Here is a 115,343-nt window from a genome sequence, read left to right on the forward strand (position 1 = left end):
TACTTCTAGTGAAGGTTCTCCTGACGCTGATATTAAAATTAGAGTTCGTGGCGGTGGATCGTTAACGCAAGATGCCTCACCTTTAATTATAGTTGATGGTTTTCCGGTGAATAGTATGAGTGATATTGCTGCTTCAAATGTTGAATCGATGACCGTATTAAAAGATGCTTCTTCGACTGCAATCTATGGTTCCAGAGGAGCAAACGGGGTTATTATTATTACGACTAAAACCGGTAAAGATGGAAAAATGGCAGTGAGTTTTAATATGTTTTATGGCATGAAAACAATGGCTAATGACATAGAGGTTCTTCCTGTTGATGATTTTGTAAAGTGGCAATATGAATATGCTTTACTTAGCCAAACAGATAAAACTATTTTGAGTAACCCAAATTCTTATACAAAGTATTTTGGAAACTGGCAGGATCGCGATTTATATAACGGAGTAAAAGGAACAGACTGGCAAAAGCAAATTTATGGTCGTCGTGGCGAAGTAAATAGCCGTGATTTAGGGATTCGTGGCGGAAATGAAAATTTAAGCTACAACTTTAACTATGCTTACTATGATGAAAAAGCAATTATGGTTGGGTCAGATTTTAAAAGAAACAACTTGTCATTGGCGTTGAAAAATAAAGCAAGTGATAAAATTGATCTTGCTTTTACTGTACGTTATTCTGATACAGAAGTTAATGGTGGTGGTGCAAATGAACAAAACGAAGTTTCATCGCTTGATAGCCGTTTGCGTCATAGTGTTGGTTACTCTCCAATTCCAATGCCGGGATTAACGACAGATAATGATGACCAAAGTGTTAACAGTTATTTGGTGAACCCTTTTTTAGCAATATCAGATAATGCGCGTCAGCAAGCCAAGAAAAATTACAATTTATTAGGAAGCTTTGGATGGAAACTTGCTCAAAATCTGAAGTTTCAAAGTGATTTAGGTTTAGATAATTATAATTATTCAGATTATCGTTTTTATGGTTCCTCTACTTATTTTTCAAGTACTGCAAAAGTTGGAGCAGGAAAACCTGCTATGGTAATGAGCGATCGTAAAGATGTACGTTTTAGAAATGCCAATACCTTCAATTATGATTTTAAAAATCTTCTGGGAGTAAATCATCATTTAACCGCTCTTTTAGGAGAAGAAATGATCACTACTACATCAAACAATAATACTACCACAATGTTGAATTATCCTGATTTCTTTGATTTGGATGATGCAAGGAAATTGACCACTCAGGGAACACCATTTTCAGTGGATAATTTTTACAGTCCTGACGATAAATTATTATCATTTTTTGGACGTGCAAATTATGATTATAAAGATCGCTATTTATTGACTGCTTCTTTTCGTGCCGATGGTTCAAGCAGATTTTTGGGTGATAATCGTTGGGGATATTTTCCAGCAGCAGCGGCAGCGTGGAAAATTTCTGAAGAAAGCTTTCTTAAAAATACTTCATGGCTCAATCTTCTTAAGTTGAGACTAAGTTATGGTGAAGCAGGTAATAATAATATTCCGGTAGGGCAAACAGTTCAAAGTTATATGTCGAGTACCAACTCTTTCATAGATGGTTTTGGCAGTTATTGGGCTCCATCGAGTGTTTTGGCAAATCCAAATTTGAAATGGGAAACTACTGTTACACAAAATTTAGGTCTTGATTTTGGATTTTTTAAAAATCGTTTAAACGGAACTTTTGATGTATATAAAAATGTAACGCATGATTTGCTAATAGAATTTCCGGTAGGAGGTACAGGATATAAGACTCAATATAGAAATATGGGTGAAACTCAAAATACCGGTTTTGAAGCTACTGTGAATTTTATCGCATTTGAAAGAAAGAATTTTGGTTTGAATTTTTCTGTGAATGTTGGGATTAACAAAAACAAAATCAACTCTCTTGGCGTAATGGACAATTTTGGTGTAAATACCAATTGGGCATCTACTGATATTGGGAATGATTATGCTGTAAATGCAGGTTCTTCAATGGGATTAATGTACGGTTTTCAAAGTGCAGGACGATATGAAGTTTCTGACTTTGATTATGTTGGAGGAAAATATACTTTAAAAACTGGTGTCGCTGATGCAACAAGTGTTTTGGGAAGTGCGGTACAACCAGGTATGATGAAATTAAAAAATACGGATGGTTCTGCAGATAATAAAGTTACGGCGTCAGATCAAACGGTTATTGGAAACGCTAATCCTAAAAGTACAGGAGGTTTAGTTATTAATGCCAATGCTTATGGCTTTGATCTTTCTGCTGCTTTCAACTGGACTATCGGGAATGATATCTACAACGCAAACAAAGCAGAATTTTCTACAGCAAACAGAAACGGACAATATAAGAATTTAAGTACTGAAATGGCAGATGGCAAGAGATGGACGAATTTAGATCCTGCTTCAGGACAATTAGTGACAGATCCTACTGGTTTAGCCGCTTTAAATGCCAACACGACAATGTGGTCTCCGTATATGCAAAAATTTATGTTTACAGACTGGGCTGTAGAAGATGGTTCATTCTTTAGATTAAATACGTTGACTTTAGGATATTCTACACCAGAAGCATTGACGTCTAAATTGGGAGTAAGCAAGTTAAGGTTCTATTTTACGGCAACTAATGTTTTTATAATTACAAATTATTCCGGTCCTGATCCTGAGGTGTCAACAAAAAGAAAAACACCGTTAACGCCTGGAGTCGATTATTCAGCATATCCACGCAGCAGACAATTGGTTTTTGGTTTAAACCTTAATTTCTAATTTAAAATTTATCAAAATGAAATATAAAGTAATAATAGCAGGATTAATTATCTCAGGTTTATTGACTTCGTGTCAGGATTTTGGTGAAGATTTCTTTGATACTCCTGCGCAATCAACATTAGGAGATGAGATTATATTTTCTAACGCTGAACTGGCAAAAGGTGCTGTTGATGGAATAAAAGTTTCATTTGGAGAAGAGCAGTCCTATAGAGGAAGGCTTTTGGCTTATCAGGGATTGAATACGGATACTGAGTGGCTTTTAGCATCTTCCAGTGAAGGCGCAAAATCAGATTTAGTAGTCTATAATGCCAGACCTGATAATACAGAAATGAACTCGCCAAAAAATGCCTGGGCAATGATGTATGAAGGAATCGAACGTGCCAATTTGTGTATTAGAGGTTTGCGTACTTATGGCAATGTACAATCGAATAAGCAACTAGCACAATTGTTAGGAGAAGCATTAACATTACGTGCCATTTATTATGCTGATTTGTTAAGAAACTGGGGAGATGTTCCTGTTCGTTTTGTTCCAGTTGTTACCTCAACTATTTATATCCCTAAAACAAATCGCGACGAAACTTACAAGCAATTGATCGCAGATTTAGCCGAAGCTTCAACTTTAGTTGGATGGCCAAATGAAACTTCGGCAACAAATAGTACAGAACGTATAAATAAGGCTTTCGTAAAAAGTTTTAGAGCTCGTCTGGCTATGATGGCAAGCGGATATCAACAATATCCTGACGGAGTGAGACGAAGCATAGATCCGGAACTTTCAGTAGCAAAGATGTATAGATTGGCATTAGACGAATGCCGCTCCGTTATTGGCAGTGGTTCTGCACATCTAGAACCAACTTTTGAAGGATTATGGAAAAAATACAATCAGGAAATTGTAACAGCGGGAGGAGAGTCTCTTTGGGAAATTCCATTTGCAGATACACGAGGAAGAATGCTTTTTACCTTGGCAGTTAAACACGATACTTCAGACCAGTTTCAACAAATGGGAGCTAGTAAAGGCGGAGTTAATGGAGCATTGCCATTTGTTTTTTATGATTATGATCAAGCAGATACCCGTCGAGATGTGACCTGTGTTCCTTATAAATGGGGTACAGCAGTAAGCGGTAAAGCAAAGCAGGAACTTACAGATTTACAAACGTGGTATTTTGGAAAATACCGTTTTGAATGGATGAACCGTATTGTTACTGCTCCAAACGACGATGGTTTAAATAAAATTTATATGCGTTATGCCGAAGTACTTTTAATTGCTGCAGAAGCTGCTAACGAATTAGAAGGTCCGGGAGCGGCTGCAGGTTATCTAAAAGAAATTCGACGTAGAGCTTTTGCTTCAGCAGATCAGGCGGTAAAAGTAGATGCGTATGTAGATGGATTGACAAGTAAGGCTGCAATGCTGAATGCTATTGTTGAAGAAAATAAGTATGAATTTACAGGCGAAATGGAACGTAAATATTCTCTTATCAGATGGAATTTATTAAAAGCAAAATTAGACGAAGCTAAAGTTAAAATGGCCGATTTGAAAGCACGTACAGGTGATTATCAGGATGTGCCTTCGACTTTGTATTACAAATATGAAGATGATGGAATCACATTAGATATTTATGGTTTAAACCGAGGTGAAAATCAGGCTCCAACAGGTTATACTTCTAAAGCTTGGGATAAATTGGAAGACAATAAAATAACTACTTTATATAAAGCCGGAGTAGATCCTGATAAAAGACAATTTTGGCCAATCTGGCAAACATTTATTGACAATAGTAATGGTCAATTAGTAAATAACTGGGTTATCGGAAACTAATAAAAATCAACAAATAAATTATAGTTATATAATTATGAAAGCAAAATACATATTTAAAGGGTTGCTGGCTATGTTTTTATTGATAGTTGCCGGTTGCGAAAGCTACAATGAAGCCGTATTGGATGATATAGGAGCCAATAGAGCATTTTCTCCAATAGAACTGAAAGCCATCGTTAGAAATCAAACATCAGTAGAATTAAACTGGACCGTAAAAGACGATGCAGATCATTATGTAGTAGAATTTAGTGCAGATGATGCTGCGTTTAAAACAATCTATAAAACAGTAAATGTATTGCCTGCAGAACTTCCCATAACAATTGCGTTAGAAGGAGAAACCGTTTATTCAATCAGAGTAAAAGGCGTCAGTGCAGCAGGATTAGCAGATTCTAAGTGGTCTGTTGTTACAGCAAAAACATTGACTGAGCAAATTTTATTTGACGTTGAAGATATCGATGTTGAGGCGACACAAGCTACTTTAAGATGGACTCCAAATAGTGCCGTAACACAAATTACAGTTGCTCCGGGCGGAATTACACATACCATAACACCGGCAGAAAAAATAGCAGGAGTTGCAGTAGTAACGGGATTAACCGGCGAAACAGATTATACAGCGACTTTGCTTAACGGCACTAAAAAAAGAGGACTAAGAACATTTAAAACCGGAATTGATATAGGAACTGGAATTTTAGTAAAACCTACAGACGATCTAAATGCTGCTATTGCTACAGCTCCGGCAGGTTCGATATTAGTATTGATGCCTGGAGATTATCAGGTATTCAAAGATGAAATCGTATTAAATAAAGCAATTACTATAAGAGGATTACGTGCTGGCGACAAACCATTATTGCATGTAAGGTTTACGCTTACTGCAGGTACAGGTAATCTTTCGCTAATTGATTTGGATGTCGAAGGAAAGGATATTGGAGATACTAGTTTTATTACCGTTTCTGGTGCCAATAGCACTTATGGAGATATTTTAATTAGTGGTTGCAATATTCACGATTATTTACGAGCCTTAGTGTATGCAAATGCTGCAGCTTCAAAAGTAAATTCATTTACTATAGAAAATAGTGTTGTAAAAAATGTAAATACGAATGCACAAGCAGATTTTATAGATTTTAGGAATACTTATGTTGCAAATATTTTGGTCAAAAACAGTACGTTTAATTCTTGTTCAATAGGACGTGATTTTGTTCGTGTTGATGCTGTAGTTTCTCCAAATGGTTTTTCGGGAACCGGATTAACAACAAATGTATTAATCGATAGCTGTACATTATATAATGTATCTAATAATTCGACACCAAAAAGAATTTTGTATGTTCGTTTTGCATCCAATAAATCAACAGTAAAAAACACTTTGATTACATCTACAAGTGCAATATATACAAATCAGGCAAGTACGGATCAGCCGGTATTTAATAAAAATTATTATTATCAGGCACCAGGTTTTATGGATGCCTCAATTGCAAATAATAAAATTGATGCTTCGGGAACCGCTGCAAATCCTCAATTTGGAGATGCTGTAAATGGAAATTTTACAATTGGTAATCAAACATTAAAAGATAATGCAATTGGAGATCCACAATGGATTAAATAGATTTTTCTACGGTTGGTTTTTATAGAGAGAGGGATGCAATTTTGTATCCCTCTTTTGTTTTAGTTGGAGTTTAATAGCACGCGGATGACGCGGATTTAAACGGATTTTAATTTCTTTGAATAGCCTTGCGCGTCTAGTTTGTCATTTCGACCAAAGGGAGAAATCACACTAGAAACTCTGCAAAAAAGATCGCCAGTCTTTATCGAAAGTTGACACGCGGATGACACGGATTTAAACGGATTTTAATTTCTTTGTACGTCTAGTTTGTCATTTCGACGGAGGAGAAATCACACTATCCCGAAGCTTCGGGACGTAAAGAAGATCGCCAATCTTTATCGAATTATTGGATGTGATTTCTCCCTCCGGTCGAAATTGTAAAAAAATAGAAATAGAAATAAAAATAAATCCGCATTAATCCGTTTAAATCCGTGTCATCCGTGTGCCATAATATTACTCAATATCCAAATCAAATTTCTCCAGTAAACCCGCAAGCGCAACATGAGAAACTTTAGTTCTTTTTATTTTATTTTCAGAAGGATCAAAGGCATAATTTCTTGAAGATCTAAAATCGGTTTTCTCTAAATTTACTTCCGTGAAAGTGGCATTTGCAAGATCACAATTTTTAAAAATTGCCAGAGATAAATCCGTATTAGAGAAATCTACCTCTTTTAATGAGCATTCAATGAAGCTTGTTTTCTTTAATTTTTTGTAAATAAAAGTTGAATAATCCAAAAGGCAATCCTGAAAATTCATCGAAAACAAAAAGCTGTTACTGGCACTAAAATCAAGTCCCATTAATTTACATCCAATGAATTTAATGTTCTTTAATCCGGTACTTTTTAGACTAGCCAACGAAAGATTGCAGTTTTTAAACGTGCAGTCTAAAAAATCAACGTAACTAAAATCACTTTTAGAAAAATTGCAATTGATGAATTCACAATTTACGAATTCGTTATCTGATAATTTTTGATCAGAATAATCGATCGTGTCAAAAGTTTTGTTTTGATGTAATACAGTTTCCATAATACTAAGTTGAGGTTGAAAAGAGTTTTTTTGTGGGGCAAAAGGATTATTCTAATTCGACACAATCAAAAATTTTATTTCTTAGCATCATTTCGTTTATTTCATCTTCACTTTCAATTCTTAAAATATTATCACAATCTTCAAGATCAAAATTCCATAACGAATTGGGCAGCAATTCATAAAGTAATGCATTTGCGAACTCGAATTTTAATTTTGTATCAACGGAAGTTTTAAAAACATAAATCATAATCTGCTCATTTTTTTACAGGGCAAATTTCAACAAATGCTTTAGGAGTTGGTAGGATTCTATAATCAATAATTAGGACTTATCAATCATTTTTCGGTATTGAACAGGGCTCATTGCTTCGTGTTTTTTAAAGAAACGGCTAAAGTAAGATTGATCCTCATGTCCAACCTGCATTGCTATTTCGCTTACCGAAAGTGTCGTTTGATACAACAAATACTTGGCTTCGAGTAAAATGGTCTCATCAATCCAAGTAGTCGCAGATTTGCCGGTTGTAGCTTTAACTGATTTATTCAAATGATTTGGTGTGACATTAAGCAATGAAGCATAATAATTCACCTGATGATTTGTTCTGATATTGGGGTAAATAAGTTCCTTAAACTTGGCTGACAGAATCTCAGCAGCAGTTCCTCCATTCGGAATTTTGACCGTGTTTCTATTCATTTCACAAAACAAAGTCACTAAATAAGTCTGTATGAGATCCAGATTTATTGTTTCGGCTTCCAGATATTCTACTTTCAGGCGATTTAATATGTTACTGATAAAAACAGCATCTTTTTCGGAAAAAATAATTTTAGGATTTCCGGATATTTTAAGAAAATCAAAATCATTGATGATATCACGGTTTCCATATTTTCCGATTAAAAGATCCGGATGAAACTGACAAATAAAACCGCTATGCTTACTATTAATATGTTCAAGTGAAAATATCTGACCTGCAGGAACCACAATTATTTCATTTTTATAGGTCAGACATTCTTCAAAACCCAGTTTCATAATGTGTGTCCCCGAAGTAATAAAAATTAAAGTATGACAATCGTGCTTCGAAGGCGGAACAGGATATTGAAGCTGCATTATTTCTTCTATTTTCAAACAAAAAAAATGACCTGAATTTGTTTTGAAAAGTTTATGAATTGGATTCTCCAAACCAAGAAATTTTTCACGAAATCCCTTTGCACCATACGTTTTTATTTTTTCGTTTGTTTCCATTTTCTAATAATACAATCTAAAATCCAATAATTTGCACAACGCATAATGTTTTTGGTACAGCTCTTCTACAACTTCAGTAATATCATCATTTTCCTGATATAAGCTAAAAAAAGCTTTATCGATCGTGCTGCAGCTTGCAATTTTATTATAAGATGATCCGTAACCTGAAATTGCTCTCGCTCCTGTAATATCCAGAAAATATTGAGCTTCATCATCTTTTAAGTCGAGAATTTTTAAATTGGCAAAATGAATAATTTTACCTTTCATTTTCCCCTCAAATAATTCAGCAATTTCTTCGAGGCTGTAATAATAATCATGAAGACAAATATTGTTGGGTTCACCGGGCATTACTAAATAAATAATTTCGTAATCCTTAAAATTATGATCTTCATAAAGTAGTATATTCAAGCTTTCTTCCAAACCTTCAATAGTATCACAGGTTTTATAAATGCTGGTAATGCCTTGATTAATTGCTATTTCCTCTAAGTTTTTTAGTACTTGAGTTGCAGCATGAGTATCTACATCAGGAACACCTTCCAAACAGAAAATAAATTTTTCGTTATCCATATCGGCAAATATTTAGGTTAGATATAAATGAGGTGAGATTTTTTAGTCTGACAAAAGTATTTTTTATTGTACAAAAATTATAATCTCAGGGATATTTTTAACTCATTTTTGACATTAGTTTAAAATATTGCGATTGTATTGATGAAGATTGCAATTGTAGTATTAAAAGAATAATAGTTTTTTAAATTAAACGATATAAAAATTTATGGTATTTTTTTAAAATCTGAAAGATATAAGTTAGTTCTTTCTTTTTGAAAATTTTTATTTATCGGCATAATTTTAAACATAGTTGATTTTTCTCTAGATTATGATGTTGCATTTAAACAATTAAATAAATTTCAGGTTTCATTTTATAATATGAAACCGAGTTGAATTGCAAAGGGCATTTTAAAATTTCAATATGACTTAATTTTATACAAGCATTTTTATACGTTCTTATCTATTTTCAAAAAACAAAGTATTATTCGTTTTTAATAAACAAAAATTTAAATACCCAATTTGTAGTTTTTCATTTTACCATTTAGTGGTTTTGAACTCAATTTATTTTTATAAAAATTATCTGCTATGGCTTTCCCTAAAGAGTTATATAATGCAAAATTCGTAGAATATATAGAATCTCTAAAGATTTTATATCTTGTAGATGACAAATTCAAAGTGATCTGTGATGATTATTGCAGCAGTAAGATGAAAACAGAAAAGTACAAGAAAAAATTCGAAAAGTACTTTCAGCATAAACTGGAATTCGAAAATCTGTCAAAAGAATTGGAAGATGAAATATTGATTTATTTGATAAGAAAGGGTTAGAATAATTATAATCTAAAAACTAATAGAACATTATAAGGAGACTGAAAAAGAATGTAATTTTCATTTGATACTATTTACACACTTGTATAAAATTATAAAAGGGATCTGTACAAAATCAGGTCTAAAATTTTACATTTGATTTTAAAAGGAAAAATGAATGGAGAAACACTTGAAATGGAATTAAAGAAGTAAAATTTTTATTGAAAAGATTCGGGAAAATCTGAACTTCCTATTTTGAACAAAAACCAAACCTTTGAACAATTGATGTTTAAGGGTTTGGTTTTTTGCTTTTTATTATAAAATACCACAATCTGAAACCAATTGAGATTGTTTTTATAGGCGTATCGTCCATCATTTTTGTAATTTTATAGGTAAATATGTGAATCGTCCACCATATACCGTATATTATTAGACAAAACTAATTGTTTATAGGTGAAATTTGCACTGTACAAATAGAAGTAAAAATGAAAACAGAAATTCCTCTTAAAAAATTAAACGAATCCGGATCAGGTATAATGATTGAGAAGATGAGTGATGGTTTTGTAGAATCAATAAGACGAGAAGTTACGAGATCTCATCGAAATGATTTTTGTATGTGCATTTTACCGGAAAAAGGAAAAGGAACTTTTTTTGTCGATTTTAAAGAAGTTAATTTTAGTCCCGGTTCGTTATTGTTTTTGTATCCCGGTCAGGTGCAGCGTGTAATTGAAACTCAAAAGATCGAAGGCTGGGTTCTTTTTTTTGATAATAATTTTATAGATGATTATTCCAGATCAGTATTAGAAGATTCCTTATATCAAGGCCCTGTATTGGTGATTTCCAAAGAACAAAAAAAGTGGTTATGTCAAGTGATGGAATTGCTTTATGAAACTTCTGAAACTAACGATATGGCAAGTTTTCACAAACCGGCGATGCGATCTATTGTAGTATCTTTTATTTACAAAATCACAGCAATATACCAGGCAAGTGTAACTCAGGACATGAAACAGCATTCATTGCGCAGTACTGCGATTGTTACCGCTTTTAGAAAATTGTTACGTGAAAATTATATAGAAATAAAAAGTCCTGTTGAGTATGCTAATAGAATGAATCTTTCATTGGGATATTTAAATGATACTTTAAAAATGATTACCGGTAATACTGTTTCATCCTCTATTCAGGAAGAAGCCATACGAGAAGCCCAAAGATTATTATGGTATTCTGATTTGAGCATAAAAGAAATAGCGAGTAAAACTGGTTTTGAAGACCCAAAATACTTTAGCAGAATCTTCAGTAAAATAACAAATAAATCGCCGGCCCAATTTAAAAAAGCCCACTTAGGCGAGCACTAGATTCCATAACATTTATCAAGATAAAAAAAAGACTTCCACTTGGGAGCAGGTATTCTCATGCCTTATTTGAAAAACTTAAAATGAAAATAATGAAACGAATAATGAATAATCCACTAATCAATATATTGATACTGCTAGGTTTTAGTACACCTTTTTTTGCGCAGCAAAAACAGGCGAATGCATATAATCTTTCCTTAAAAGAAGCTGTAACACTGGCAAAGGAAAACAATAAAACTGTGCAGGTATCGGCAATTGAACAAAGAGCAACCCAAGCAGATTATAATGATGCAAAAAATACAATGCTTCCAACATTGGGTATTGGCGGAACTTATCAAAGGTTTTCGAAAGCAACTTTATACGATCATGGTTTTAATGAATCAACACAAGTAAGTCGCCAGCCCGGACCTGACGGAGCAAATCTGGGAGTAGATCTGGCGTTTAATATTTATTCTGGCGGTAAAACCAAATCAGTTATTGAAGAAAGCTCTTATCGTAATGCATTGGCAGCAATAAATTCTAAAGATCAAGGGGGTAATATTGCTTTGCAGACTGCAGCGCAATATCTTGATTTAATACGCTTGTATCACTTTAGACAACTTATAAAAGATCAGGAAAAAAGAGCAGAGGCCAGATTGAAGAATATCACTTCATTTTATAAAAACCAACGAGTTACAAAAAGCGATCTTCTTCGTGCAGAATTAACATTGTCGAATGTTTTACTGAATAAAACTCAAAATGAAAATGATATTGAAATTGGCAATAAAAAACTCGGAATATTAGTGAATGTAGCTGATCGTCAACAATTTTATCTCACAGATACTTTATTGACGACTAGATTGAAGGAGATCGTTTTTTCAGAAAAAAGCAGTGACGTAAATAATTCTTACCAGCTTCAAAAAGCAGATATGAATTTAAAAATCCAGTCAAGCAGAATCAAAAACCTACAATCAAATTATTATCCTTCGTTGAGTTTGATTTCTGCATATGGTTTTAATTATCCAAACTATTTATTTTTTAAACCAATTGATCAGGCATATTCTGCAGGTTTTGTAGGCGTTAAGATGAATTATAGTATTTCTTCTTTATATCAGAATAAAAATAAAGTAAAAGCTGCCAAACAACGATTAGATGCTATTGAATTGCAAAAAGACTGGATAAAGGACAATGTGCAGGATGATATTACAGCGTTAAATATAAAATACGGAGAAGCATTGAATAGAATTGAAGTGACAGATAAATCAATTGAGCAGGCTAGGGTAAATTTCGAAATCATCAATACCAAATATCTTAATCAATTGTCGCTGTTAACAGATCTTCTGGATGCGGATAATCTATATCAGGAATCAAGATACACTTTCGTGAATGCTCAAATCACGGCATTAATTATTTATTACAAATTACAATATACTACAGGTAATTTATAAACCATTAAAAACCAATTATAATGAAAAATAGAGTCAATAAAAAAAGTTTATCAAATAAAATAGTCTCAATAACAGCTTTGTTATTAGCAATAACAGCGATTGTTTATTTTGTGTCCTATCTTTTAAGAGGATCAAACTATGAAGAAACGAATGATGCACAAGTAGAATCGTATATAAATCCTGTTTCGGCAAGAGCAAGCGGATATATAACTAAAGTTTTGTTTGAAGAACATCAGGATGTAAAAAAAGGAGACACGCTTGTAATTCTTGATAATAGAGAATACACCTTTAAAGTTCAGGAAGCCGAAGCCGTTTTAGAAGATGCTTATGCGCAAATACAAGTTTTAGAAGCAGGAATAAACGTAGCTCAAACAGGAATTCTGGTAAGTAAAAATCAAATAGCTTCGGCTAAGGCGAGATTATGGCAGCAAAAACAAGATAATTTAAGATATCAGAAATTATTAAAAGATGAAGCTGTGACCGGACAGGAATACGAACAGGTTAAAACCAGATATGATGTAGCTCAAAATGATTACAACGCCACCGAAAATACTTTGTTAAGTTCGCAGTCAAGAGTTCAGGAGCTTAAAACTCGTAAAGCATTACTGAATGCTGATATTAAACGCAAACAGGCAATACTTGACCTGGCTAAGATTAACTTGTCTTATACCGTAATTACATCTCCTTATAACGGAAAAACCGGACGTAAACAAATTCTTGAAGGACAACAAGTACAATTGGGACAACCTTTGGTATCGATTGTAAATGAAAAAGAAAAATGGATTACAGCTAACTTTAAGGAAACTCAGGTGAGCGGGTTTTATGTAGGTCAGAATGTAAAAATAACAGTTGATGCAATTTCCGGAAAAACATATGAAGGAAGAATAGAAGCTATTGCAGCTTCAACGGGATCTAAATTTTCTCTTTTGCCAGCAGATAATTCAACAGGAAACTTCGTAAAGATAATTCAAAGAATACCCGTAAAAATTGTATTTATAGACAATACAGTTATTGAAGAAGTTAAATCAGGAATGAATGTAAGTGTGGCTGTTTTAAACAAAAAATCATGAAAACACATCCTTTTCTAAATAATACAGCAATAAAATATAAAGGTCTTACGCTTGTATTATTAATAGTGATTCTTTTTACTTCTTTGGCACAATTTGCCTCTTTTGCACTTATTCAACAGCATCTCATTTCATATTACGGCGTCGAACCCGAAGATATTTCTATGTCATTGATGGTTATGTATGCCGGTATAATATCATTCTTGCCGATACAGTTTCGTTTATTGCGTTATTTTACAATGCGAAAATATTTAATTACAACATTGTTTTTAGGAATCCTCATCAATATAGGCAGTTTTGCAACCCATGATATAGTTATATTTATTGTTTTAAGATTTTTTCAGGGAATAGTAGTTGGAACAATAGTTGGCAGTATGTTAATCGTTATTTTTTCTATCCAGCCAGGAGAAAAAGGATCTCTTGTTGGATCGTCCATTTTATTTGTTATAATTCTCACCACGGCTGCGATTATTGGCATTCTCTCTTCTTGGGTTACTGTAAACATGAATTGGAATTTTACTTATTATGGTTTGATATCGCTTCAGATTTTAGCTTTATTAATTTGCTATTTAATTTTTCAACCCAAAAGACAACAGCGTCCATATCCACTTTATCAGATGGATTGGGCAGGAGGTTTATTTTTTGCAAATTTTAGTATTTCGCTGGCGTATGTTATGATTTACGGTCCAAAACAATATTGGTTTTCTTCGCCATCAATTCTTAAAACATCAATATTTTGTTTTGTAATGCTGGTGTTTTTTATATACAGACAAGCAACTTTAAAAAGACCTCTAATTGATTTACGAGTATTTAAATATGGGAAGTTTATTTTGGGTTTGTTCCTTTTGATTCTTTTTTACGGAATAAAAGATACGATCAATTTGATATATGGATATGCAGGAGGAATTCTGGGATGGAGTTCTGCTGATGTTGTTGAATTAGGTTTGTATAATAGTGCAGGAGTAATAATTGCCATTTGGTTTTCAGTAAAGATGATTCTTAAAAACAAGCTCAATGTTCCAAAATTAATTTTGGCAGGATTCTCTCTAATGGTCTTTTATAATTTATGGATGTACTGGTCTTTGACGCCAAATCTGTCTTTTGTTGATCTGGCACTACCTGTTTTTATTCAAGGTCTTGCATCTGGATTTATTTTTTTGCCGGTAATGATTTTTACAATGTCAGCGGTTCCTAAATTTACCGGATTCACAGCAATTATAATTTGTGCTTATGCCCGTTTTATTGCGACTTTAAATTCTATATCTGGTTTTTATACCCTGCAGCTTAATTATAATAATGAGTATAGAGAAGGGTTTTTAGGTCATCTTACGGTTGAAGATCCTAATTTTATCCAAAGCAGTTTGAATAATCAAAATTTATTTTTATCAAAAGGATATACAATTGATCAGGCAAATGTATTGTCTAATATAATGATAAATAAAGCTGCGGGAATTCAGGGGCAATTACTAACAAACAGAACTATTTTTATGATTGGCAGTTTATTGCTTTGTTTCGCAATGCTACTATTTGTTGGTTTTATTATTGGAAGTAAAATCAGAACTTTAAGAAATCAAAAAAGTAATCTTAGGTACAATACAGTTCTTTTGATAAATGAAAGCGAATAATAAAAAAATAGCCATTTTGGACATTGCAGAAGATTTATTTTGCTCTTATGGTTCAAAAAACACCACCGTGAGATTGATCTCTAAAAAAGCTAAGATTAGTCCGGCAATGCTAAATTATTATTTTGGTTCAAAAGGAAATCTGTCTCTGCTGATATTTGAAAGAAAAATTAAACAGTTAAAAGGAAGACAAAAAGAGCTCGATTTAAAAAATAAAACGGCGATCGAACAAACCTTAGTTTATACTAATTTTTATATAGATTTAATTGTTGAACATCTTCCGTTTTATAGATTAATGATGAAAGAGAAGTTGTTAAATGAAAATGAAATTATTGTGAATCTGATTGATTCTTATTTTAAATCAAATATGGAAACATTAAGAAATGTATTGAATAAAGGAAGGAATGAAAAAGAAATAAAACAGTTGAATAATGATTCTTTTGTAATGATTGTTTCCGGATTACTCGCCAATATAATTTTTAAAACCGATAATGTACAGGATGTTTTATATCATAAAAACGTAAAACAAATAAAGAAACAACTTCACGAAGTTTTGGTAGTTCTTTTTGTAATCACTTTAAAATAATTCAAGTTGATTATTTGGGTTTTGAGGTTTGGTTTTAGGAGGTTTAGCATCTCCAAAAATAGTTCTTCCTCCATATTTGTGCGATTCGTCTCGTTCTCTTTGAATCAATGCATCAAAGTTAGAATTGGGCGTAAAACTCTCTTCGGCTTTTCTTGAGATTTCAGATAATTTTTGAATAGCCTGTATTTTGTCGGTATTTCCAATTTTAGCCCGATTAATTGCCCTTTGTAAAGTATCAATTGTTTCATCATAGATTTTTACGGGAACAGGAAACGGATGTCCGTCTTTTCCGCCGTGAGCGAAAGAAAAACGTGCAGGATCTTCGAATCGGGTAGGAGTACCATATATTATTTCGCTAACCAATGCTAATGATTGCAAGGCTCTTGGTCCCATTCCTTTTAAAAGTAATAGTTCTTCAAAATCTTCCGGTTTGTTCTCATGAGTTGTCCAAAGCATTGCGCCGAGTCTTTTCATGTTAACATCTTCCATTCTTACATCGTGATGCGCAGGCATAGAAAGATATTGCATTTCCTTCATGATTTTTGTGGGAGATTCTTTGGATAATTCTAAAATTCCTTCTCTGGATTTTTCGGCAGTCTGAGCAGTAAGATTTAAAATTGTTCCCTGATTTTCGCCATAAATAAAAGTATGAGGTTCATTTATAAAAGACTTTAAATCTTGCGAATGCCAATGATATCTTCGAGCAGTTTTAGAGTTAGGATTCATTCCTTGTTGAATAACCGCCCATTGTCCTTTATTATCAACAATAAAATTATGCTGATACAATTGAAACCCGTCCTGAATGGCTGTATTGTCTACTTTAGCGGTAAGTCTGCTGCAATTTGCAAGATTGTTTCCGTCAAGACCGGTTTTTTCGCCAACAAATAAAAGTTCCTGCGGCGTTAATAAGGAATTTTTGCCTTTGCCTCCGCAGATATAAATTCCAAGTTCTTTAGAATGTGGATTTACAGATTTTTTTAATGCGCCAAGAACTGAGGTTGTGATTCCGGACGAATGCCAGTCCATTCCCATTACAGCTCCAAAACTTTGAAACCAAAAAGGATTACTCAGTTTGTTTATTACTTCGGAAGTAGAAAATTCCATAGCAATCGTTTCTACAATTGCAAAACCAAGTTTAGACATTCGGTCAGCAAGCCATAACGGAACATGTCCGTAATGTAAAGGTAGATCTGCTGTGCCGGAACGTTTCATTTATAGGAATTTGTATTTATACAAAAATAAACAAAATACTTTTAAATGCTTATTTGTAAAATGGAGATATACAGGTTGTTGAGGTTAATGTTTTGAATTGTATTCATCTGCAATATCAGTCCAATCATTTTCCCATGTTTTGTTGAAATAAATTTCTGCTTTTTCCCAATCTTCTTCGTCCCATTGATCTCTTTCATCGGTCAATTCTAATTTTTCAGAAATAATAGCATCAATTAAAAAGGTAAGAAATTCATCAAAATCATCCGCGATAACCGAAATTGGTTCAGGATCTCCGCAAGGTAAATACAAAATCTGACCTTTCTTTCCTTCAATATTAGGGTCATAATCAATGCATAAAAGATTCCCCGAGCCATCATGCGCAAAAGGAATTCTTTTTACAGAATATAATTCATTCTTTATTTTGTTTTTTTGATATACAGACTCGGGTTCTCGTTCTCCTTCTGCCATTTTGAAAAAATCCCATTGAACTTTTACGTCTTCGATTGTTAAAAAGCCAAATCCTGCCATTACGCCAAGACTTTTCTTTTCGCCATTATACGTCTTTAACAACTCTACATATGAAGGTGGTAAAATTTGATTTACCGATTTTTCCAAATCAGAAATATCTTTTTCACTTGCTCCATTATTCATAAATGAATCAAAAATATCTAGTTTTGATCTGAAATTTTCAATTAGTTTGTTGACCAATATATTATCCATTAATGAGCTGATTGTAATTTTTGGGTATTATTTTTCTAGTCTTCCAAACCATCAACGGCAGAAAGCTGATTCAATGTATTGGTCTAGGTTTGCGGAAATTATTTTGCGTGCAGTAATTTTTCTAAATATTCTATTTTATCTTTTTCAGCTTGCAGCAAACGCTCGTAAAGTTTTTTGTTTTCTTCAAAAGATTCCACAAGTTTATCTAGCGGATTGAAAGTACAATGATTTGCATTGTTAACCAGTCCATTAGCTGTGCTATTGTCATTAAAAGTATTAAAATAACTAATCATACTTTCTTCAGAGAAATTTTTAATTGCTTCTACAGTTACACCAAGTGCTTTTGCGACATCGATAAGCTTTTCTTCATCAATAGTTTCGCTGTTTTCCATAGCCGAAACCGCTTGTTGATTTGTTCCTAAAGCTTGCGCCAAAGCTTCCTGTTTCATGTCTTTCAGTTCACGAATACGGCTAATTTTTCGCCCTATATGATATGGTTTTGTTACTGTGCTCATAGTTCAAAGATATCTAAAATTCTTTAAAATTTTTCTGGTTTGGTAAAACACATTTCTGTAGCAGTAAGATACATTTTATAAGAAGATCTTTTGTTTATTTTGTGCTTGAATAAAAGTGCAATTTTTCTGACGATTTGATAATTTAAAAAAGGGAATTATGAGGTTTTTTTAATTTTAGATTAACTAAAAAAAAAACGAAAAGTGATGTTATTGGATTTCTGCAAGCTTTTTAGATAAAGCAATAGAATTTTCGTCGTTTCCAATGAATTTAGAAGCGATTTCTATTTTTTCCTTTCCGAAAGATTCATCGAAAGAATTTCTTTTGTCTTTATTTACAAAAGAAACAACTGTCTTTTTTCCAGATTTTGCTATAAGGTCTTTTAATATATTTTTCATAATAAAGAATAATATGTTACAAATGTACTGAAATTATTTTAGTGTTTCAATAAGCTCAAATGTTATAAAGTTGTAGTCTCTACTGTTATTAGGGGCATATGGTTCGTAAATAATATTATCAATGTTTATTCTTGATAATACATCTTTTCCTTTAATAGTTTCTTTTACTTTTAGATCTTTAATTATTCCTCCTTTAACAATAAAATATTTTTGTAATGCTAGTAAGTTTTTATTTAAGCTTATTTTATATAGTCTATGTTTTGAAAATGTATTTCCGTAGAAAGTTACTATTGAATTAGGGGATATCGAAAGAAAATCTAAAGCACAAATAAAAACTGTCTGTAATACCTTATCCTTATCACCTAAATTATTCTCTCTTGACATATCAGATATTTTTTCATTTCCATACTCATCAATACTTAAATTTCCAAAACCTAAATTATAATATTTTTCAAGTCCAAAAGCTTCATATTGTCTAAGTGCAACTCTTTTTAGTATTTGTCTTTTACCGCTACTTACAAAGTCATATTTTATGTTTGTCAAATTATTATCAACTAGTTCGAAGTCGTAGGACGAATTAATTAAATCTTCCATTAATATTTATTAAAACTTAATGGCAAATTTACTTTTAAAAGCTATATAACGCCTTATAAAAATGTTAAATTTTATAAGAAATTATTTACTATATTTTTATAGGAATATAAAAACTAAATATGGTTTATTTCTCTTCTTCTAAACCGTCAACGGCAGAAATCTGATCTAATATATTGGTTTGGTTTGGCGAAATGTAGTTTTTTGTTTCGCTGACATTTTCTTTCTTAAAAAGAAGATCTAATGCATGGTATAGTTTTAATAAAACATCTTTGTCTTCTTTAGCAATATCTAAAGCAGTATTGAAATTAAAAATATAATTATTAGAATTGCGTACTTCTACTTTTATAGTTTTTGATGTGATTTTAAATTTTACTATATCCATATTTATAACGTGTTAACTTTTTTGCTTTTTTTCAATATGAAATTATAAGATGCTTCTAAAAAGTACTAAAGATATTTAATTATTTAGAGTTACAACTTAATTATTTAAAGCTCCTCGTTGTAATTTTTATATAATGAGGAATTAATTTCAATAAAAAAACCCTAATCAATTGATGATTAGGGTTTTGTTTTTTGTAGCGAGGACGGGAGTTGAACCCGTGACCTCAGGGTTATGAATCCTGCGCTCTAACCAACTGAGCTACCTCGCCAAGATTGCAAGTGAACCGTGTTCCTCATTGCGGGTGCAAAGATAGAAATATTATTAAAGCTTCCAAGAATAAATTGAAGAAAAAAAAATATTTTTAAAAATGCATTGTTTTTGGACATATATTCTTATATTTCGAAAAAATTAAAAGTAGCACATGGAGTCAAAAATACGTTACGAAATCGAGTTTCCCATAAATTCTTCGCCGCAATTATTGTATCAGTATATATCAACGCCGTCAGGTTTGTCAGAATGGTTTGCAGATAATGTAAATTCAAGAGGCGAATTCTTCACTTTCATTTGGAATGACTCGCAGGAAAAAGCGCGTTTGGCTTCTAAAAAAACAGGAGAAAAAGTAAAATTCAAATGGGTTGACGAAAGCAGTAAGGATACTGAATACTTTTTTGAATTGCATATTTTAGTCGATGAATTGACTAAAGATGTATCTTTAATGGTAGTCGATTTTGCTGAAAAAGAAGAAGTAGGAGAAGCTAAACAATTGTGGGAGAATCAGATCTCTGACCTGAAACATCTTATAGGATCTGTTTAGTAAAAGTCTATTTTATACCTTATATTTGCCCTGAACAAAATTCAGGGTTTTTTTATGATCAATTTTAACGGAAACATAGTAGAGCAAGAGGACAATATATTAACTCAAAATCGTGCTTTTTTGTATGGAGATGGTGTTTTTGAAACACTAAAAATAGTCAACAACAAAATCTTGTTTCTCGAAGATCATTATTTTAGATTAATGGCTTCGATGCGTGTCGTTAGAATGGAAATTCCAATGAATTTTACAATGGAATTTCTTGAAGAACAAGTTTTAAGTCTGGTTCAGCAAAACGGAATTTCAGCATCAGCCCGCGCCCGAATTACTGTTTTTAGAAACGATGGCGGATTGTATTTGCCAAAAACCAACGAAGTTTCATATTTAATTCATTCAATATCACTTGATAACACTGTTTACACCTTAAATACGGCTGAATATGAAGTTGATTTGTACAAAGATTTCTATGTAACCAAACAATTATTATCGTCGATTAAAACGACTAATAAGCTGATTAATGTAACAGGAAGTATTTTTGCCCATGAAAATGGTTTGGCAAATTGTCTATTGATAAATGATACTAAAAATGTGGTCGAAGGATTACAGGGTAATTTATTTATGGTTGTGGGTAAAAAATTAATTACACCACCAATTTCCGAAGGTTGTTTGAATGGAGTAATGCGCAGACAAATTTTAGCCTTAGCTAAAAAAGTAGAAGGCATAGAAGTACTTGAAGAAATAATTTCGCCATTTGATCTTCAAAAAGCAGATGAATTATTTCTAACAAATGTAATCACAGGAATACAACCGATAACTAAATATCGAAAAAAGGAGTTTACCAATAATCTGGCTCATTTATTACTGCAGAAACTAAATGAATCCATATCTGAAAATTAATTCAGATATGGGTTTTCAGGTGCATTTGACCATATAAGATAATCTCCGCCAAGCTCAATAATTTGTTCTTTCCAAAAATGAGTGGTTGACTTTCCTATAATTTTGTTTTTGTAATTATTATCAGCAATGATCCAGGAGTTTCCCTGCATTTCATTCTCAAGCTGATTTTCGTCCCAACCTGTGTAACCTAAGAAAAACCGAATATTATTTTTGCTAATAGATCCGTCGTTAATCAAGTCTTTGGTTGATTCAAAATCACCTCCCCAATAAATACCATTAGAAATCTCGACACTATTCGGGATTAAATCTGGAATATTGTGAATAAAATATAGATTGTCCTGTTCAACAGGACCTCCATTATATATCTTAAAAGAAGCTTCGATCTCAGGTATCAGATCATTAATAGTATACTTAAGTGGTTTATTAATGATAAATCCTATTGATCCTTCTTTGTTATGGTCTGCTAATAAAATTACCGATCTATTAAAAGATAAATCTCCAATTATCGAAGGTTCGGCAATAAGCAGGTGTCCTTTTTTTAATTTTTCTGAAATCATACGGCTACAATTTTTATTAAATTTAATCATAAAATTTTTAAAAACCCAAATAAAATCGTTAAACCGCACAAAAAAACCCTCCATGAGGAGGGTTTTGATTATATTATAAGTTTAGAGAACTTTCTTACTTAGTTCACTGCACCTTCTAATTCAGCTCCAGCTTTGAATTTAACTACATTTTTAGCAGCGATTTGGATAGTTTTACCAGTTTGTGGGTTTCTACCGTCTCTTGCAGCTCTTGCAGATACTGACCAAGATCCAAAACCTACTAATGAAACTCTACCACCTTTTTTCAAAGTAGCTCCTACGTTTCCTAAAAATGACTCTAAAGCTAATTTTGCCGCAGCTTTTGTAATTCCTGCATCAGCAGCGATAGCATCGATTAATTCTGATTTGTTCATAATAATTAGTTATTAATTGTTGGTTAAAAAAAATTGTTAATACACAAATTTAGTAGGAAATCCGTTCCTTGCAAGTGTTTTCTTTAATTTTAGCAAAAATTGTTGATAACTTGCTTTTTTTGTTCATAACGCAAGTTGTTTCTTACTGAAAAATAGGTAAAAACCCCTGTTTTACTGACCTTAATAGACCTTTGCAGTATCAGAAAAAGTTATACCATTTAGTAATTCGGAAGCTTGCATTCGTTTTTTTCCTGGAATTTGTAAACTTAATAACTGAATGAAGCCCTTTTTTATTGCAATTTTGATTTCTTTTTTACTCGCAATCAAACTTCCTGTCTCATGTGAATGCTCTGCTGAAACTAATTTTGCTTCATAAATCTTGATATTTAATTCCTCATTTTTATCTTTCAAAAAACACCACGCAGCGGGATATGGACTTAAACCTCGAATTAGATTATTGATTTCTTCGCCGGATTTGGTCCAGTCGATTTTGCAATTTTCTTTATTTAATTTATAAGCTGTTTTGATTTCGGCATCATCTTCCTGAATTGTTGTCGTTACATTTCCGTTTTCAATAACTTTTAAAGTGTCAATTACGGTTTCACTTCCCAATAACATTAATCGGTCATGTAGTTGTCCCGCATTTTCTGCTGGCTCAATTGCAATTTCCGAATTTAGAATCATCGCTCCCGTATCGATTTTATCATCGATAAAGAAAGTGGTAACGCCAGTCTTTGTTTCTCCATTAATAATAGCCCAGTTAATTGGTGCTGCACCGCGATAATTTGGTAATAAAGAAGCATGAAGATTAAAAGTCCCGAAACTTGGCATTTCCCAAACTACTTTTGGCAGCATTCTAAAAGCCACAACAATTTGCAAATTGGCATTCAAAGCTTTTAACTCAGCAAGAAAACTTTCGTCTTTTAAATTGGTAGGCTGTAATAAATTAAGGTTGTTTGCCAGCGCATATTCTTTTACTGCCGAATATTTTATTTTTTGTCCGCGTCCCGCCGGTTTGTCTGCAGCAGTAATAACGCCAACAACATCGTAATTATTTTTGATAATGGTATCCAGAATGCCAACAGCAAATTCCGGAGTTCCCATAAATATGATTCTCAATTTTTCCATTATGACTTTAAAGTGTATTTATTATTGGATTGAATGGTAATATGATTGTTTTCTAATAATTCCTGAAGTACCGAAACAACATCGTTGGCATCCAGTTTTATTTGGGTTTGAATTTCTCGTGAAGTTAAAGCGGCCGATTTTAATAAATGCAAAATTTTATCGGCAATTGAATCAGCTTCCGTAATTTTTCCTTTTTGAGTAATGCAATACGAACAAACACCACAATTAGAATTAGTTTCTTCTCCAAAATAAGCTAATACCAATCGGTTTTTGCAAGTTTTGTTCTCCTTTATATAATATAGAACAGACAAAAGTTGTTCTTCTTTTAATTGGTTTTGTTTTTCAAGATATTTAGAAACTCGATTTATTGTTAAGTCATCTTCGCGAATTTCATTAAATAGGATAGTAGCGTCGTTGTTTTTTGATTTATATTCGATGATCTCTTTTTCTCTAAGTTTTTCTAAAACAGCAGAAACTTGTTCTTCTGTATGATGAGATTTTTTGGCAATCAACGAAAGATTAAAAGGTGTTTTCATTTCATAAACCCCGGGATAAGTTCTCAAAATTGCCAAGATGATTTCTTCGTCATTTGGATTCAAACTCATGTACCGAATCACTTCCTTAGATTCGATTAAAAATTGCAGGGTAATTTTTTCAGAGAATTCCTGGGACATCGTAATAATACCTTGCTGGTTCAAAAACTGCAAAGCATTGTATGTTTTTAAAGTAGGGAAATCGTATTTATGGCAAAAATGATTTAATTTAAAAGAAAAAGAATCATCTAAACCTTCGCCATAAGCAATCTGAAAATAGTTGCAAAGTTTGATATACATCATTTTCAGAAATTTTTTATCCGGTAAAACACTCAAAAATTGCTGTTCTGTTTGATTGGCATCTGAATTATTATAAAGTAAAACCGAAAAAGCTTTTTCACCATTTCGTCCCGCTCTTCCGGATTCCTGATAATAGTTTTCGATATTTTCAGGCAATTGCGTGTGAATAACCGTTTTTACATTGTCTTTATCGATTCCCATTCCAAACGCATTTGTGGCCACAATAACCTGCGCTTGTTCCGACATCCACATTTGCATGTTTTTATCTTTTTCTTTAGCCGAAAGTCCACCGTGATAATACGTCGCTTTAAAACCCAAAGATTGTAATTGCGTCGACATATTCAAACACGATTTTCTATTTCGTACATATATAATAGAAGGCTGCGGATTTTTCTTTAGAATTTGCTCAACACGATATAGCTTGTCTTCGACTTCAAAAACCATGTAGGCAATGTTCTTTCTTTCAAAAGACTGCTGAAAAAGAACTGGATCCTTCAAGCCCAATTCAGTTTTAATATCTTCGATAACTCTTGGAGTCGCGGTCGCAGTCAGAGCCAAAAACGGAATCTTAACAAAGTACTTTTTAAGTTCCGAAATCTTTAAATAAGCAGGACGAAAATCATGCCCCCATTGCGAAACACAATGCGCTTCATCAATAGCGATTAAATTTATAGGGAGACTTTTGATACGTTCCAAAATCCAGTCTGACTGAAGTCGTTCCGGAGAAAGATATAAAAACTTATAATTTCCGTATTGGCAATTGTCAAGAAGATCAATGATTTCTTCGGTATGAATCCCGCCTGTAAGCGCGATTGCTTTAATATCACGTTTCTGTAAATTCGCTACCTGATCCTTCATCAAAGCAACCAAAGGCGAAACCACCAAACATATACCTTCCTGCATCATAGCGGGAACCTGAAAACAAATCGATTTTCCGCCTCCCGTTGGTAAAAGGGCAAAAGTATCCTGACCGTCCAAAACCGAGTCAATAATCTCTTTTTGCAACGGTCTAAAACTGTCGTGTTTCCAGTATTTTAAAAGAATTTCTTGCGCTTCTGGCATTGGTCCTGTTTTAAAGTTAAAAAATTTAGAAATCAGTTTCTAGTTTTACAACTTTAAACATATGCCTAAATTTTATCTAAGATATAAAGAATTCTGTTCTCAACCGTATCTTTAGGTACTTCAATTAAGTCGTAACCGTATTTTTTATAGGTGTCAACAAGATGTTTCTGAATCGTTAATGCCTGTTCAAAATTCTCGTAGCGCTCTGTATCGCACTCGTAAATTTCTTCCCAAGGTGGTAAAATAAAAGTTTTTGAATATTTAAAATCGGTACAAGCCTTTACGAAATGCTCCGGATAATCATCGCCAATATAATCCATATAAGCCACAACATCAGGAATTCCGCGATCGATAAAGACTACATTGTCAGGTTCTTCAAGCGCGTCTTCGAATTGTTTAATGCGGCCTTCCAACAATAATTCACTAAACAGTAAAGGCTGTTCGAGAAACAATTGGTCGATACCGCGTTGTTGTGCTTCGAGAGTAACTTGTCTTGAAATTTCAGGGTAACAGCAGTAGCCACGAGCTACCAATTCGTTGATAAGAGTAGATTTTCCCGTTCCCGGGCCTCCAATGAGAACTATGATTTGTTTTTGCACTTTCTAAAAATAAAGCGCAAATTTACCTAAACTTATTGGTATTTAAAAAGATTATTTTGCTTTGAGCGAATGATTTCGCAATTTTTACAATTTTTGTAGTGTTGGATTGAAATGCGGCGTGGCAAAATAATTCATTTCTCCTGAATTAAAAGAAGAAAGAACCATAGGTTCGGCAAATATCATGTGCTGGATTGAAATCCAGCTCTACAAAATAATTCGTTCCTTCGGAACTAAAATGAGAAAGAGCAATAGGTCCGGTGAATATTATGTGCCGGATTGAAATCCAGCCCTACAAAATAATTCGTTCCTTCGGAGCTAAAAGAAGAAAGAATCATAGGTTCGGCAAATATTATGTGCTGGATTGAAATCCAGCTCTACAAAATAATTCGTTCCTCGGGAACTAAAACAAGAAGAGCCATAGGCTCGAGCCATATTGTAGGGCTGGACTTTAGTCCAGTTTACATAAAAAGAGATAAGTCCCAATGGGGATGTCATATTTATAGAAAATTATAGAATTGTTTCATAAAACCTCATTGGGATGGCATGTTTAAAATCTATATATCGCTCCGCTGGAGCTTTTAAATATAGGTTTGGGAAATTTAACTATAAATATTTTGCTCCGCTGGAGCTTTATGATTGTAATTTTGAGTAGCCCTTGGTTTTAATAAAGGGTGTCATGATTTTGTTCATCTTGGCTCTAGCCGAATTATTTAAGAATCATTCACAAAACAAATATTTACCAGAATCCTTCCCTTTTTTATCCGAAGGAATAATAATATGCGATTCAAATTTCTTTCCTTTCAGAACATCATTCACAAAATCCAAAACATATTGTTGCCCCTGATGAAAAAGATAACCGGAGAATTCATGTCCGCCACCACAAAAGGTAATCAGTTCAATATCTTTATGTAAATCCTTCATCTGATTGTAAACCGCATAAGACCCGAAAAGAATTAACCAACCCGAAGCATTTGTTGGACAAGAACGATGCGAACCTGCGCTATACGGAACGGTCATGTCGTTATTTCCATGTGCCAATAACATCGGAATCGCTTTTTCTTTGGTAATTAAATTAATATCCTGAATCGCTCCCGAACCACCAATAAAGCCAATGTATTTAAAATTTTCCGGTAAATTGTTTTTGTATAAATTCATCAGTTTATAATCCCAGAATGAAGCATGAAAGCCAATTTCGGCTCCGGCACTAATTCCTGAAATAAATATTTTTGAAGCATCAAGATTGTATTTATTGGCATTTTCAATTAAGAAAGAAGTTGCTTGCCACATGTCGCTTACACCAATTTGGATCGCTTTTATTTTTTCGGTCAAAGTTCCTTTACAGCCAAAATCTTTTCCCTTCATATATAAACTATACGAAATGCTCGCAACTGCATAACCGTTTTTTGCCATAAACATTCCAAAGTCTTTCTCGGTTGTTCGTTCACCGCCTGAAAATCCTCCTCCAAAAGCAAAAATGATTAATGGAGTTTTCTCGTTAGTTTTCTTTTGAGGTAAATACAAATCTAAATCCAGTTTGATAGTATCATTCTGGAAATAAGTCATGGTTTTGATTTCCTGTGCTTGGATGTTATTTAATGTGACTGCTATAAAAAGTAAAAGGATTTTTTTCATTGTGATGTGTTTTAATCGCGCAAAGACGCAAAGACGCAAAGTTTGTATATTATGACTTAAAAAAACTTTGCGTCTTTGCGACTTTGCGAGCAAATTTCTAAGCAATGTTTTTCTCAAATATAAGAGTAAATTTTACAAAGAAATAAAGTTCCAAAGCTTTTTTCTTTGCACCTTTGCGCCTCTGTAACTTTGCACCTTTTTCGAAAGAAAAAAATCTATAATCTAAACTCAAAACCGTATATTTGCGTTTATTTTTAATTACGAATGGAAAACGATAAAGAAAAAGAAACCGCCGAATTTTACGAAAGATTAAAGGTAGAGTTAGATAACTCAAATACTTGGCCTGCAGAATATTTGTATAAATTTATAATGCCATCGGTAAATGATAATGTCGAGCGAGTAGAAAAAGCTTTTGACAATTTGGGCGCGGTTATTAAAACAACAAAATCTAAAACAGGTAAATTTACCAGTGTTTCTGTGGATGTTACTATGCATAGTGCTGACGAAGTGATTAGCAAATACAAGGAAGTGTCTACAATAGAAGGTATAGTTTCATTATAACTTATGGTCGAAAAATATAAAAAAGAAGTAGCGAATGACGTTGTTTTTAACTTAGAATATAATTCTGAAAGACAGCGTTTACTTATCCCGGAATATGGTCGTCATTTGCAAAAACTGATTGATCAGGCAACTATTATTGAGGATGCTGAAACGCGCAACAAAGCTGCGAAATACATTATTCAGGTAATGGGAAGTTTGAATCCGCATTTGCGTGATGTGCCTGATTTTCAGCATAAATTATGGGATCAGCTTTTTATCATGTCTGATTTTAAATTACATGTAGAATCACCATATCCGATTCCGTCTCGCGATGTATTGCAGTTAAAACCGGATGTTTTACAGTATCCGCAAAATTTCCCTAAATATAGATTTTACGGAAACAACATTAAATACATGATTGATGTTGCCAATAAATGGGAAGATGGTGAAATGAAAAATGCATTGGTTTTGGTAATCGCCAACCACATGAAAAAATCATACCTAAGCTGGAACAAAGACACCGTAAAAGATGATGTCATTTTCGAACATTTATTTGAATTGTCGGGAGGGAAAATCAATTTGTTGCAAAGCACAGAAGAACTTTTGAATACAACAGATTTATTGCGTACCAATAAACGCATGTCGAATAAAATCACACCACCGGGACAACCAAAAATCCAAAGCAACAAAAACATTAAAGGACCGGGAAAACCAAAACCTTTTCAAAAAAATAACAATCAAAAGTAAAAGAAAGTTGCTAAGCAGCTGAGAGGCTAAGTTGCTAAGTTTTTTCACTTAGAGCCTTAGTAACTCAGTAACTCAGAACCTCAAAAATAAACAATCAAAAGTAAAAGAAAGTTGCTAAGCAGCTAAGATGCTAATTTTCTGAGGTTTTGACTTCAAATAAAAAACTTAGAATCTTAGAACCTCAGTAACTCAGAACCTAAAACAGAAATATGGGAATTTTTAAAATCGAAGGAGGAATTCCTTTAAAAGGAGAAATCACTCCGCAAGGAGCAAAAAATGAGGCATTACAAATTTTATGTGCCGTGCTTCTAACGGGGGATAAAGTAAGAATTAATAATATTCCCGATATTATTGACATCAATAAATTAATCACTTTGTTGGGTAATTTAGGGGTAAAAATTCAACGCAATGAACCGGGTTCGATTACGTTTCAGGCAGATGAGGTTAATATTGGATATTTAGAAACTGAAGCTTTCAAAAAAGAAGGTGGAGCGCTTCGCGGTTCTATTATGATTGTTGGACCACTTTTGGCACGTTTCGGAAAAGGATATATTCCAAAACCGGGAGGAGATAAAATTGGCCGTCGCAGATTAGATACACACTTTGAAGGTTTTATAAACCTTGGAGCAAAATTCAGATACAATAGAGAAGATCACTTTTACGGAGTAGAATCTCCAGAAGGTGGACTTATAGGAACAGATATGTTGCTTGATGAAGCATCAGTTACCGGAACAGCAAATATCGTTATGGCTGCTGTTTTGGCAAAAGGAAAAACAACAGTTTATAACGCAGCTTGCGAACCTTATTTGCAGCAATTGTGTAAAATGTTGAACTCAATGGGAGCTAAAATCACTGGAGTTGGTTCAAACTTATTAACTATTGAAGGTGTTGAAAGCCTTGGTGGTTGCGAGCACAGAATTTTGCCGGATATGATCGAAATTGGTTCTTGGATTGGTCTTGCTGCCATGACAAAAAGCGAAATCACGATCAAAAACGTAAGTTGGGAAAACTTAGGATTGATACCAAATACATTTAGAAAACTTGGAATTACAATCGAAAAACGCGGAGATGATATTTATATTCCTGCTCACGTTGACGGATATGAAGTAAAAACAGATATCGATGGTTCTATCTTAACAATTGCCGATGCTCCGTGGCCAGGGTTTACACCTGACTTGTTGAGTATTGTTTTGGTTGTGGCAACACAGGCAAAAGGCGATGTTTTGATTCACCAAAAAATGTTCGAAAGCCGTTTGTTTTTCGTGGATAAATTAATCGATATGGGAGCCAAAATTATGTTATGTGATCCGCACAGAGCGGTGGTTATGGGACATAATTTTGAATCTCAGCTAAAAGCTACAACAATGTCATCACCTGATATTCGTGCGGGAATTTCATTATTGATTGCAGCGCTTTCAGCGAAAGGAACAAGTACAATTCAAAATATCGAACAAATTGACCGTGGATATGAGCGTATCGACGAACGATTAAGAGCAATTGGCGCAAAAATCGTGAGAGCGTAAAAGATATAATATTTAGTAAAATAAATATTCAACAAATAAACCATTAAGAGATTAAGAGAAATGAGGATTATAAGCCTTAATGAATTTTAATATCTTAATGGTTTTTATATCTTACAACTTGATTTTATAATCCGTTAAAAATCTCATAATGACAGACGAACAAAAAGCTGTAAAGGCTACTATTTTTAGTATAGTTGGAAACACCTGCTTAGCCGTGATAAAAGGTCTTGCAGGTTTTTTTGGCAATTCATATGCCTTAATTGCAGATGCGATCGAGTCGACTGCAGATATATTTTCATCTTGTTTGGTGTTATTTGGGATTAAATATTCTAACAAACCACCAGATGAAAATCATCCTTACGGACATGGACGCGCTGAACCCTTGATTACCTTTTTGGTTGTTGGATTTTTGATTACATCTGCAACGATTATTGGTTACGAAAGCGTTGCAAATATTCAGAATCCTCATGATTTGCCTAAATCGTGGACATTGTATGTTTTGGGAGCTATAATTATCTGGAAAGAATATTCGTTTCGTTTGGTAATGAAACGCAGTAAAGAAACTAATAGTTCTTCTCTAGCAGCTGATGCCTGGCACCATCGTAGCGATGCAATCACATCCATAGCGGCGTTTGTCGGGATTTCGATTGCTTTAATTATGGGTAAAGGGTACGAATCAGCAGATGATTGGGCGGCGCTTTTTGCTGCTTTTTTTATCTTATATAATAGTTATAAAATTTTCAGACCGGCGCTTGGCGAAATTATGGATGAGAATTTAAATGATGATTTAGTCGAAGAAATCAGAATTGAATCTTTGAAAGTAGCAGGTATTTTAGGAACCGAGAAATGCTTTATCCGTAAAGCCGGAATGAAATATCATGTAGACCTTCATGCTATTGTTTCAGCTAAAATCTCGGTAAAAGAAGGACATGAATTATCACATAAATTGCAAGATACTTTAAAAGAGGAAATACCTCAGTTAGGAAATGTTTTGATTCATATAGAACCAGATGATTATCACTGAGAAAGGTTCAAAGGTTCTGAGGTACTGAGGTTCTAAGGTTTCTTTACTTTTACAAAAAGAAAAATAACAAAATCCGCTTATTCTAATATAGAGTAAACGGATTTTTTATTTGGGCGTTTTCGCCGCGGCGAACTGGCTATCCGCTATATTCCCGATTAACAAAAACTACGGCTAAAAAGCCTTGTTTTTCTAAAACGGGAGATACCGCTTCTATCCCTAACGCAAGCTAGAGTAAATAGAATTTTTAAGTTTTTTAAGTATATAGTTTTGTCACTTCGACGGAGGAGAAGTCACATCCGGAGCGTGACGTACAGTAAATCCGTTATGTGATTTCTCCTGCGTCGAAATGACAAGATTGAGACAGAGCCTAGTCTAAAACATTCAAAATCTTCAGCCCAAAGACAACACCATTTTGCTGAATTCCGCCTTGATAAGAATGAACATAATCTACTCTGAACAACTTAAATTTTCCGAAACCTAAATTATCCAAACCAACAGTAAACTCAGAATAAGGTTTTCTATCGGGAATCGCCAGAGAATGAAATCCAAGATTCATTGTAGACTTCAAAAGATTCAATAACGGAATTTTATTCATAATAAATCCTGTATCATTATGCTCTAAATGCATTTCAAAATAACTGTCGTTTGTACTGTTTGCGTAATAAGGCATCAAGTTAAAAACATTCAAATAACGATCAGTTGTACCTATATGAGTTTGATTTCCGTTGAAATGTCTGTAATCGATAAAAGAAATATTTTCGGCATTAAAGAATTTTCCACCTCTAAAATTCATTCCCAGGATTCCTTTATTTCCTAATGATAAATCATATTGTATAGAAGCGCCAATTCTTTCAAATTCATATTTTTTCTCACTGGCAGCAAAAGCTTTTTCAAAAGCCAAAAATAGGGTTGGATATTTATCATTTTTAATATTATATCTTCCGTCCGGACGAGAAATATATTTATTTCCAAAATTAATTCGGGCCGTTAAAGCTGCTTTAAATAAATGGTGAGGATCAAAAGCCGGAGTTATAAAATCATTTGGTGCCAGCGGATTGTTTGAGGAATAAATATCATCTTTTTTAAAGAACGAATAATCAGTGGTATTAAAAAGAGGTTTTCGTTGCTCATAAGCAGCTTTTGCATTCAAATTTATTCCGTTCGCAACATCTTGTGAATAATTAATTTGAGCAAATTCTAAATTGTACAACTTCATATAGTTGTCTTTAAAAAACAAAGAACTTATAGAGTTGATAAATTTGCTAATAGGTTCTGCACTATTAAATTGAGCCACTTTTGTTCCGCCCGAAACTCCAATCGTAGCATAATTTATATTGTTGAATTTATGACTGAATTCGCCTGTAACGCGAAAACGTTCATCAGAAAAGCCATAATTAAAGGTTGTGTTTATTGAGGTACTTCTTCCTTTTTCTTCATTCCATTTTTTGAATGAAAAACCAGAATCCAGATTGAAACCCTGAACGGTATTAAAACTTAAAGACGAAAGATTTAGCAAGCCTTTATATTCAAAAGAATGTTTCTTAAAAGTATTCTTGTATTCATAACCCATTATGACATCGAATACTTTAAACTTATTGTTTTTGGCATCGACAGAATCAGTATATTTCTGTGATTTTCGGATAGTTTGTAAGCTGTCTTTTTTAGTATAATCATTGCTTTCTTCAATCGTTAACGGAATTGGTCGGATTTGATTCCAGAAAGCATCATCTTTTTTATTGGCATCAGTTTCAAAAGCTACGATTTCATTGCCAAAAGTTTTCTTTTCAAAAGCGGATGGAAACTCATAATTCGAATAAACATAATTAAATTTCCCTGAGAATTTTACGCCAAAAGCACCAGCATTAAAAGAAAGCGTTTGTGCATTTTTTGACCAGATTTTATTCTTAACATTATAACTAAAGCTTTGTTTTAAAGTCATTACTTCAGTAAATTCATTTTTCATTCGGTAGCCCTTTATGTCTAGATCTACAGCATAAATGGCAAAACTATCATCGACAATATAAATATAACCTTCAAAAACAGGTTCTTTGTCCCTTTTTGGGGTTACTTTTATTTTGTAAATCTGCTGATTGTTATCATCATAAAAAGTTCCTTCAAGTTTGTATTTGTAGTAATTGAAACCATTATCTGCGATAGGAGAGATGAGGTTAATATTGAATTCTAATGTATTATCATAGAAATCATAAGTCGATAAAGTGGCGGTATTATAGCTAAATCCTTTATTGTTTCCCGAAATTTTAGAAGCAATAATTTTTTCTTTTAGTTTGCCTGGTTTTTCAAAAGAAATCTTCGAGATTGTTTCTGATAAATATAAAATTCCGGTTCCGGTTGAGTCTAAATTTGACGCCATATCGTCGCCAATATCTACTTTCATACCCATTATTTTTTTTGGAAGATCTTTTATTTTGAACATTCCTTTCGAATAAAAATCAGCGGTGTAACGTGCTGTTTTTTCCGAATTGTCCTTTTTGTTTGCAATCGCACTTTTTATAATGGCGTTGGCAGGATTGTTTTTGGGATCAATAACTACTTCATTTAATGCAAAACTTTCTTCATGCATTATGATGTTTAAGGTAACCGTTTTTGAATCTGAAGAAACAGTTGATTTTTGAGTTTTAAAACCCAAATACTGAAAAACTATTTTATTTTTACCAACCTCTTTTACGTTAAGCTGGTATTTTCCCTGCTCGTTAGAAGTTGTTCCAGTATAGGTGTTTTCTTCAAAAACTGAAACAAAAGGCAAAGGATTCCCTTTTTCATCGGTTATGGTTCCTTTGATCTGAGCAAAGTTTGAAATCGAAAAAAATAAAAAGGCTAATAAAGTAAAGTTTCTCATGGAAGTGGTTTCTCTAACAAAAATAGAATAAGTTAAAAATGAGCTTATTAAAAATTTGTTAAAAGAAGACTTACAAGAAAGATTGAATTGCTAAATCATAACTTTTTAAACCAAAACCAAGAATAACGCCTTTTGCATTTCCGGACAAATACGACTGATGTCTGAAGCTTTCGCGTGCATACGTATTCGAAATATGAACTTCGATAACAGGAGTTGTAACTGCTTTTATAGCATCGCCTAAACCTATAGAAGTGTGCGTGTAAGCTCCTGCATTCAAAATAATACCGTCAAAAGAAAAACCAACTTCCTGAATTTTGCCAATCAATTCGCCTTCGATATTACTTTGATAATAAGAAAGTTCAACGTTGGGAAATTTGTGTTCCAACCTTTCAAAATAATCTTCAAAAGTTTCGCTTCCGTAAACTTCCGGTTCTCTTTTTCCTAAAAGATTCAAGTTGGGTCCGTTGATAATGCAGATTTTCATATTTAAAAATATATTTTGAGATTTTAAACATTTAGATTTTTTGAAACCTTATAAGGAATATAAGTTCAATTAAGCTAAATTGATTTTGGATTGACATTGCTATTGATTTTCGCAATTGCCATTGAACTTGGTAAAAATAAAAAAACCGTTCTAATTAATAGAACGGTTTTTAGAAAAGTATGTGATATATTTTTTAGAACAAGAATCCAGCAGAAAGTTGAACTACTGAGTTTCTAATATCAGCATTAGAAGAAGCGTCTGTTAATCCTAAACTATAACGACCTTGTACAAATATACTTTTGGTGATTTTTAATCCTAAACCTGCATTAACAGCAAAATCAAAAGTATTAGCATCGTCAAATCTTACATCATTTTTTTGGCTTAATAAAAAAGACGCCTGTGGTCCAACTTCTAAACTGAATGATTTTGTCAAATAGATTTTAGCCATTACAGGAATAGATAAATAGGCTAATTCATTTTTGAAATCTTCCTGAGCATCAGCAAATTTATAAGTAGCTCCTTGAGTAGAATATAAAAGCTCTGGTTGAATAGCGAATTTTTCTAATAATTTAATTTCTGCAACCACACCTACGTGATAGCTAGTAATTCCATTTTTATCAAATGCCACACCATCTAATGTTGCATCTCCGGGCTGACTTGCAAAGTTAACCCCTGCTTTAACTCCAAATTGTACTAATTGGGCTTGTATCGTAGCTGATGTTGCGATGAACAAAACAGCTGCTAAAATTATTTTTTTCATAAAAATGTTTTTAAAATTGTGATATTTTTTAATGTTATCTATTAATCAAAACTACAGAATTAGGAATTTATTGTTTTATATTTTAGTTTAAATAATTACTAAATTTCTCATCTTTTTTGATTTACACCGAGTAATAGACTCTTTTTAAGAAAGTTGTGACTGGTTTGTTTTGGATTAAATTTTTTACATTTAGTACGAATAGTATTTCAATATCAATTTTAATAGAAATAATTTTGGTAAGGTTATTTTTATATTATATGATTTTTAATCAGACATATTTATAAATAGAACTTAATATTTTGCCCTTGATTTATATGTCAGTGAAGGTTTGATGAGGAATTGCAATTTCTGTTTTAATAAGAGTTTCGTTTCAATTATCATTTTATTTATTAAAATAAATTTGTTTTTTTAGTAAGGATATATTTATATTTGATTGTTAATTAAATCAAAATAAATAAAAATGAAAAGAATTATTTTATCTACAATCGCTGTAATGGCATTTGGATTTGCTAGTGCACAAGATGGACATTTTAAAGTTGGGGCACATGTTGGTTTGCCTTTAGGAAATACTTCAGATTTATTTTCAGTAAACTTAGGTGCTGATGTTGCTTATCTTTGGAATGTATCTGATAAATTTAGCGCGGGAATTGTTACCGGTTACACAACATATGTAGGTAAAGAATATAATGGTTATATTGGATCTGTTTCTTATGCAATGATAAGAAGTACTAATCAAAGCTTTATTCCAGTTGCTGGAACTGCGCAATATTCAATTACAGAAAATTTATTTGTTGGTGCAGATTTGGGCTATGCTATTAATGTTGATGGAGATCTGGACGGAGGATTTTTATATCAGCCAAAATTTGGTTACCAAAATAAAAAAATTGAATTGTATGCCGCATACAAAGGAATTTCGAATAACGGAACTCTTGCTTCACTAAACTTAGGTTTCAATTATAAATTCTAATTTACAAAAAATTATTTGTTAAACCTTTCTGAGCGATCTGGGAAGGTTTTTTTTTATTATGATCCCTGATAATTAGGGAGTTAGTTTTATTTAATAGGATTAAAACTGTAGTTACTACTATATTTGTTAAAATAAAAATTATTTTTTATTAAGGATATCTTTATATTTGAATATTATAACCCTTAAACAAATTGTAATGAAAAGAATTATTTTAGCTGCAATTGCAGTAATGGTATTTGGCTTTGCTAATGCGCAAAAAACAAGATTTGGAGTAAAAGGAGGTCTTAACCTTACAACTTTTGCCGGAGGAAATTATTATGATGCTGGATCTTTAGTCGGTTTTCAGGTTGGAGGTTTTGCTGAAATTAAAGTTATTGAAAGATTAGCTATTCAACCAGAGGTTTTGTTTTCTACTCAAGGTGCTAAAATTGATGCTGGTTCTTTCGGTGACTACAATAGTAAAGTGAATTATATTAATGTTCCTGTTTTAGCTAAATTTTTTATCACAAAACAGTTTACAGTTGAAGCAGGTCCACAATTAGGATTTTTAGTTTCTGCAAAAGCTGATGGCCGTGATACTAAAGGCGATTTTAAATCTGTGGATACAGGATTCAATTTTGGCGCTGGATATAATTTCACTGATAATGTTTCTGTGAATCTTCGTTACACGGTAGGTTTATCAAATATTGCAGATTATAATACTGATACTGCTCAACAGTATTATGATAGTCCAAAAAATAGTGTTTTAGCATTGACGTTAGGATATAAGTTCTAATTGTAGCTTTAAAAATATTTTAAAACCTTCCTGAATTTGGAAGGTTTTTTATGAAATGATAGTTTGATTAATTTAATTAAAAAAAATGAAAAGAATTATTTTAACTGTTCTTGCAGTAATGATATTTGGATTTGCTAATGCACAAAAAACTAGATTTGGTGTAAAAGGAGGTCTTAACCTAACGACTTTTGCCGGAGGATATTATTATGATGCCAAATCTTTAGTAGGTTTTCAGATTGGAGGTTTTGCTGAGATTAAAGTTATTGAAAGATTAGCTATTCAACCAGAGGTTTTGTTTTCTACTCAAGGCGCTAAACAGGAAGTAGGTATGACTAACTTTGATAGTAAGTTGAATTACATTAATGTTCCTGTTTTGGCTAAATTTTATGTCACAAAACAATTTACTGTGGAAGCAGGTCCACAATTAGGATTTTTAGTGTCAGCGAAACAAGATGGTCACGATGCAAAAGACGGTTATAAGTCTATAGACACAGGATTCAATTTTGGCGCTGGATATAATTTTACTGATAATGTTTCTGTGAATCTTCGTTACACGGTAGGTTTATCAAATATTGCAGATTATAATATTGATACTGCTCAACAGTATTATGATAGTCCAAAAAATAGTGTTTTAGCATTGACATTAGGATATAAGTTCTAATATTTTTGCAATAAAATATTTTTAAAAACCTTCCGTTAATCCGGAAGGTTTTTTTATGCTTCTGGCAATGTTAAAAACTAATCATATTAATGAACTAGGTTTAGGTTAAATTTTTATATTTGTATAAGAATATTCTGTTATTTTGTGTTATATTTATTTTTAAATCTTAATTTAATAGATTTAAACATTCCGGTTTTAGCTAAATATTATATAACAGATGCGTTTTCTGTGGAAGCGGGACCACAAATTGGGTTCTTATTATCTGCTAAATCGAGAGGCGAGGATGTTCAGGACCTTTACAAATCAACAGACTTTGGTTTTAATCTGGGATGTGGATACAATTTTACAGAAAATATTTCTGCAGGTGTGCGTTACACAATTGGTTTGACTGATGTCAATGATATTTCTGATGAACAAGATTATCCTGATTTGTTTAATGCAAGTTTTAAAAACAGCAATTTTGCATTGTCTTTAGCGTATAAGTTTTAATATTTAGTTTTAAATAATATTTGAAAAACCTTCCTTAATCGGGAAGGTTTTTTTGTGGAGTTATTTTTTTTGAAGAGCAAGACTAATTTGTAAGATTTTATTTCTGTTTACAATTTTATTATTTAAAAAACAAACAATATAAAAGTAAGTATTGGATTACATTTGTTGATTAATTTTAAATATGAAAAATGAAAAAGATTATTTTATCAGTAATTGCAATTATTGTATTTGGTTTTGTGAATGCACAGGAAGTTAAGTTTGGAGTGAAAGGTGGTGGGAATGTTTCGAATTTCTCAGGAGATGTTGAAGGTTTCAACTCAAGAGTTGGATTTAATGTTGGTGCTTTTGCTGAGATTAAATTATCTGATAAATTTGCCCTTCAGCCTGAAGTGTTATATTCACAACAGGGAGCGAAAATCAAAGTTGCAGGCAGTATATATGATGGATTTAATTATCAACATTATAGGGGTACGCTTAAGTACAATTTAGGTTATATTAATATGCCAATAATGTTTAAGTATTACGCAATTGAAAATTTCGCACTACAAGTAGGCCCGCAGATAGGATTTTTAACTTTTGCGAAAGGTAGAGCAAAACACGAAGGTGTAACTTCAGAGATCAGTATAAAAGATTTTTATGAAACAATCGATTTTGGTTTAAACTTTGGAGCGAGTTATGATTTTACAAAAAATATTTTTGTTGAAACGAGATATAATTTAGGAATATCAAATATTGCGCAAAATGAAATAGGAGATACTTCAAAAGTGCATAATAGTGTTTTTTCACTATCTCTGGGATATAAATTCTAATTTCAAACAAAGAAATATTTCAAAAACCTTCCCTTAATCAGGAAGGTTTTTTTTTGCTTAAAAATTGTTTTACTTTGTATACATGAATTGGAACAGATATATAAAAGACTATCAATCTTATTTGCGAATCGAAAGAGGCTTGTCTAAAAATACAATCGAAAACTACGGTTTTGATATTGAGCGATTATGTCTTTTTTTGGAAACAAATCAAATTGAGGTTTCGCCTTTGAAGATTACGGATGAAACAGTGCAGCAATTTATATATTCGGTTTCTAAAGAAGTAAATCCACGTTCGCAGGCGCGTATTATATCAGGTTTGAAAAGCTTCTTTAATTATTTGATTTTTGAAGATTATAGAAATGATAATCCGCTGGAATTAATTGAAACGCCTAAAACCGGTCGAAAACTACCGGATACTTTATCAGTTAAAGAAATTGATGCGCTTATAGCTGCAATTGATTTGAGCAAAAATGAAGGCGAACGAAATCGTGCCATGCTGGAAACTTTATATGGTTGCGGACTTCGTGTTTCAGAATTGATTTCGCTGAAGATATCCGATTTGTTTTTTGACGAAGGATTTATAAAAATTACCGGAAAAGGAAATAAAGAGCGTTTTGTTCCTATTGGTAAATTAACGCAGAAATATATCCAGATCTATCAGAAAGAAGTCAGAGTAAATTTGAATATTAAGAAAGGGTATGAAGATACTTTATTCCTAAACCGAAGAGGAAGTCAATTAACAAGAGCAATGGCTTTTACGATTATAAAAGATTTAGCCGTAACAATTGGTTTGCATAAAAGTATAAGTCCGCATACTTTGCGACATTCCTTTGCTACACATTTACTTGAAAATGGTGCAGACTTAAGATCAATTCAGTTAATGTTGGGTCATGAATCAATTACAACTACTGAAATTTATGTGCATTTGGACCGAAGTTTTTTAAAAGAAGTCATGCATTCTTACCATCCAAGAAAATAATTTTCCTAGTAGAATTCTGATTTTAAATCAAAAATTAATTATATTGTAATATATTTTCTATTAAAGACAGATAAGATCGACAAACGGCATTCTTTTTGTTTTTATAGGCTGTTTTAATCATTCAATTGAGTAAATAAGTAATATATGGTTTTTGATTTATATGAAAATGAGGATTGCTTAGAAGTGAATAATTTTTATAAAAAATTGTTTGCAGAAATGCCTGATTTATTATTTCAGTTTGTTGTCGACATTGACAACAATTATTCTTTTCCTTTGGTTAGCAAATCGGCCGATGAAATTTTTGAATTTACAGCAGGCGAATTCAATAATGACATTAAGTTTGTTATTTACGAAAGAGTTTTTCCTCAGGATCGCGAAGTATTTTTTCAATCTTTAGTTAAGGCACGTAAAGAAATAAAACCTTGGGATATCGAGTTTAGAGCTGTTTTACCTAAAAAAGGGTTACGCTGGTTTAAAATTTCTGCTAAAACAGAACAATCTCCTGATGGCAGAGTTAGTTTTTACGGACATGTCTCTGATATTACCGATTTAAAAGATAAAGAAGAAAAACTACGTATTTCCGAAGAGCGATTTCAGTTTGCACTTGATGCCTCTACCGCAGGAATCTGGGATTGGGATATGGTCACCAATAATGTTTTCTATTCGTCTTTATCACTAAAAATACTGGAATTAGATTCAGCCGATATTTTTGATGATCCGGAACGTTGGGACAAAATTGTGCATCCTGATGATCTTCCCAAATACTATTCAGATATACAAGAGCATTTTGATAATAAGATTCCTTATTATGAAAACTACCATCGTGTAATGACTTCAAGCGGTAATTATAAATGGATTTTAGATCGCGGAAAAGTTATTAAAAGAGATGAAAATGGGAAACCATTGCGAGTTATAGGAACTCATACGGACGTTTCTTTACAAAAAGAAAAAGAATTAGACCTTATTAAAACCATGAAATTGTACAGCGATCAAAATAGCCGATTGGTTAATTTTTCGCATATCGTTTCGCATAATTTAAATACACAAGCAGGAAATATAAAATCAATTCTGGATTTTATAGACGCTGATGAAAATAAGGAAACTGTAAACGAAATGTTAGAGCATTTAAGAACGGTTTCAAATGATTTGAACGATACAATTTCTAATTTAACTCAAATTGTAAAAACGCAAAGTAATATTAATATTGCGGTTGTGCCTTTGAAACTTTGTGAGTATATCGAGAAAACTATCTCGACAATCAAAGGTTATGACAAGCAGACTAAAGTTACAATTATAAATAATGTTCCTCAGTATTTGACGATCAATTTTAATCCGGCTTATTTGGAGAGTGTTTTGCTGAACTTTACAACAAACGCCATAAAGTATGCGCATCCTGAGCGTGATCCAATAATCGTTTTTGACTTTTCGATAGAACCTGAGGGGTATAAATCATTAAAAATTACAGACAATGGTTTAGGAATAGATTTGACTGTTTACGGTGATTTATTATTCGGAATGTATAAAACATTTCACAAACATCAGGAAGCTCGCGGAATAGGCTTGTATATTACCAGAAATCAAATAGAAGCGATGAAAGGGAGTATTTCTGTAGAAAGTGAGGTAGGAGTGGGAACAAGTTTTAAAATTATCTTTAATGACGTTTAGAATAATTTAGTTTATAAAAACAGAAAAGGCTATCGTTAGATAGCCTTTTCTGTTTTATAATGTTTAGAGATTATTTAGCAATATTAACTGCTCTTGTTTCTCTAATTACTGTAACTTTTACCTGACCCGGATAAGTCATTTCAGTTTGAATTTTTTGTGAAATTTCGAAAGATAAATTTGCTGCGTTATCATCAGAAACTTTTTCACTTTCTACAATTACACGAAGTTCTCTACCGGCTTGAATAGCGTAAGCATTTTTTACACCGCTAAAACCATAAGCAACTTCTTCAAGATCTTTCAAACGCTGAATGTATGAATCCAGAACCTGACGTCTTGCGCCTGGTCTTGCACCTGAAATCGCATCACAAACCTGAACGATTGGAGAAAGTAATGATTTCATTTCGATCTCGTCATGGTGAGCTCCAATTGCATTACAAACTTCTTCTTTTTCACCATATTTCTCAGCCCATTGCATTCCTAATAAAGCGTGAGGTAAATCACTTTCAGTATCTGGAACTTTTCCAATATCATGTAGTAAACCAGCTCTTTTAGCCAATTTTACATTCAAGCCTAATTCGGCAGCCATGATACCACAAAGTTTAGAAACTTCTCTCGAGTGTTGCAATAAGTTTTGTCCGTAAGATGAACGGTATTTCATTCTACCTACAACTTTGATTAATTCAGGGTGTAAACCGTGAATACCTAAATCAATAACGGTACGTTTACCAACTTCGATAATTTCGTCGTCGATTTGTTTGGCTGTTTTAGCAACAACTTCTTCAATTCTTGCCGGGTGAATACGTCCGTCAGTTACTAATTTGTGCAATGACAAACGAGCAATTTCTCTACGAACCGGATCAAAACAAGAAAGTATAATAGCTTCCGGTGTATCATCAACAATGATTTCAACTCCCGTTGCAGCTTCAAGAGCTCTAATGTTACGGCCTTCACGACCAATAATTCTACCTTTTACATCATCAGATTCAATGTTAAAAACAGATACGCAATTTTCAACTGCTTCTTCAGTTCCAACTCTTTGAATAGTGTTGATAATAATTTTTTTAGCTTCTTGCTGTGCAGTAAGTTTTGCCTCTTCAATCGTATCTTGTATATGAGACATTGCTTTACTTTTAGCTTCGGCTTTCAAGCCTTCAACTAATTGTTCTTTTGCTTCTTCGGCAGAAAGTCCTGAAATTACTTCAAGTTGTTGCAGTTGACTTTTGTGTAGTTTGTCAACTTCAGTTTGTTTTTTATCTAAAACTTCAATTTTGTTGTTGTATTCTAATGTTTTAGCTTCAAAATCGTCGTTAACTTTTTTAGCTTTCGAAAGCTCATTTGAAATTTGAGATTCTTTATCACGAACTCTTTTTTCTACTTCAGCTACTTTTTTGTCTCTGGCTAAAATAACTTGTTCGTGTTCTGATTTTAATTCGATAAATTTTTCTTTTGCCTGAAGAATTTTATCTTTTTTAATATTTTCTGCTTCTAAATTAGCGTCTTTTAATATAGAGGAGGCTTCTTTTTTTGCGTTTTTGATTAGATTAGAAATATTGCTTTTTTCGATGATTTTAGCTATTGCAAAACCTGCTGCAATCCCTACAATCCCTGAAATAATGATCGTTAGTATGTCCATGTTTGTTAAAATTTATATATAAAAAAGCCTACATTAATTGCTTGAATAAACTCGTAAAGACAAGTTTTGAGCTAACTCACTGTTCAAGTTTCCGTGCCGAAGCATGGCATACTATAGTAGCGAAGATTCACTCACTTTAATTTGTTAGTGTTGAGTTTACCAATTGTGAACTAATGTAGGCAGTATCTTAGTTTCTGTAAAGAACGTTTAATTTTCGAGATATTGATCTAATAGCGAATTTAATCTTTTAATTCTTTCGATGGTTTCTTCGCCGTCGATCGCATTATCAATTTGTTTTTGTTCTACTTGTGATGCAAATTGCAAGGCACACATAGCCAGAACATCTTGTTTATCACGAACCGCGTAACTTTCTTCGAATTGCTTGATCATAGCATCAATTTTTTTAGAAGCACTTCTAAGTCCTTCTTCCTGAACTGGTTCAACCGTTAATGGGTAAACTCTGTCTGCGATTGATATTTTAATTCTAAGCTTTCCGTCCATGTCTTTCTAATCTGATAGTTGTGCTATACAGTAATCAATTTCGCGAATTAATGAATTTATTTTAAGCTTTGTCTCTCTCTTGTTATTGTCGCTGCCGAGCAACGAATTGGCTATCTTAAGTGTTTCATATTGCTTCTTCAAAGCTTCCATTTCTTCAGATTGTTTCTGGATAATTTGCGCAGCTTTGTCTAGTTCTAATCGTAAAACCTGATTGTTTTTTTCTAGAGCTTTTGATTTCTCAAAAAGCTTTTCGACTTTATATTCAAGAGTATCAATTATTTCTGCAATTACACTCATTATAAATCCTATTCATTACTTAATCATACAAAGTTAGTATTCCTTTTTATTAATGCAATTTTTTATCGATTTTTTTGCATTAAAAATAGGCAAATAAATGAAATTCAATTAATTGTATTTTTGTAGCTTTTTACTCGGTTTTACCTTCATATTTATTTATCTTAGCAAAAATGTTGCTTATGAGATTTTCACTACTTGCCCTGTTTTTTTGTAATTTTATTTTCGCACAGACACAATATCCAAAAGATTATTTTCGTCCGCCACTGGATATTCCCATGCAGCTTTCGGGGAATTTTGGGGAGTTGAGGCCGAATCACTTTCATGCTGGTTTTGATTTAAAAACGAATCAGAGAGAAGGATTAAATGTTTATGCAATAGCTGATGGCTACGTTTCGAGAATAAAAATTTCCACTTTCGGGAACGGTAAATGTATTTACATTACACATTCAAATGGGTACACTTCCGTTTACGGACATTTGTCAACTACAGTTGGATCAATTCAGGATTATGTAAAAAATGCCCATTATAAAGAGAAGGCATATGAAATCGAAATATTTCCAAAACCTAATGAATTGCCCGTTACAAAAGGGCAATTAATTGCACTTTCAGGAAATACAGGTTCGTCAGAAGGTCCGCATTTGCATTTTGAAATTCGCGATACAAAAACGGAATTTGTCATTAATCCGATATTTTTTGGATTTGATAAAAATTTAAAGGACACTAAAAAGCCTACAGTTTCCAGTGTTTATGTTTATCCGTTTGAGAATTCGACAGTCAATCAATCTAAGCAGCCTTTGCTTTTGAGTGTTGCATTGCAAAAGGACGGAACTTATCTGGCAAGCAAAGTAAAAGCGAACGGAAAAATTGGTTTTGGAATAGTTGCTGTAGATTATGACGACGTCTCATTTAACAAAAATGGCGTTTTTAATGTTTCTACTTTCTTTAACGGAAACCAAAACTACAATTATCAATTCAATACCTATTCGTTTGACGAAATGCGATATGTAAATGCCTTGGTCGATTATGGTAAATATAAAAAATCAGGTCAGCGAGTTCAGAAACTTTTTATGAAAACGCCTTTTGCTTTAAGCATTATTAAAACAGATTCATTGCGCGGGATTATTCCTGTCGAGCCAAATTTAGCTTCTACCTATAGAATTGAAGTTTCAGATTATTTTGGAAATTTAAGTTCAATTACAATTCCAATAGAATATGACACAGCATCGCCAGTTATAAAAGAAGAACCTGTAACCTCGAAATATTTTATTAAAGTCAATAAAGATTCTAATTTCGAAAAAGATAATATGTCGGCATTTTTTCCTGCCGGAACATTTTACGATGACTTTAATTTAAATTTTGATGTAAAGAATAATCGCATTTATATTCACGACGATACTGTTCCTGTGCATTCAAATTTTACAATTACAATAAAAGACACTTTATATCCTGAAGCATTAAGAGATAAACTTTTTATAGGAAGATTTAGTGGAAATAGTGCCAGTTATAATGGCACTATTAGAAAAGGTGATGTTTTTACGGCTAAATCAAAAACTTTAGGACAATTTGGATTAGTCTTAGATACGATTGCACCAACAATTAAAATCGTAAAACCAATTCAGGATAAATGGATTAGTGATGTCAAAAAAATAGACTTTATCATTAATGATTCTTCATCAGGGATTAAATCATACAACGGATATTTAAACGGAAATTGGATTTTGTTTGAATACGAAAATAAAACAAAGAAAATCACACATACTTTTGATGATACGATGCTTGCCGAAGGGGCAAACGATTTAAAAATAGAAGTAATTGATAATGTGGGTAATTCTGCTATCTTTGAAACTCATTTTTTTAGAAGTCAACAAAAATAAAATCAATACGTTTGAATAATAACAGAGTAATATTCGTTTTTCTTTTTTTATGCATTTCTTGTATTTCATTTGCTCAAAATGCTCATGTTAAAGGTGTTATTTTAGACAATCAAAAACGCCCCGTTGTTGATGTGAATATATCTTCTTTAGGAAATATAACACAATCAGACTCGAACGGTTTTTTTGAAATTGATGTTCCTGCGAACAAAAAAACGTCTTTGATTTTTACTCACATTTCTTTAAAAATGATGAGCTTGACGGTGAGTTTGAAGCCGAATGAAATTTTTGTTTTTAATCCTGTCATGAGTAATTCTGAGGAACAAATGGGAGAAGTTTTTGTTTCTTCCAGAAATAAAAAACGTGTTCAGGGAATTACAACTATTGATGCCGCAACCATTAAAAAAATTCCCGGTGCAAATGCTGGAATCGAAAATATTCTAAAAACATTACCGGGAGTAAATTCAAATAATGAACTGAGTACGCAATATGCAGTTCGTGGCGGGAATTATGATGAGAATTTAGTTTATGTAAATGAAGTAGAAGTGTATCGTCCGTTTTTAATTCGTTCAGGCCAGCAAGAAGGATTAAGTTTTACAAATACTGATTTGGTTCAAAACGTTGATTTTTCGGCTGGAGGATTTCAGGCTAAATTTGGAGATAAGTTATCTTCTGTTTTGGATATTACATATAGAAAACCAACTCAGTTTGGTGCTTCTTTAGAGGCAAGTTTACTTGGGGGAAGTATGTCTGTTGATGCGGTTTCTAAAAACAAAAAATGGTCTGCAGTAACCGGAGTTCGTTATAGAAACAATAGTTTATTGGTCAATAGTCAGGATACAGAAACGAATTATACGCCAACTTTTGCAGATATTCAAACGAACATCAATTATGATATTTCTAAAAAATGGCAAATTAGTTTTTTAGGAAACATTTCAGAAAATAAATATTTGTATCAGCCTTTAACGCGTGAGACAAAATTTGGAACAATCGATCAGCCAATGGCACTTGCCGTATATTATGAAGGGCAGGAAAGGGATAAATACGATACTTATTTTGGCGCTTTAAAAACGACCTATAAAGTTTCACCAACTTTGACCTTAAAACTTATTGGTTCATTGTTTCATACCACAGAACAAGAGCATTTTGATATTCTGGCGCAATATCGTCTTGGAAATGTTGGAGAGGAGCAAGATGCATCTCAGGTTGATTTTACAAGAGGAATTGGTTCACAATTAAGTCATGCCCGAAATGATTTGGATGCTTTAATTGCAAATGCAGAAATTAAAGGATTTAAAGAATGGCTTAATGACAGTCAATTAGAATTTGGACTTAAATACACTAGAGAATCTATTAGAGATAGAGTTGCAGAATGGGAAATGATTGATTCGGCGGGATTTTCTATAAATCCTCCAATTGTTATTTTACCAAAAAATAATGAGCCATATCAGCCTTATACAGGACCATTGCTGCCATATCAGGATGTTCGTGCTACAAATTATAATACCATAAACAGGTTTTCCGGATATGCACAATACAATAAAAAATCTGAAATTGGATCTAATCAGGTTTGGTATAATATAGGTGCTCGTTTCCAGAGTTGGAATGTTTTAGGAGCAGCAGTCGACGGAAAGAATCAAATTGTTTTTAGTCCGCGTGCTCAGTTTGCCATCAAACCGGATTGGGATAAAGATATGGTTTTCAGACTTTCGGGAGGATTGTATTATCAACCGCCTTTTTACAGAGAACTTCGGGACTTAGAAGGAGTTGTGAACCCAAATGTAAAAGCGCAGCAATCTGTTCAGGTTGTTTTGGGGAATGATTATAATTTTAAAATGTGGAATCGCCCTTTTAAATGGGTTACGGAAATTTATTATAAATCGCTTTCTGATGTAAATGTGTATTCGATCGATAATGTCCGAATTCGTTATGTTGCCAATAATAATGCAAAAGCGTATGCGCAAGGTCTTGATTTTAGACTAAATGGAGAATTTGTGCCTGGAACCGAATCCTGGATAAGTTTTGGTTATCTGAAAACTGAAGAAAACTATGCAGATAAAGGCTATATCGCAAGACCTACAGATCAACGTTTGAAATTTGCAATGTTGTTTCAGGATTATATGCCAAATATCCCGAGCGTAAAATTATACCTGAATTTAGTTTATAATACTGGTTTACCAGGCGGAGCGCCAGCATATTCAGATCCGTATTTATACCAAAACAGATTGAATGATTATCGCAGAGTAGATATTGGCTTTGCCAAAGTTTTTGTAGACAGCAGTACGAAAGTGGCTAAGGCAAATTGGCTAAAAAACTTCAAAGAATTATCTGTTGGATTGGAGATTTTTAACCTTTTCAACAATCAAAATGCAATTACCAATACTTGGGTTCGTGATGTATATTCTAAAAATCAATATGCGATTCCAAATTATATGACTTCGAGAGTTTTCAATATAAAGTTGAATGCGAGATTATGATAGAAAAACGTGAAAAAAGGAAGAAGATTTTTTACGTTCCGGGAATGATTTCTTTGGTTTTTATTCCTTTGTTTTGTTTTTATCATTTTTATAAAACGGATGCATTTAAAGTATATAGATCCGTAGATTTAAGTTTTCCAGATTCTATTCAGAAAAAGGGGTTTTTAGCAATCAAACGAAATTATCAGTTATTTTATCTAAATAGAAGTGAGGATTCAGAGAAGAAAGAATTGAATGAACTTCAGCTTGCTTTAAGGAAAATAAAGCAAAAGAATGATACTATAAATGGTATTCAGATTCATCTGGGTAATAAAATGCAATATGAAGTTTATGTTAGAGTTCTAGATATTCTGGCAATTGAGCAAATGCCTTTCTTTATTCAAAATGATAATGATTTTTTGGTTTTAATAATGCCAAAACCTAAATCTAGAAATCATTTCAGAGAAATTGTTCCTTTCCAATGCGGCTATTGGGAAGCGAATAAAGATTTTTTTCTGGAAGAGGAAAGAAAAAGACAGTTCGAATATTATTTGTCTCTATATAAAAAGAATTGGGTTTTGCTTTTGGCTTATTTTGGTCTTGTATTTCTCAATATCTTCGCACTAGTAAAATTCAATAAAAGTAGATAATACAATCAAAAATACTATATTTGATATTCTAATATAATTAGCATACATGAAAAATTCCTTAAAATATATAGCCTTAGTATTCATCGGAACATTAGTAAGTTGTAAAGATGAAGTTCAGAAACCGAAAGTGATTTATGATGCTGCAAGTAAAGGAAGTGTTGTGGCAAAAACAGATTCAACACAAATAGAAGTAGCTGATTTGCCTATTCAAATGGAAGGAACGAACTATTTGATTCATCCGGTTGGAGATTTACGTGTGTATGAAAAAGGAACAAAAGCACGTTACGGATCTTCGAGTGTAAATGATGTGAGTTTTACGATTTCAAATTTGGGAGAATATGAAATCACAGGTTATTTGCAAAATCTGAAATTTCAAAAAGTAGATTCAGATTCTATTCGTCCATTGTCTGATAAACCGGTTTTAATTCTAACAGCGACTTACTTAAAAACAGTTGCAGACAGAACTCAGAATAAAGTTATGGTTTATACTTTGACAGATTCTGATACTAATAAAGACGGGAAAATTGATACAGGTGATATCAAAACATTGTATTTAAGTGATATTAGCGGAGCGAATTTTACCAAAGTATCAACGGATCTTCAGGAACTGGTAGATTGGAGTTTAATTGAATCTAAAAACCGTTTATACTTTAGAACAATTGAAGATACCAACCAAAACGGACAATTCGATAAGAATGATGTTTTGCATTATAACTACATTGATTTGGTTGCTAAAAAATGGGAAGTAAAAAGTTATAAACCGATCTAGATTTTAGATTGCTGATTTTAGATTTTAGATTGAAAAAATAGAATTTTAACTTTGATCTGACATAGAAAAAAACCATTTAGAAATTAATTTTTAAATGGTTTTTTAATAAAAAAAGAGCCGTTAGGCTCAATAAATATTGTAGAGCTGGACTTCAGTCCAGTTTACAACGTTAAATTTGGAAATCAGAGGCAAGAAAAAACCTAAATCAAAATATCGCTTTCCAAATCTGATTTTTCGATTTCGATGCCAAAACCGAGTCGGTCGACTAAATCAATTACAAGTTTTTTATACCAGTTTTCTGATTTTGGATGAATGTATATCTTCTCAATTAATTGACTGATGTCAACATTGATTTTTAATCCGTCATTAAGCTTTATCGTGCTTTTTGATGTGTCTGTAATAATGCGGACTTCGCGTTCGTACTGAAAGCTCTTTCGCTTGAACAAAAACGGAAAAAACAAATCGTCAAACGGAATATATTCTTTTTTGTAGTCGATATAATTGACCTCGCCAATATATTGGTCAAAATTATTCTCGGGCTTTAATGCTTTTTGCAATCTCCCAATAGTAGACTGAATCGCTAATCCTTCGCTGTTTTGAGTGAAAATCTGCCACATGGCAAAGGATTCATATTCGTTAATATGCCAACTGCTTACGGCAACTTGCTCCCGATGTGTTTTGTAGTAATTTAAAAAGTCAGGATTGTCAGTGGCTAATTTTTTAATCTCTTCAAAAGTGGGCTCGCTAAAAGTGCCTTCGTACTGATCTTCAAATTTATCAGAACGTGACATAAAAAGTTTCTTAGAAAGTAATAAATCGAGAAACTTAGATAGATCTAAATATTTCCAAACAATTGTATCTGGATCCTCAGGAAGTTTTATAGTCGGATTATTACGATACATTTTTTTTTATCGATTTAGGGTTTATGCTAAAAAAAAGCCACAGATTATACACATAAAAGTAAGATTTTAATTCCTTATTAGAAAAGAAAATCTGTGTTAATCTGTGTAATCTGTGGCTTAAGCTATTATAGTCTTTCTTTTATGATTCGAAAGATTGCATTGTAACCAGTTTGTTGTAGGTTCCGTTATGAGCAATTAATTCATCGTGAGTTCCTTGTTCAACTATTTTTCCTTTTTGCATCACAACAATTACATCTGCTTTTTGAATTGTCGAAAGTCTGTGAGCAATCACAATCGAAGTTCTGTTTTGCATCATGTTTTCAAGAGCAATCTGAACAAATTTCTCGCTTTCTGTATCCAATGCAGAAGTAGCTTCATCCAAAATCATAATTGGAGGATTTTTTAATACGGCACGAGCAATCGATAAACGTTGTTTTTGACCACCGGAAAGCTTGTTTCCGCTATCACCAATATTAGTATAAATTCCTAAAGGTAGTTCGCTTACAAATTCATAAGCATTGGCGATTTTCAGTGCGTCAATAATTTCGTCGTCAGTTGCATCAAGTTTTCCTAACGAAATATTAGCTTTAATGGTATCATTAAATAAAATACTGTCTTGTGTTACCAATCCCATTAAACCACGAAGCGATTGTAGGTTCATGTCTTTGATGTTGATTCCGTCAATCGAAATCGTTCCGTCATTTACATCATAAAAACGGGTCAATAAGTTTGCAATCGTACTTTTTCCACTTCCGGATTGTCCAACGAGAGCAACAGTTTGACCTTTTTTAATTTGAAGAGAAAAGTCTTTTAAAACTGTTTCATCTTCATATTTAAAGTTAATATTCTGAATGTTTATAGTATTATCAAAAGTTATTTTTTCGATTGCGTCAGGTTTTGAAACAATTGGATTTTCCTGATCTAAAATTTCAAGAACACGTTCGGCTGCGGCATTACCTCTTTTTACTCCGTAAGAAGCTTTAGAAATTGCTTTTGCAGGTGTCAGGATGTTATAAGCTAATCCCATGTAGGCAATAAATGCAGCTCCATCTAATGATTTGTCAATTAAAACCATTTGTCCGCCATACCATAATAAAATTGCAATTACAGTAATTCCCATAAATTCACTAGCTGGTGAAGCTAAGTTCTGACGATTACCAATACTGTTAGACAAATGAAAAAAACGTTGTGTAGAATTTTGAAAAACGGTATTGAAATAGTTTTCAGAATTATACCCTTTTACTACTTTCAATCCTCCAATAGTTTCTTCAATAGTAGATAAAAAAGTACCTTGTTCTTGCTGTGCTTTAGTCGATTGTTTTTTAAGTTGTTTTCCAATTAATGAAATGATATAACCTGATACCGGAATAAAAATAAAAACAAATATGGTTAGTTTTGCACTGATAATCAGCATCATGATTATAGTAAAAACTATGGTAAGAGGTTCTTTAACAATGAGTTCCAGTATGGCTAGAAATGAATTTTGTACCTCATTTACATCGGCAGAAATTCTTGAAATTACATCTCCCTTTCTTTTCTCGGAATAAAAAGCTAAAGGCAGTTCCAGGGTTTTTTTATACAGTGCATTTCGCATGTCTCTTAAAACACCGTTTCGCAAAAAATTAATAAAAAACATAGCGAAATAATCAGCTAGATTTTTTAATAAAAAGATTGAAATGATAATGACAACCATTACGGATAAAACATAACCAGATTCGTGGGTTCCTTTTGTTGTAGTGATGTAATAGCTCAAATAATCTTCAGCATATTGTTTCAATTCCATTAAACCGTTATAGACGGGTTTTATCTTATTTGCTTTAGTTTTGTCAAATAATACCTGAAGCATTGGTATCAAAGCAACAAAAGAAAGGGTGCTGAAAAGTGCATACAAAACATTGAAAAAGATGTTTAGATAGGCGTATTTTTTATATGGATATATAAAAGGAATTATTTTTTTTATGTTACTCATTTATTTATAGATGTTATTTTCTGCTATAGCAATGGCTTTTTCCAGTTTTTCTAGCAATAATTTTTTTTCTGGTAATTGGGTTAAGTACGCTGAAACTTTGATTTGTTCGTCATTGTCAAGCATTAAATAATTGATTTGTTCAGGAGATTTTTCACTGCACAAAATTAATCCAATTGGTTTGTTTTCACCTTCTTTTTGTTCGTTTTTCTCTAACCAACGTAAATAAAGCTCCATTTGACCTTTGTAACCGGCTTTAAATTTCCCAAGTTTTAAGTCAATAGCAACCAGTCGGCGTAAGCCACGATGATAAAATAGTAAATCGATGTAGAAATCTTCATCATCAATTGTAATTCTTTTTTGTCGGGCAAGAAAAGCAAATTCGCTGCCCATTTCGGTAATGAAATTTTGTAATTGGGCTAAGATAGAACTTTCTAAGTCCTTTTCTGAGTAACTGTCGTGTAATCCTAAGAAGTCTAAGAAATAAGGATCCCGAAAGGTTAAATCAGGACTAATTTGTTTTTCTTTTTTTAATGATGCTAAATCATTAAGTATGGTTTGTTCAGGCTTTTTGCTAATTGCAGTTCTTTCAAAAAGCATGCTGTCAATTCGCTCTTGTAAAGTTCTTACACTCCATCTTTCATGAATACTCATCTGGATGTAGAATTCACGTTTTATGTAGTCTTCAATGTAAATTATATTTCTAATATGAGACCAGCTCAATTTTGCACACACTGTGTGCAAAATTGTAAAGTCTTCAATTACAGTGTTTAGCTTGATAAAACTTTGTAGGTTTCGTTTATTAAAACCTATTCCGTATCTTTTTGTTAATGCTTCGCTTAGCAAAGGAATTATCTTCTTTCCATAATCGGCTCGATCATTTTTAAGGATCTCTTTATTTATGGTTTTTCCAATTTTCCAATACAAAAGTGTTAATTCCTGATTAACCGTTTTGGCGACAAAATGACGAGTCTGATCTATTAATCCAATAATTGAATTTAATAGTTCTGGTTGATCATTTGTTTCCAGTTTGTCACTCATTCTCTCTATTTCAATTGCATTCCTGCAATGATGCTTTGTATTTTTTCGTCTAAGAAACTTTCCGCAGCATCAAAATTAGTAACCGAATCTAATTCTGCATTAACGCTAATATAGAATTTAATTTTAGGCTCAGTTCCGCTTGGTCTTGCACAAATTTTAGAACCATCTTCAGTATAATAAATCAAAACATTTGATTTCGGAATATCCATCGTAGCTTCTTCACCAGTTAATAGGTTCAGTGCAATAGACGATTGATAATCTTCAACCATAATTACACGTTGTCCGCTGATTTCTTTCAAGGGATTTTCACGTAAATCAATCATCATTTGATTAATTTCCTGTAAACCTTCAATACCTTTTTTAGTCAAAGAAACCAAGTATTCTTTATAGAAGCCATTTTCAACATAAAGCTGCAAAAGTTCTTTATAAACACTGCTTCCGGCAGCTTTTGCCTGCGCAGCAACTTCACATATTAATAAGGTAGCAGCAACAGCATCTTTATCTCTAACAGCATCACCAACCATAAAACCAAAGCTTTCTTCGCCGCCTCCGATAAATTCGAGTTCAGGGAAATCTTTAATCATTTTGGCAATCCATTTAAAGCCGGTCAACCCAACTTTGCATTCAACGCCATAGCTTGTTGCTAATTCCATCATCATTGGCGTAGAAACGATTGTAGAACCCACGAATTGTTTGCCATTAATTTTTCCTGCTTTTTTCCATTGTTTCAATAAGAAAGAAGTCATCAAAATCATGGTTTGATTTCCGTTAAGTAAAATCATTTTGCCGTCGTTATTTCTAACTGCAACACCAAGACGATCGCAATCAGGATCAGTTCCAACAACAATATCAGAGTTTGTTTTATCTGCCAAAGCCAAAGCCATTGTCAGAGCTTCCGGCTCTTCCGGATTTGGGGATTTTACAGTTGGGAAATTCCCATCAGGAATTGCTTGTTCCGGTACAATATGTACATTTTTGTAACCCGCTTGTGATAAAGTGTCAGGAACAGATTTTATAGAAGTTCCGTGCAACGAAGTAAAAACAATTTGTAAGTTGTTTTTGGCTTCAGCCGGGGTATTAAAACTTGCGTTTTCAATAGATGATTTCACAAAAGCTTTGTCGATTTCAGTATCGATATATTGAATCAGGCTTTCGTTGGCATTAAATTTAATTTTATCGTAACCTAAATTTTCGATTACGTTGATAATTGCAGCATCTTGCGGAGGAACAATTTGTCCACCATCTTCCCAATACACTTTATATCCGTTATATTCCGGCGGATTGTGCGAAGCAGTTAATACAATTCCGCATTGACAGCCTAAATATTTAAGCGCAAATGATAATTCAGGAGTAGGACGTAAATCCGAAAATAAATACACATGAATTCCGTTTGCAGAGAAAACATCAGCCACAACTTTTGCCAATGTGTTACTATTATGACGGCAATCATAAGCAATAACAACTTTTAAAGGCTGATTTGGAAAAACTTCATGTAAGTAATCAGACAAGCCCTGAGTATTTTTTCCAAGTGTATATTTGTTGATTCTATTGTTACCAACACCCATAACACCGCGCATTCCGCCGGTTCCAAATTCCAGGTTTTTATAAAAACTTTCTTCAAGTTCTTTAGGCGAAGTTGTTATTAATTCCTTAACCGCCGCTTGTGTTTCATTATCAAATGTAGGGGTTAGCCATTCGTTTACAGCATTCAAAATATTAGGTGCTATATTCATCATTCGTCTATTTTTTATATTTAAAATAATAATAATTTTCAGGAGCTATTTCCTGCTGTCCGTTATATTCCCGATTAACAAAAACTACGGCTAAAAAGCCTTGTTTTTTTAAATCGGGAGATGCCACTCCCATCAGGGCTAGGGCTTTACGTTAAAAATTAACCTCTCGGGCAACTTTATAACGTGCTTCGTTACTTTTAGTCCTCAAAATAATCTCTCCAAGAAAACCGGCTAAGAATAGTTGAGTTCCTAGAATCATAGTTGTTAAGGCAATAAAAAACCAAGGATTACTGGTGATTAAGCTATATTTCATTCCGTTATACATATGGTATAATTTTGAAACTCCAATATAACCCGCCAATAAAAATCCTATAATAAACATCAAAGAACCCATTGCACCAAATAAGTGCATAGGTCTTTTTCCGAATCGTGATAAAAACCAAATTGTGATCAAATCCAGAAAACCGTTTATAAAACGCTCCATTCCAAATTTGGTTTCACCATATTTACGAGCTTGGTGAATTACTACTTTTTCGCCAATTTTATTAAAACCGGCATTTTTTGCCAAAACCGGAATGTATCGGTGCATTTCGCCCGAAACTTCAATGTTTTTGACAACCGTATTTTTATATGCTTTTAATCCGCAGTTAAAATCATTCAATTCAACACCTGAAGTTTTTCTGGCAGCCCAATTAAACAATTTCGAAGGCAGATTTTTTGCCACAACAGAGTCGTAGCGTTTCTTTTTCCAACCGGAAACCAAATCAAATTTCTCAGCCGTAATCATTTCATATAAACCTGGAATCTCATCCGGACTGTCCTGCAAATCGGCATCCATAGTAATAATAACATCACCCTTTGCTTTTGCAAAACCAGCGTGTAAAGCTTGAGATTTTCCAAAGTTCTTCATAAAACGAATCCCTTTTACATTTGGGTTTTCATTAGAAAAACTTTCGATAATATTCCAAGAATTATCCGTACTTCCATCATCTACAAAAATGATTTCATAAGAGTAATTATTAGATTGCATCACTTTAATAATCCACGTGTAGAGTTCTTTCAGTGATTCCTCCTCGTTTAGAAGCGGTATAAGTATAGATAAATTCATTTAATTTTTATTCTTGTGTAGATTTGCTTTTAAAAAATGCTGCGAAAATTAAACCAAAAACAGAACTGATTACGATTGCAAAAGCAGATCCCTTTAATAGTTCAAATGTTGAATAAGGATTGTTTAATTTCATTTTTGCAATAGTTTCATTGATAACCGATGCCTGAGATCCAAATTTTTGCATCATTTCAACGGTATATTTAATCACTAATTCGTGTACAGTTTCTTTTGCACCCGGATCAATAACGTTAAATAGAAGAATATTAAATAAAGTAGAAATTAGAATTCCAATTACTGCCGCAATAAAGTAAGTCGTAAAGGCATCTTTAAAAGGAAAAACACCATTTAATTCTTTCTTAGTTTTAGAAAGTAAAAGAATGCTAATAGTCAGACTTATAGCTATTCCAACAAGTCCAACCCACCATGCAGTGAATAAATGTAGATCAACCGCATATATAGTTGCAGTAATTAATGCAGATGCAATTCCGATCATTACACCATAAGTAATACCATTCTTTTTTATAACTTCATTGATCATATTCTTATATGTTTAAAATTAATCCACAAATATAGCAATTCCCAATATATTGAGCGGTAAAAAAAGCTTTTTGAATTTAACTAAAAAAAAGTGGGCTAAACATTTGTATATTAAAAAAGAATTGTAAATTTGCAGACTCAAAATAATTAAAAGTTTTTAAACAAAAAAGAGTATCCTTTATTTACACCTTTTTCTAACCATGGAAAAGCTTCAAAATAAAAATGCTCTAAACAATAAATAAAAGAAAAAGATGAAAAAAGGAATTCACCCAGAAAATTACAGATTAGTTGCATTTAAAGACATGTCAAATGACGAAGTTTTTATCACTAAATCTACTGCAGATACAAGAGAAACAATTGAAGTTGACGGAGTTGAGTATCCAGTTGTAAAAATGGAGATTTCTAGAACATCTCACCCTTTTTATACTGGTAAATCTAAACTTATCGATACTGCAGGACGTATTGATAAATTCAAAACTAAATATGCTAAACACGCTAAATAATAAAAGCTGTTTTTACTTATATAAAGCCTTCCAATCGGAAGGCTTTTTTTATGGAGTTAATTTACGCAAGTTTAATATCCAACGATTTTTTTGCCACTCCCGATAGCTATCGGGATATATAGATTAAAAAGATTTTTCTCGGCCACGAATTTCACGAATTTTCACAAATTAATTCGTGCTGATTCGTGAAATTCGTGGCTAATAAACTTTGTAAATTTTGCGAGAATCTTTGTGTGTGGTAAAATGTCAATATACTAGTCCTATTGGTGAGGAAAAGACGATAGAATTTTCGTGGTTTTGAATAAGAATACGTTTAATGAAACAAATAAAATATTTGTAACTTTGAACTCGATAACCAAATCAGATTTTAACAAGTACCAAATTTTTTATTTATGAATTACATTCTTTTTGACGGTCCCGTCCGGAATGCTTTATTGCCTTTTACATTCACAAGACCTGTTGCTGATATCTTAATTGGAATCATGACGATTCGTCAAAAATGGGAAGCGCGCTTAGGTTCAACTATAACTACTATTACCGAAGATTACTTATCAACGAAATTTCCAATGGTGGAAATGGAAGAAAATGTAATGATAAACGCGGCGTATTTGCCAAACGATACTTTGGCAGAAATGGTTTCTGATTTAAAAGAAAATCAAGCTATTTTTAAAGGTGATGATGTAATCGCTTTTTTTACAACAGAAAATCAGGAAGAAGTAGATTTCGATTCATACGAAATAATTCAATACAACGATAATTGTTTAACGGTCGAACATACCTGGGACATATTTTCTAAAAATGATGCAGCAATTCGTGAAGACTTCGCTTATTTAACCGAAGACAGAAAATCACTACCAATTCCAAAAAGTGTTAATACAATTGCGCCGGAGAATGTATTTATTGAAGAAGGAGCAAAATTGGAGTTTGTGACTTTGAACGCTTCAACAGGTCCTATATATATAGGTAAGAATACCGAAATTATGGAAGGAACTGTAATTCGTGGTCCTTTTGCTTTATGCGAAAATGCACAAGTAAAACTAAACGCTAAAGTTTACGGAGCAACAACAGTTGGTCCGGGATCAAGAATAGGAGGAGAGGTTAAAAATTCTGTTCTTTTTGCAAATTCAAACAAAGGACATGATGGATTTTTAGGAGATTCTGTATTGGGCGAATGGTGTAATATTGGAGCCGACAGTAACAACTCGAACCTAAAAAACAACTACGAAGAAGTAAAATTATGGAGTTACGAAACTGAAGGTTTTGCTAAAACCGGACTTCAGTTTTGTGGTTTAATGATGGGAGATCACAGCAAATGCGGAATCAATACTATGTTTAATACCGGAACTGTAGTAGGAGTAAGTGCTAATATTTTTGGAAGTGGTTTTCCTCGCAATTTTGTTCCGAGTTTTTCTTGGGGCGGAGCTGCCGGATTTACGACTTATGTTACCAAGAAAGCTTTTGAAACTGCAAAATTAGTTATGGGAAGAAGAAATATAGACTTCGATGAAACTGAATCTGCAATCTTAGAACACATTTTTGAGGAAACTAAAAAATGGAGAAAAGATTAATTTAATTAGATAATTAGTCAATTTGATAATGAGATAATGTAGCAAACCCGACAGATTTTTTGAAATCTGTCGGGTTTCTAATTTAAATGCTATTTATCGATCTTAGTGAAATCTCCTTTTAAGTTGAATTTTAATTCCAAACCGTTGGTTAGTTTTGTTTCATAACCATAAGTTCCTATTTCTATTTTGGTTATTTTTTCTTTAGAAAAATTAGTTTTTACATAAGAAGCAATTTTTTTCGGGATAATAGATGCAGGAATTTTAGCTTCTTTTCCGTCAACCTCTTTCCAGTTTCCCTTTTTATCAAATTCGATTTCAAGTTTATTGTCAAATTGAACTTTGTATTCTGTAGAAAGAATTTCTTTGTCTTCCAGTACGTAACTGGGTTTTTTCGACCCAAAGTGCGTCTTTAAGAAAGTTTGTGCATTTGCCGGTAAAGCTTCTTTTTTAATTACAGTTTTTTGCGCATTTGCAGAAAATCCAAATAGTAGTCCTGCAATTAGGCTCGCAGCCAAGTTTAATTTCGTTCTCATATTTTCCTCTTTTTTTGAATTCTTATAAAGATATAAATAAAATTTGTTTATATGTAGGAATAATTGCATGATTTTTAAAAACTGAGATGACAGTAGTCTAAATTATATTGTCTAATACTCTAATTAATCTATCTTTGCGCTTTCAAAAAAATACTTGTTGAGAAGTCTAAAAATCTAATTCCGATATTTCGGGATAAAAATCTAAAATCTAAATGATTACAGTTAACGATATTTCGGTTCAGTTTGGTGGAACTACATTATTTAGCGATGTTTCTTTTGCTATAAATGAAAATGATAAAATTGCCCTTATGGGTAAGAATGGTGCGGGAAAATCGACACTTTTAAAAATAATTGCAGGTCAAAGCAAGCCTTCTACCGGAAGTATCTCAACTCCAAAAGATGCAGTTGTGGCATATTTGCCTCAGCACTTGTTGACTAAAGATGGTTCTACAGTAATGGAAGAAGCATCAAAAGCTTTTGGCGAGATTTTTAAAATGAAAGCTGAAATCGACGAAATCAATGAGCAATTGACTGTTCGTACCGATTATGAAAGTGATGCGTACATGAAATTGATCGAAAGAGTTTCTGACTTAAGTGAGAAATTTTATGCGATTGAAGAAGTAAACTACGAAGCAGAAGTTGAGAAAATTCTAGTTGGTTTAGGATTCGAACGTGAAGATTTTACACGTCAGACTTCTGAATTTTCGGGAGGATGGAGAATGCGTATTGAGCTTGCTAAAATTTTACTTCAAAAACCGGATTTAATTTTATTGGATGAGCCTACCAACCACATGGATATCGAAAGTATTCAATGGTTAGAAGATTTCCTGGTGACATCAGCAAAGGCAGTTGTGGTCATTTCGCATGATAGAGCATTCGTAGATAATATTACAAATCGTACTATTGAGGTTACAATGGGAAGGATTTATGATTACAAAGCGAAGTATTCTCATTACTTAGAATTAAGAAAAGACCGTCGTATACATCAACAAAAAGCTTACGACGAACAACAAAGAATGATTGCCGATAACAGAACATTTATCGACCGTTTTAAGGGAACTTTCTCTAAAACAGATGCCGTTCAATCTCGTGTTAAAATGCTTGAAAAACTGGTAATTGTACAAGTTGACGAAGTGGATAATTCGGCATTGAAATTAAAATTTCCACCTGCAGCACGTTCAGGACAATATCCGGTTGTGGTAAAAGAGCTTTCTAAATCATATGGAGATCATGTCGTTTTTAAAGACGCCAATATCGTTATCGAAAGAGGTGAGAAAGTAGCTTTTGTAGGTAAAAACGGAGAAGGAAAATCGACAATGATCAAAGCGATCATGAAAGAAATTGGTATCGATGAAGGAAGTGTAGAGATTGGTCATAATTCTCAAATTGGATATTTTGCTCAAAATCAAGCATCATTGTTAGATGAAAATGCCACTATTTTTGAAACGATCGATGATATTGCTGTTGGAGATATTAGAACACAAATTAAAAATATTCTTGGAGCATTTATGTTTCAGGGTGATGATATTACCAAGAAAGTAAAAGTGTTATCAGGAGGAGAGAAAACTCGTTTGGCAATGATTAAATTGTTGTTAGAACCAGTTAATTTATTAATTCTGGATGAGCCTTCAAATCACTTAGATATGAAGACCAAAGACATTATCAAAGATGCTTTACGTGATTTTGACGGAACATTAATCTTAGTTTCTCACGATCGTGATTTCCTTGACGGATTGGCAACTAAAGTTTTTGAATTTGGAAACAAACGAGTTAAAGAACATTTTGAAGATGTTGCCGGATTCCTGGCACATAAAAAAATGGATTCTATGAAAGAGATCGAGAAATAAGTTTTTCTCTTAATATTAATAAAAGGACATAGGTTTAACCGCAAAGTTCGCAAGGTTTATTTTTAAACTTTGCGAATTTTTTGTTTTTTATCTGATAAATGATTGTGGGTCAACACAAAAACCTGTGGAGAAACATAAAGCATTTTGTATTGTAAATAATTGTAATGCAAAGTACACTAAGATTTTATCTAAATAGTATATTTTAAAAAATACAAAGAGTTCGCAATCCCGTCCCGACGCTCAATGTCATTAAGTTAAGAAAAATATTTGTCGAATAAATCTCGCGCAAAGCCGCCAAGTTTACATACATTTTCTTTGCGCTTTGCGACTTTGCGCGATTTTTTTTAGTCTTAATTATCTAAAAAAAGCTTAACTTAATGACATTGCCCGACGCTTCGGGATCGGGATGTATCGATCCAGCTTTGTGTCCCGAGGCTTCGGGATTGTGTTTTCTATGCGAAAAGTAAAATTAAATCTTAGCGCACTTTGCGGTAAAATTCATCCCTAATTTATAGCTCTACAGGTTTTCGTGTTGATAAATGATTATTGGGATTGTAAATAAAAATTCGTGACTCGAGATCGAAGGACGAACAGACGTAGTAATTCGTGACGAAAAATCTTTCGAATCTGTGAAATCTGTAGCGTAACACGGTAAAGTTTTTTTACCAAATGTTAAACTTTGTTGCTTTTTTTATAACTTAGTAAGCATAATCTGTCTTAATTCCATTTTAATATGAAAAAGAGTATTTTATTTCTTGCTATAGCGGTTATATTCTTTAGCCTGCCAGTTTTCTCTCAAACAGATGATGAACCAATCGCTTTAGGTTTACCGGGAGATAATCTTAATTTATATGCTGTTTTAGATATTTTTCAAAAATCAAAAACCTTAGAAGATTTTGAAAAAGTCCTCAATGAACAAGATAGTAAGGTTAATAATTTAGATTTAAATAATGATGGCGAAATCGATTATATTGAAATCGAAAGCCAGAATGATGGAAATATACATTCGATTGTACTTCAGGTTGCTATAAATAGTACGGAGAAACAAGATGTGGCGGTTATTGAAGTTGAAAAAGATAAAAAGAATAATATTCACGTTCAGATTATTGGAGACGAAGATTTGTATGGGAAAAACTATGTTGTAGAACCTTCGGATGCTATTATAGGAACGCCTAATCCAGGATACAAAGGCGATGCAACCGTAATTGTAAACAACAATACAACGAATAATTACAATACAACAACAAGTCCAAGTTATGTAACTACAAGTGTAAGTGCATGGCCGGTAGTATTATTTTTGTTTTCTCCTGTATATGTATCCTATAGCTCACCGTGGTATTGGGGATATTATCCTCCGTACTGGCGTCCTTGGAGACCTGTTTATTATCACGATTATTGGGGATATCACGGGCATTATTATCATAATAATTATTACAGAAGAACCGCAACTATAAGAAATCCAAGATATTATGATCGTTATGCCACAAGAAGAAATACATCTGTAGTTGTAAAAGATAATAGAGCTAGTGGCCGCTATAATACTACATATAACGGAAGGGATTATAAAAGACCAGCTCCGGTTACTTCAACAAGACCAACAAGACCGACTACAACAAGACCGGTAACACGTCCAACAAATCCATCGACTCGACCAGGTACAACAAATCCAGGAACGACACGTCCGGTAATTCCAACAAATCCATCGACAAGGCCAGTTGTTAAGCCAACAAATCCGACAACACGTCCGGTACAGCCTGTGACACGCCCAACGCAGCCGGTAACTCCAACGAATCCGACAACACGTCCGGTACAGCCCGTGACACGCCCAACGCAGCCGATAACTCCCACACAACCCGTGACACGCCCAACTCAACCCGTGACTCGCCCGACTCAACCAGTAACTCGTCCGATAAATCCACCGAATCCATCAACGCGTCCGGTACAACCTGTAACCCGACCACCACAGCCCACAACACGTCCGGCGACACAGCCTGCGCCCAGACCAGCGCCAAGTAGAAGTACAACACCAACAAGTCCGGCAAGTGGTGGTTCTGGCAGAAGATAAGAGTAGAAATGAAATTTTAAAGAATTGACAATAGACTAACTTTTTTATTTACGAGCTTATGAAAAAAACTTTACTAATAAAAATTGCGTTCGTCTTTTTGATAATGCCTTCTTTTATAAGGGCACAAACTCCTGCAGCTCCGGTAACAACCGATGCTGAAAGTACTGTTAAGTATCCGCAATTTCAATTTAAGGGATTATTTCAGGCGAGATATCTCCAAGCATTAGAAGATGGTGTTGATGTTATGGGAGTTCAGCATTCTACAGGTGATGTGGTTCAGAGTTCTTTTGATATTAAAAGAATGCGTGTCGGACTTAATACCAAATTGAGTGAAGCAACAGAAGTCGTTATCCTCGTAAACCTTGCTGATTTTAAATCTGATCCAAAAGGAAAAGTATTGGAGAATGCTTACGCAAAATATACGTTCAGTAAATACTTTGCCGTAACAGGAGGTCAGTTCCGACCTGGTTTTGGTATTGAGGAGCTTGTTCCGGTCGACATCATTAAATCATTTGATTTCTCGAATCAATATTATGAATTTGGAAAAAATGGCTGGACCAGTTTCCAAATAGGAGCTTCTGTAACGGGGGCACTTGATATTGGTAAAATCCCTTTTAGTTATGCTGTTTCTATGTTAAACGGAAATGGAAAAGATCAGGAAAAGGATAAGGACAACGGAAAGCAATATGCTACAAGATTGGTTTTTACCTTGTCAAAAGAACACAAAATTAATTTAGGATTAAATGGAGGTGTGGGAGTAGTTTTTAAACAAGATGTTTTTGCATTAGGAGCCGATATTACAAGTGATTTTAAACTTACGGATAAATTTACTTTCGATTTGCAAATAGAATATAAGCAAGGTACAAACCATAATTTGTATTTCTCCTTACCAACGGATGCGAGAACCCCAAATGTTTCCGATTATCAAATGCGAGGTGTTTATTTCCTGCCTAATTTGAGGTATTTAGTTGATTATAAAAAATTGACCTCATTAGAGGTTTCCTGTCGATATGAAAGATTTGATCCAAGTTATAAAATCGATTCTAATGTAAGGCAAACTTATACGCCAATGGTCAGTCTTGAATTTGGTAAAGCTTATACAGGTCGTATCGAAATGGGTTTTGAAATTGATCGATATGATAAAAACATTCCGGATACGTCAATGTACAATGACAACTTGTTTATAATTCAATTTCAGTGCAGACTATAATTTAATCTAATTCTATTGTTATGAAAGAAGTAAAAATACCACAAACCCTGATTACGCTTGTTGTAGGAGTAGCAATTTGGTTTATTCCGGCGCCAAATGGTGTAGTAATTGAAGCCTGGCATTTGTTTGCCATTTTTGTGGCGACAATTTTAGGAATTATTTTGAAAGCAGCACCAATGGGAACAATGTGTATGATTGCAATTGCACTTACCGCTTTCTCACAAGTTTTGGCACCCGGTGAAGCTGGAAAATCAATTACATTGGCATTAAAAGGTTTTGGTGATAAAGTAATCTGGCTTATCGGAATTTCATTTTTTATCGCGAGAGGTTTTATTAAAACAGGTTTGGGAAACAGGATTGCTTTTCTATTCATTCGAATATTCGGGAAAAGCTCACTTGGATTGGCTTATGGTTTAGGATTGGCAGATTTGGTTCTGGCTCCTGCCGTACCAAGTAATACTGCGAGAGGTGGAGGGATTATTTATCCGATTATGAAGTCAATGGCGATGAGTTTTGGCTCAATGCCCGATCAACCGGAAACACACAGAAAATTAGGTTCCTATCTTACGCTAAGTAGTTATAATGCAAATTTAATAGCTTCGTCTATGTTTTTGACAGGAACGGCGAGTAACCCAATGTGTCAAAAGTTTGCATTGAATTTAGGAATTAAAATTACCTGGATTTCATGGGCAACAGCAGCTATCGTTCCGGGTTTGGTGGCATTTTTTGTGATTCCGCTTGTGTTGTATAAAATCTATCCGCCAGAGCTGAAAAAAACCGGTGATGCACCTCAGATTGCAGCTCAAAAATTGAAAGAAATGGGACCAATTACGCGTGATGAATGGATGATGTTGTTGACTTTCTTTATTTTATTATTCCTATGGATGACGGGAGATTTATTTTCTATCGATGCAACGACTACAGCATTTATTGGTTTGGTGATTTTGCTTCTAACTTCAGTATTGACTTGGGATGATGTAAAAGCCGAAAAAGGTGCCTGGGATACTATTGTTTGGTTTTCGGTTTTAGTAATGATGGCAAGTTCACTCAACGAATTGGGATTTATAGGTTGGTTCAGTAATTTGGTAAAAGCAGAAATAGGAGGATTAAGCTGGCAAATGGCTTTTCCTATTATTATATTGGTGTACTTTTTTAGCCATTATCTTTTTGCTAGTGCAACGGCACACGTGGCGGCAATGTATGCAGCTTTGCTGGGAGTGGGGGTTTCGCTTGGAATACCAGGTTTGTTATTGGCTTTTATGCTTGGTTTTGTGGGTTCGCTTTACGGAACTTTAACGCATTATGGTCATGGTCCGGCACCTGTTTTCTTTGGGAGCGGATATGTTGATTTAAAAAGCTGGTGGGTCAAAGGGTTAATCACCGGATTAACGATGTTGCTTATTTACATGGTTATCGGTGGATTATGGCTAAGACTTATTGGTTATTTCTAAAAATTAGATTCTAATTCCGGGAGGGAGTAATTCTTTAAACTCGGGATTTTTTTTAATAAATAATACAATTCTTGGAAAAATGGGCATCAGTTTGAATTTCTTTTCGATGATGATTTCCATAATGTTCTTAAGTAAACTATCAATTGTAGTTTGATTGTCAAAGCCTTCGGGAGTGTTGATTTTAGTTAAGAAAATTTTCTTTTCCTGAAAAGAATATTCAACAGAAAGTAATCCTTCAGGGACTATGGTTTCAAATTGTCTTGCAAAAGTGTTGTCTTTGATTTCCATAGTTTCAATAGGTTCCATATTAGTCATGTTTTGGGGATTGAATTAAAAAATAATAGAAAAGAACATTGATAACATTATATAAATGACCTTTGGAAGATTTTTAAATAATGCTTGCGATAACTACAAAGGTAATCATTTGATTTTCAATATAAAATTATTTTTAAAGACCTAATGTAGTTTTAACTTATGTGTTGTTGTAATTTAATTTGGTTTAAAGAATAATTGTGGTGTGAGATTTGCAGTGTATATTGCTAAAAAAAGTAATTTTAACTTGAAATTAAAATCTGTAACCATAATAGTTTTTCTGCCAAATGAGTAAAATTTCTGTATATTTTATGCCTGGTCTGGCTGCTAGTCCGGCTATTTTTGAAAGAATCAAATTAGACGAATCTGTTTTTGAGATGTGTATGCTGGAATGGGAAATTCCGCAACCTAAAGAATCTCTGTCTGATTATGCATTGCGAATTACTAAAAACATCAAACATGAGAATCCTGTTTTGATTGGAGTTTCGTTTGGAGGAATTTTGGTTCAGGAAATGGCGAAACATATTAAAGCACGAAAAGTAATTATTATTTCGAGTGTTAGAAGTAATATCGAATTCCCAAGAAGAATGAAAATCGGAAAATCTACAAAAGCCTACAAGCTGATTCCGATGAAGCTGATTTTGAATGTTGAGAATCTTGCAAAATATTCTTTTGGAGAAAAAATCAACAAGCGTATTAAGCTATATGAGAAGTTTTTGGCTGTCCGGGATCTGAATTATCTACAATGGGCGGTAGAATCTGTTATACTTTGGGATCGCGATCAGGTGGATTCAAATGTTATACATATTCACGGAGATCAGGATGATGTTTTTCCTATAAAGTATATCAACAGTTGTATTGTCGTAAAAGGCGGAACTCATATTATGATTCTGAATAAATACAAATGGCTGAATGAGAATTTGCCTTCGATTATATTGGAGAATTAAATTCCAAATTCCAAATGTTTGTGGTTATTAATCTTTGTCGAAGTTTTGAAACTTTGACAAAGATGTACGCGCAATCTTTATACGCAAACAAAGGCATTGGAGGAACGAAGCAACCACACTAGCAATAAGTAAACTTTGACGATATACTTCGTGAGATTGCTTTCTCCCCGGCGAACAGGTCGTTCCTCGCAAAGACACACACGATCTTGTCATCCCGAGGAACGAGGGATCTCCGTAAGTAGCTCTACAAAGATTGGCGATTTTGATTGCGGAGTTTCTTGTGGAGATCCCTCGTTCCTCGGGATGACAAACTAGTCGTTAAGAAAAAGGGGATGATAAAAGCTTCTTATGAAAACTAAATCCCTAGCCCTGATAGAAGCGGTATCCTTTTTCTTGCTCCTTTAGCAAGGAAAAGATACAAGCGGATAGCAGGAAATAGCTCCAAATTAAATTCCAATTTTAAAACTCCAAATTCCAAATGTTTGTGGTTAATTATCTTTGTCAAAGTTTTGAAACTTTGACAAAGATATATGCGAAAAAAAATAAACGGCAAGACATTGCGTGTTTTTGAAACAAAAAAATCCCAAACTCTTTTGGAATTTGGGATTTTAAATATTGGAATTTAAAAAATCGTTAGATTTTCTTCATTTGATCTTTCATCATTGTGATTTGTTCTTTCAGCATTCCTTGTTTGTCTAATTTCTTAGCTTCGTTAAGTAAATTAGTTGCTTCAAGTTTTCTTCTGCGTGACATTGCAACTCCGGCAAGGTTTAATTTTGCTACTGCTAAATCCATATCCATAGATAATCCAAGTTCGATTGCTTTCTTGAAATGTTTCTCAGCCTGGTTGATATTAGTTTGAGAAAGCATGATTCCGTGTAGGTAATTAAAATAACCTTGTTGTTTTCTTACTAAAGCAGCTTCCGGGTTTTTGATGTATGCCAGCCATTTTTTAGCACCTTCGAAGTCCTGTTTTCTTAATTTAAGGAAGGCTAAAAGGATAAATTCGTTTTTAAAGTAAAGAAAAATCGGAATTGCCGTCAATAAAAGAAGGAAGATTCCATTCCCGATATTACTTTCGGTAAATTGCCAAACGCCAGCAACTACAAGAAGTCCGGCCAAAATAAGTTTAATATTTTTATGAAACATAATAGATGTATATTTGTGATTGCAAATATAGTAAAATGAATTAAAAATATTTTTATTAAAGTACTTGCCAGAAAAAAAAGTCTTTGTATATTTGCACTCGGTTTTAGAATAAGGTTATTGTAAAACAGAAAAGAGATAATAGACACCATTTTAAAGATACAAAGCAATGAGCAAAAGAACGTTTCAACCATCGAAAAGAAAAAGAAGAAATAAGCACGGATTTATGGACAGAATGGCTTCTGCGAATGGAAGAAAAGTTCTGGCGCGTAGAAGAGCAAAAGGAAGACATAAATTAACTGTTTCTAGCGAGCCTAGACACAAAAAATAATGTTTGTATAAACATAAATAAGGCGTTACTTTTTTTAGTATCGCCTTTTTTTATACCTTGTTGGTAAAAAATCTGCAACGTTCTAGTTTAGAATACACTATGAATGTTTTTTAAAGTACTTTATATAACTACACAATACAAATAAAATGCCTAAAAACACATCAATAAAATCCGTTTTAATAATAGGTTCAGGACCTATTGTTATTGGTCAAGCTTGCGAATTTGATTATGCAGGTTCTCAAGCTGCACGTTCTATTCGTGAAGAAGGAATTGAAGTTATCTTGATAAACTCAAATCCAGCGACTATTATGACCGACCCTACTATGGCCGATCATGTATATTTGAAACCTCTAACTACAAAATCGATTATTGAAATTTTAAAAGCACATCCACAAATTGACGCTGTTTTGCCTACAATGGGAGGACAAACGGCTTTGAATTTATGTTTGGAAGCTGATGAAAAAGGAATCTGGCAGGATTTCGGAGTAAAATTAATAGGTGTTGATGTGAACGCTATTAATATTACCGAAGACAGAGAGCAGTTTAAACAGCTTTTAGAAAAAATTAATGTACCAACTGCACCGGCAAAAACAGCTACTTCTTATTTAGAAGGAAAAGAAATTGCCCAGGAATTTGGTTTTCCGCTTGTAATTCGTCCTTCGTTTACTCTTGGAGGAACGGGAGCTGCAATTGTTTACAAAAAAGAAGATTTTGATGAGCTTTTAACAAGAGGTCTTGAAGCTTCTCCGATACACGAAGTTTTAATTGACAAAGCTTTGATGGGTTGGAAAGAATATGAATTGGAACTTTTAAGAGATAAAAATGATAATGTTGTAATCATCTGTTCAATCGAAAATATGGATCCAATGGGAATTCATACCGGAGATTCGATCACGGTTGCACCAGCAATGACATTATCTGACACAACATTCCAAAAATTACGTGACTATGCAATCTTAATGATGCGTAGTATCGGAAACTTTGCGGGAGGTTGTAACGTGCAATTCGCAGTTTCGCCAGACGATAAAGAAGATATCGTAGCGATCGAGATTAATCCTCGTGTGTCTCGTTCATCTGCTTTAGCGTCAAAAGCAACTGGTTATCCAATTGCTAAAATCGCTTCTAAACTAGCTTTAGGATACAATCTTGATGAATTGCAAAATCAAATTACAAAATCTACTTCGGCTCTTTTTGAACCAACTTTGGATTATGTAATTGTGAAAATACCACGTTGGAACTTTGATAAATTTGAAGGTGCTGACAGAACTTTAGGTCTTCAGATGAAATCTGTTGGTGAAGTAATGGGAATTGGACGTTCGTTCCAGGAAGCATTACACAAAGCAACTCAGTCTTTAGAGATTAAAAGAAATGGTTTAGGTGCTGACGGAAAAGGATATAAAAACTACGAACAAATTATCGAGAAACTAACTTTTGCAAGTTGGGATCGTGTTTTTGTAATTTATGATGCAATCGCAATGGGAATTCCATTGAGCCGCATTCATGAAATCACAAAAATCGACATGTGGTTCTTAAAACAATATGAAGAGCTTTATACTTTAGAGAAAGAAATTTCAAACTATAAAATTTCAAATCTTCCCAAAGAACTTTTGCTTGAAGCGAAACAAAAAGGTTTTGCTGACAGACAAATTGCTCACATGATGAACTGCCTGGAAAGTGAAGTACATACTTTACGTATGGAAAAGAATGTGAATCGTGTGTTTAAATTAGTAGATACTTGTGCTGCTGAGTTTAAAGCAAAAACACCTTATTATTACTCCACTTTTGAAGCTGAAATCGAAAAAGCAAATGGTGAGCGTTATGTAGATAACGAAAGCATTGTGACAGACAAAAAGAAAATCATAGTTCTTGGTTCCGGTCCAAACAGAATTGGACAAGGAATTGAGTTTGATTATTCTTGTGTACACGGAGTTTTGGCTGCTAAAGAATGTGGATACGAAACCATCATGATCAACTGTAATCCAGAAACGGTTTCAACAGATTTTGACACAGCGGATAAATTATACTTTGAGCCAGTTTTCTGGGAGCATATTTACGATATCATTCAGCATGAAAAACCAGAAGGTGTAATTGTTCAGTTAGGTGGGCAAACAGCTTTGAAATTGGCTGAAAAATTGTCTAAATACGGAGTAAAAATCATCGGAACTAGTTTTGATGCACTAGATTTAGCGGAAGACAGAGGACGTTTTTCTGAATTATTGACGGAGTTAAACATTCCATTCCCACAATTCGGAATCGCTGAAACTGCTGACGAAGCTTCTGCACTTGCGGATACTTTAGATTTCCCATTATTGATTCGTCCTTCTTATGTATTGGGAGGTCAGGGTATGAAAATCGTAATCAACAAAAAAGAACTGGAAGAGCACGTTATCAACTTATTGAAAACTATTCCAGGAAATAAATTGCTTTTAGATCACTATTTAGCCGGAGCAATCGAAGCTGAAGCGGATGCAATTTGTGATGCTGATGGTAATGTGTACATTATAGGAATTATGGAGCATATCGAACCTTGCGGAGTTCACTCTGGAGATAGTAATGCTACTTTGCCTCCTTTTAACTTAGGAGAATTCGTGATGCAACAGATCAAAGATCATACAGTAAAAATTGCAAGAGCGCTTAAAACTGTTGGTTTAATCAATATTCAGTTTGCGATAAAAGATGATACGGTTTATATTATCGAAGCAAATCCAAGAGCTTCGAGAACAGTACCGTTTATTGCAAAAGCATACGGAGAACCTTATGTAAACTATGCTACAAAAGTAATGTTAGGACACAATAAAGTAACTGACTTTGACTTTAATCCGCAATTGAAAGGATATGCGATCAAACAACCGGTTTTCTCTTTCAGCAAGTTCCATAATGTAAACAAAGCATTAGGACCAGAAATGAAATCAACAGGAGAAAGTATCTTGTTTATTGATGACTTAAAAGACGATCAATTCTATGAGTTGTATTCAAGAAGAAAAATGTATTTGAGTAAATAATCTCAAATTCCGATAAAAAAAAGCTCCAATTATAGTTGGAGCTTTTTTGTTTTTAAGATCTATTGTTTCTTAGTTTGAAACATCATATTTATAGTTAAATGTTCCTTCAGTTACTTTTGTTGTAACAGGATTAGAAGTACTTATAGGTTTTGAATAATCTTCTACACAATTAAATGAAAATGTCCCTGCAACTGTTTTTGCCTTTAAATCAATTGATGTTACTGATAAAGTGCCTTCAATTGGATATTGAATATTTGCTTTACTATTAAAAGCCATCTCAATTTCTGTTTTTGATGCATCATTGGTTGATAATGTAATAGGATAAGAGCCAACTTTAAGATTGCTTCTTTTAATTAAAAGACTAATTTCATCTATTCCAAAAGTACCGCCATTACGACCTTGAAGCTGAATATATTCTGTTTCGGGATAATAAGTAAACAATGGTTTTGTAGCAGCATTTGAATTGAATGGATTATTCATTTCCCACAATTTCCCGTCAACTTTTGCAGTCATTGCAAATTTTGAAGTTGGTACAGTAGGGTTCTTCGGATTGTCTTCGCTGCTATTGTCGCTTGAGCAGCTGTTCAAAATTAGAATTAAAAGAAGTAATAAAATTTTTGGTGTTTTCATTGATTAAAATTAAGGTTTAAATTAGATGTAAATGTAGGTTAAATTAGGTTAATTTAAATAGAATAAAGAGTGCTATTTGAAAAAAAACATCCATTTTGATTAGGAAAAATTAATAATCAAAAAAGCTCCATTTTCATGGAGCTTTTTTGTAATATATAAATTTGAATATCAATTTATTGTAGATTATTCATTAGAGAATGACATATTATCTCTCGTATTTTTTTGTACTGAAATAGCGCCAAACAATGCTAATAAAAATGCAAACGCATAAAAACCTTTTTCGCTTGGTAAAATAGTAGCATTCCAAAGTCCAACGGTTAATAATACAATTGACAAAAGGGTTCCGAACCAGCAAATTCCATAATAAATATCTGTTACAGGAAGTTTTTCAAGTCTGTCTCTTACGCTTTTTTGTAATGAAACAACAGCAAAAAGGCCAAACATTAAAACGGTAAAATAATATCCTTTTTCGTTCAACAGCATTTCAGCTCTTGCAAGTCCAACTATAAATCCTACTGTTCCTGCTCCAAGAGCTACCCAAGATGCCGCTATAAAGGCATTCGATGTTTTTTGTACCATAATCTTTTATTTAATATCATGTTTTGGTGAAGTAACAAATATAATTAAATTAGGTTCTGATTTTAATAAATGATAATATATATTATTCAGGTTATTCTTCTAAAATATTGAATAAAAAAAGCTCCAATTACGGAACTTTTTTTGAATTTAAAGTAAGATGAATTACTTATTATTAATCAATTGCTGCAAAGGCTTCAATTGATCCATATTTATGTTTGATTGTTTTAAAACGCTCATTAAGGTCATAATATTATTAGGGTTCATATTTTTTCCTAAAACTCTAACGACTGCAAAACCATTTTCTTTTCTGTTGGCAAAAATTACAAATTCCTCGATATTATCATCCGCACCAACATAACTTACAGATGCGCCGTCTTTACCCGAACCAACACTCATTAATTGCTGGTATTTTGGGTTTTTTAGGATCGCTTTGACTTTTGTTCTTTCTGTTTCAAATTGAGCCTGATTTTTAGCATTGGCTTTGAATGCCAGAATATTCATTTTGTCAAACGATTTCAAAGCTTCACTTTGTTCTGCAGATAATTTTGTTTTATCTACATTCAGGATATTAGGTGAAACATCAAGTGCAATAAAATCCTTATTATCGGTATTTTCAACAAAATACTTTTGTAATGAAGGTTCAGAATTACAACTTACCAAAGTTAGTAATGCTAAAAGGGCTGAGGTAAAGACGCTGATTTTCATATTATTTTTTACCTTTTGAGGCTTTTTTTAGATCAGAACCACCTGGAAGCTGCATTTTATCTGTTAGTACTGAAATTTCATTTAAATCAAAATTCCCAGTTAAAGATAATAAAACCGTTTCGTCATTTTTGGCTCCATCAACAAACATTAGCAATTCTTTAATCTGCGTATCGCTTGCGCCGGATTTTACCATTATACGAACGTTTTTCCCACTGTCGTTTACTCGCATCAATTCTTCTAAACCTGCTGTTTTAATGTATTTGTCTGCAGCAGCTTTCATATCAGCTTCAATTTTTGGGTTCTTTGTAGTAAACACTTTTAAGTAGTCTAATTTTTTAATCAGATTAATGTACTGCTGCGTTTCTTTATCAGAACCATCAGCTTTTACTTTGCTCATTAAATCAAACATTTTTTTATTTACAATTACAGATGTTACATCGTCCTGACCGTCAAATTTGTCAAAAGCGCCTTGTGCATAAAAAGCTTGTGTAACGAATGCGAAAACTAGTGTTATGATGAAATTTTTCATTTTTGATTGAATTTTAAATTATTGTTTAAAAATTTTGTTTTTTGATTGTTCGTATTCTTTAACGTAACGTACACTTTCAATACCTACATTAACATTGCTTGACAATAGTGCCAAAGCTTTTTGCGTTGCAGCAAGTGCTTCTTCAGGATTGTCATAGGTTCCTAATTCTGATTGCGCTACAACCGGAGCTGTAGTTTCTTGGCTCACATAATAAAAGGTTCCAATTCCGAGTAAAACAACAACAGAAGCCGCAATTGATAACCACGCTACATTTCGTTTTTTAGTTTGTAGTGGAATTTCCTGCGTCGATTTTTGTTCTTTTACCTGAGAGAAATAACCAAACATTGATTTGTATTGCTCCAAATGCTGCGCAACATTTGATGATGAAAAGTATTCTTTTAATTCCTTTTCTTCTGCAATAGAAGTTTCTCCCTGAAAGTATTTTTCTAATATATTTTCTATTTTATCTAATTCCATAACTGTGCGTATTAACCATTGATTCTCGTATTTTTTTTCTTGCTCTAGAAAGTGCTACCCGAATAGCCGTTTCATTCATATTGACAATTTTTGCAATCTCATCAAATTCATATTGCTCCACATCACGAAGCTGAATTAATATTTGGAGTTGTTCAGGCAAATGACTTATAATTTTTTCAACCCACTCCAAACTATCAGAGTCTTCTAATTTTTTATCTAACTGAGGTTCGCGATCCGTAAAATTATTATGAACTATTTTAAGATTTCCAGCTCTTTTCGATTTTAACTGATCCAGACAATAATTTTTAGTCATTGTCATCGCAACAGCTTCTATATTATTGTAGGTATCCAAATTGTCTTTTTTATTCCATAATTTCACCATTACTTCCTGAGTAGCATCTTCTGCCTCTTCAGTACTGGTGAGCAATCGTTTTGCCAGACGAAAAACTTTGTCTTTAAAAGGATTAACTAATTCTATAAACACCATCTGGTTCATATGTGGTTGTTTTTTTGGTTGGTTTTGTAATTTATCTTTTTTATGATTTCGACTATTCTACCGTCTTTTTCATTTATAAATCGAAAGATTACTCGTTAGCTTATATAGTCAAGACGAAGCACTATTATTTTTGTTACAGCCCGATTTAAATTTTTTTATTGAAAAAATGAAATAAACTTATTATAGTTAAAACTAAAGATACTATTTTTACGTTATTACTACATAGATACCACTATATGAAAACAATTTTAAAGAGCCTAATACTGCTATTTTTACTTGCATTTTCTTTGCAATCTTGCGAAGACCAGGATGATGTCGCAGCTCCTGCTGATTTGCAAATCAATAATTTTGTCTGGAAAGGATTAAATCAATATTATTTATGGCAAGCAGATGTGCCAAATTTGGCTGACAATCGCTTTAGTAATCAGGAAGCTTTAAATTCTTTTTTAAGAGGATATTCCAGTCCTGAAGATTTATTTCAGAATTTACTAAATAAACCAATTAGTAAATTTCCAAAAGGTCAGGCAATTGATCGTTTTAGCTGGATTGTTGATGACTATACTGTTTTAGAACAAGAACTTCAGGGAACTTCAAAGAATGATGGTTTGGATTTTAGACTGAGTTATAAACCAGGAAGTACAACAGATCTTGTAGGTTATGTACGTTATATTATTCCAAATTCTGATGCGTCAAATAAAGCTATAAAACGTGGCGATTTGTTTACGGGTATTAATGGAACTCAATTAACGATTTCAAATTATCAGGCACTTTTAGGAGCAGATAGTTATACCCTTAATCTTGCTACTTATGATGGTACGACGGTTTCTGCCAATGGTAAAACGGTTTCTTTAGTAAAAACAAGTTTAGACGAAAATCCTATTTTTATTAATAAAGTCATTACTTCAGGAAGTCATAAAATAGGGTATTTAATGTACAACGGATTTTATGGTAATTATGATGCCCAACTTAATGCCGCTTTCGCCGAGTTGAAAACGCAGGGAATAACTGATTTTGTTTTGGATTTAAGATATAACGGAGGAGGTTCTATACAAACAGCAACTCGTCTGGCAAGTATGATTACCGGACAATTTACCAATAAAATATTTGCTAAGATAAAATGGAATGCAAAAGTAAATGCTTATTACGAAAGTGAAGATGCAGAATCGCTTAATGACAGATTTGTCGATAAAATGGATGGAGCAGCAATTAATAGTCTGAATTTGAGTAAAATTTATATTATTACTACTGGAGGAACCGCATCTGCAAGTGAATTAGTTATAAACGGTTTAGTACCTTATATTTCTGTAGTTCAGGTAGGGGAGACAACGGTAGGTAAAAACGTAGGTTCGATCACCGTATATGATTCACCAACTTTTGGAAAAACAAATAGAAATCCAAATCATAAATATGCAATGCAGCCTTTGGTTTTGAAAATTGTAAATGCTGCTGATTTTGGAGAATATACAGATGGTTTAAAACCAACTTTGGCACAAAACGAACTTATTGGTAATTTAGGAGTTTTGGGAGATCCGTCAGAACCATTATTGAGTATTGCAATTTCAAATATTACGGGTTCAACCGGAAAAAGAGTTCAGCAAGGAAACGAAAAAGCACTACAATCTTTTACCGATTCTAAAGCTATGAATGGTGTTAAAAACCAAATGTATCTGGAAAAAGCTCCCGCGGGACTTTTAAGAGCACTAAAATAAAAATATTAAAAAAGGCTTTCAGAAATGAAAGCCTTTTTTTGGTAAAAATCCAAAAACAAATTCTAAAAATTAATTGTTAAAGTAAAAACCGTTAGTTCCTATACCAGTAGTTAATTCTTTTTGTAACGTACCGGTTAAATTATAGATGTAAGCTTTACCATCTGTTGAAAAGTTTCCTTGTGCAACATAAATACGGCTATTGTTAACTGCAAATCCATATACATAAGTTGCAGGAGAGGTTACAATTGGTGTTGTTGATGCAGCAGTAGCAGTAGTATTCATAGTGTAAACAGAACTTCCTACTGTATAATAAATTTTACTGTTTTCAAGATCCATAAATCCTGCACCATCTAAGCTTTGAGGAAAAGTAATTTTTGTAGTTGTTTTGTCAGCTATTTTTACTTTTACAAGTTCACTGCTGTTTCCATTACCTCCTTTTAAAATGTAAAGAATTCCATTTTCTTCTTCAATACAATCGCCGTTAAGACCAATTTGTACAGGTGTATCCAGTTTTTTTGTTGCAATGTCGAAAACCAATAATTTATCGTTGTAAGGATCTGTGATATAAAGTTTCCCGTCTTTCAATACCACTCTGTTAGCAGTTGAATTCAAATCGATTTTTGACTCAAAAGTATTAGTTGCCAGATTTATTACAGCAATATAATCATCAGTATTTCCTGTTGCTGCATTTTCGAATGAATATGTATTTGCATTCGTAACATACGCTTTGCCATCTTTTACAACTCCGTATCTTGGGTTTTTTAAGCCAGTTTCGATCTTAGTAATTAATTTAAAAGTATATCGGTTAACTACTGTAATATTGTTGGCACCGCCTGAAATAATATAAGCATTGTCACCACTAAAAAATATATTTTGTGCAAATTTTCCAAGTACATCACTTCCATTTACAGTAGCGTAAACATCTTTAGTAAAAGAAGTTAAATCATTACTTGAAAATGAAACGGTACCTTGTGCAGTTCCTTCATTCAAGATAAAAAAACCATTGTCATAAACTCCTTTTGGAGCCTTATCATTGTCATTATTGTCATCATTCGAACACGAAACGAATAGCGAAGTGCTAAGAGCTATTAAAAATAATTTACTAAACTTCATTATATTAAAATTTTAAGGTTAAATACAAATTAAAATTGCGACCTGGCATCGGTCTGTATTCCAAACTTTCATACTCTTTATTAAAAAGATTTAATACTTGAAAACCAAGTTTGAAAGTGTCGAGAAATTTAAAATCATAGTCAATTCCAATATTCGAAACATTATAATCATTTATTATTTCTGTTGGGTCATTGTCTGCCCTTGTATAAACAAAACCATTAAACATAAATTGATAATAAGCTGAAATTCTATTTCTGGAATAAGAAACGGAAGCTGTAACTTTATTTAACGGAGTATAGAAAAGTTGTTTTTTAGTTTCTTCATTTTTAGAAGCCGTATAAGCATAAGTTGCATTTGCTGCAAAGTTGTTTTTACCAAACTGTTTTTTCCAGCTTAACAATGTTTCAGCACCATAACTATTTACCTTATCTGTATTTTGTGGAGACCAAATGCCGTTGCTTCCCGGAATCCATTGCAATAAATCTTTTATTTTCATGTAATAAAAGGTTTGGGTAAGCGAAATGCTTTTGAAAGTAAAAACATTACCAATTTCTGCCTGATAAGAACTTTCAGGTTTTAAATTCGGATTTCCTCCCGTTTCCCAATACAAATCATTAAAAGTTGGAATTCTGAAATTTCGGGATAAATTCAATTTCAAATTGTACAATTTGCTAAACTGATAAGAAGATCCTAACGAAAATAAAACAGGCGATTCGTAATTGTCTGTGAATTCTTTTCGAATCCCAAATTCATTTTTCCATTCGACTGAAAGCTCTTGTTTAACTAACAAAGCAGCCGAACTAATTTCTCTTACATGATCGCCAAAACCACTTCCGTAACCTTTTGTTCTGTTGTAATCAAGAATGGCTTCTATTTGTGTTGATTTAGAAATTTGATATCCTAAATCTGCTTTTGTTATAAAGCTTTCTGTTTTTCCGTAAGTGAAAAAATTAATCGAATTATCAGGATAATACTGGTAGTTTTCGAATATATAGGCCGCTTTTAGATTCGTGCTAAATTTCCCAAAATCACCATCGTATTCTAATAAGTTTCGGTTAAAACCATTTACATATCTGGTTTTAGTTTCTGATTCTGAAACTAATGAAGTATTTCTGTCTGTATTAGAAGTTTGGCTGTATAATTTCAAACTGTTTTTAGCGTCAAATTTGTATCCAACATTCGCGCTCATTGTAATAATATCGTATTGACCGTTTTGATTCCAGCGTTGCTCGCCTTTCCAATTATACTTATTTAGATACTTATAGTCATTTGTCGAACTGTTTTTAGAAAAGCCAATCTGTGCGCTCCATTTTTCGTTCGAAATATTGGTTTTATAGTTGATTCCAATCGTATTGAAACTTCCGTAATCAAGTTTTAAATTAGTCTCAAATCGATTGTAAAATGCCAAATCGTTGTTTAAGTGTACAGTTCCTCCCACGGCACCACTTCCATAAAGGACACTTCCACCTCCGGCTTTTACACTAATAGAATTATAATCGGAACCTGAAATGGTATTAAAATCAGTGCTTCCGTTCATTTGAGAATTAATATTGATTCCGTTCCAGATTACCGCCGTTTGAGATGCCGTAGTTCCCCTAAAAGAAACCGTTGAAAGCATTCCGCGTCCGTATTCTTTAAAATAAAGAGTAGAGTTGAAGTTCAGAAGATCCGTTAATAAAGCTTCATTTTTATTGATAACTGAATCATTGAATTTTAAAACCGATTGTGAATTGGAGTATTTTTTAAGATTTGCGTCAGACACCAAAACTTCTTTCAGTTTGGTAATAGAGTCGTTCTGCGCCAAAATAACTTGGCACAATAGTAATAAAGAAAAAGTAAAACGTTTTTTTAAAGTCATAATTTCTAAACTCTTTTTCCCGAGAGCTCGATATTCGTTACAAAGGCAGGTCTCCTGGCTTGCGTCTTGTTGTTTACCTTCCCAATCGCCGGGGCGAGCAGTGGTTTTGTAGTTACAACAAGCATTCTTTTCAGAACAAAGCTTACAGTTGCGGGTACAGCTCAAGATTTATTACTTGATTCCCTTTTAATGTGTTGAAATGAACACAACCTTAATTTCGTGCAAAGATAAAGTTAAAATTATTGAATTTTCAAATTTGTTTTAAGTTTTCGATGAAATTCTAAACAAAACACAATTTAGAGTTCTATTTTGATAACCTGACCAAAGTCTACTTTGTTATTAAAAGCATCCTTGAGAGGCAATGAAGTATGATGACATAAAACGCTTCTTATAACACCGGCATGTGCAACAATAATAATAGGATCTGATTTTTTTTTGGAAGTTTGATTGGATAAAAAATCACCAACTCTTTGATGTAATTCCACAAAAGATTCTCCCTTTGAAGCCTGAATGTTAACAAAATCCTCCATCCACGGATTGAGTTCTTCCGGCGGAATATCGTTCCAGTTTTTCATTTCCCAATCGCCAAAATTCATTTCCATTAATCGCTCTTCTTTTTCAAACGAAATGGTTTTGATATTCTTTTGAATGTACTCTGCGAGAATAACACAACGCTTTAAAGGACTTGAAAAAATAATAGCTTCTGAAGGTAAAAGTGAAAGGATGTTTTCAAAAACTAAATCAAAAGGTTCAGCCAGACCAACATCAGATTGTCCGTAACAAATTCCTTTTTCGCAAACAGTTTCGGTATGACGAACTAAATAAATTTCCATATCAAAAGAATGCTTAAATAATAAACAACTTCGCAAACCTGTTGCGTTGCACCAAGACAATCTCCTGTGTAACCATCAATCCATTTTTGGAAATAACGTGCCAAAAAATAACGCATTACAAAAACAGGAATCAGCGCCAAAAGAAATTTATATTGAAAGAAGGAGAAAACCAACAGCGGAATTAATCCGAAGAAAAAGGATCCTGAAATTTCTTTCCAGGTATGTTTTTTAGCTATCGGTTTACTTTTACTAGAAGCGTCATCTCGAGAATATTCATGTGTGAAAATGATTGAAATCGCTGCCAAACGACTTAAGGCATGAGCAGAAATAAACAAAAGAAAAATAAGAAGATAAGAGTTCTCACTTGTGAAAAGGGAAATCGATTCTGAAAGTAATTTGAATTTTAGCAAAAAAAGAACAACCAAACCAATTGCTCCATAAGCACCAATGGCGCTATCCTTCATAATCATCAAAATTTTTTCTTTTGTCCAGCCTCCGCCAAAACCATCACATACATCAGCAAATCCGTCTTCGTGAAAAGCTCCGGTTGTCAATATAGAGGCAATGAGGGCTAAAATTACAGCAGTTTCTGTTGATAGAAAAAGAGAAAAAAGATAGAATGCTAAAAAAGAAATACTCCCAACAATCCAACCGATAAATGGAAAATAACGGGTTGCTTTATTCAAATAATCAGGATCGTGATTAATGTTTTTTGGACAAGGGATTCTGGTATAAAACATTAAGCAGGTAAAGAAGATATGTAGTTCTTTTTTCATTTATGAAAATAGGGTTTATAAATTTAAGATTATGACTGAATACTGAAACTGAAAACTGCGACCGTATCACTTCCTACTAATCCCAGCACTTTCAAAACTGGCCATTTCATTCAAAAAAGCTTCAGCTGATTTTAAAATAGGGAAAGCAACAGCACAGCCCGTTCCTTCGCCCAGACGCAAATCTAAGTTTAAAATAGGTTTTGCATTTAAATAATTTAATAATTTTTGATGCGCTTTTTCGGCAGAGCAATGACAGAAAACGGCATTTTGATGAATATCAGGATTTATTTTTGAAGCAATTAAAAATGCAACGCTGCAAATAAAACCGTCTACTAAAATGAGCATTCTGTTTTCAAATGCTGTTAACATTCCACTTGCCATTTGTATAATTTCAAAACCACCAAAATAAGCCAATTGTTGGTTTAATTCGGCTTGACCGGAATAATTTTGAATAGCTTTTTTGAGTAAATTTTGTTTTTGAAGTAATTTTTCATTTTCAACACCAGTACCTTTTCCAACACATTCTTCAATAGAAAAACCAGTTAAAAGACTCATTAAAACAGATGCTGTAGAAGTATTTCCGATTCCCATTTCGCCAAAACCAATACAGTTAGAACCCGTTTTGGCAATAGCTGTAACAATAGATTTTCCTTTTTCGAAACACAATTGCAATTCGGTTTCGCTCATTGCCGGAATGTGAAGAAATGATTGCGTTCCTTTTGCGATTTTAGCGTGAATCAAATTAGCATTTGTTGGGAAATCATAATTAACACCGGCATCTACAATTGATAACTGGATGTTGTTTTGATTACAAAATACATTTATTGCAGCGCCGCCTTCCAGGAAATTACCAACCATTTGTCGCGTAACATCTTGCGGATAAGCACTCACACCATGATTTGCAATGCCATGATCAGCAGCAAAAACAACAATATTAGGATTTATTATTTTTGGACTTAAAGTTTCAAAAACTGTTGCCATCTGAAAAGCTAAAGTTTCCAGAGTACCCAAAGCACCAACAGGTTTGGTTTTAGAATCTATTTTATTTTGTAAAAGAGTACTAAAATCACTTTTTATTTCAGTCTTAACCTGAGGTTTTGATTCAGAATCTAAAACATGATTTTCATTAATATTTTTAATTTCTTTACAATCCGGAGTTGCCGATTTTTGTTTCCAATGCAATTGTTGCAACATGGGTTGATTATCGTAATTCGTTGCCGGTTTTCCAATACAGAAATATCCTAAAGGCTCAATATTTTCGGGTAGATCAAGAATCTTCTTAAACTGATAATAATCTAAAATCGAAACCCAACCCATTCCGTAACCTTGTTCCGTAAGCGAGAGCCAAATATTTTGCGCCGCACAAACCGAGCTGAATTTTACCGCCTCATTACTGCCAACTGTTCCAATAGTAAACTGATTGAGAACAGATCGGTCGTAAGCAATAATAAGTCCAATTGGAGCTTCTTCAATTGCCTCTAATTTTAGTGATTTATAATGTTCTTTTTGTTCCGGATTATCGGTGAGTTCCTCTGCTTTTTTATTGTAATCTAAAAATAGATTTTTTACTGCATATTTTACATCAGGAGATTTTATGATATAATACCTTGTTGCATCGGTCAGCCCAACAGAAGGCGCCCAATGTCCGGCCTGCAAAGCTTTTTCGATAACTTCGTCAGGAACTTCGTCGTTTGTAAAGTGTCGGGTATCACGGCGCGATTTTAAAATATCGTCTAAGTAGCTCATAATTTTTAATATCAATTACAAAGTTCAATATCAATTTCAAAAATCAATATTGAAGATTATGTAAAGGTAAAGTATAGCTTTGGAATTTGGAATTTCTTTTTATTATTGATTTTTGAAATTGCCATTGAAATTGAAATTGATATTGATTTTTGCCATTGTTAACCTTTAATCTTAACCGGAATCCCAGAAACCATCAAGACGACTTCATCAGCATTTGAGGCAATGAATTGATTCATCCAGCCTTGTAACTCCGTAAATTTTCTGCCAATATGAGTTTCGGCATGAACGCCCATTCCAATTTCGTTTGTTACAATTATCAAAGTAGCATTTTCCTGATTGGCGATCGATAGAAATTCTTTTTTTGCTTCTTCCAGACTTAGCTCAACATCATTTTTATGATCTATAAAAAAGTTCGTTAACCAAAGTGTTACGCAATCAATCAAAGCTACTTTTCCGGTAAAATCAATTTCGCTCAGGTATTTTTCCTTCTCAATATTCGTCCATCGTTCATCGCGTTCTTGCTGATGTCTGTCGATTCTGTTCTGAAAATCAGCATCCCATTTCCTGGCAGTTGCTACATACATTGGAGAATCTGTAAGTTGTAAAGCTAAGTTTTGAGCATAACTGCTTTTTCCTGATCGTTCGCCTCCGGTAATTAAGTAAATCATTATAATTATTAATTGTAAATTGTTAGTTGTGAATTGTTAGGGCGTTCCCTTCGGTCGGGCTATCCGCTTTATCTTTTATTTTTTTAAAGGAAAAAAATAAAAGGATATCGCTTCTATCCCTAACGCAAAAGACCAGATAATATTAATTATTAATTATCAATTGTTAGTTGTTAATTTTAAGTAGAGGTTGTTTGTGAATTTGATTTTTAGTCGTTTTGAGGATATTGGTTATTAATTTTAATATTGAAATTGCATCAGTATTAATGTTGTCAAATTCTTTTTTGTTTAGATAATCAGTTGCTTTTAATAGTTCCAGCCAATAAACTGATTCATTGGCCTCTTTTTGTGCAATTGCAAATTTATGAATAAAATCGTTTTTACTTTCAGCATGTTCTGCTTCTCGAACCATTGCTCCAATACTTGTTCCAGATCGCAAGAGTTGTTTTGAAAGTACAAATTCTTTTTTCTCAATAGAAAGATACTGATATAGTTTAACTATTCGAATAGCAAAATCAAAACTTTTATCTTTAATAATGTTATTTTTCATAATTAACAACTAACAATTTATAATTAACAATTTAGTAAGGGCAATGACGACAATCATTTCCACAGCAGCTTCCTCTTCTTAAATGAAACCATGCTTTAAAAACGTAATTTCCGTTTTCAATATAATAGTCAATTCCCTCGATTAGTTTTTCTTGTTTGGGTAAAGATATTGCTTTATTTTTTAGTGCTTTTTGGGGAGTCATTGTTTCTGTATACGCATCAATTTTATCCTCGCAAGCTTCTTTAAAACATCTTGGACAAAGGCAATCTCCTCCTTCTGAAAGATTAAAAATAGGAGGAAAGTCATTACACCAACACTTGTTGTCGGTTGATAGATCTCCACAACTAAAAGAAGATTCACAACTTGAGCAAACTTTTGTTTTTGCGGTATTCATAAGGGTAAAGTGGTATTATTTGGTTTTTGTAAGAATAAAGGTAAACAAAAAAAATAGAAATTGCGTTACCTTTGTCGCTATTGAAAACATTAATTTTGCAATTGTAACGATTCAAATTACATGCCATAATAAAGAAAAACAAAGCCAAATTCTTTTAAAAAACAATAGAACCTATATATGAGACATTTACTGCCTAAATTGATTTTTATTTTACCTTTTTTTCTTGTTGTTGGATGTAAAAAAAATGAAACAACGGAGATTACAAAACGCGAAATTGCAAAAAATAGTATTGAATATGCTTCCGGACTTTCTATCGTAAAGCACGAAGGTTACTCAGTTGTAACAGTTTCAGATCCATGGCCAAACGCCAATGCAAAATTCACTTATGTCTTAAAAGAGAAAGAAGCAAAAATTCCGGATAGTTTACAAAAATATAATACAATCAATGTTCCCTTAGAATCAATTGTGGTAACATCAACTACTAATATTCCGTTTCTTGAAATGTTGGAAGTTGAAAATAAATTGGTTGGTTTCCCGCATACAGATTACATTTCTTCAGAAAAAACCAGAGCATTAATCGATAAAGGTTCGGTTAAAGATGTAGGTCAGAACGAAAAATTAAATATCGAACAGTTAATAGAATTGTCACCGGATCTTATCGTGACTTTTGGCGTTGATAATAACAATCCAACATTGGAAAACTTGAAAAAAAGCGGACTAAATGTTTTCGTTCAGGCCGATTGGATGGAGCAATCTCCACTTGGAAAAGCAGAATGGATTAAACTTTACGGCGCATTGTTTGGAAAGGAAGATCAAGCCAAAGAATTATTTGATAAAATTGTTTTAAGTTACAAGCAGGCTAAGAAATTAGTGACCGATAAACCCGCAACATCAACCGTTTTGTATGGTTCTATGTATGAAGATATTTGGTATGTAGCCAAAGGAAATAGTTGGGTAGCTCAATTCATGAAAGATGCTCAGGCAAATTATTTATGGGCTGATTTAAAAGGAACGGGAAGTGAAGGTTTGTCTTTTGAAAAAGTACTTGTAAAAGCTAAAGCTGCAAATTTCTGGATAGCTTCAGGTTCTTTCAAATCTTTGGACGAATTTGGGAAAAGCAATCCGCATTATACCCAATTTGATGCTTTCAAGTCTAAAAACGTATATACTTTTGAAGGTAAATTTGGAGCAACAGGAGGAACAATTTATTATGAATTGGCACCAAGCCGTCCGGATTTAGTTCTAAAAGATTATATCAAGATTTTCCATCCTGATGTATTGCCAAGTTATGAGTTTACTTTTGCATCTAAATTAAACTAAGAGCAATTGGTAAATAAAAAGCGAAATATAATCCTCTTTTCCGTACTCGGTTTGGCACTTCTGTTTATGTTTTTTCTGGACATAAGTTTGGGGTCGGTTACGATTCCGTTCAGGGAAGTTTATACCAGTTTGACAGGAGGCGAGGCGAGTAAATCGACGTGGGAGTACATTATAATTAACTATCGCTTGCCAAAAGCGCTAACAGCCGTTTTGGTAGGAGTGGGATTGTCAATTAGTGGTTTGTTAATGCAGACTTTATTTAGAAATCCGCTTGCAGGGCCAGATGTTTTAGGATTAAGTTCCGGAGCAATTCTGGCAGTAGCTATTGTAATTTTGGGTGCGGGTTTGTTGCCAACATTTTTAAATTCAGTTTTATTATCTCCATACGGAATTGTGTTGGCTTCAACTTTAGGAAGTGTTTCGGTTTTAATGTTGGTATTATTGGTCGCGCAAAAATTAAGAAACACCATGGCGATTTTAATTGTAGGACTTATGTTTGCCAGTTTTACCAGTGCTATTGTTGGAGTTTTAACCTATTTTAGTTCGGCAGAACAATTGCAAAAATTCACCTTTTGGTCGTTAGGAAGTCTTGGGAATCTTTCCTGGACATCTATTTTGATTCTGGCAGTTTGTGTTGGTTTTGGTTTGCTTTTGAGTGCCAGTAGTATAAAACCTTTAAATGCATTGCTTTTAGGCGAAAATTACGCTAAAAGCATGGGCATGAATTATAAGAAAGCAAGACTTACAATCATTTTTGCAACGAGTATTCTGGCAGGAAGTATAACGGCTTTTGCGGGACCAATAGCCTTTATAGGTTTAGCAGTGCCACATATCGCAAAGCTGACTTTTCAAACCAGTAATCACGCCGTTTTATATTGGAGTACTTTTTTTTATGGCGGAATAATTATGTTGTTTTGTGATATGGCATCGCAAATGCCAGGATTAGAAACCACATTACCAATCAATGCAATCACTTCTATAATTGGTGCGCCGGTTGTGGTTTGGTTACTAATGCGGAAAAGAAATTTTCAGTAAAAACTTACAAATAAATCGTATCTTGGTTTTTTTAACACATAGAGGCATAGATTTAAAAGATCTACAAAAGGCGTTTCACTTTTCTAAACAAACATAGATGAGGAACCTTGATTCTATTTTAATTAAAAAATTAATGATTACGCAAAAATATTTAGATGAATTAAGTTACGAGTTAATCGGAGCTTGTATTGAAGTACACAAAGCAATTGGAAAAGGATTGTTAGAAAATATTTATCACCAATGTTTGAAGGAAGAACTTATATTTAGAAAGATCAATTTTGTTACGGAAATGAAAGTGCCTTTGTTATATAGAGACAAAGAGCTAAATACTGATTTGAGATGTGATTTATTCGTTGAGAATTGTTTGGTTGTAGAATTAAAGGCAGTTTCAGAAATAAATGGAATGCATGAGGCCCAACTTTTAACCTATATGAAACTCTTAAAAGCTCCAAAAGGAATAATAATTAACTTTAATTGTTTTAATATTTTTAAAGAAGGTCAAAAAACATTCGTAAACGAATATTATAAATTATTGCCAAAGTTTTAGCATTATGAGCTATGTGATAATTTACAAGTAAATTTTAAAATTACCTTTCTGCGAAAAGAAAATAACTATGTTTCTATGTGTTTAAAAATATGTTACAATGAGTAAGATCCTAAAAACTTCAAATTTAAGTATTGGCTATAAGTCCAAGAAAGAAACTGTGACTATTTCCCAGGATTTGAATTTGAATTTATCTTCAGGAAAACTCATTTCTTTAATTGGTGCAAACGGAATTGGGAAATCGACTTTACTAAGAACCATTACAGGAATCCAGCATCCATTAGCAGGAACTGTTTTTCTGAATGATAAAAACATACATACTTATAAGCCTTTAGATTTAGCACAAAATTTAAGTTTGGTTTTAACCGAAAAATTACCGCCAAGTAATCTATCTGTTTTTGAGTTGGTGGCACTGGGACGTCAACCTTACACCAATTGGATTGGTACTTTAACCCAAACGGATATTGAGAAAGTTCAGGAAGCTTTAGAATTGACTCAAATCGAACATTTAGCTCAAAAAAGACATTTCGAAATTAGTGACGGACAATTACAAAAAGTTTTAATTGCGAGAGCTTTGGCGCAAGATACGCCGCTAATTATTCTGGATGAACCCACAACACATCTTGATTTATTGCACAAAGTTTCTTTGTTTAAACTCCTCAAAAAGCTAACACAGGACACTCAAAAGTGTATTTTGTTCTCAACACATGATATTGATTTGGCGATTCAGTTAAGCGACGAAATGATTATTATGACACCGGATTTAGTAGTTCAGGACGAACCTTGTAATTTAATTTCAAAAGGAAGTTTCGCAACTTTATTCAAAGACGAACATATTATTTTTGATGCCGAAAAAGGGAAGTTTGTGATTACTTAATTTTTGCAATTTTGTAATTATTGATTTTTTGATTGATTAAAAAGAAGATTCCAACAAACAATAAGAAAACAGTAATTTTCATTAGTAATTCGAGAAGTAAGTTCGAAGGGTAAATGCTTAAATCATTATTCATTGTCCAGGAACTTGGTAAACAATCTCGATGAAAAGAAGTGAAAATTATTACTAATTTTTCTATTGAGAAAATAAATAAAATGCTAAAAAGTAATCTTAGTAAAATGTTTTTTCTAATGAATTTGAATCTTAAAAGCTGACTTATTAAAATCCAAAGTAAGGGTTGAAGCCAAAAGCTAAACCAATATTTTCCGAACATTTGATTTAGAAGTTGAGATTTTTCTTCGGCATTTAAAATGTTTAATTCTACAAATAATCCAACAGACCATATTATTAGATAAAGAATTCCAATAAATGAAATAAAACGATTTGATTCTTCCTCAACGTTTTTTATAAACTGATTTTTTGTGAAAATTGAAGTTATAAAGTATAAAATAGTAAGAAGTCCAAAGGCAGTAAAAAAATCTATTTGTATTACTTACTTGTAGCGTAAATATTATTCTTTCTGTCATTTTGAAACCGATTTGTTTTGAAGTTAAAATTAAGCAATATTATTTTCTCTCTTAAATCTATTTCTGTGAATAGTAAGCGTATGTTCTAAATCGCCAATTCCAACATTTAACGGTTCTATATCAATTTTCATTTTATTGTCTTCGCTAATAATGTAGTAAACAAAAAAATGTCTTCTTGATTTACGATGTCCTTCGGTGACAATTCTTTCATTTTCAATATTACTCCATGAAACTAAAGGTAAATCTCGATACTGAATTCCTTTTGAATTAATTCTAAATTGAACTTCATTAATTCTTTTTAATAATTTGAATTGCTCGTTACCTTGAAATACAATAAAAACTAATAAAAATAAGGATAAGAAGTAACCGTTTTTTATTTGTAAAGCACAGATAGCACCAATTGCGAAACCAATTAAAACACATATCCACAGAGAAATAAGACTTCTTGAATAGTATATTAAAGTTTCTTTAGAATAACTAAGGTTATTTGCGTCGATAATAGATCTCATTTTAAACCTTTAACCCAATTTGTCTTTTAGCTTCGCCAACTACAAAAGCAACAGAATTCGCAATATTAAAACTTCTGATTAATTTCGACATTGGAATCGTTAAGTGATTTTCAAAACGATCTAAAACATCCTGACTTAAACCAACACTTTCTTTCCCGAAAACGAGCCAATCTCCATCCTGAAAATCAGTTTCGAGATAAGACTTCTCTGCATGCGAACTCATCAAAAAAACACGTGATTGATCTGGAATCTGCTGAATCCATTCTTCTATATTTTGATATTCGGTTACGTCAAGATGCACCCAATAATCCAAACCCGAACGTTTCAGGTTTTTATCATTAATCACAAACCCGAAAGGATGAATTAAGTGTAATCTACTTTCTGTACCCACACATAATCGTCCAATATTTCCAGTATTATTAGGTATTTCAGGTTCTACAAGAACAACGTTTAGCATTATTTTTTGAGTTATGAGTTATAAGTTATGAGTTTCAAAAATTATCTAATTCTCAAATTGACACATTATCTAATTTAAAATCGGAAACTTCAAGAACTTCTCCGGCTTTTAAGTTCTGCAAATATACATTTCCTATACGAACACGAACTAATCTCAAAGTAGGAAAACCAACTGCTGCAGTCATTTTTCGAACCTGACGAAACTTTCCTTCGTTTACGGTTATGGAAGCCCAGGATGTTGGTCCGTGGCGTTCGTCCCGTATTTTTTTGGCTCTAGGACCAAAATCAGGAATTTCAGTTACGATAAAAGCGGTGCAAGGTTTGGTTTTATATTTTCCGCCATCAAAACCAATTTCGACACCATTTTGTAATTGTTCAATTGCTTCTGGTGTAATAACACCATCAACCTGAACATAATATTCTTTATCAACTTTTTTGCTTCTTATTTGTTCGCTTACTTTTCCGTCTGTAGTTAATAAAAGCAAACCTTCAGAATCTTCGTCCAAACGACCAATCGCCATTGTACCTTCGGGGAAATCATGTAATTCACCCAAAAGCTTTTTCTTTCTTTTTAGTTCGTATATAAATTGACTCAAATAACCGTAAGGTTTAAAAAGAATAAAATGTCGATGCATGCCGTATTTTTTTGACTGCAAAGATAGTTTTGTTTGAGAAAGTAAATAATTCCTGGCTGTATTTATTGCTGTTTTGAAGCTTTCATTTTCTTTAGCCATGAAAAAACAAACCAAATTACAGTTATACCAAATAAAAGGAGCAAGGGTATATAGTAATCTTTGAAAAAATCATGGAAATAGCTTCCGACGAAAATGTAGATTGATGCCATACATAGTTTTATTAGAATAAATTGGGCGTTTGACCAACTTGTTTTGATTTTGAAAAAGTTCATTATAAAGGATTTTAGAATTTTATTAAAATTACAATTTTGAAAAATATTCTGCAATATTTTTAAATTTAATAAATTGAAGTTTAGGGTTTTAATGTTTTTTAAAAACATGATGTAGAAACCTAAAGCTATGTTAAAGAGCTTATTTTTTAGGCTTAAAATTCGTAATATTATATAGTAATGAAAAAATAAAATGTTATGGAAAATAATAATTTAGGTTCCAAAAAGATAAACGGAACACAGAAAGATAGTGAAGAATTAAATGGAAAAAACGTTTCGCACGATAAAGTACCGGATACACCAAAACTCAAAAAAGAAGTTGTAACAGATGCCGGTGGAAATAAAGAAATTGTAGATCGAGCCAGAAACGAAAATGAAAATATTCAAGAAGTTTCAAACGAAATTGATTCCGATAATCCAAATGCAAATCGGGGTGTTTCGACTGATGAAGAAGCAAAAAAAACGGTGGAAAACAAAGACAGAAACTCTGATGTGAATCCAAATCGTTATCCAAATTCAAATCCCGATAATCACAAAGACAGAGGAAATATGAAATTGGATGATGAATGATTTTCTTTTAAATAATAAATTTTTATCTGATTTTCATCCTTTTTATTGCAAATAACATTTGATTGGCAAACTGCGTTAATGTTGTTTTAAAACTTGTTTTTAGGCTGGCTGTCCATCAATATCTTCGTAAATTGTAGTTCAAATTTTAAATATTTAAAAAATGGCACTTTTAGAAAACAAAGTAGCTTTTGTGTCTGGTGGCGGATCAGGAATTGGACGTGCAGTTGCAGAAGCTTACGCTCGAGAAGGAGCAAAAGTAGTACTTTCAGATATTAATGTAGAACACGGTGAAGAAACCGTAAAAGTAATTAAGGATAAAGGCGGAGAAGCTTTTTTTGTAAAAGGAGATTCATCAAATGCAAGTGATAATAAACGTATGGTTGAGGTTACGGTTGCTAAATACGGTCAACTTGATATTGCTTGTAATAACGCAGGAATGGGCGGACCCGCAAAGCCAACTGGTGAATATGAGCCGGAAGCCTGGGATCGTGTAATTGCATTGAATTTAAGTGGTGTTTTTTATGCCTGTCGCTATCAGTTAGAACAAATGGAAAAAAACGGAGGAGGGAGCATCGTAAATATTGCCTCAATTCACGGTCAGGTTGCGGCTCCAAATAGTCCGGCATATACAGCTTCGAAACACGGTGTTGTGGGATTGACCAAAAATATTGCTGCAGAATATGCGTTAAAGAATATTCGTTGTAATGCTGTCGGTCCGGGATATATCGAAACAGCTTTATTGAAAGATCATATGAATGCAAGTGCCATGAATGCGATTGCTGCAAAAGCGCCGATGAATCGTTTGGGTACTGCTGAAGAAGTTGCTGAATTGGTAGTGTTTCTAAGCTCTGAAAAATCTTCATTCACAACCGGAAGTTATATTATTGCCGATGGCGGATATACGGCAATTTAGGTTTTATATTTAAACTAAAAAAAAACGGCTGTTTGATAATTTCAAACAGCCGTTTTTTGTTTTATTTAGGATTGAAACAATTTGTTAAATGTTTCAAGATCTGCTTTAGGTTTTATTTCGTAAAAATAGCGTAATTGCCATTTCTGTGTTTTTTGAGCTTGCACGCTTGTCGTTTCATCCCAAGGCGGATAAACACGTGTCGCTCGTTTGCCTTCTTTAGTTTTTGTAGAGAAGATTCCTTTTTCTAACAAAATGGATTTTGGAAAAACAAATTGCCCAAACATATTTTCTTTTCTAACGCTAATAATTACAAAATCAAATTCGTCAGAAAAATCAAAAGGCTCAATTATTCCTGATTTATTACGCTTCCATAAAGTCACAAACTGACCAGTTTTTATAGGAGTTGTTTTGGCCTCGCGATAACAAATAAGTTTTTTATCTAAGTAAAATTGGTACCCATTATACTCTGCACTTTCAGTTATTCCTTCAGGTTCTGAACAATGAAAATCAAAAGAATCATAAACCAATTCTTTGGCTAAATTTAAATCTTTGGAGATAGATTTTTGATTTACCCAGTGATTTTTAATTATCATTTTAGAAGATTGACTTAGAAATTATTATTGTTTTTTGGGAAAGGTACTATTTTTTAGAAGGAAACATTCAATCCAAAATTCAATCCCCATTGAAATTGATTAAAAGATTGATTGTTCAATGGATTGAGGTAATAATTTACAGCAGGTTCAGCAAAAACATTTGTCTTTTTATAAATACGATATTGCAAAGTAGTACTCAGAGTAGAACCATAAACATAATCATTTGCATTTATATTATTACCAATCGAGTTGCCATCAAGTGCTACATTATTAGAAATTAGTTTCCCTACAAATCCGCCGGTATTCAAACTGATACTTGCTTTGTTTTTAGTAAATACAGCATATGAAACTTCTAAAGGCATTTCGATATATCTAAGACTTTGATCTATATTTCCGCTTTCTAAATTGTCACTTTGAATATCACTTTGTTTTAATGCATTTGAGGTACTGTTTGAAACAAAAACATAATTGGAGTTATTTGTTATTCGTGCAGGAGCAATTGATTCGCCAGCAGCATAATAACCTGTTGGACTTAACGAAGCAACATTTTTTGTGTTTATATAAGAAACATTCGCAATGCTCTGACCTAGTTCATTAATCTTAAGACCTGATCCTACAGCCCATTTATTACTGATTTTATATTTTGTTTTTACACCATAGGTACTACCTTGTTTCGAATCGTTTGCGTAACCCAGGGTTTTGTCATTTTTATTGTTTTGAGAATTGGCGATGCCGGCAAAAACTTCTACAGCCCATTTTTCAGCATTAGAAACAGATTTGTCTTCTTTGTCTTTTCTAGTTTCCGGCGCTGCAGCTGCAATATCTTTTTCCAGATTTTGAAGCTCTGCTAATTGTACCGAATCTATTTTGCTTGATGAATTGTTTGCTTTTGAATCGCTTTTTTCATTGCTGGCAATAAGATCTTTTTTAGAATAATCTATTGTTCCGCTCTTTTGAGTTTCCCTTTTTTGAATTTCTCTGCTATTATTTGCTGCATTTTGATTGCTATTAAAAGCAGGGTTTGACGAATAAAAAGCAATGTTGTTGCTGTTTTTTGTGCTTGTTTTATCTTCAAAAATAGATTTTGACAATTGATTTTTTGAGTTTGAATTAAATCCATTTGTTTTGGCTGAATTAAACGTTTTCTCCGTAAGAATCTTATCTGTAGCAGTTTTTTTATTATTTGGAAGCTGGTATTTAGAAACAGAATTAAAAGAATCTCCTTTTCCTGTTACATAGGTTTGTTCCGCTACAGCTTGATTTGTATTTCTTTTTTCAATATTTGATTTAGGATGTTTACTATTGTTTTTTGCCCTATTTTCAGAATCAGCTTGAGCCAATGCTGTTTCTTGTTTTTGAACCTTAGTAATTAATGGATTGATTGCTTTTTTTGATGATGATGAATCTCCTTCAGTTGTATGTGATTTTTCTTCGACTTGATTTTCTTCTACCAGATTTCCTTTGACTTGATTTTTTTCAATGTCAGTTGAAACCGTATTATTTTCGGGAGCTGATATTGTGGTATTATTTACGTCATTTTTACTCTTCCCATTTTTCTCTTCTATAACGACTTTATTGTTTTCTGAGGCACCATTACTTAAGTTTTTGATTCCTGAATCAGAAGTAAAATGTAAAACAGAAGGAAGCAGCAAACCTAATAATAGGCATGCAGCAGCCGACCACCAAAGAATAGCTCTTTTTTTCTTTTTAGGCTGATCTAGTTTTTCTTCAATTTGGCCCCATAATTCAGGAGGCGGAACACTTGAAAAGTCTTCCATTGATGAAAAAATATCTTCTATGTTTTGTTTTTTCATGCTATTTTAAAATTTTTTATGCTCAAAATTCTTTTCTGCAAAATGTGCTTGGCTCTATTTAAATTTGATTTTGATGTTCCTTCAGAGATCTTCAATAATTCAGCGATTTCTTTGTGTTTCATTTTTTCGAAAACATACAAGTTAAAAACTGTCCTGTATTGATCTGGTAAATCCCGAATATATTCCAATAATTTTTCTTGTTCAATTGGGATAGCTTCTAGTTCTTCCTCTTCGACAAAATCTGTATCAGGGTCAAAAACATCCAGAAAGAAGCTTTCTTTTTTCTTTTTGTTTAAAGTCTCAATCAATTTATTAATGAAAATACGTTTTAACCAGCCTTCAAAACTTCCTTCAAATTTATATTGACCAATTTTCTGAAAAACAATTACGAATGCTTCCTGAAATACATCTTTAGCATCGTCTTCGTTTTTCATATACTTCAGGCAAATACCATATAAAACAGGAGAGAACAACTGATAAATTTTCAGTTGTCCTTCTCTGTCATTTTTTATGCAAAGCTTGATATATTTTTCTAAATCGTCTTTCAAGAAGTGGTTAATTTTGGTTTTGCAAAAATAGTTTTTATAAGCATATAAAACTATCTTTTATAATAGTATGAGTGGCGTCTTGATTATTTTTTACGATTGTTAGGTTTTGATTTTCAGGTGTTTCTGTTTTGTAAGTCTTGCCTTCAAAGCTAATTTAACTCCTGTTTTGACGAATCAAAAACACCAAAATCTCTTTTTTCAGAATTTGATTATTTCAGGCTAGTGATTTTATCCTTTATTAATTTTTTGAAAAGTTTAATTTCAGACCCTTGATCATCAGTGTCATTATTGTCAATATAAATTCTCGTAATTTTTAAACCTTTTCGAAGTTCAAAATATACGCCACCCTGACCAGCTGAATCTGGAGTACCGTATGTTTTTGTTTGCCCTTGGTTGTTTAAAATTTCAGAAGGAACACTTGATAATAATGAAGCATAATCACCTCTCTTAGTTGTCGCAGTGTATTTGTATTGGTTAAAATCATAACCTCCCGAAACAACATTTTGAAACTTTAGAATACTATAATCATTTATTTGAAAGAAGTTTTGACAATCAGCTCCGGTACATTGTGCTTTATAGGTACCAATAATAATATTGTCTGGATTTTCGGTAGCTTTAATAAAGATGATTGGTTTTGAAGTTTTAGTAATCAAAACAAAATCTGACGGATAAGTTGACGCTGGAGATGTTGTTTCACCAGGTAACGGTGATTTTTCATAATAGCTCACAACCATCTGACATTTGTTTTCTACTATATTAGTAATTTTAATAGTATAGCCACTTGTAGGTTTTATTCCTGAGAAAACTCCAACTAAAAAGTTTTTAGTAAAATCTATAGTAGGGTCACTTGAGTTAGGACATGAGTTTGCATTTTTCTTAAAATACTTATCCATGTTTTCCTGCGAACTTGCGATAAGTGCCGCTGGAGTAGTTTGGTTTGTTATCATGCTATAGTTGCAGTAAAGAGGATATCCTGTAAACGAAACATCAGCATAAGTTCCGCAATCTATATTTGTATTGTCATCATTACTAAGGGAGCAGCCGCTAAATCCAAAAGCTATAAATAAGCTCAACATTAATTTTTTCATCATTATTTTGTATTAGGTTATAATTCACAGATAAGCTTCTATTGAAAAGGTTGCGTTAAAAAGAATATTTTTTTTTCTTTATTTTTTTAAAGCCCAAGTGATTTATAATCAGTATGAATCAATAAAATTTTAGTTTTAAAAATTAAGTACTACGTATTATTGCTTACTTTTACTTTAAAAATAAACTTAAGTATGTTTGATTTTCTTCCGCTTTTATTGGCCTTTGTCATTGCATTATTCCTTGGGATTTATTTAGGAAAATTGCTGTTTTCTGCCAGAGCCCAATCCGAAAAGGTAAGTTTAGAAGAGCGATTAAATGCAAATGCAAATCAAATGCAGTTGCAAAAAGAACAGTTTGAGAACGAAAGAAATAACTTTCAGAAGCAGTTTCAATTAGCGAACTTAGAGAAAGAAAATATTAGGACAGAAAAAGACAGTTTAGCGATTCAGCTTTCTAAAAAAGAAGTTGATTTTGAAAACTTATGGGAACGTCATAAAGAACAAAAAAACGAAATCACAGAACTTCAGGAAAAATTCACCAAAGAATTTGAAAATTTAGCTAATAAAATTCTCGAAGAAAAGTCGGCGAAATTTACGGAACAAAATAGCGAAAACATGAAGAATATCTTGTTGCCACTTCAGGATAAAATTCAGGGTTTTGAGCAAAAAGTAGAACAAACTCACAAAGAAAGTATTGATTATCATGCCGCTTTACGTCAGCAGATTGTTGGTTTGAGCGAGATGAATGCCCAAATGAGCAAAGAAACCCTAAATTTAACCAAAGCCTTGAAAGGTGACAGTAAAATGCAGGGAAATTGGGGCGAACTGGTTTTGGAACGTGTTTTAGAAAAATCAGGTTTAGAAAAAGGACGTGAATACGAAGTTCAGCAAAGCTTTACGAATACCGAAGGAAACAGAGTGCTTCCCGATGTTGTAATTAATTTACCTGACGGTAAAAAGATGATTGTAGATTCTAAAGTTTCTCTGGTTGCTTATGAAAGATGGATTAATGAGGAATCAGAAATTCTTAAGATCGATTTTCTAAAAGAACACGTAAACTCCATTAAAAGGCATGTGGAGCAACTTGGGAATAAAAATTATCATGATTTGTACCAAATCGAAAGCCCGGATTTTGTTTTACTTTTTATTCCAATTGAACCCGCTTTTGCCATCGCTTTAAATGAGGATTCTACCTTATATAATAAAGCATTTGATCGTAATATCGTGATTGTGACTCCAACTACATTGTTAGCTACTTTGCGAACGATTGACAGTATGTGGGCGAATCAAAAACAACAAGAAAATGCTTTTGAAATTGCCAGACAAGCCGGAGCATTGTATGATAAATTTGAAGGCTTTGTGGGTGATTTGGTAAGAATTGGAAATAAAATAAAAGATACTAAAACCGAATATGAAAATGCCATGAATAAATTGGTTGATGGTAGAGGAAATTTGATTTCGAGTGTAGAAAAATTAAAGAAAATGGGAGCAAAGGCAAAAAAAGCGCTTCCGGAAAATATTATTGCAAGAGCTTCAAATTCAGATGAAAATCAATCTTTAAACTAAGATTTATGAAAAGAATTTTAATAATAATTGCCGCAGTTTGTGTCCTGATTGTTGCCATTTATTTTGCCTTTATCTATTATGTTCCTTATAGTGAAGGATATCGCTCAGGCGAATTAATAAGGATGAGTCATAAAGGCGTACTAATGAAAACCTGGGAAGGAGAACTAAGCCAAGGTGTTTCCGGTTCGCAAATATTTAGGTTCTCGGTTTTAGACAGTGACAAAGAAGTAATAGATCAATTGAATACATTGGAAGGGCAATATGTAAAATTGACTTACGTTGAACGATATAAAACATTTAGCTGGTGGGGAGATTCTCATTTTTTCATCACAGCCGTTCGAAAAGAAACTTCCCCATTTAAATACAAATAAACAATTATGACCGCAGATTTCAAACCCGTTTCCTCATCAAAAATTAGTATTTCAGAATTAATGCTGCCTTCGCACACCAATTTTAGTGGTAAAATTCACGGAGGTTATATTTTACAATTGTTAGATCAGATTGCTTTTGCATCGGCCTCAAAATTTAGCGGCAATTATTGTGTAACAGCTTCTGTTGATACCGTAAACTTTTTGAAACCTATCGAAGTTGGCGAATTGGTTACTATGAAAGCTTCTGTAAATTATGTGGGAAGAAGTTCTATGATTGTGGGTATTCGTGTTGAAGCCGAAAATATTCAAACCGGAGCGGTGAAACATTGTAATTCTTCTTATTTTACAATGGTAGCCAAAGATAAAGATGGAAAAAGCGTACAGGTTCCGGGATTAATTTTGTCTAATCTGGAAGAGGTGAGACGTTTTAGAAAAGCCATTATACACATTGATTTAAAGAAAGAAGTTGACGAACGCGAAAAAATGGCAAAGGTCAATTCAATCGAAGATTTAGCGAGTTTAGACAAATACAATGTGTTATTAGAAATTAGCTAGAATAATAAATTAAAGGAAAATGGTAAAATTTGGATATACAATTCTATATGTAGAAGATGTGGAGAAATCGATTGTGTTTTATGAAAATGCATTTGGTTTTTCCAGAAAATTTATAGCACCCGGAAATGATTATGGTGAATTAAGTACAGGTGAAACAACAATTTCGTTTGCATCAAAATCATTAGCAAAACAAAACTTAAAAGAAGGTTTCCTCGAAAGCAAGATCGAAGAAAAGCCTTTTGCAATTGAAATAGGTTTTATAACTGATAATGTGGAAGAATTGGTAGAAAAGTCAATCTCTTTTGGAGCAATTCCAGTAACACAACCAACGCAAAAACCGTGGGGACAAATTGTAGCTTATGTGCGCGATCCGGATGGTTTTTTAATCGAGATTTGTACAGAAGTGCAAGGATAGTTTATTACTCCGCAATTATAAATATTGTATTAATATCTATAATTACGGAGCAACATTTGTAAAACCCTTTTACAAATCCCAAATCCCATTTTGTGTCCTAAAACATTTCACAAATATTTAGCATAAATAGGCAACCGTATTCCTTAAAATTTCGTAACTTTAAGTATGACCATTGAGTTACTGTTTTTCACGGAGTACTGCCATTCTGTTTTTTTATATTATTGTATTAAGTCCAGTTTTTTCTCTTCTTAAAATAAAAAAAAGGAATGACATAATTGTTTAATTATTAACGATTATGAAAAAAACTACTTTACTTATTTTGCTATTTACTGCTTATTCCGTTATTGCACAGGATAAATTCTTTACAAATACAGGAACGATAAATTTTGAAGCATCCGTTCCATTTTTTGAAGAAGTAAAAGCCGTAAACAGACAGGTTGCAATTGTATTGGAACCTAAAACAAGTACATTTATTTGTACTGTTATTGTCAAAGATTTTCGTTTTAAATTAGACCTTATGCAGGAGCATTTTAATGAAAATTATTTGGAGAGCCATCGATATCCTAAAGCTGTTTTTAAAGGTAAAATTCAAAAATTTGATTTAAAAGATGTTACCGAAATTGAAAAAGAATATCAAATAAAAGGGAAACTTATACTGCACGGAAAAACCAGAGAAGTCATCGTTAATGCTTTGATTAAAAAATTGGGTGACGGAATCCAAATAATATCTGATTTTCCTATTTTGGTAACTGATTTCAATATTGAAATTCCAAATAGAATAGCGGATAAAATTTCACAAACAGCAAACACAGAATTAATAGGAGTAGTTCGATCTGGCGATTCTATGTATTTAACTTTAAAATAAAATTTAATTCAAACAACTTACCACTGTTTTTTCTAAATCTGTAAACTGAAACTCAAAACCTGCTTTTTGAATTTTTTCAGACGAAACTCTTTGACCTTTTAAAACTGCGACGCTCATTTCGCCCAGAACTAATTTTAAAATAAATGCCGGAACTTTAGGGAGCCAAATCGTATATCCAAATAAATTTGCCAGAGTTTTAGAGAATCTGGAATTTGTGGTGGTGTCATTGATACAGGCGTTATAAGCACCCTGCATTTGTTCGTCCAGAATTGATTTTAAATAAATCTGGCATAAGTCGTCGATATGAATCCACGGTAAATATTGTTTTCCGTTGCCTAATACTGCGCCAAAACCCGCTTTAAAACTTGGAACAATTTTTTTAAGAAAACCTTCTCCTTTCCCGAAAACAATTCCTGTACGGATTTTTACAATTCTAATTTTTAGTGAGGCAATTTTGTCAACAGCTTTTTCCCATTCCTGACAAGTAGTCCCTAAGAAATCATCAGCAGGAGGTGTTGTTTCATCACATATTTTGTGACTTGTAATAGCGCCATAAATTCCAACTCCTGAGGCGGAAATAAAAGCGTCCAAAGTCTTATTTTTTTCTTTTAAAACAGAAAAAATTAGATCAATTGGTTTTACACGGCTTTCGACAATGTCTTTTTTGCGGTTTTTGGTCCATCTTTTTTCTACAATCCCTTCACCTGCCAAATGGATAATATAATCTGCCTTTAAGACCGCTTCAGGATCAATAAAGTTTTTATTTAAATCCCATTTGTAGTAAGTAATCGAAGGTGTATTTTTTTGATCTGAACGGCTCAAAATAGCCACCAAAAAACCATTATCGATAAGTACATCAGTGAGATGTTTACCAACAAATCCAGTACCTCCGGTTAGTAAAACAGTTTTAGCCATTATATTATAATATATTTAACAGTGCATCCAGTTTGAGCATAAGTAAAGGTACTTAAACATTGCTTACCTTTAAGGCAAATTCTAAATTTTAATGAAATGGCAACTAAACAAAAGACAATCACAAGAGATGATATCGTTTCAAAATATATGGATGAGGTTTTAGAAAAAGGGCAAAAGCCAAAGTCAGTTTATCATTTTGCAAAAGAAAATGATTTTACAGAGACCGAGTTTTATGCATTTTTTGGAACGCTGGAAGGTTTAGAAAAAGAGATATTCAGGCTTTTTCTGGCCAATACAATTGATTTATTGCATAAAAATGCAGATTATCAGGAGTATGATATGAAGAATAAGATGTTGAGCTTTTACTTTACCTTTTTTGAGATTTTAACCGCCAATAGAAGTTATGTTTTACAAGCCTTAAAAATAGATAGAAACCCAATTAGAAACTTAGTACAATTAACGTCACTTCGAGAAGGATTTAAGGAATATGTTTCTGAAATCCTGACGGACGATTATAGACTTGAACAAGAGAAATTTCAAAAATTTCAAAAATTTCAGGAAAAAGCAATTCAGGAATCTGGTTGGCTGCAATTGATGATGACCATAAAATTCTGGATTGATGATGAATCGGCGGCTTTTGAGAAAACAGATATTTTTATCGAAAAATCAGTAAATGCTTCGTTCGAATTAATGAATGTTGCGCCAATGAATCATCTTTTGGATTTTGGAAAATTCCTGTTCAAAGAAAAAATATACAGCAAACAATGAAAACGATCGATTATATACCAACGTCAAAAATAGAAAGAGCCGGTAAACTAGTGCAAACAGGTGCGAAAATTGGTGTAAACTACATAAAGCATTATGCCGAAAAAATGGTAAATTCTGATTTGACGCGTGATAAACTAAATGAAAATAATGCCGAAGATATTTACGACGGATTAAAAAGCTTGAAAGGAAGTGCGCTGAAAGTTGCTCAAATGTTAAGCATGGACAAGAATTTTTTGCCTCAGGCTTATGTTGAGAAGTTTTCATTGTCACAATTTTCAGTTCCGCCACTTTCGGCGCCATTGGTTTTAAAAACGTTCAAAACTAATTTTGGAAAAACTCCTTATGAAATATTTGATGAATTCAATGCCAATTCTGTAAACGCCGCAAGTATTGGTCAGGTGCATTTGGCGTCTAAAAACGGTAAGAAACTGGCAGTAAAAATTCAATATCCCGGAGTTGCCAACAGTATTTCATCCGATTTAGCTTTGGTGAAACCTATTGCAATACGAATGTTTAATCTTCAGGGGAAAGATTCTGATAAGTATTTTAAAGAAGTTGAAGACAAACTTATCGAAGAAACCAATTATCTACTGGAACTCCAACAAAGTCAGGAAGTCGTTGCGGCGTGTAGTAAAATCGAAAATATATTGTTCCCAAATTATTATCCGGAGTTTTCGTCAGAGAAAATTATTACGATGGACTGGATGAACGGAATTCATCTTTCGGAGTTTACGGCTAAAAATACAAATCAGGAAGTGGGCGATAAAATTGGTCAGGCACTTTGGGATTTTTATATGTACCAAATTCATATTTTAAGAAAAGTACATGCAGATCCACATCCCGGAAACTTTTTGGTAGACGACCAGAACCATTTGATAGCTTTAGATTTTGGTTGTATGAAGCAAATACCTGAAGATTTTTATGTGCCTTACTTTGAACTGATCAATAAAAACGTCATCACAGACCAAACACTTTTCAATCAAAAATTATTCGAACTAGAGATTCTTCGTCCAGACGATTCTCCTTCTGAAATTGAATATTTCACAGAGATGTTCCATGATTTGTTATCACTTTTCACCAAACCTTTTCAGGATGAAACTTTCGATTTTGCCGATGAAACTTTCTTCGAAAGTATTGCCAAATTAGGAGAACGTTTCTCTAATGATACAAACCTTAAGAAAATGAACGGAAATCGTGGTTCAAAACATTTTATTTATATGAACAGAACCTTCTTTGGTTTGTATAATTTAATGTTTGATTTAAAAGCCAAAATTATCGTTACAAATTACGAGAAGTATTAGGAGCTATTTCCTGCTATCCACTTGTATCTTTTCCTGGCTAAAGAAGCCAGAAAAAGGATACCGCTTCTATCAGGGCTAGGGCTTTTCGTTTTTATAAGAAATGAGATTATCTCAATTTTTGTCATTTCGATCCCGAGGCTTCGGGAGAGAAATCACATTAGTAACTCGACAAAAAATGGCGATCAAATCCGTTTTTATCCGCGTTTTTACGAAGTAAATCTGTTTTATCCGCGTCAAAATAAGACGCTGATTTTGCTGATTCGCTAAAGCGGAAACGCTGATAAAAACGGATTTTTCTAATTACTTCATATACTCTTGGTCTAAACCTTTGGTAAAGGTTTTTAATTGGAATTTGGAATTTAAAAATTTGGAATTTATTTAATTATTCCCTTTTTATAAGTCTCAATTGCACGATCTCTTGCAAAAGCGTGATCGACCATTGGTTCATTATAACCCAAATCAAATTCAGGAATCCATTTGCGGATATAAATTCCTTTTTCGTCAAATTTCTTTTGTTGAATTTCCGGATTAAAAACTCTAAAATACGGTGCTGCATCGCAACCAGTTCCGGCAGCCCATTGCCAGTTTCCGACATTTGAAGCGAGTTCGAAGTCTAATAATTTCTCTGCAAAATAAGCTTCGCCCCATTGCCAGTTAATCAATAAATGTTTGCATAAAAAACTCGCTACAACCATCCGAACGCGATTGTGCATATACCCCGTTTCATTTAATTGGCGCATTCCGGCATCAACCATTGGATAACCTGTGGTTCCGGAACACCACCGCTTAAAATCTTCCTCGTTATTACGCCATTGAATCCCATCATAAGCCGATTTGAAGTTGTGATTCACCACATTTGGAAAGTTAAATAATATCTGAATAAAAAACTCTCTCCAAATTAATTCGCTCAAAAAGGTTTGGTTCTTTTTATTTGCCCAATTCACTAATTTCCGAATACTAACGGTTCCAAAACGTAAATGTGGCGATAAATAAGAAGTGCTGTCAAGAGCCGGAAAGTCACGAGTTTCTTTATAATTGGCAATTTGCGTCAGGTTGTGAGGAAGAACTTTTATGGTGCTTTTTTCAAAACCAATTTCTGATAAATCAGGAAAAAGGAATTGATTTTTGGAAAAGTTGTTTAACAGAGGTTTTATATCATATTCGGGAACTTGTCCCATGATATGATATTTTTCGAGCCATTTGTTTTTATATGGCGTGTAAATGGTGTAGGGAAGCCCGTCTGACTTTGTGATTTCTTTTTCTTCAAATATGACATGATCTTTAAAAGAAAAGGTTTCAATATTATTTTGCTTTAATAATTCATGAATGGATAAATCACGTTTAATCGCAAACGGTTCATAATCTTTATTGAAGAAGACTTGTTGGATCTCAAATTCTTCAAGAAGCGATTTCCAAACATCTGAAGTTTTTCCTTTTTTGATTAGAATTGAAGAATCGATTGCAAGAAGTTCTTCATTTATTTTTTGGAGAGAATCATAAATAAAGTTTACCCGAGCATCATTTTCAGGAAGATTCTCCAGGATATCTTCATCAAAAATAAATAACGGAATTACTGGAAAATCAGATTGTAATGCATGAAATAATCCTACGTTATCATCTAAACGTAAATCACGTCTAAACCAGAAAAAAGAGACTTTTTGTTTTGTCATTTTGGGTAATGTTTCATTTTTTTTCTTTCACGCAGATTTGGTAAATTAAAGCAGATTTAATTTATTATTTAGATTAAAAAAAATCTGGGCTAATCTGCTTAAATCTTTTTTAATCTGCGTGACATAATTCGTGAAATTGTAGAAAAAAGATAAGTAATTATATTTTTGAATTGAATAGTTCTTCGATTTTGTTTTGGCGATAAGCAAAAATGTTTTTCAGTTTGCTTTCTACAACCAACTTGTTCATAATGCGTCCTAAATATCCAAAAGGAAGTGCATAATGGACAATATCGACCATTTTAGTTCCGTTTTCTGTGGGTTCAAAGAAATGTTTGTGATGCCATAAAGCGTAAGGTCCAAAACGTTGTTCGTCTATGAAGTACTGATTCTCCTTTGAAACTGTAATTATTGTAACCCAATTAATTTTGATGCCCAAAAGTGGTTTTAAAGTATAGGTAATAATTTGTCCGGGATACATGCGTTTGTCATCAAAATCCTGAATTTCGAAACTCATATTGTCGAGTGTGATGGTTTGAAGATTTTTTGGACTCGAAAAAAAGTCCCAACATTCCTCGACTGTGGCATTTATATGCTGTACAGTTTCTATTTTGTATAATTTCATAGTGTCAATTATTACTGTCTAGTTTTTTATATACGAGATGCTTGCGTTAGGGGTTGTAGTGGAGCTCTTTTTGTGTCAGGCTTTTTCTGCCTGATGCAAAAAAGCGGGAACGAAAGACCCGACCTTTAGGGAACGCCCAAATTATTTTACATTTTATAATATTTAAAAGGAACGAATAACATTCCGAAACATTCTCCGTCTTCTTTTCCTAAATGCTTGTGATGTATTTTATGTGCTTTTCTTAAACCAATCAGGTATTTGTTCTTGGTGTTTTTGAACCATTTAAAACGTTGATGAATTAATACATCATGAATTAGAAAGTAACACAAACCGTAAAAAGTGATGCCACAGGCTATGAAAAACAAATAATTGAATCCGCCCTGAACGCCAAAATAGAAAAGAATTATACTTGGAGTCGCAAAAATGATAAAGAAAATGTCGTTGCGTTCAAAAGTATGTTCGTATTTTGGTTTGTGATGATCTGCGTGAAAATACCACATTAACCCGTGCATAATGTACTTGTGCGTTAACCAGGTAACACATTCCATGAACAGAAAAACACTTAAAAAGATTAGGAAAGAAATCATTTTGTATTGTTGAAAGTTAAAAGTATTATTTAAAATCTATTGCGTTTAGCTTTTTATTATAAAAGATTGACTCAAAAAAGTCAAATTTACACAATCTTGTTATTTCGATCGAAGGGAGAAATCACATAACGGAATTCACGGCTCGTTGTCCTCTGGATGTGATTTCTTCCCTTCGGTCGAAATGATAAAAATGGCGACATCCTATACTAATTTTAGTTTATAAGTCACAAAAGATTGGGCCAGAAGCCCTGCTTTTGTATAATTTGAAACTCTGATTCTAGAGCTTCCAATTTCGTGATAAGGCGTTTTTTTGAGTTTTGTTAATAGCTTTTTGTAATAGACGAAAGCGGTGTAAACGCCAAATTTTGCTTCAATTGGCAACTTTACGATTCCTTGGTAAGCGATTCTGAAATCTTCTTCGATTTCGTTGATGATCGCTGTTTTGGTATTTTCATCGAAGGAAGTTAGATTAACACCAGGGAAATAATTTCGGTTTAAAACCAAATTGTCATCTTTTAGGTCTCTAAGAAAATTTACTTTCTGAAAGGCTGATCCTAATCGCATTGCTTCGTTTTTTAGCTGTTCGTACTTTTGATTGTTTCCTTTTACAAAAACTTTCAGGCACATTAAACCTACAACATCGGCAGAACCATAGATGTAATCTTCGTATTCCGTTTGTGTGTTGTAATTTGATTTGATAAGATCGAGTTTCATGCTTTTTAAAAATGCCTGAACAAGATCGTCTGTTATATTATATTGTTTTACCGTATGCTGAAATGAGTTAAGAATTGGGTTTAAACTTATACCGGCTTTAAGGGCTTTGTAGTGCTCTTTTTCGAAATCATCAATAAGGTTTTCTTTATCATAATCATGAAATGAGTCTACAATTTCATCAGCAAAACGAACGAATCCATAAATGCTGTATATCGCCTCGCGAATGCTTGGTGATAACATTTTTACGGCGAGAGAAAATGAAGTACTGTAGCTTTGTGTGACTAACTTACTGCATTTGAAAGAAACGGTGTCGAATAGTGATTTCATTTTTTAGGATCTAAAAGATTTTTGAATTAACTCAGCTACTAGTTTTCCCGATATTAAAGCAGGCGGAACTCCTGGTCCAGGAACGGTTAATTGTCCTGTGAAATATAAATTTTTGACTTTTTTGCTTTTCAGTTTTGGTCTTAAAAAAGCGGTTTGCAGTAATGTATTGGCCATTCCGTAGGCATTTCCTTTATAAGCATTATAATCGGTGACAAAATCGTTCTTGCAAAATGATCTCTTAAAGATAATATTATTTTTAATTTTTTGATCTGTCAGCTTTTCAAAACGATCCATTATCTTTTCGAAATATTCTTCCCGCAATGATTCGTTATCTTTTATTCCTGGTGCTAACGGAATTAGGAAAAAGCCACTTTCCATTCCTTCCGGCGCTGCAGTTGTATCTGTTTTGGATGGAAAATTGGCATAAAATAAAGGAGCTTCCGGCCATTTTGGATCATCATAGATATCAACAGCGTGTTGATCGAAATCGACATCAAAAAATAAGGCATGATGCGAAATGTTTTCTATTTTTTTGTTGAATCCAACAAAGAATAAAAGGGAAGAAGGCGCGAAAACACGACTTTCCCAATATTTTTCAGAATAAGCGCGATGTTCTTTGTCTAATAAGGTTTCAGTATGATGATAATCTGCTCCGCTTAAAACAATATCTGCTTTTATAAATTTTCCATCAATAATAATTCCGGTTGTGATTTTATTTTCGACAACTATTTTTTCTATTGAAGAATTGGTTTTAATAGAAACGCCAAGTTCTGTAGCTAGTTTTTCGATTGCCCGGACAACATCGAACATTCCGGTTTTGGGATGCCATGTTCCCAATCCAAAATCGGCATAATTCATAAAATTATAAAAGGAAGGTGTTTTGGATGGTTTCGCTCCCAAGAATAAAACGGGGAATTCGAGAATCTGAATTAATCTTTCATTTTTAAATTTCCTGCGAATGTCATTGCTTACAGTACTAAAAAACTGATGGAGTTTTAAAGTGGTTTCAAGCGTGATTAATTCAAGTGCAGAAATTCCGGGGCGATAAACCAAGTCTTTGATCGCAATGTCATAATTGCTTTTGGCTTGTTTAATAAAGGTTTCGAGTTTTTTGCCACTTCCTTTTTCTATGGTTTCAAAAGTAGTTTGTATAGCTTCGAGATTATCATAGATATTGATAAAATCATCAACGCCAAAATAAACCCGATAAGCAGGGTTTAGTTTTATAAGCTCGTAATAATCATTTGTTTTTTTGTCGAAATCATTAAAGAAACGTTCAAAAACATCCGGCATCCAATACCAGCTTGGTCCCATATCAAAGGTAAAACCATCTTTTTTGAATTGTCTTGCCCGCCCGCCAATAATGTCATTTTTTTCATAAATAGTTACTGTGTTTCCTTGTTTTGCCAAGTAACACGCAGCAGCTAAAGCGGAGAAGCCGGATCCTATTATTGCTATTGTTTTCATAATTTGTTTAACAAATATACAAAAACTTTAAACAAAAATATTATAGCATACTAATTGTTTCGTCCATAGTGTCGAAAATGCGAATTCTTTCCGGTAAATTTTTCTGTTCAATGTATTCTGTCATGTTGCCCATAAGCCAGATTTCATTGTTTTGCTGAAGTAATTTTTGTCCCATTGATTTCACATATTGATTGATTACACTGCGATCTGGCTGAACGGTCATGAAAGATACAAATGTGATGTTCTCAAAATGTCTGGTTAAATCCTGCAGGTTTTCGATTGGCATACTTTCACCTAAATAAATGGCTTTGTAACCTTTAGACAAAATTTCATATTGAAGGTATAGCAAACCTATTTTGTGAATTTCGTTTAATGGTAAAGAGAGTACAAAAATCCGATCAGTTTTTGTTGGTTTTTGAATTTGAAGACTTTCTGTGTAAATTAATATTTTTTGTTTAATCAAATGACTCATAAAGTGTTCATTTGCCGGAGTTATGGTTTCGGATTGCCATAATAATCCTAATTCTTTTAATAAAGGCAGAAAATGATCTTTGAAAACTTCTTTGAAGCTTTTTTCAGAAATTAACCAATCAAAAGTAGTAAAGAACAATTCCTGATCAAAATTCATCATAGCCATTTTGAATGATGTGATGGCGTAGTTTTGAGAATTTTTCTTCGAAATGATTTCACGCACTAATTGCGGAATCTTTTCTTCAGGATACGTAGCGATTTTAGAAATTTTATAACCGTATTCGTGTAACAATGTAATGTTTAAAAGCTTCTGTAAATTTTGTAAATTATAAAGTCTAATATTAGTGTCCGTTCGCATTGGTTCTAAGATGTTATATCTTTTCTCCCAGATGCGAATAGTATGTGCTTTTATTCCAGATAAGTTTTCAAGATCTTTTATACTAAAGACTGTTCTTATGTTGTTCACCATTATAATGCTATTTGATAAACAAAAATAGAATAAAATCTGAAAAAATCTTTAAAACTTGATTAAAATGATGGATTATTAGAGGTTTACTATCTCATACTGGTTTAGTTTGTCTAAATGTAGAATGGTTTTGGAGTTGTCTTTACTTCTGTTGTACATGGTTTCGAATTTTGCACCATATATTATTTCATCAAAAGTATAAGACGTTCTTGCTGCAACTGTATTACTGAACATGTCATCAAAGGTGGTGATGAAAACCAATATTTCGCCATGGATATTTTTAAAATCTTCTTCGGTGAAATTGTAAAGTGGACTATTTTCTGTTATTGGATGTACTAATGTCCAACTTAATGAAAGGGCGTTTATTCGATCCAATTCCAAGTCTAAAGAGTAGAATTTATTTGTTTTTTCGCCATTTTCTTCGAAACTCATTCCTAAAGTAACTTTGGCTTTTGCATCTGTAAAATTGGTGTTTTTAAAAGGGACAAGACGAATCATTAATCCTTTGTTTTTTCCATAAGGAGAAATTAAGGCATGATGCGAAAATTTTAAAAATGCTGTTGGTCTGCTAAATCTTCCAAAGAATAAACCTGTTGCAATGGCAAAACTTAATAAACCAATTAAAGCTTCTGCAGCAGAAAGTGCACTTGTTAAGAACCCTGTTGGGCTAATATGTCCGTACCCAACGGTAGTAAAAGTTTGCGCACTAAAAAAATAAGCTTGTCCAAATTGCGTCAAAACACTTTGTGATTGCGCAATTCCATCAAGATGTTGGATTCCTATTGCGTAATAGAGAATTGCAAAAACAAAGTTGATTGCAATATAAAAGGTAAACAAAATCATCATGAATTTCCAGTTTGGCATTTCGATCATGGTATGATACCAGCTAATACGATGAAGTAAATTCATGCCATTTTTTTCGATATTTGGAGTTCCGTTTTTGTTTACAAATCGTCCTCCGTAACTACTGGCATTGGTTCCAAAACCTGAATTTTTATCAGTTTCGACGTGGTGGTTTATTTTTTTTAGAAGGGCCATTGTGGTTTGGTTTAAAGAGCAAATGTAAGGATATCTTTAATATGAAATTAAAATCTTGCTGTAATGAAAAAAGCAGTCTGTAAATATGTTTTACAGACTGCTTTTTGTGGTAATGTTTAAAATAAGTTTGTTTTTATCTACAAAAAGTAGCTTTGTTTTTGATAGCACTTTGGCTTCCCAATTCGATTGCTTTTGAGAAATCTTTACAGGCATTCTTTTTGTCTCCCATTTTATTGTAAGCTAAACCTCTTAAATTGTAGGCAATATAATCTTTTGGATTTAAACCAAGAGAAGAGGTACAGTCAGAAACAGTTTCCTTGAAGTTTAATAATTTGTAATTTACGTTTGCTCTGCCTGTAAAAGCATCGGCGTTCATGTCATCCAATTCGATTGTTTTGCTAAAATCGGCCAAGGCTCCTTTTAAGTCGTTGAGTTTGAATTTTGCAACACCACGGTTTTGATAAGCTTCAACAAAATGAGAATTCATGCCAATGGCTTTTGTGTAATCTGTAATAGCGCCTTTTGTGTTTCCGGATTCGGCTTTTTTCATGGCTTTGTCAAAATAGCCTGTTGCAGATTGTGCCCATGTAGAGCAAGTAATCATAATAAATAATAAGGGTAATAATTTTTTCATAAACCAATTTGGGATTAGGTTAGTAGGTTAATTAATTCTAAAAACGAATTTAAGAAAGATTTATTTTGTAAGAGAAATTTTCTTGTAAAATAATCGTAATTATTTTTATGCAGCGTTCTGGTGTAGTTGTATGAATGGTTTCTTTGGGTAACCTGTTGTTATTTTTCTAGATCTTGATTAAGTTCGAATGTTGAATTTTGTGTTGTTAAATTATTTCGATAGTAATGCAAATGTCTTTTCAGGAAAAGTGAGGTTTAATAAATCAATTTCTTCCGAATAAAATTAGTTTATATTAGTAAACACATGAAGGGACATGAAGATGTCGTGAGATCGTCGTTACAATAATATGTTTTTTAGAATAAAATAAATTTTATTAATTATGAATTCTATTGGAAAAAGAATAAGTGAGACAAGAAGTTAAAAGGTTTTACTCGGGAAGAACTTGCAGAATTATCAAAAGTGAATTTGCGAACAATTCAAAGAATTGAAAACAATAAAAATGGTGTTTACTCTATTGAGATGTTTTTTTTTTTTTTTTTAATCGAAGAAATAGAAAAAAAGCCTGTAAAGTTATTTTTTACAGGATTTTTGATTATGGTGTTAAATAGACTTGAATCGCCTAATTATGCAATTGATTTTTGAGAGCATACAGCTTGCTTCTAAGATTTTTTAACATTAGAGGATCGGCAACTTTGCCTTTAACCCTGGTTAAAAAAATGGCTTCTCCAATAGTCATCTTTAGAGCATGTCCTTGTTTATTAAAAAGTTCCGAAATCAGTTTTGAAGTCTGCAACATCGGATGAATTGATTTTAACATACTGAAGAAAAAACCATTATTTCCGTGAAAATATATAGGTAGAATAGGAACGTCTGCTTTACAGATAATTTTACCTACCACGGGATGCCACTCCGGATCTGTGATTTCACTTGTCTTAAAATTATAAGATGAAACTTCTCCAGCGGGAAATATTGCAACAGGAATTCCTTCTGACAAAGCTTTTAGCGTCATTTTTAATCCAGTGATACTTGCAGAATTTTGTACATTTTCAAATGGATTTACCGCAATAATGCATTTTTCAAGATTTGGAATTTCCTTTAATAAAAAATTCCCCATATACATTGTATCAGGACGTATTTTTGCGATTGTGCTTAATAAAGCTAATGATTCGATACCTCCATACGGATGATTTGCAATAACGATAAAAGCTCCTTCACGAGGAATATTTAGTAATTCGGCAGCATCAAATTGGACTTCTACGCCAATTTTCGTTAATACATAATTAGCAAAATCTGCACCCTCAAGATTACCTGCTTCTTTTACAATAGTATTTAAATTGTCAATTTTCATCACTTTCATTAAATAAGAGGATAATCCCGGGATAGGAATTTTAGAAAGGCCAGAAGCTTCGGAAAACTTTTCTTTGGATATCAATGTCATATATTATAGGGCATTAGAGTTGAATGCGAAAACTAATAAAAAACCTAAAAGGAATAGAACTAGCAAAAGGTTAATATTAATTCGTGAAATTTTGTTTTTATAATTTTATGACTTGAAACATGGATTTGGAGTTATGAAAAGGAAAGATGGTTAATCATTTGCATATTCTTTATCGCAATCGTGGGTAAAGATACTCGATTTTATATGTGAACATTGAATATACAGATAAAACAATGTTAAAGAAGACGGATATTTGAGTGTCTCCTTCTCAAGATGGCAGATCTATTGTTTCTCCATTTGGCTTAAAATGAAAAAAGGTCAGATAAATTAATATCTGACCTTTTTTTTTGTGACCCGACTGGGGCTCGAACCCAGGACCCCATCATTAAAAGTGATGTGCTCTACCAACTGAGCTATCGAGTCATTCTTTTCTTGAACGCGGGTGCAAATATAAGAAGTTATTTTTTATATATCACTACCTTTTTTTAAGTTAATTTAATGTAAAAGGATTGTTTCGGATTAACGAATTGAAATAGAGGCAGAAACAAAAGGAAATAAAATGCTTTTTATGCGTTTTAACTTTTATTGATCTTAACGATATAAGGTTTCAGTCTTTCTTAGGCAGATTTGAAGATACTAATGAGTCAGTTGATTTTCTTTGTAGCCTAATTTTTTTTATAATTATAAGTTACCTGATAAACAATTTATCTTTTGAAAATAGTGATATATTAGCTATACAAATAAACTAAGAATGGCGTAAACTTTCTTATTTAGTGAGATTGAAGTTGTAATATTGACATGTGTAAATAAATTAATTTACTGTTTTATGAAAAGACAATACGGAATATATTTAGTTATTTTATTTTTTTTAATTAGTTGTAAAGAGAACTCAATTAATAAAGTGGATGTAAAAAAGACGAAAATTGTAAAAAGTACAACTGATGCAAATGCTAAACTTTTAAAAAATGAAAATGTAGAAAATAGATATATTAATAATATTACTGACATTTCAAAAGATTCAATTATTGCCTGTAAGTATTCTGTGTTAATGTATTCAACAAATGGCGCAAAAACATGGAAAAACATTGAAACATCATTTATATTTAAAGATATAACTTTTACTGATAAAAAAATTCTGGTAGGGATTGATAGTTGGATGGGAATTCACGAGGCGGATTATTCCCGAATATATATATCAAAAGATTTTGGAAATTCATGGGAAACAATAACTTTTGATACCAAAAAGTTTTTTCCAATGGAAATAATTTCAAACCCAAAGGAGCAATTGTGTGTGCTAACATCTGAAAATAAAATTTACAAACTTCAAGGAACAGATTATAAGAAAGATTGGGTGTATGTAAAAACAAGACCAGAAACTGAATACACCAGAGATGTAATGGATTATCCGTATGGAGTAAATAGTGAAGGTGATAATTTGAAACTTTATAAAAAAAATAACAATAAAACTGACACATTAGCTTGTTTAGATTTGTGTAGTGAGGCTTGGGGGATAGTTCAGAAAGATAAAGTTGTGCATGTTTCAGGAGTTGGAATAGATAGAAAAACCGGTAAACGATATGGATATTATGGACAGTTAATTCATGATAAAACATTGAAACAATATAAACTTCCGGGTTTATATGCAAATATTAAAAAAACAAAATTTAATGTATATATAATATGTGAAAACGGATTGTATGTTGAAAAAAACGATAAAATCGAACAATTGTACTAAGGCTTATATCAAACAGGTAAGATGAATTTAATTATTTGTCTTTGTTTAAAAATGGGTATAATTAAATTTATAAAAGAGTTTGAAAAAGGTATAAAAAAAGCCTGAGAATCTAGATTCTCAGGCTTTTTCTGCTTATGTGACCTTGACGGTACAGAATTCGAACCATTTATTGGAAGACTTAAAGATTTTAAATAATGTGTAATCCCCGGTTTGATTATTTACGAAATAAAAGTCCTATTTTTGAAAAAAACGGAGAACTATAAAAGATACGGAACTAAATACAAAAACTATCTTGTAGTAAAACACTTTGATTATTCGGAGATAAAAAATCTTGACGAACAGCAACAGTATCAATTATTGAAAGCAAAAATACTCGAGGGCATAAACA

Annotated in this window: 114 protein-coding genes, 2 tRNA genes and 1 riboswitch (2 of these 117 cut by a window edge); of the genes, 52 read left to right on the top strand and 64 right to left on the bottom strand. The window is 33.0% G+C overall.

Going from position 1 to position 115,343, the window contains the following annotated elements; genetic code table 11:
- The 3 genes in view from EAH81_RS17510 to EAH81_RS17520 are tightly spaced (at most 34 nt apart) and all read left to right on the top strand, a layout consistent with a single transcriptional unit that may run on beyond the window.
- A protein-coding gene (locus tag EAH81_RS17510) for a SusC/RagA family TonB-linked outer membrane protein (RefSeq protein WP_140509492.1) crosses the window boundary here: on the top strand, positions 1-2,752 show its 3' portion. It extends 482 nt beyond the left edge of the window; only the last 2,752 of its 3,234 coding nucleotides appear in the window; the start codon falls outside the window, past its left edge; its stop codon occupies positions 2,750-2,752.
- A gap of 16 nt (positions 2,753-2,768) precedes the next feature.
- On the top strand, positions 2,769-4,562 hold the full coding sequence (locus tag EAH81_RS17515; protein ID WP_140509494.1) for a RagB/SusD family nutrient uptake outer membrane protein: 1,794 nt from the start codon (positions 2,769-2,771) through the stop codon (positions 4,560-4,562).
- A gap of 34 nt (positions 4,563-4,596) precedes the next feature.
- Positions 4,597-6,159, top strand: a complete 1,563-nt coding sequence (locus EAH81_RS17520) for a DUF5123 domain-containing protein (RefSeq protein ID WP_140509496.1) — start codon at positions 4,597-4,599, stop codon at positions 6,157-6,159.
- A 450-nt stretch (positions 6,160-6,609) separates the two neighbouring features.
- Here EAH81_RS17520 and EAH81_RS17525 read toward each other — a convergent pair whose 3' ends face one another.
- The 4 genes from EAH81_RS17525 to EAH81_RS17540 all read right to left on the bottom strand — a co-directional run bounded on the left by EAH81_RS17525 (position 6,610) and on the right by EAH81_RS17540 (position 8,983).
- Positions 6,610-7,182, bottom strand: coding sequence for a pentapeptide repeat-containing protein (locus EAH81_RS17525; protein ID WP_140509498.1), 573 nt, complete (start codon positions 7,180-7,182; stop codon positions 6,610-6,612).
- Between the two features lie 46 nt (positions 7,183-7,228).
- Positions 7,229-7,429, bottom strand: coding sequence for a hypothetical protein (locus EAH81_RS17530; RefSeq protein WP_140509500.1), 201 nt, complete (start codon positions 7,427-7,429; stop codon positions 7,229-7,231).
- 72 nt (positions 7,430-7,501) lie between these two features.
- Positions 7,502-8,416, bottom strand: a complete 915-nt coding sequence (locus tag EAH81_RS17535; RefSeq protein ID WP_140509502.1) for a helix-turn-helix domain-containing protein — start codon at positions 8,414-8,416, stop codon at positions 7,502-7,504.
- A 3-nt stretch (positions 8,417-8,419) separates the two neighbouring features.
- Complete coding sequence (locus tag EAH81_RS17540; RefSeq protein WP_140509504.1) at positions 8,420-8,983, bottom strand: DUF6642 family protein; 564 nt, start codon at positions 8,981-8,983, stop codon at positions 8,420-8,422.
- A gap of 564 nt (positions 8,984-9,547) precedes the next feature.
- Between EAH81_RS17540 and EAH81_RS17545 the strand changes: the two genes are divergently transcribed.
- From EAH81_RS17545 to EAH81_RS17570, 6 genes are all read left to right on the top strand, one after another.
- Entirely contained in the window at positions 9,548-9,787 is a 240-nt protein-coding gene (locus EAH81_RS17545) for a hypothetical protein (RefSeq protein WP_140509506.1), read from the top strand.
- A gap of 464 nt (positions 9,788-10,251) precedes the next feature.
- A complete protein-coding gene (locus EAH81_RS17550; protein WP_140509508.1) occupies positions 10,252-11,118 on the top strand; it encodes an AraC family transcriptional regulator in 867 nt (288 codons plus the stop codon).
- An 89-nt stretch (positions 11,119-11,207) separates the two neighbouring features.
- Positions 11,208-12,542: a TolC family protein gene (locus EAH81_RS17555; RefSeq protein ID WP_161595827.1), complete on the top strand. Its 1,335-nt coding sequence runs from the start codon at positions 11,208-11,210 to the stop codon at positions 12,540-12,542.
- A gap of 20 nt (positions 12,543-12,562) precedes the next feature.
- The gene (locus tag EAH81_RS17560; RefSeq protein ID WP_140509512.1) at positions 12,563-13,612 is read left to right on the top strand and encodes an HlyD family secretion protein; all 1,050 of its coding nucleotides are present in this window, start codon (positions 12,563-12,565) and stop codon (positions 13,610-13,612) included.
- Positions 13,609-15,234: an MFS transporter gene (locus tag EAH81_RS17565; protein WP_140509514.1), complete on the top strand. Its 1,626-nt coding sequence runs from the start codon at positions 13,609-13,611 to the stop codon at positions 15,232-15,234. The genes EAH81_RS17560 and EAH81_RS17565 overlap by 4 nt, the downstream gene beginning before the upstream one ends.
- Positions 15,221-15,817 carry a TetR/AcrR family transcriptional regulator gene (locus EAH81_RS17570; protein ID WP_140509516.1) on the top strand — a complete coding sequence of 199 codons (597 nt, stop codon included), beginning with the start codon at positions 15,221-15,223 and terminating at the stop codon, positions 15,815-15,817. Before EAH81_RS17565 ends, EAH81_RS17570 begins: the two co-directional genes overlap by 14 nt.
- Here EAH81_RS17570 and EAH81_RS17575 read toward each other — a convergent pair.
- The 7 genes from EAH81_RS17575 to EAH81_RS17605 all read right to left on the bottom strand — a co-directional run bounded on the left by EAH81_RS17575 (position 15,809) and on the right by EAH81_RS17605 (position 19,904).
- Positions 15,809-17,029, bottom strand: a complete 1,221-nt coding sequence (locus EAH81_RS17575; RefSeq protein ID WP_140509518.1) for a DUF763 domain-containing protein — start codon at positions 17,027-17,029, stop codon at positions 15,809-15,811. The genes EAH81_RS17570 and EAH81_RS17575 overlap by 9 nt on opposite strands.
- A gap of 84 nt (positions 17,030-17,113) precedes the next feature.
- Positions 17,114-17,749: an SMI1/KNR4 family protein gene (locus tag EAH81_RS17580; protein ID WP_140509520.1), complete on the bottom strand. Its 636-nt coding sequence runs from the start codon at positions 17,747-17,749 to the stop codon at positions 17,114-17,116.
- A 98-nt stretch (positions 17,750-17,847) separates the two neighbouring features.
- On the bottom strand, positions 17,848-18,264 hold the full coding sequence (locus tag EAH81_RS17585) for a helix-turn-helix domain-containing protein (RefSeq protein ID WP_140509522.1): 417 nt from the start codon (positions 18,262-18,264) through the stop codon (positions 17,848-17,850).
- A gap of 207 nt (positions 18,265-18,471) precedes the next feature.
- On the bottom strand, positions 18,472-18,660 hold the full coding sequence (locus EAH81_RS17590) for a hypothetical protein (RefSeq protein WP_140509524.1): 189 nt from the start codon (positions 18,658-18,660) through the stop codon (positions 18,472-18,474).
- Positions 18,661-18,693: 33 nt separating this feature from the next.
- Positions 18,694-19,254, bottom strand: a complete 561-nt coding sequence (locus EAH81_RS17595; RefSeq protein WP_140509526.1) for a DUF6934 family protein — start codon at positions 19,252-19,254, stop codon at positions 18,694-18,696.
- A 124-nt stretch (positions 19,255-19,378) separates the two neighbouring features.
- On the bottom strand, positions 19,379-19,636 hold the full coding sequence (locus EAH81_RS17600; RefSeq protein WP_140509529.1) for a hypothetical protein: 258 nt from the start codon (positions 19,634-19,636) through the stop codon (positions 19,379-19,381).
- Between the two features lie 194 nt (positions 19,637-19,830).
- Positions 19,831-19,904: transfer RNA gene (locus EAH81_RS17605), tRNA-Met, on the bottom strand.
- A gap of 153 nt (positions 19,905-20,057) precedes the next feature.
- Here EAH81_RS17605 and EAH81_RS17610 point away from each other — a divergent pair.
- Positions 20,058-20,450 (top strand): START-like domain-containing protein, encoded by a 393-nt coding sequence (locus tag EAH81_RS17610; protein WP_140509532.1) that lies wholly within the window; start codon positions 20,058-20,060, stop codon positions 20,448-20,450.
- 54 nt (positions 20,451-20,504) lie between these two features.
- Positions 20,505-21,344: an aminotransferase class IV gene (locus EAH81_RS17615; RefSeq protein ID WP_140509534.1), complete on the top strand. Its 840-nt coding sequence runs from the start codon at positions 20,505-20,507 to the stop codon at positions 21,342-21,344.
- Here EAH81_RS17615 and EAH81_RS17620 read toward each other — a convergent pair.
- From EAH81_RS17620 to EAH81_RS17645, 6 genes are all read right to left on the bottom strand, one after another.
- The gene (locus EAH81_RS17620; RefSeq protein ID WP_140509537.1) at positions 21,341-21,901 is read right to left on the bottom strand and encodes a YqgE/AlgH family protein; all 561 of its coding nucleotides are present in this window, start codon (positions 21,899-21,901) and stop codon (positions 21,341-21,343) included. The genes EAH81_RS17615 and EAH81_RS17620 overlap by 4 nt on opposite strands.
- Positions 21,902-22,029: 128 nt before the next feature.
- A complete protein-coding gene (locus tag EAH81_RS17625) occupies positions 22,030-22,302 on the bottom strand; it encodes an HU family DNA-binding protein (RefSeq protein WP_017498096.1) in 273 nt (90 codons plus the stop codon).
- Positions 22,303-22,482: 180 nt separating this feature from the next.
- Entirely contained in the window at positions 22,483-23,430 is a 948-nt protein-coding gene (gene fmt / locus EAH81_RS17630; RefSeq protein WP_140509539.1) for a methionyl-tRNA formyltransferase, read from the bottom strand.
- Positions 23,430-25,325: an ATP-dependent DNA helicase RecQ gene (locus tag EAH81_RS17635; protein WP_140509540.1), complete on the bottom strand. Its 1,896-nt coding sequence runs from the start codon at positions 25,323-25,325 to the stop codon at positions 23,430-23,432. The genes fmt and EAH81_RS17635 overlap by 1 nt, the downstream gene beginning before the upstream one ends.
- 65 nt (positions 25,326-25,390) lie before the next feature.
- Positions 25,391-25,924: an AAA family ATPase gene (locus EAH81_RS17640; protein ID WP_140509543.1), complete on the bottom strand. Its 534-nt coding sequence runs from the start codon at positions 25,922-25,924 to the stop codon at positions 25,391-25,393.
- Positions 25,925-26,641: 717 nt separating this feature from the next.
- Positions 26,642-27,556 (bottom strand): alpha/beta hydrolase family protein, encoded by a 915-nt coding sequence (locus EAH81_RS17645; protein ID WP_140509545.1) that lies wholly within the window; start codon positions 27,554-27,556, stop codon positions 26,642-26,644.
- A gap of 264 nt (positions 27,557-27,820) precedes the next feature.
- On the opposite strand from EAH81_RS17645, the gene EAH81_RS17650 reads away from it, so the two are divergent.
- The 4 genes from EAH81_RS17650 (at position 27,821) to EAH81_RS17665 (ending at position 31,390) form a co-directional block, all read left to right on the top strand.
- On the top strand, positions 27,821-28,117 hold the full coding sequence (locus EAH81_RS17650; RefSeq protein ID WP_140509547.1) for a DUF493 family protein: 297 nt from the start codon (positions 27,821-27,823) through the stop codon (positions 28,115-28,117).
- Positions 28,118-28,120: 3 nt separating this feature from the next.
- Positions 28,121-28,843, top strand: a complete 723-nt coding sequence (locus tag EAH81_RS17655; protein ID WP_140509550.1) for a DUF4290 domain-containing protein — start codon at positions 28,121-28,123, stop codon at positions 28,841-28,843.
- Positions 28,844-29,052: 209 nt separating this feature from the next.
- Complete coding sequence (gene murA, locus EAH81_RS17660; RefSeq protein ID WP_140509552.1) at positions 29,053-30,366, top strand: UDP-N-acetylglucosamine 1-carboxyvinyltransferase; 1,314 nt, start codon at positions 29,053-29,055, stop codon at positions 30,364-30,366.
- Positions 30,367-30,514: 148 nt separating this feature from the next.
- On the top strand, positions 30,515-31,390 hold the full coding sequence (locus EAH81_RS17665; RefSeq protein WP_140509554.1) for a cation diffusion facilitator family transporter: 876 nt from the start codon (positions 30,515-30,517) through the stop codon (positions 31,388-31,390).
- 367 nt (positions 31,391-31,757) lie between these two features.
- Here the strand turns inward: EAH81_RS17665 and EAH81_RS17670 are convergent, their stop codons facing one another.
- The 3 genes from EAH81_RS17670 to EAH81_RS17680 all read right to left on the bottom strand — a co-directional run bounded on the left by EAH81_RS17670 (position 31,758) and on the right by EAH81_RS17680 (position 35,491).
- Positions 31,758-34,247: a DUF5686 and carboxypeptidase regulatory-like domain-containing protein gene (locus EAH81_RS17670; RefSeq protein WP_140509556.1), complete on the bottom strand. Its 2,490-nt coding sequence runs from the start codon at positions 34,245-34,247 to the stop codon at positions 31,758-31,760.
- Positions 34,248-34,317: 70 nt separating this feature from the next.
- Positions 34,318-34,731: a type II 3-dehydroquinate dehydratase gene (gene aroQ, locus EAH81_RS17675; RefSeq protein ID WP_140509558.1), complete on the bottom strand. Its 414-nt coding sequence runs from the start codon at positions 34,729-34,731 to the stop codon at positions 34,318-34,320.
- 193 nt (positions 34,732-34,924) lie between these two features.
- The gene (locus EAH81_RS17680; RefSeq protein ID WP_140509561.1) at positions 34,925-35,491 is read right to left on the bottom strand and encodes a porin family protein; all 567 of its coding nucleotides are present in this window, start codon (positions 35,489-35,491) and stop codon (positions 34,925-34,927) included.
- A gap of 460 nt (positions 35,492-35,951) precedes the next feature.
- Between EAH81_RS17680 and EAH81_RS17685 the strand changes: the two genes are divergently transcribed.
- The 7 genes from EAH81_RS17685 (at position 35,952) to EAH81_RS17715 (ending at position 41,836) form a co-directional block, all read left to right on the top strand.
- On the top strand, positions 35,952-36,458 hold the full coding sequence (locus EAH81_RS17685) for a hypothetical protein (protein ID WP_140509562.1): 507 nt from the start codon (positions 35,952-35,954) through the stop codon (positions 36,456-36,458).
- A gap of 196 nt (positions 36,459-36,654) precedes the next feature.
- A complete protein-coding gene (locus EAH81_RS17690; protein ID WP_140509565.1) occupies positions 36,655-37,233 on the top strand; it encodes a porin family protein in 579 nt (192 codons plus the stop codon).
- An 85-nt stretch (positions 37,234-37,318) separates the two neighbouring features.
- Positions 37,319-37,894, top strand: coding sequence for a porin family protein (locus tag EAH81_RS17695; RefSeq protein ID WP_140509567.1), 576 nt, complete (start codon positions 37,319-37,321; stop codon positions 37,892-37,894).
- A 144-nt stretch (positions 37,895-38,038) separates the two neighbouring features.
- Entirely contained in the window at positions 38,039-38,383 is a 345-nt protein-coding gene (locus EAH81_RS17700) for an outer membrane beta-barrel protein (protein ID WP_241676585.1), read from the top strand.
- 188 nt (positions 38,384-38,571) lie between these two features.
- Positions 38,572-39,192 (top strand): porin family protein, encoded by a 621-nt coding sequence (locus tag EAH81_RS17705; protein WP_140509572.1) that lies wholly within the window; start codon positions 38,572-38,574, stop codon positions 39,190-39,192.
- 82 nt (positions 39,193-39,274) lie between these two features.
- On the top strand, positions 39,275-40,171 hold the full coding sequence (gene xerD / locus EAH81_RS17710) for a site-specific tyrosine recombinase XerD (RefSeq protein WP_140509574.1): 897 nt from the start codon (positions 39,275-39,277) through the stop codon (positions 40,169-40,171).
- 144 nt (positions 40,172-40,315) lie between these two features.
- The gene (locus EAH81_RS17715) at positions 40,316-41,836 is read left to right on the top strand and encodes a PAS domain-containing protein (RefSeq protein WP_140509576.1); all 1,521 of its coding nucleotides are present in this window, start codon (positions 40,316-40,318) and stop codon (positions 41,834-41,836) included.
- A gap of 70 nt (positions 41,837-41,906) precedes the next feature.
- Here the strand turns inward: EAH81_RS17715 and rny are convergent, their stop codons facing one another.
- The 3 genes from rny to EAH81_RS17730 all read right to left on the bottom strand — a co-directional run bounded on the left by rny (position 41,907) and on the right by EAH81_RS17730 (position 44,267).
- Positions 41,907-43,469 (bottom strand): ribonuclease Y, encoded by a 1,563-nt coding sequence (rny, locus tag EAH81_RS17720; protein WP_140509579.1) that lies wholly within the window; start codon positions 43,467-43,469, stop codon positions 41,907-41,909.
- A 207-nt stretch (positions 43,470-43,676) separates the two neighbouring features.
- On the bottom strand, positions 43,677-43,970 hold the full coding sequence (locus tag EAH81_RS17725) for a cell division protein ZapA (protein ID WP_026984116.1): 294 nt from the start codon (positions 43,968-43,970) through the stop codon (positions 43,677-43,679).
- Positions 43,971-43,976: 6 nt separating this feature from the next.
- Positions 43,977-44,267, bottom strand: a complete 291-nt coding sequence (locus tag EAH81_RS17730) for a hypothetical protein (RefSeq protein WP_140509581.1) — start codon at positions 44,265-44,267, stop codon at positions 43,977-43,979.
- Between the two features lie 179 nt (positions 44,268-44,446).
- Between EAH81_RS17730 and EAH81_RS17735 the strand changes: the two genes are divergently transcribed.
- Genes EAH81_RS17735 through EAH81_RS17750 form a run of 4 tightly spaced genes read left to right on the top strand, consistent with a single transcriptional unit; the run spans position 44,447 to position 50,013 of the window.
- Positions 44,447-46,141: a M23 family metallopeptidase gene (locus EAH81_RS17735; protein ID WP_140509583.1), complete on the top strand. Its 1,695-nt coding sequence runs from the start codon at positions 44,447-44,449 to the stop codon at positions 46,139-46,141.
- An 11-nt stretch (positions 46,142-46,152) separates the two neighbouring features.
- Positions 46,153-48,615 (top strand): carboxypeptidase-like regulatory domain-containing protein, encoded by a 2,463-nt coding sequence (locus EAH81_RS17740; protein WP_140509585.1) that lies wholly within the window; start codon positions 46,153-46,155, stop codon positions 48,613-48,615.
- On the top strand, positions 48,612-49,244 hold the full coding sequence (locus EAH81_RS17745) for a hypothetical protein (RefSeq protein WP_140509588.1): 633 nt from the start codon (positions 48,612-48,614) through the stop codon (positions 49,242-49,244). Before EAH81_RS17740 ends, EAH81_RS17745 begins: the two co-directional genes overlap by 4 nt.
- 46 nt (positions 49,245-49,290) lie before the next feature.
- Positions 49,291-50,013 (top strand): hypothetical protein, encoded by a 723-nt coding sequence (locus EAH81_RS17750; protein ID WP_140509591.1) that lies wholly within the window; start codon positions 49,291-49,293, stop codon positions 50,011-50,013.
- 200 nt (positions 50,014-50,213) lie between these two features.
- Here the strand turns inward: EAH81_RS17750 and EAH81_RS17755 are convergent, their stop codons facing one another.
- From EAH81_RS17755 to EAH81_RS17780, 6 genes are all read right to left on the bottom strand, one after another.
- The gene (locus tag EAH81_RS17755) at positions 50,214-50,915 is read right to left on the bottom strand and encodes a DUF2971 domain-containing protein (protein WP_140509593.1); all 702 of its coding nucleotides are present in this window, start codon (positions 50,913-50,915) and stop codon (positions 50,214-50,216) included.
- Positions 50,916-51,054: 139 nt separating this feature from the next.
- Positions 51,055-52,884: an ABC transporter ATP-binding protein gene (locus EAH81_RS17760; protein WP_140509595.1), complete on the bottom strand. Its 1,830-nt coding sequence runs from the start codon at positions 52,882-52,884 to the stop codon at positions 51,055-51,057.
- Positions 52,885-53,922, bottom strand: coding sequence for a YhcG family protein (locus tag EAH81_RS17765; protein ID WP_140509597.1), 1,038 nt, complete (start codon positions 53,920-53,922; stop codon positions 52,885-52,887).
- A gap of 5 nt (positions 53,923-53,927) precedes the next feature.
- Complete coding sequence (locus EAH81_RS17770; protein ID WP_140509787.1) at positions 53,928-55,655, bottom strand: phospho-sugar mutase; 1,728 nt, start codon at positions 55,653-55,655, stop codon at positions 53,928-53,930.
- 151 nt (positions 55,656-55,806) lie between these two features.
- On the bottom strand, positions 55,807-56,763 hold the full coding sequence (locus EAH81_RS17775; RefSeq protein WP_140509600.1) for a glycosyltransferase family 2 protein: 957 nt from the start codon (positions 56,761-56,763) through the stop codon (positions 55,807-55,809).
- A gap of 7 nt (positions 56,764-56,770) precedes the next feature.
- Positions 56,771-57,301, bottom strand: a complete 531-nt coding sequence (locus EAH81_RS17780) for a DUF4199 domain-containing protein (RefSeq protein WP_140509603.1) — start codon at positions 57,299-57,301, stop codon at positions 56,771-56,773.
- A gap of 250 nt (positions 57,302-57,551) precedes the next feature.
- Between EAH81_RS17780 and EAH81_RS17785 the strand changes: the two genes are divergently transcribed.
- Complete coding sequence (locus EAH81_RS17785; RefSeq protein ID WP_059116365.1) at positions 57,552-57,803, top strand: type B 50S ribosomal protein L31; 252 nt, start codon at positions 57,552-57,554, stop codon at positions 57,801-57,803.
- Positions 57,804-58,195: 392 nt separating this feature from the next.
- Entirely contained in the window at positions 58,196-59,371 is a 1,176-nt protein-coding gene (locus EAH81_RS17790) for a GlmU family protein (RefSeq protein WP_140509605.1), read from the top strand.
- 89 nt (positions 59,372-59,460) lie between these two features.
- Here the strand turns inward: EAH81_RS17790 and EAH81_RS17795 are convergent, their stop codons facing one another.
- The gene (locus tag EAH81_RS17795; protein ID WP_140509607.1) at positions 59,461-59,904 is read right to left on the bottom strand and encodes a PepSY-like domain-containing protein; all 444 of its coding nucleotides are present in this window, start codon (positions 59,902-59,904) and stop codon (positions 59,461-59,463) included.
- Positions 59,905-60,116: 212 nt separating this feature from the next.
- On the opposite strand from EAH81_RS17795, the gene EAH81_RS17800 reads away from it, so the two are divergent.
- From EAH81_RS17800 to EAH81_RS17815, 4 genes are all read left to right on the top strand, one after another.
- Complete coding sequence (locus EAH81_RS17800; RefSeq protein WP_140509609.1) at positions 60,117-61,751, top strand: ABC-F family ATP-binding cassette domain-containing protein; 1,635 nt, start codon at positions 60,117-60,119, stop codon at positions 61,749-61,751.
- Positions 61,752-62,484: 733 nt separating this feature from the next.
- Positions 62,485-63,816, top strand: a complete 1,332-nt coding sequence (locus tag EAH81_RS17805) for a hypothetical protein (protein ID WP_140509612.1) — start codon at positions 62,485-62,487, stop codon at positions 63,814-63,816.
- A gap of 58 nt (positions 63,817-63,874) precedes the next feature.
- Positions 63,875-65,026: a porin gene (locus EAH81_RS17810; RefSeq protein ID WP_140509614.1), complete on the top strand. Its 1,152-nt coding sequence runs from the start codon at positions 63,875-63,877 to the stop codon at positions 65,024-65,026.
- A 20-nt stretch (positions 65,027-65,046) separates the two neighbouring features.
- Positions 65,047-66,477 (top strand): anion permease, encoded by a 1,431-nt coding sequence (locus EAH81_RS17815; protein WP_140509616.1) that lies wholly within the window; start codon positions 65,047-65,049, stop codon positions 66,475-66,477.
- 3 nt (positions 66,478-66,480) lie between these two features.
- Here EAH81_RS17815 and EAH81_RS17820 read toward each other — a convergent pair whose 3' ends face one another.
- A complete protein-coding gene (locus EAH81_RS17820) occupies positions 66,481-66,792 on the bottom strand; it encodes a GNAT family N-acetyltransferase (protein WP_241676586.1) in 312 nt (103 codons plus the stop codon).
- A gap of 284 nt (positions 66,793-67,076) precedes the next feature.
- On the opposite strand from EAH81_RS17820, the gene EAH81_RS17825 reads away from it, so the two are divergent.
- On the top strand, positions 67,077-67,736 hold the full coding sequence (locus EAH81_RS17825; protein ID WP_140509618.1) for an alpha/beta hydrolase: 660 nt from the start codon (positions 67,077-67,079) through the stop codon (positions 67,734-67,736).
- A gap of 633 nt (positions 67,737-68,369) precedes the next feature.
- Here EAH81_RS17825 and EAH81_RS17830 read toward each other — a convergent pair.
- Positions 68,370-68,885, bottom strand: a complete 516-nt coding sequence (locus EAH81_RS17830; RefSeq protein ID WP_072959023.1) for a hypothetical protein — start codon at positions 68,883-68,885, stop codon at positions 68,370-68,372.
- 166 nt (positions 68,886-69,051) lie between these two features.
- Here EAH81_RS17830 and rpmH point away from each other — a divergent pair, with 166 nt between their 5' ends.
- A complete protein-coding gene (gene rpmH, locus EAH81_RS17835; RefSeq protein WP_008464848.1) occupies positions 69,052-69,213 on the top strand; it encodes a 50S ribosomal protein L34 in 162 nt (53 codons plus the stop codon).
- A 146-nt stretch (positions 69,214-69,359) separates the two neighbouring features.
- Positions 69,360-72,215 (top strand): carbamoyl-phosphate synthase large subunit, encoded by a 2,856-nt coding sequence (gene carB, locus EAH81_RS17840; protein ID WP_140509621.1) that lies wholly within the window; start codon positions 69,360-69,362, stop codon positions 72,213-72,215.
- 69 nt (positions 72,216-72,284) lie between these two features.
- Here carB and EAH81_RS17845 read toward each other — a convergent pair whose 3' ends face one another.
- From EAH81_RS17845 to EAH81_RS17870, 6 genes are all read right to left on the bottom strand, one after another.
- Positions 72,285-72,845, bottom strand: a complete 561-nt coding sequence (locus EAH81_RS17845) for a DUF6252 family protein (RefSeq protein ID WP_140509624.1) — start codon at positions 72,843-72,845, stop codon at positions 72,285-72,287.
- A gap of 183 nt (positions 72,846-73,028) precedes the next feature.
- Positions 73,029-73,424: an inner membrane protein YiaA gene (gene yiaA / locus EAH81_RS17850; RefSeq protein WP_140509627.1), complete on the bottom strand. Its 396-nt coding sequence runs from the start codon at positions 73,422-73,424 to the stop codon at positions 73,029-73,031.
- A 162-nt stretch (positions 73,425-73,586) separates the two neighbouring features.
- Positions 73,587-74,129, bottom strand: a complete 543-nt coding sequence (locus tag EAH81_RS17855; protein WP_140509629.1) for a DUF4252 domain-containing protein — start codon at positions 74,127-74,129, stop codon at positions 73,587-73,589.
- Between the two features lies 1 nt (position 74,130).
- On the bottom strand, positions 74,131-74,658 hold the full coding sequence (locus EAH81_RS17860) for a DUF4252 domain-containing protein (protein WP_099709315.1): 528 nt from the start codon (positions 74,656-74,658) through the stop codon (positions 74,131-74,133).
- Positions 74,659-74,676: 18 nt separating this feature from the next.
- On the bottom strand, positions 74,677-75,135 hold the full coding sequence (locus EAH81_RS17865; protein WP_140509631.1) for a hypothetical protein: 459 nt from the start codon (positions 75,133-75,135) through the stop codon (positions 74,677-74,679).
- On the bottom strand, positions 75,122-75,631 hold the full coding sequence (locus EAH81_RS17870; protein WP_140509634.1) for an RNA polymerase sigma factor: 510 nt from the start codon (positions 75,629-75,631) through the stop codon (positions 75,122-75,124). Before EAH81_RS17870 ends, EAH81_RS17865 begins: the two co-directional genes overlap by 14 nt.
- Before the next feature lie 236 nt (positions 75,632-75,867).
- Between EAH81_RS17870 and EAH81_RS17875 the strand changes: the two genes are divergently transcribed.
- The gene (locus EAH81_RS17875; protein ID WP_140509636.1) at positions 75,868-77,340 is read left to right on the top strand and encodes a S41 family peptidase; all 1,473 of its coding nucleotides are present in this window, start codon (positions 75,868-75,870) and stop codon (positions 77,338-77,340) included.
- A 69-nt stretch (positions 77,341-77,409) separates the two neighbouring features.
- Here the strand turns inward: EAH81_RS17875 and EAH81_RS17880 are convergent, their stop codons facing one another.
- The 8 genes from EAH81_RS17880 to EAH81_RS27865 all read right to left on the bottom strand — a co-directional run bounded on the left by EAH81_RS17880 (position 77,410) and on the right by EAH81_RS27865 (position 85,083).
- Positions 77,410-78,453, bottom strand: a complete 1,044-nt coding sequence (locus EAH81_RS17880) for a YncE family protein (protein ID WP_140509638.1) — start codon at positions 78,451-78,453, stop codon at positions 77,410-77,412.
- A 4-nt stretch (positions 78,454-78,457) separates the two neighbouring features.
- The gene (locus tag EAH81_RS17885; protein ID WP_140509641.1) at positions 78,458-80,311 is read right to left on the bottom strand and encodes a TonB-dependent receptor plug domain-containing protein; all 1,854 of its coding nucleotides are present in this window, start codon (positions 80,309-80,311) and stop codon (positions 78,458-78,460) included.
- 26 nt (positions 80,312-80,337) lie between these two features.
- A riboswitch (cobalamin riboswitch) is annotated at positions 80,338-80,540 on the bottom strand.
- 67 nt (positions 80,541-80,607) lie between these two features.
- A complete protein-coding gene (gene cobC, locus EAH81_RS17890) occupies positions 80,608-81,144 on the bottom strand; it encodes an alpha-ribazole phosphatase (RefSeq protein ID WP_140509643.1) in 537 nt (178 codons plus the stop codon).
- The gene (locus EAH81_RS17895) at positions 81,129-81,920 is read right to left on the bottom strand and encodes an adenosylcobinamide-GDP ribazoletransferase (protein ID WP_140509646.1); all 792 of its coding nucleotides are present in this window, start codon (positions 81,918-81,920) and stop codon (positions 81,129-81,131) included. Before EAH81_RS17895 ends, cobC begins: the two co-directional genes overlap by 16 nt.
- A gap of 66 nt (positions 81,921-81,986) precedes the next feature.
- Positions 81,987-83,666, bottom strand: coding sequence for a nicotinate-nucleotide--dimethylbenzimidazole phosphoribosyltransferase (gene cobT, locus EAH81_RS17900; protein ID WP_140509648.1), 1,680 nt, complete (start codon positions 83,664-83,666; stop codon positions 81,987-81,989).
- Between the two features lie 158 nt (positions 83,667-83,824).
- Positions 83,825-84,334, bottom strand: a complete 510-nt coding sequence (gene cobU / locus EAH81_RS17905; RefSeq protein ID WP_140509651.1) for a bifunctional adenosylcobinamide kinase/adenosylcobinamide-phosphate guanylyltransferase — start codon at positions 84,332-84,334, stop codon at positions 83,825-83,827.
- Between the two features lie 163 nt (positions 84,335-84,497).
- A complete protein-coding gene (locus EAH81_RS17910) occupies positions 84,498-84,881 on the bottom strand; it encodes a four helix bundle protein (protein ID WP_140509653.1) in 384 nt (127 codons plus the stop codon).
- A 31-nt stretch (positions 84,882-84,912) separates the two neighbouring features.
- Positions 84,913-85,083, bottom strand: coding sequence for a DUF5522 domain-containing protein (locus tag EAH81_RS27865; RefSeq protein WP_241676591.1), 171 nt, complete (start codon positions 85,081-85,083; stop codon positions 84,913-84,915).
- Between EAH81_RS27865 and EAH81_RS27870 the strand changes: the two genes are divergently transcribed.
- The 5 genes from EAH81_RS27870 (at position 85,037) to EAH81_RS17935 (ending at position 89,051) form a co-directional block, all read left to right on the top strand.
- Positions 85,037-85,456 (top strand): hypothetical protein, encoded by a 420-nt coding sequence (locus EAH81_RS27870; protein ID WP_241676593.1) that lies wholly within the window; start codon positions 85,037-85,039, stop codon positions 85,454-85,456. The genes EAH81_RS27865 and EAH81_RS27870 overlap by 47 nt on opposite strands.
- Positions 85,453-86,595 (top strand): ABC transporter substrate-binding protein, encoded by a 1,143-nt coding sequence (locus tag EAH81_RS17920; RefSeq protein WP_140509658.1) that lies wholly within the window; start codon positions 85,453-85,455, stop codon positions 86,593-86,595. The genes EAH81_RS27870 and EAH81_RS17920 overlap by 4 nt, the downstream gene beginning before the upstream one ends.
- Positions 86,596-86,661: 66 nt before the next feature.
- The gene (locus tag EAH81_RS17925) at positions 86,662-87,630 is read left to right on the top strand and encodes an iron ABC transporter permease (protein ID WP_140509660.1); all 969 of its coding nucleotides are present in this window, start codon (positions 86,662-86,664) and stop codon (positions 87,628-87,630) included.
- Positions 87,631-87,763: 133 nt separating this feature from the next.
- A complete protein-coding gene (locus EAH81_RS17930) occupies positions 87,764-88,177 on the top strand; it encodes a GxxExxY protein (RefSeq protein ID WP_140509791.1) in 414 nt (137 codons plus the stop codon).
- 97 nt (positions 88,178-88,274) lie between these two features.
- Positions 88,275-89,051: an ABC transporter ATP-binding protein gene (locus EAH81_RS17935; protein WP_140509663.1), complete on the top strand. Its 777-nt coding sequence runs from the start codon at positions 88,275-88,277 to the stop codon at positions 89,049-89,051.
- A 613-nt stretch (positions 89,052-89,664) separates the two neighbouring features.
- On the opposite strand, the gene EAH81_RS17940 is transcribed toward EAH81_RS17935, so the two are convergent.
- The 3 genes from EAH81_RS17940 to EAH81_RS17950 are packed head-to-tail and all read right to left on the bottom strand — an operon-like array spanning position 89,665 to position 91,235.
- Positions 89,665-90,144, bottom strand: a complete 480-nt coding sequence (locus EAH81_RS17940; RefSeq protein ID WP_140509666.1) for a hypothetical protein — start codon at positions 90,142-90,144, stop codon at positions 89,665-89,667.
- 1 nt (position 90,145) lies between these two features.
- Complete coding sequence (locus EAH81_RS17945) at positions 90,146-90,601, bottom strand: tRNA (cytidine(34)-2'-O)-methyltransferase (protein ID WP_140509668.1); 456 nt, start codon at positions 90,599-90,601, stop codon at positions 90,146-90,148.
- A 52-nt stretch (positions 90,602-90,653) separates the two neighbouring features.
- Positions 90,654-91,235: a pseudouridine synthase gene (locus tag EAH81_RS17950; RefSeq protein ID WP_140509671.1), complete on the bottom strand. Its 582-nt coding sequence runs from the start codon at positions 91,233-91,235 to the stop codon at positions 90,654-90,656.
- Between the two features lie 467 nt (positions 91,236-91,702).
- On the opposite strand from EAH81_RS17950, the gene EAH81_RS17960 reads away from it, so the two are divergent.
- Both EAH81_RS17960 and EAH81_RS17965 read left to right on the top strand, forming a co-directional pair.
- Positions 91,703-92,074, top strand: coding sequence for a hypothetical protein (locus EAH81_RS17960; protein ID WP_140509675.1), 372 nt, complete (start codon positions 91,703-91,705; stop codon positions 92,072-92,074).
- A gap of 160 nt (positions 92,075-92,234) precedes the next feature.
- The gene (locus tag EAH81_RS17965) at positions 92,235-92,987 is read left to right on the top strand and encodes an SDR family NAD(P)-dependent oxidoreductase (RefSeq protein WP_140509677.1); all 753 of its coding nucleotides are present in this window, start codon (positions 92,235-92,237) and stop codon (positions 92,985-92,987) included.
- Positions 92,988-93,052: 65 nt separating this feature from the next.
- Here the strand turns inward: EAH81_RS17965 and EAH81_RS17970 are convergent, their stop codons facing one another.
- From EAH81_RS17970 to EAH81_RS17985, 4 genes are all read right to left on the bottom strand, one after another.
- Entirely contained in the window at positions 93,053-93,580 is a 528-nt protein-coding gene (locus EAH81_RS17970; RefSeq protein ID WP_140509681.1) for a MepB family protein, read from the bottom strand.
- Positions 93,581-93,633: 53 nt separating this feature from the next.
- On the bottom strand, positions 93,634-95,394 hold the full coding sequence (locus tag EAH81_RS17975) for a hypothetical protein (protein ID WP_140509683.1): 1,761 nt from the start codon (positions 95,392-95,394) through the stop codon (positions 93,634-93,636).
- The gene (locus tag EAH81_RS17980) at positions 95,391-95,942 is read right to left on the bottom strand and encodes an RNA polymerase sigma factor (protein ID WP_140509685.1); all 552 of its coding nucleotides are present in this window, start codon (positions 95,940-95,942) and stop codon (positions 95,391-95,393) included. The genes EAH81_RS17975 and EAH81_RS17980 overlap by 4 nt, the downstream gene beginning before the upstream one ends.
- Positions 95,943-96,151: 209 nt before the next feature.
- Positions 96,152-97,033 carry a protease complex subunit PrcB family protein gene (locus EAH81_RS17985; protein WP_241676587.1) on the bottom strand — a complete coding sequence of 294 codons (882 nt, stop codon included), beginning with the start codon at positions 97,031-97,033 and terminating at the stop codon, positions 96,152-96,154.
- A 189-nt stretch (positions 97,034-97,222) separates the two neighbouring features.
- Between EAH81_RS17985 and rmuC the strand changes: the two genes are divergently transcribed.
- The 5 genes from rmuC (at position 97,223) to EAH81_RS18010 (ending at position 100,802) form a co-directional block, all read left to right on the top strand.
- Complete coding sequence (gene rmuC / locus EAH81_RS17990; RefSeq protein WP_140509687.1) at positions 97,223-98,596, top strand: DNA recombination protein RmuC; 1,374 nt, start codon at positions 97,223-97,225, stop codon at positions 98,594-98,596.
- A 5-nt stretch (positions 98,597-98,601) separates the two neighbouring features.
- Positions 98,602-98,967, top strand: coding sequence for a 6-phosphogluconate dehydrogenase (locus tag EAH81_RS17995; protein WP_140509689.1), 366 nt, complete (start codon positions 98,602-98,604; stop codon positions 98,965-98,967).
- A 6-nt stretch (positions 98,968-98,973) separates the two neighbouring features.
- A complete protein-coding gene (locus tag EAH81_RS18000) occupies positions 98,974-99,522 on the top strand; it encodes an acyl-CoA thioesterase (protein WP_140509691.1) in 549 nt (182 codons plus the stop codon).
- Positions 99,523-99,541: 19 nt separating this feature from the next.
- A complete protein-coding gene (locus EAH81_RS18005) occupies positions 99,542-99,937 on the top strand; it encodes a VOC family protein (RefSeq protein ID WP_140509692.1) in 396 nt (131 codons plus the stop codon).
- A 295-nt stretch (positions 99,938-100,232) separates the two neighbouring features.
- Positions 100,233-100,802 (top strand): YceI family protein, encoded by a 570-nt coding sequence (locus EAH81_RS18010; RefSeq protein ID WP_140509694.1) that lies wholly within the window; start codon positions 100,233-100,235, stop codon positions 100,800-100,802.
- Between the two features lie 3 nt (positions 100,803-100,805).
- Here the strand turns inward: EAH81_RS18010 and EAH81_RS18015 are convergent, their stop codons facing one another.
- Positions 100,806-101,717 carry a TIGR01777 family oxidoreductase gene (locus EAH81_RS18015; protein ID WP_140509696.1) on the bottom strand — a complete coding sequence of 304 codons (912 nt, stop codon included), beginning with the start codon at positions 101,715-101,717 and terminating at the stop codon, positions 100,806-100,808.
- 96 nt (positions 101,718-101,813) lie between these two features.
- Between EAH81_RS18015 and EAH81_RS18020 the strand changes: the two genes are divergently transcribed.
- The gene (locus EAH81_RS18020; RefSeq protein WP_140509698.1) at positions 101,814-102,485 is read left to right on the top strand and encodes a TetR family transcriptional regulator C-terminal domain-containing protein; all 672 of its coding nucleotides are present in this window, start codon (positions 101,814-101,816) and stop codon (positions 102,483-102,485) included.
- Positions 102,482-103,786 (top strand): ABC1 kinase family protein, encoded by a 1,305-nt coding sequence (locus EAH81_RS18025; RefSeq protein ID WP_140509701.1) that lies wholly within the window; start codon positions 102,482-102,484, stop codon positions 103,784-103,786. The genes EAH81_RS18020 and EAH81_RS18025 overlap by 4 nt, the downstream gene beginning before the upstream one ends.
- 374 nt (positions 103,787-104,160) lie before the next feature.
- Here the strand turns inward: EAH81_RS18025 and EAH81_RS18030 are convergent, their stop codons facing one another.
- The 10 genes from EAH81_RS18030 to EAH81_RS18080 all read right to left on the bottom strand — a co-directional run bounded on the left by EAH81_RS18030 (position 104,161) and on the right by EAH81_RS18080 (position 113,643).
- A complete protein-coding gene (locus EAH81_RS18030) occupies positions 104,161-105,456 on the bottom strand; it encodes a cryptochrome/photolyase family protein (protein WP_140509703.1) in 1,296 nt (431 codons plus the stop codon).
- Between the two features lie 157 nt (positions 105,457-105,613).
- Positions 105,614-106,078, bottom strand: a complete 465-nt coding sequence (locus EAH81_RS18035; protein ID WP_140509705.1) for an SRPBCC family protein — start codon at positions 106,076-106,078, stop codon at positions 105,614-105,616.
- 146 nt (positions 106,079-106,224) lie between these two features.
- Positions 106,225-106,665 carry a sterol desaturase family protein gene (locus tag EAH81_RS18040; protein WP_140509707.1) on the bottom strand — a complete coding sequence of 147 codons (441 nt, stop codon included), beginning with the start codon at positions 106,663-106,665 and terminating at the stop codon, positions 106,225-106,227.
- A 201-nt stretch (positions 106,666-106,866) separates the two neighbouring features.
- Positions 106,867-107,706 (bottom strand): phytoene/squalene synthase family protein, encoded by an 840-nt coding sequence (locus EAH81_RS18045; protein WP_140509709.1) that lies wholly within the window; start codon positions 107,704-107,706, stop codon positions 106,867-106,869.
- A 3-nt stretch (positions 107,707-107,709) separates the two neighbouring features.
- On the bottom strand, positions 107,710-109,176 hold the full coding sequence (locus EAH81_RS18050) for a phytoene desaturase family protein (RefSeq protein ID WP_140509711.1): 1,467 nt from the start codon (positions 109,174-109,176) through the stop codon (positions 107,710-107,712).
- Between the two features lie 37 nt (positions 109,177-109,213).
- Positions 109,214-110,113, bottom strand: coding sequence for a MerR family transcriptional regulator (locus EAH81_RS18055; RefSeq protein WP_140509713.1), 900 nt, complete (start codon positions 110,111-110,113; stop codon positions 109,214-109,216).
- A gap of 75 nt (positions 110,114-110,188) precedes the next feature.
- Positions 110,189-111,148 carry an ion channel gene (locus EAH81_RS18060; protein WP_140509715.1) on the bottom strand — a complete coding sequence of 320 codons (960 nt, stop codon included), beginning with the start codon at positions 111,146-111,148 and terminating at the stop codon, positions 110,189-110,191.
- A 133-nt stretch (positions 111,149-111,281) separates the two neighbouring features.
- Positions 111,282-111,782, bottom strand: a complete 501-nt coding sequence (locus tag EAH81_RS18065; RefSeq protein WP_241676588.1) for a tetratricopeptide repeat protein — start codon at positions 111,780-111,782, stop codon at positions 111,282-111,284.
- 619 nt (positions 111,783-112,401) lie between these two features.
- Entirely contained in the window at positions 112,402-113,220 is an 819-nt protein-coding gene (locus tag EAH81_RS18075) for a hypothetical protein (protein WP_140509717.1), read from the bottom strand.
- Positions 113,221-113,570: 350 nt separating this feature from the next.
- A tRNA-Lys gene (locus EAH81_RS18080) sits at positions 113,571-113,643 on the bottom strand.
- Between the two features lie 403 nt (positions 113,644-114,046).
- Between EAH81_RS18080 and EAH81_RS18085 the strand changes: the two genes are divergently transcribed.
- Both EAH81_RS18085 and EAH81_RS18090 read left to right on the top strand, forming a co-directional pair.
- Positions 114,047-114,955, top strand: a complete 909-nt coding sequence (locus tag EAH81_RS18085; RefSeq protein WP_140509719.1) for a WD40/YVTN/BNR-like repeat-containing protein — start codon at positions 114,047-114,049, stop codon at positions 114,953-114,955.
- A 240-nt stretch (positions 114,956-115,195) separates the two neighbouring features.
- On the top strand, positions 115,196-115,343 hold the 5' portion of the coding sequence (locus tag EAH81_RS18090; protein WP_140509721.1) for a hypothetical protein. Its footprint extends 107 nt past the window's final position; the window shows 148 of its 255 coding nt (coding positions 1-148); it begins with the start codon at positions 115,196-115,198; its stop codon lies beyond the right edge, outside the window.

The sequence above is a fragment of the Flavobacterium pectinovorum genome, assembly GCF_006438875.1.
GTDB classification, from domain to species: domain Bacteria; phylum Bacteroidota; class Bacteroidia; order Flavobacteriales; family Flavobacteriaceae; genus Flavobacterium; species Flavobacterium pectinovorum_A.

What these genes read in the sequence shown, in the direction of transcription:
- EAH81_RS17515 (WP_140509494.1), top strand. Translation starts at nt 2,769, where the DNA reads ATGAAATATAAAGTAATAATAGCAGGATTAATTATCTCAGGTTTATTG.
- EAH81_RS17520 (WP_140509496.1), top strand. Translation starts at nt 4,597, where the DNA reads ATGAAAGCAAAATACATATTTAAAGGGTTGCTGGCTATGTTTTTATTG.
- EAH81_RS17525 (WP_140509498.1), bottom strand. Translation starts at nt 7,182, where the DNA reads ATGGAAACTGTATTACATCAAAACAAAACTTTTGACACGATCGATTAT.
- EAH81_RS17530 (WP_140509500.1), bottom strand. Translation starts at nt 7,429, where the DNA reads ATGATTTATGTTTTTAAAACTTCCGTTGATACAAAATTAAAATTCGAG.
- EAH81_RS17535 (WP_140509502.1), bottom strand. Translation starts at nt 8,416, where the DNA reads ATGGAAACAAACGAAAAAATAAAAACGTATGGTGCAAAGGGATTTCGT.
- EAH81_RS17540 (WP_140509504.1), bottom strand. Translation starts at nt 8,983, where the DNA reads ATGGATAACGAAAAATTTATTTTCTGTTTGGAAGGTGTTCCTGATGTA.
- EAH81_RS17545 (WP_140509506.1), top strand. Translation starts at nt 9,548, where the DNA reads ATGGCTTTCCCTAAAGAGTTATATAATGCAAAATTCGTAGAATATATA.
- EAH81_RS17550 (WP_140509508.1), top strand. Translation starts at nt 10,252, where the DNA reads ATGAAAACAGAAATTCCTCTTAAAAAATTAAACGAATCCGGATCAGGT.
- EAH81_RS17555 (WP_161595827.1), top strand. Translation starts at nt 11,208, where the DNA reads ATGAAACGAATAATGAATAATCCACTAATCAATATATTGATACTGCTA.
- EAH81_RS17560 (WP_140509512.1), top strand. Translation starts at nt 12,563, where the DNA reads ATGAAAAATAGAGTCAATAAAAAAAGTTTATCAAATAAAATAGTCTCA.
- EAH81_RS17565 (WP_140509514.1), top strand. Translation starts at nt 13,609, where the DNA reads ATGAAAACACATCCTTTTCTAAATAATACAGCAATAAAATATAAAGGT.
- EAH81_RS17570 (WP_140509516.1), top strand. Translation starts at nt 15,221, where the DNA reads ATGAAAGCGAATAATAAAAAAATAGCCATTTTGGACATTGCAGAAGAT.
- EAH81_RS17575 (WP_140509518.1), bottom strand. Translation starts at nt 17,029, where the DNA reads ATGAAACGTTCCGGCACAGCAGATCTACCTTTACATTACGGACATGTT.
- EAH81_RS17580 (WP_140509520.1), bottom strand. Translation starts at nt 17,749, where the DNA reads ATGGATAATATATTGGTCAACAAACTAATTGAAAATTTCAGATCAAAA.
- EAH81_RS17585 (WP_140509522.1), bottom strand. Translation starts at nt 18,264, where the DNA reads ATGAGCACAGTAACAAAACCATATCATATAGGGCGAAAAATTAGCCGT.
- EAH81_RS17590 (WP_140509524.1), bottom strand. Translation starts at nt 18,660, where the DNA reads ATGAAAAATATATTAAAAGACCTTATAGCAAAATCTGGAAAAAAGACA.
- EAH81_RS17595 (WP_140509526.1), bottom strand. Translation starts at nt 19,254, where the DNA reads ATGGAAGATTTAATTAATTCGTCCTACGACTTCGAACTAGTTGATAAT.
- EAH81_RS17600 (WP_140509529.1), bottom strand. Translation starts at nt 19,636, where the DNA reads ATGGATATAGTAAAATTTAAAATCACATCAAAAACTATAAAAGTAGAA.
- EAH81_RS17610 (WP_140509532.1), top strand. Translation starts at nt 20,058, where the DNA reads ATGGAGTCAAAAATACGTTACGAAATCGAGTTTCCCATAAATTCTTCG.
- EAH81_RS17615 (WP_140509534.1), top strand. Translation starts at nt 20,505, where the DNA reads ATGATCAATTTTAACGGAAACATAGTAGAGCAAGAGGACAATATATTA.
- EAH81_RS17620 (WP_140509537.1), bottom strand. Translation starts at nt 21,901, where the DNA reads ATGATTTCAGAAAAATTAAAAAAAGGACACCTGCTTATTGCCGAACCT.
- EAH81_RS17625 (WP_017498096.1), bottom strand. Translation starts at nt 22,302, where the DNA reads ATGAACAAATCAGAATTAATCGATGCTATCGCTGCTGATGCAGGAATT.
- fmt (WP_140509539.1), bottom strand. Translation starts at nt 23,430, where the DNA reads ATGGAAAAATTGAGAATCATATTTATGGGAACTCCGGAATTTGCTGTT.
- EAH81_RS17635 (WP_140509540.1), bottom strand. Translation starts at nt 25,325, where the DNA reads ATGCCAGAAGCGCAAGAAATTCTTTTAAAATACTGGAAACACGACAGT.
- EAH81_RS17645 (WP_140509545.1), bottom strand. Translation starts at nt 27,556, where the DNA reads ATGAAAAAAATCCTTTTACTTTTTATAGCAGTCACATTAAATAACATC.
- EAH81_RS17650 (WP_140509547.1), top strand. Translation starts at nt 27,821, where the DNA reads ATGGAAAACGATAAAGAAAAAGAAACCGCCGAATTTTACGAAAGATTA.
- EAH81_RS17655 (WP_140509550.1), top strand. Translation starts at nt 28,121, where the DNA reads ATGGTCGAAAAATATAAAAAAGAAGTAGCGAATGACGTTGTTTTTAAC.
- murA (WP_140509552.1), top strand. Translation starts at nt 29,053, where the DNA reads ATGGGAATTTTTAAAATCGAAGGAGGAATTCCTTTAAAAGGAGAAATC.
- EAH81_RS17665 (WP_140509554.1), top strand. Translation starts at nt 30,515, where the DNA reads ATGACAGACGAACAAAAAGCTGTAAAGGCTACTATTTTTAGTATAGTT.
- EAH81_RS17670 (WP_140509556.1), bottom strand. Translation starts at nt 34,247, where the DNA reads ATGAGAAACTTTACTTTATTAGCCTTTTTATTTTTTTCGATTTCAAAC.
- aroQ (WP_140509558.1), bottom strand. Translation starts at nt 34,731, where the DNA reads ATGAAAATCTGCATTATCAACGGACCCAACTTGAATCTTTTAGGAAAA.
- EAH81_RS17680 (WP_140509561.1), bottom strand. Translation starts at nt 35,491, where the DNA reads ATGAAAAAAATAATTTTAGCAGCTGTTTTGTTCATCGCAACATCAGCT.
- EAH81_RS17685 (WP_140509562.1), top strand. Translation starts at nt 35,952, where the DNA reads ATGAAAAGAATTATTTTATCTACAATCGCTGTAATGGCATTTGGATTT.
- EAH81_RS17690 (WP_140509565.1), top strand. Translation starts at nt 36,655, where the DNA reads ATGAAAAGAATTATTTTAGCTGCAATTGCAGTAATGGTATTTGGCTTT.
- EAH81_RS17695 (WP_140509567.1), top strand. Translation starts at nt 37,319, where the DNA reads ATGAAAAGAATTATTTTAACTGTTCTTGCAGTAATGATATTTGGATTT.
- EAH81_RS17705 (WP_140509572.1), top strand. Translation starts at nt 38,572, where the DNA reads ATGAAAAAGATTATTTTATCAGTAATTGCAATTATTGTATTTGGTTTT.
- xerD (WP_140509574.1), top strand. Translation starts at nt 39,275, where the DNA reads ATGAATTGGAACAGATATATAAAAGACTATCAATCTTATTTGCGAATC.
- EAH81_RS17715 (WP_140509576.1), top strand. Translation starts at nt 40,316, where the DNA reads ATGGTTTTTGATTTATATGAAAATGAGGATTGCTTAGAAGTGAATAAT.
- rny (WP_140509579.1), bottom strand. Translation starts at nt 43,469, where the DNA reads ATGGACATACTAACGATCATTATTTCAGGGATTGTAGGGATTGCAGCA.
- EAH81_RS17725 (WP_026984116.1), bottom strand. Translation starts at nt 43,970, where the DNA reads ATGGACGGAAAGCTTAGAATTAAAATATCAATCGCAGACAGAGTTTAC.
- EAH81_RS17730 (WP_140509581.1), bottom strand. Translation starts at nt 44,267, where the DNA reads ATGAGTGTAATTGCAGAAATAATTGATACTCTTGAATATAAAGTCGAA.
- EAH81_RS17735 (WP_140509583.1), top strand. Translation starts at nt 44,447, where the DNA reads ATGAGATTTTCACTACTTGCCCTGTTTTTTTGTAATTTTATTTTCGCA.
- EAH81_RS17745 (WP_140509588.1), top strand. Translation starts at nt 48,612, where the DNA reads ATGATAGAAAAACGTGAAAAAAGGAAGAAGATTTTTTACGTTCCGGGA.
- EAH81_RS17750 (WP_140509591.1), top strand. Translation starts at nt 49,291, where the DNA reads ATGAAAAATTCCTTAAAATATATAGCCTTAGTATTCATCGGAACATTA.
- EAH81_RS17755 (WP_140509593.1), bottom strand. Translation starts at nt 50,915, where the DNA reads ATGTATCGTAATAATCCGACTATAAAACTTCCTGAGGATCCAGATACA.
- EAH81_RS17760 (WP_140509595.1), bottom strand. Translation starts at nt 52,884, where the DNA reads ATGAGTAACATAAAAAAAATAATTCCTTTTATATATCCATATAAAAAA.
- EAH81_RS17765 (WP_140509597.1), bottom strand. Translation starts at nt 53,922, where the DNA reads ATGAGTGACAAACTGGAAACAAATGATCAACCAGAACTATTAAATTCA.
- EAH81_RS17770 (WP_140509787.1), bottom strand. Translation starts at nt 55,655, where the DNA reads ATGAATATAGCACCTAATATTTTGAATGCTGTAAACGAATGGCTAACC.
- EAH81_RS17775 (WP_140509600.1), bottom strand. Translation starts at nt 56,763, where the DNA reads ATGAATTTATCTATACTTATACCGCTTCTAAACGAGGAGGAATCACTG.
- EAH81_RS17780 (WP_140509603.1), bottom strand. Translation starts at nt 57,301, where the DNA reads ATGATCAATGAAGTTATAAAAAAGAATGGTATTACTTATGGTGTAATG.
- EAH81_RS17785 (WP_059116365.1), top strand. Translation starts at nt 57,552, where the DNA reads ATGAAAAAAGGAATTCACCCAGAAAATTACAGATTAGTTGCATTTAAA.
- EAH81_RS17790 (WP_140509605.1), top strand. Translation starts at nt 58,196, where the DNA reads ATGAATTACATTCTTTTTGACGGTCCCGTCCGGAATGCTTTATTGCCT.
- EAH81_RS17795 (WP_140509607.1), bottom strand. Translation starts at nt 59,904, where the DNA reads ATGAGAACGAAATTAAACTTGGCTGCGAGCCTAATTGCAGGACTACTA.
- EAH81_RS17800 (WP_140509609.1), top strand. Translation starts at nt 60,117, where the DNA reads ATGATTACAGTTAACGATATTTCGGTTCAGTTTGGTGGAACTACATTA.
- EAH81_RS17805 (WP_140509612.1), top strand. Translation starts at nt 62,485, where the DNA reads ATGAAAAAGAGTATTTTATTTCTTGCTATAGCGGTTATATTCTTTAGC.
- EAH81_RS17810 (WP_140509614.1), top strand. Translation starts at nt 63,875, where the DNA reads ATGAAAAAAACTTTACTAATAAAAATTGCGTTCGTCTTTTTGATAATG.
- EAH81_RS17815 (WP_140509616.1), top strand. Translation starts at nt 65,047, where the DNA reads ATGAAAGAAGTAAAAATACCACAAACCCTGATTACGCTTGTTGTAGGA.
- EAH81_RS17820 (WP_241676586.1), bottom strand. Translation starts at nt 66,792, where the DNA reads ATGACTAATATGGAACCTATTGAAACTATGGAAATCAAAGACAACACT.
- EAH81_RS17825 (WP_140509618.1), top strand. Translation starts at nt 67,077, where the DNA reads ATGAGTAAAATTTCTGTATATTTTATGCCTGGTCTGGCTGCTAGTCCG.
- EAH81_RS17830 (WP_072959023.1), bottom strand. Translation starts at nt 68,885, where the DNA reads ATGTTTCATAAAAATATTAAACTTATTTTGGCCGGACTTCTTGTAGTT.
- rpmH (WP_008464848.1), top strand. Translation starts at nt 69,052, where the DNA reads ATGAGCAAAAGAACGTTTCAACCATCGAAAAGAAAAAGAAGAAATAAG.
- carB (WP_140509621.1), top strand. Translation starts at nt 69,360, where the DNA reads ATGCCTAAAAACACATCAATAAAATCCGTTTTAATAATAGGTTCAGGA.
- EAH81_RS17845 (WP_140509624.1), bottom strand. Translation starts at nt 72,845, where the DNA reads ATGAAAACACCAAAAATTTTATTACTTCTTTTAATTCTAATTTTGAAC.
- yiaA (WP_140509627.1), bottom strand. Translation starts at nt 73,424, where the DNA reads ATGGTACAAAAAACATCGAATGCCTTTATAGCGGCATCTTGGGTAGCT.
- EAH81_RS17855 (WP_140509629.1), bottom strand. Translation starts at nt 74,129, where the DNA reads ATGAAAATCAGCGTCTTTACCTCAGCCCTTTTAGCATTACTAACTTTG.
- EAH81_RS17860 (WP_099709315.1), bottom strand. Translation starts at nt 74,658, where the DNA reads ATGAAAAATTTCATCATAACACTAGTTTTCGCATTCGTTACACAAGCT.
- EAH81_RS17865 (WP_140509631.1), bottom strand. Translation starts at nt 75,135, where the DNA reads ATGGAATTAGATAAAATAGAAAATATATTAGAAAAATACTTTCAGGGA.
- EAH81_RS17870 (WP_140509634.1), bottom strand. Translation starts at nt 75,631, where the DNA reads ATGAACCAGATGGTGTTTATAGAATTAGTTAATCCTTTTAAAGACAAA.
- EAH81_RS17875 (WP_140509636.1), top strand. Translation starts at nt 75,868, where the DNA reads ATGAAAACAATTTTAAAGAGCCTAATACTGCTATTTTTACTTGCATTT.
- EAH81_RS17880 (WP_140509638.1), bottom strand. Translation starts at nt 78,453, where the DNA reads ATGAAGTTTAGTAAATTATTTTTAATAGCTCTTAGCACTTCGCTATTC.
- EAH81_RS17885 (WP_140509641.1), bottom strand. Translation starts at nt 80,311, where the DNA reads ATGACTTTAAAAAAACGTTTTACTTTTTCTTTATTACTATTGTGCCAA.
- cobC (WP_140509643.1), bottom strand. Translation starts at nt 81,144, where the DNA reads ATGGAAATTTATTTAGTTCGTCATACCGAAACTGTTTGCGAAAAAGGA.
- EAH81_RS17895 (WP_140509646.1), bottom strand. Translation starts at nt 81,920, where the DNA reads ATGAAAAAAGAACTACATATCTTCTTTACCTGCTTAATGTTTTATACC.
- cobT (WP_140509648.1), bottom strand. Translation starts at nt 83,666, where the DNA reads ATGAGCTACTTAGACGATATTTTAAAATCGCGCCGTGATACCCGACAC.
- cobU (WP_140509651.1), bottom strand. Translation starts at nt 84,334, where the DNA reads ATGATTTACTTAATTACCGGAGGCGAACGATCAGGAAAAAGCAGTTAT.
- EAH81_RS17910 (WP_140509653.1), bottom strand. Translation starts at nt 84,881, where the DNA reads ATGAAAAATAACATTATTAAAGATAAAAGTTTTGATTTTGCTATTCGA.
- EAH81_RS27865 (WP_241676591.1), bottom strand. Translation starts at nt 85,083, where the DNA reads ATGACTCCCCAAAAAGCACTAAAAAATAAAGCAATATCTTTACCCAAA.
- EAH81_RS17920 (WP_140509658.1), top strand. Translation starts at nt 85,453, where the DNA reads ATGAGACATTTACTGCCTAAATTGATTTTTATTTTACCTTTTTTTCTT.
- EAH81_RS17925 (WP_140509660.1), top strand. Translation starts at nt 86,662, where the DNA reads ATGTTTTTTCTGGACATAAGTTTGGGGTCGGTTACGATTCCGTTCAGG.
- EAH81_RS17930 (WP_140509791.1), top strand. Translation starts at nt 87,764, where the DNA reads ATGATTACGCAAAAATATTTAGATGAATTAAGTTACGAGTTAATCGGA.
- EAH81_RS17935 (WP_140509663.1), top strand. Translation starts at nt 88,275, where the DNA reads ATGAGTAAGATCCTAAAAACTTCAAATTTAAGTATTGGCTATAAGTCC.
- EAH81_RS17940 (WP_140509666.1), bottom strand. Translation starts at nt 90,144, where the DNA reads ATGAGATCTATTATCGACGCAAATAACCTTAGTTATTCTAAAGAAACT.
- EAH81_RS17945 (WP_140509668.1), bottom strand. Translation starts at nt 90,601, where the DNA reads ATGCTAAACGTTGTTCTTGTAGAACCTGAAATACCTAATAATACTGGA.
- EAH81_RS17950 (WP_140509671.1), bottom strand. Translation starts at nt 91,235, where the DNA reads ATGCATCGACATTTTATTCTTTTTAAACCTTACGGTTATTTGAGTCAA.
- EAH81_RS17960 (WP_140509675.1), top strand. Translation starts at nt 91,703, where the DNA reads ATGGAAAATAATAATTTAGGTTCCAAAAAGATAAACGGAACACAGAAA.
- EAH81_RS17965 (WP_140509677.1), top strand. Translation starts at nt 92,235, where the DNA reads ATGGCACTTTTAGAAAACAAAGTAGCTTTTGTGTCTGGTGGCGGATCA.
- EAH81_RS17970 (WP_140509681.1), bottom strand. Translation starts at nt 93,580, where the DNA reads ATGATAATTAAAAATCACTGGGTAAATCAAAAATCTATCTCCAAAGAT.
- EAH81_RS17975 (WP_140509683.1), bottom strand. Translation starts at nt 95,394, where the DNA reads ATGAAAAAACAAAACATAGAAGATATTTTTTCATCAATGGAAGACTTT.
- EAH81_RS17985 (WP_241676587.1), bottom strand. Translation starts at nt 97,033, where the DNA reads ATGATGAAAAAATTAATGTTGAGCTTATTTATAGCTTTTGGATTTAGC.
- rmuC (WP_140509687.1), top strand. Translation starts at nt 97,223, where the DNA reads ATGTTTGATTTTCTTCCGCTTTTATTGGCCTTTGTCATTGCATTATTC.
- EAH81_RS17995 (WP_140509689.1), top strand. Translation starts at nt 98,602, where the DNA reads ATGAAAAGAATTTTAATAATAATTGCCGCAGTTTGTGTCCTGATTGTT.
- EAH81_RS18000 (WP_140509691.1), top strand. Translation starts at nt 98,974, where the DNA reads ATGACCGCAGATTTCAAACCCGTTTCCTCATCAAAAATTAGTATTTCA.
- EAH81_RS18005 (WP_140509692.1), top strand. Translation starts at nt 99,542, where the DNA reads ATGGTAAAATTTGGATATACAATTCTATATGTAGAAGATGTGGAGAAA.
- EAH81_RS18010 (WP_140509694.1), top strand. Translation starts at nt 100,233, where the DNA reads ATGAAAAAAACTACTTTACTTATTTTGCTATTTACTGCTTATTCCGTT.
- EAH81_RS18015 (WP_140509696.1), bottom strand. Translation starts at nt 101,717, where the DNA reads ATGGCTAAAACTGTTTTACTAACCGGAGGTACTGGATTTGTTGGTAAA.
- EAH81_RS18020 (WP_140509698.1), top strand. Translation starts at nt 101,814, where the DNA reads ATGGCAACTAAACAAAAGACAATCACAAGAGATGATATCGTTTCAAAA.
- EAH81_RS18025 (WP_140509701.1), top strand. Translation starts at nt 102,482, where the DNA reads ATGAAAACGATCGATTATATACCAACGTCAAAAATAGAAAGAGCCGGT.
- EAH81_RS18030 (WP_140509703.1), bottom strand. Translation starts at nt 105,456, where the DNA reads ATGACAAAACAAAAAGTCTCTTTTTTCTGGTTTAGACGTGATTTACGT.
- EAH81_RS18035 (WP_140509705.1), bottom strand. Translation starts at nt 106,078, where the DNA reads ATGAAATTATACAAAATAGAAACTGTACAGCATATAAATGCCACAGTC.
- EAH81_RS18040 (WP_140509707.1), bottom strand. Translation starts at nt 106,665, where the DNA reads ATGATTTCTTTCCTAATCTTTTTAAGTGTTTTTCTGTTCATGGAATGT.
- EAH81_RS18045 (WP_140509709.1), bottom strand. Translation starts at nt 107,706, where the DNA reads ATGAAATCACTATTCGACACCGTTTCTTTCAAATGCAGTAAGTTAGTC.
- EAH81_RS18055 (WP_140509713.1), bottom strand. Translation starts at nt 110,113, where the DNA reads ATGGTGAACAACATAAGAACAGTCTTTAGTATAAAAGATCTTGAAAAC.
- EAH81_RS18060 (WP_140509715.1), bottom strand. Translation starts at nt 111,148, where the DNA reads ATGGCCCTTCTAAAAAAAATAAACCACCACGTCGAAACTGATAAAAAT.
- EAH81_RS18065 (WP_241676588.1), bottom strand. Translation starts at nt 111,782, where the DNA reads ATGAAAAAATTATTACCCTTATTATTTATTATGATTACTTGCTCTACA.
- EAH81_RS18075 (WP_140509717.1), bottom strand. Translation starts at nt 113,220, where the DNA reads ATGACATTGATATCCAAAGAAAAGTTTTCCGAAGCTTCTGGCCTTTCT.
- EAH81_RS18085 (WP_140509719.1), top strand. Translation starts at nt 114,047, where the DNA reads ATGAAAAGACAATACGGAATATATTTAGTTATTTTATTTTTTTTAATT.